The 84,402-nt window shown below is 43.2% G+C and carries 68 protein-coding genes and 1 pseudogene (1 of these 69 only partly in view); 43 read left to right on the top strand and 26 right to left on the bottom strand.

Annotated features, from left to right (window positions below; genetic code table 11):
- Nucleotides 1-26 precede the first annotated feature (26 nt).
- The 3 genes from AC1XUD_RS05160 to AC1XUD_RS05150 all read right to left on the bottom strand — a co-directional run bounded on the left by AC1XUD_RS05160 (nt 27) and on the right by AC1XUD_RS05150 (nt 4,691).
- Complete coding sequence (locus AC1XUD_RS05160; RefSeq protein ID WP_483359894.1) at nt 27-800, bottom strand: hypothetical protein; 774 nt, start codon at nt 798-800, stop codon at nt 27-29.
- 88 nt (nt 801-888) lie between these two features.
- Entirely contained in the window at nt 889-3,057 is a 2,169-nt protein-coding gene (locus AC1XUD_RS05155) for an outer membrane protein assembly factor BamB family protein (protein ID WP_483359893.1), read from the bottom strand.
- 311 nt (nt 3,058-3,368) lie between these two features.
- A complete protein-coding gene (locus AC1XUD_RS05150; protein WP_483359892.1) occupies nt 3,369-4,691 on the bottom strand; it encodes a gluconate:H+ symporter in 1,323 nt (440 codons plus the stop codon).
- 424 nt (nt 4,692-5,115) lie between these two features.
- On the opposite strand from AC1XUD_RS05150, the gene AC1XUD_RS05145 reads away from it, so the two are divergent.
- The 19 genes from AC1XUD_RS05145 (at nt 5,116) to AC1XUD_RS05055 (ending at nt 26,381) form a co-directional block, all read left to right on the top strand.
- A complete protein-coding gene (locus tag AC1XUD_RS05145) occupies nt 5,116-6,507 on the top strand; it encodes a DUF4932 domain-containing protein (protein WP_483359891.1) in 1,392 nt (463 codons plus the stop codon).
- A gap of 210 nt (nt 6,508-6,717) precedes the next feature.
- Nucleotides 6,718-7,527: a helix-turn-helix domain-containing protein gene (locus AC1XUD_RS05140; protein WP_483359890.1), complete on the top strand. Its 810-nt coding sequence runs from the start codon at nt 6,718-6,720 to the stop codon at nt 7,525-7,527.
- 206 nt (nt 7,528-7,733) lie between these two features.
- Entirely contained in the window at nt 7,734-8,243 is a 510-nt protein-coding gene (locus tag AC1XUD_RS05135; protein WP_483359889.1) for a VOC family protein, read from the top strand.
- Between the two features lie 132 nt (nt 8,244-8,375).
- Complete coding sequence (locus AC1XUD_RS05130) at nt 8,376-8,804, top strand: VOC family protein (RefSeq protein ID WP_483359888.1); 429 nt, start codon at nt 8,376-8,378, stop codon at nt 8,802-8,804.
- A gap of 98 nt (nt 8,805-8,902) precedes the next feature.
- Entirely contained in the window at nt 8,903-9,481 is a 579-nt protein-coding gene (locus AC1XUD_RS05125; protein ID WP_483359887.1) for a Crp/Fnr family transcriptional regulator, read from the top strand.
- A 74-nt stretch (nt 9,482-9,555) separates the two neighbouring features.
- Nucleotides 9,556-10,212, top strand: a complete 657-nt coding sequence (locus AC1XUD_RS05120; protein ID WP_483359886.1) for a hypothetical protein — start codon at nt 9,556-9,558, stop codon at nt 10,210-10,212.
- 83 nt (nt 10,213-10,295) lie between these two features.
- Complete coding sequence (locus AC1XUD_RS05115; protein ID WP_483359885.1) at nt 10,296-11,435, top strand: FAD-dependent oxidoreductase; 1,140 nt, start codon at nt 10,296-10,298, stop codon at nt 11,433-11,435.
- A 203-nt stretch (nt 11,436-11,638) separates the two neighbouring features.
- Nucleotides 11,639-12,253, top strand: coding sequence for a (2Fe-2S)-binding protein (locus AC1XUD_RS05110; protein ID WP_483359884.1), 615 nt, complete (start codon nt 11,639-11,641; stop codon nt 12,251-12,253).
- The gene (locus AC1XUD_RS05105) at nt 12,250-13,248 is read left to right on the top strand and encodes an FAD binding domain-containing protein (protein ID WP_483359883.1); all 999 of its coding nucleotides are present in this window, start codon (nt 12,250-12,252) and stop codon (nt 13,246-13,248) included. Before AC1XUD_RS05110 ends, AC1XUD_RS05105 begins: the two co-directional genes overlap by 4 nt.
- A gap of 9 nt (nt 13,249-13,257) precedes the next feature.
- On the top strand, nt 13,258-15,507 hold the full coding sequence (locus tag AC1XUD_RS05100; RefSeq protein ID WP_483359882.1) for a xanthine dehydrogenase family protein molybdopterin-binding subunit: 2,250 nt from the start codon (nt 13,258-13,260) through the stop codon (nt 15,505-15,507).
- An 808-nt stretch (nt 15,508-16,315) separates the two neighbouring features.
- Nucleotides 16,316-17,038, top strand: coding sequence for a thioredoxin domain-containing protein (locus tag AC1XUD_RS05095; protein WP_483359881.1), 723 nt, complete (start codon nt 16,316-16,318; stop codon nt 17,036-17,038).
- 92 nt (nt 17,039-17,130) lie between these two features.
- The gene (locus AC1XUD_RS05090) at nt 17,131-17,331 is read left to right on the top strand and encodes a hypothetical protein (RefSeq protein ID WP_483359880.1); all 201 of its coding nucleotides are present in this window, start codon (nt 17,131-17,133) and stop codon (nt 17,329-17,331) included.
- A gap of 38 nt (nt 17,332-17,369) precedes the next feature.
- Nucleotides 17,370-19,169 (top strand): arylsulfatase, encoded by a 1,800-nt coding sequence (locus AC1XUD_RS05085; RefSeq protein ID WP_483359879.1) that lies wholly within the window; start codon nt 17,370-17,372, stop codon nt 19,167-19,169.
- Between the two features lie 46 nt (nt 19,170-19,215).
- The gene (locus AC1XUD_RS05080; protein ID WP_483359878.1) at nt 19,216-20,613 is read left to right on the top strand and encodes a sulfatase family protein; all 1,398 of its coding nucleotides are present in this window, start codon (nt 19,216-19,218) and stop codon (nt 20,611-20,613) included.
- A 132-nt stretch (nt 20,614-20,745) separates the two neighbouring features.
- On the top strand, nt 20,746-22,167 hold the full coding sequence (locus AC1XUD_RS05075) for a sulfatase family protein (RefSeq protein ID WP_483359877.1): 1,422 nt from the start codon (nt 20,746-20,748) through the stop codon (nt 22,165-22,167).
- Between the two features lie 106 nt (nt 22,168-22,273).
- Nucleotides 22,274-23,302, top strand: a complete 1,029-nt coding sequence (locus AC1XUD_RS05070) for a glycoside hydrolase family protein (protein ID WP_483359876.1) — start codon at nt 22,274-22,276, stop codon at nt 23,300-23,302.
- Between the two features lie 241 nt (nt 23,303-23,543).
- Nucleotides 23,544-24,398, top strand: a complete 855-nt coding sequence (locus tag AC1XUD_RS05065) for an SDR family oxidoreductase (protein WP_483359875.1) — start codon at nt 23,544-23,546, stop codon at nt 24,396-24,398.
- A 514-nt stretch (nt 24,399-24,912) separates the two neighbouring features.
- Entirely contained in the window at nt 24,913-25,743 is an 831-nt protein-coding gene (locus AC1XUD_RS05060; RefSeq protein WP_483359874.1) for a sterol desaturase family protein, read from the top strand.
- A 248-nt stretch (nt 25,744-25,991) separates the two neighbouring features.
- Complete coding sequence (locus AC1XUD_RS05055; RefSeq protein ID WP_483359873.1) at nt 25,992-26,381, top strand: hypothetical protein; 390 nt, start codon at nt 25,992-25,994, stop codon at nt 26,379-26,381.
- A gap of 118 nt (nt 26,382-26,499) precedes the next feature.
- Here the strand turns inward: AC1XUD_RS05055 and AC1XUD_RS05050 are convergent, their stop codons facing one another.
- A complete protein-coding gene (locus tag AC1XUD_RS05050; RefSeq protein WP_483359872.1) occupies nt 26,500-27,915 on the bottom strand; it encodes a glycoside hydrolase family 125 protein in 1,416 nt (471 codons plus the stop codon).
- Between the two features lie 676 nt (nt 27,916-28,591).
- On the opposite strand from AC1XUD_RS05050, the gene AC1XUD_RS05045 reads away from it, so the two are divergent.
- Complete coding sequence (locus AC1XUD_RS05045; protein ID WP_483359871.1) at nt 28,592-32,788, top strand: hybrid sensor histidine kinase/response regulator transcription factor; 4,197 nt, start codon at nt 28,592-28,594, stop codon at nt 32,786-32,788.
- A gap of 72 nt (nt 32,789-32,860) precedes the next feature.
- Here AC1XUD_RS05045 and AC1XUD_RS05040 read toward each other — a convergent pair whose 3' ends face one another.
- The 6 genes from AC1XUD_RS05040 to AC1XUD_RS05015 all read right to left on the bottom strand — a co-directional run bounded on the left by AC1XUD_RS05040 (nt 32,861) and on the right by AC1XUD_RS05015 (nt 38,548).
- Complete coding sequence (locus AC1XUD_RS05040; protein WP_483359870.1) at nt 32,861-34,078, bottom strand: DUF3570 domain-containing protein; 1,218 nt, start codon at nt 34,076-34,078, stop codon at nt 32,861-32,863.
- 21 nt (nt 34,079-34,099) lie between these two features.
- Nucleotides 34,100-34,324: a DUF4266 domain-containing protein gene (locus tag AC1XUD_RS05035; RefSeq protein ID WP_483359869.1), complete on the bottom strand. Its 225-nt coding sequence runs from the start codon at nt 34,322-34,324 to the stop codon at nt 34,100-34,102.
- A 5-nt stretch (nt 34,325-34,329) separates the two neighbouring features.
- Nucleotides 34,330-35,259, bottom strand: coding sequence for an FAD:protein FMN transferase (locus tag AC1XUD_RS05030; RefSeq protein ID WP_483359868.1), 930 nt, complete (start codon nt 35,257-35,259; stop codon nt 34,330-34,332).
- 1 nt (nt 35,260) lies between these two features.
- Nucleotides 35,261-35,692 (bottom strand): thioredoxin family protein, encoded by a 432-nt coding sequence (locus AC1XUD_RS05025; protein WP_483359867.1) that lies wholly within the window; start codon nt 35,690-35,692, stop codon nt 35,261-35,263.
- Nucleotides 35,693-35,695: 3 nt separating this feature from the next.
- Nucleotides 35,696-36,220: a Rieske (2Fe-2S) protein gene (locus tag AC1XUD_RS05020; RefSeq protein ID WP_483359866.1), complete on the bottom strand. Its 525-nt coding sequence runs from the start codon at nt 36,218-36,220 to the stop codon at nt 35,696-35,698.
- 513 nt (nt 36,221-36,733) lie between these two features.
- Nucleotides 36,734-38,548 (bottom strand): MutS-related protein, encoded by a 1,815-nt coding sequence (locus tag AC1XUD_RS05015; RefSeq protein ID WP_483359865.1) that lies wholly within the window; start codon nt 38,546-38,548, stop codon nt 36,734-36,736.
- A 361-nt stretch (nt 38,549-38,909) separates the two neighbouring features.
- Here AC1XUD_RS05015 and AC1XUD_RS05010 point away from each other — a divergent pair, with 361 nt between their 5' ends.
- From AC1XUD_RS05010 to AC1XUD_RS04970, 9 genes are all read left to right on the top strand, one after another.
- Complete coding sequence (locus tag AC1XUD_RS05010; RefSeq protein ID WP_483359864.1) at nt 38,910-43,202, top strand: T9SS type A sorting domain-containing protein; 4,293 nt, start codon at nt 38,910-38,912, stop codon at nt 43,200-43,202.
- Between the two features lie 254 nt (nt 43,203-43,456).
- The gene (locus AC1XUD_RS05005; protein ID WP_483359863.1) at nt 43,457-44,365 is read left to right on the top strand and encodes an NAD(P)/FAD-dependent oxidoreductase; all 909 of its coding nucleotides are present in this window, start codon (nt 43,457-43,459) and stop codon (nt 44,363-44,365) included.
- A gap of 368 nt (nt 44,366-44,733) precedes the next feature.
- Complete coding sequence (locus tag AC1XUD_RS05000; RefSeq protein WP_483359862.1) at nt 44,734-45,546, top strand: hypothetical protein; 813 nt, start codon at nt 44,734-44,736, stop codon at nt 45,544-45,546.
- A 2-nt stretch (nt 45,547-45,548) separates the two neighbouring features.
- Nucleotides 45,549-47,303, top strand: coding sequence for a hypothetical protein (locus AC1XUD_RS04995; RefSeq protein WP_483359861.1), 1,755 nt, complete (start codon nt 45,549-45,551; stop codon nt 47,301-47,303).
- 6 nt (nt 47,304-47,309) lie between these two features.
- Nucleotides 47,310-48,800: a hypothetical protein gene (locus AC1XUD_RS04990; protein WP_483359860.1), complete on the top strand. Its 1,491-nt coding sequence runs from the start codon at nt 47,310-47,312 to the stop codon at nt 48,798-48,800.
- A gap of 173 nt (nt 48,801-48,973) precedes the next feature.
- Entirely contained in the window at nt 48,974-49,984 is a 1,011-nt protein-coding gene (locus AC1XUD_RS04985) for a WD40/YVTN/BNR-like repeat-containing protein (RefSeq protein WP_483359859.1), read from the top strand.
- Between the two features lie 366 nt (nt 49,985-50,350).
- On the top strand, nt 50,351-50,746 hold the full coding sequence (locus tag AC1XUD_RS04980) for a hypothetical protein (RefSeq protein WP_483359858.1): 396 nt from the start codon (nt 50,351-50,353) through the stop codon (nt 50,744-50,746).
- Nucleotides 50,743-50,946, top strand: coding sequence for a helix-turn-helix transcriptional regulator (locus tag AC1XUD_RS04975; protein WP_483359857.1), 204 nt, complete (start codon nt 50,743-50,745; stop codon nt 50,944-50,946). The genes AC1XUD_RS04980 and AC1XUD_RS04975 overlap by 4 nt, the downstream gene beginning before the upstream one ends.
- Nucleotides 50,947-51,058: 112 nt before the next feature.
- Nucleotides 51,059-52,585, top strand: coding sequence for a DUF3500 domain-containing protein (locus tag AC1XUD_RS04970; RefSeq protein WP_483359856.1), 1,527 nt, complete (start codon nt 51,059-51,061; stop codon nt 52,583-52,585).
- Between the two features lie 57 nt (nt 52,586-52,642).
- Here AC1XUD_RS04970 and AC1XUD_RS04965 read toward each other — a convergent pair whose 3' ends face one another.
- The 3 genes from AC1XUD_RS04965 to AC1XUD_RS04955 form a co-directional block, all read right to left on the bottom strand.
- Nucleotides 52,643-53,332 carry a hypothetical protein gene (locus tag AC1XUD_RS04965; protein ID WP_483359855.1) on the bottom strand — a complete coding sequence of 230 codons (690 nt, stop codon included), beginning with the start codon at nt 53,330-53,332 and terminating at the stop codon, nt 52,643-52,645.
- Nucleotides 53,333-53,552: 220 nt separating this feature from the next.
- The gene (locus tag AC1XUD_RS04960) at nt 53,553-54,617 is read right to left on the bottom strand and encodes a phytase (RefSeq protein ID WP_483359854.1); all 1,065 of its coding nucleotides are present in this window, start codon (nt 54,615-54,617) and stop codon (nt 53,553-53,555) included.
- Between the two features lie 59 nt (nt 54,618-54,676).
- Nucleotides 54,677-57,511, bottom strand: a complete 2,835-nt coding sequence (locus AC1XUD_RS04955) for a TonB-dependent receptor (RefSeq protein ID WP_483359853.1) — start codon at nt 57,509-57,511, stop codon at nt 54,677-54,679.
- Between the two features lie 172 nt (nt 57,512-57,683).
- Here AC1XUD_RS04955 and AC1XUD_RS04950 point away from each other — a divergent pair, with 172 nt between their 5' ends.
- From AC1XUD_RS04950 to AC1XUD_RS04940, 3 genes are all read left to right on the top strand, one after another.
- Nucleotides 57,684-57,941 carry a hypothetical protein gene (locus AC1XUD_RS04950; protein WP_483359852.1) on the top strand — a complete coding sequence of 86 codons (258 nt, stop codon included), beginning with the start codon at nt 57,684-57,686 and terminating at the stop codon, nt 57,939-57,941.
- A 91-nt stretch (nt 57,942-58,032) separates the two neighbouring features.
- A complete protein-coding gene (locus AC1XUD_RS04945; RefSeq protein ID WP_483359851.1) occupies nt 58,033-59,064 on the top strand; it encodes a bestrophin family protein in 1,032 nt (343 codons plus the stop codon).
- Nucleotides 59,065-59,178: 114 nt separating this feature from the next.
- Entirely contained in the window at nt 59,179-60,291 is a 1,113-nt protein-coding gene (locus AC1XUD_RS04940; protein WP_483359850.1) for a lipase family protein, read from the top strand.
- Between the two features lie 501 nt (nt 60,292-60,792).
- Here the strand turns inward: AC1XUD_RS04940 and AC1XUD_RS04935 are convergent.
- From AC1XUD_RS04935 to AC1XUD_RS04890, 10 genes and pseudogenes are all read right to left on the bottom strand, one after another.
- The gene (locus tag AC1XUD_RS04935) at nt 60,793-60,999 is read right to left on the bottom strand and encodes a VOC family protein (RefSeq protein ID WP_483359849.1); all 207 of its coding nucleotides are present in this window, start codon (nt 60,997-60,999) and stop codon (nt 60,793-60,795) included.
- A 10-nt stretch (nt 61,000-61,009) separates the two neighbouring features.
- Nucleotides 61,010-61,576 carry a DUF4256 domain-containing protein gene (locus AC1XUD_RS04930; RefSeq protein ID WP_483359848.1) on the bottom strand — a complete coding sequence of 189 codons (567 nt, stop codon included), beginning with the start codon at nt 61,574-61,576 and terminating at the stop codon, nt 61,010-61,012.
- 382 nt (nt 61,577-61,958) lie between these two features.
- Complete coding sequence (locus AC1XUD_RS04925; RefSeq protein WP_483359900.1) at nt 61,959-62,537, bottom strand: YdeI/OmpD-associated family protein; 579 nt, start codon at nt 62,535-62,537, stop codon at nt 61,959-61,961.
- 6 nt (nt 62,538-62,543) lie between these two features.
- Nucleotides 62,544-63,209, bottom strand: coding sequence for a DNA alkylation repair protein (locus AC1XUD_RS04920; protein ID WP_483359847.1), 666 nt, complete (start codon nt 63,207-63,209; stop codon nt 62,544-62,546).
- 104 nt (nt 63,210-63,313) lie between these two features.
- On the bottom strand, nt 63,314-63,724 hold the full coding sequence (locus AC1XUD_RS04915) for a DoxX family protein (protein WP_483359846.1): 411 nt from the start codon (nt 63,722-63,724) through the stop codon (nt 63,314-63,316).
- 143 nt (nt 63,725-63,867) lie between these two features.
- The gene (locus AC1XUD_RS04910) at nt 63,868-64,335 is read right to left on the bottom strand and encodes an SRPBCC family protein (RefSeq protein ID WP_483359845.1); all 468 of its coding nucleotides are present in this window, start codon (nt 64,333-64,335) and stop codon (nt 63,868-63,870) included.
- Between the two features lie 6 nt (nt 64,336-64,341).
- Nucleotides 64,342-64,665 (bottom strand): ArsR/SmtB family transcription factor, encoded by a 324-nt coding sequence (locus AC1XUD_RS04905; protein WP_483359844.1) that lies wholly within the window; start codon nt 64,663-64,665, stop codon nt 64,342-64,344.
- Nucleotides 64,666-64,941: 276 nt separating this feature from the next.
- Nucleotides 64,942-65,049 (bottom strand): annotated as a pseudogene (locus AC1XUD_RS04900) (YdeI/OmpD-associated family protein); the annotation flags it as partial.
- 162 nt (nt 65,050-65,211) lie between these two features.
- Nucleotides 65,212-65,925, bottom strand: a complete 714-nt coding sequence (locus tag AC1XUD_RS04895) for an endonuclease/exonuclease/phosphatase family protein (RefSeq protein WP_483359843.1) — start codon at nt 65,923-65,925, stop codon at nt 65,212-65,214.
- Nucleotides 65,926-65,997: 72 nt separating this feature from the next.
- Nucleotides 65,998-67,515: an arylsulfatase gene (locus AC1XUD_RS04890; protein WP_483359842.1), complete on the bottom strand. Its 1,518-nt coding sequence runs from the start codon at nt 67,513-67,515 to the stop codon at nt 65,998-66,000.
- A 180-nt stretch (nt 67,516-67,695) separates the two neighbouring features.
- Here AC1XUD_RS04890 and AC1XUD_RS04885 point away from each other — a divergent pair, with 180 nt between their 5' ends.
- The 5 genes from AC1XUD_RS04885 (at nt 67,696) to AC1XUD_RS04865 (ending at nt 72,014) form a co-directional block, all read left to right on the top strand.
- Complete coding sequence (locus AC1XUD_RS04885; protein WP_483359841.1) at nt 67,696-68,232, top strand: hypothetical protein; 537 nt, start codon at nt 67,696-67,698, stop codon at nt 68,230-68,232.
- A 148-nt stretch (nt 68,233-68,380) separates the two neighbouring features.
- Nucleotides 68,381-69,445 carry a cobalamin-independent methionine synthase II family protein gene (locus AC1XUD_RS04880; protein WP_483359840.1) on the top strand — a complete coding sequence of 355 codons (1,065 nt, stop codon included), beginning with the start codon at nt 68,381-68,383 and terminating at the stop codon, nt 69,443-69,445.
- Between the two features lie 23 nt (nt 69,446-69,468).
- Complete coding sequence (locus tag AC1XUD_RS04875; protein ID WP_483359839.1) at nt 69,469-70,026, top strand: carboxymuconolactone decarboxylase family protein; 558 nt, start codon at nt 69,469-69,471, stop codon at nt 70,024-70,026.
- A 234-nt stretch (nt 70,027-70,260) separates the two neighbouring features.
- Nucleotides 70,261-70,794: a DUF2911 domain-containing protein gene (locus AC1XUD_RS04870; RefSeq protein ID WP_483359838.1), complete on the top strand. Its 534-nt coding sequence runs from the start codon at nt 70,261-70,263 to the stop codon at nt 70,792-70,794.
- A 359-nt stretch (nt 70,795-71,153) separates the two neighbouring features.
- Entirely contained in the window at nt 71,154-72,014 is an 861-nt protein-coding gene (locus tag AC1XUD_RS04865) for a sugar phosphate isomerase/epimerase family protein (protein ID WP_483359837.1), read from the top strand.
- A gap of 3 nt (nt 72,015-72,017) precedes the next feature.
- Here AC1XUD_RS04865 and AC1XUD_RS04860 read toward each other — a convergent pair whose 3' ends face one another.
- Nucleotides 72,018-72,743 carry an NUDIX hydrolase gene (locus tag AC1XUD_RS04860; protein WP_483359836.1) on the bottom strand — a complete coding sequence of 242 codons (726 nt, stop codon included), beginning with the start codon at nt 72,741-72,743 and terminating at the stop codon, nt 72,018-72,020.
- A 124-nt stretch (nt 72,744-72,867) separates the two neighbouring features.
- Nucleotides 72,868-73,611 carry a DUF3667 domain-containing protein gene (locus AC1XUD_RS04855; RefSeq protein WP_483359835.1) on the bottom strand — a complete coding sequence of 248 codons (744 nt, stop codon included), beginning with the start codon at nt 73,609-73,611 and terminating at the stop codon, nt 72,868-72,870.
- A 264-nt stretch (nt 73,612-73,875) separates the two neighbouring features.
- Between AC1XUD_RS04855 and AC1XUD_RS04850 the strand changes: the two genes are divergently transcribed.
- The 6 genes from AC1XUD_RS04850 to AC1XUD_RS04825 all read left to right on the top strand — a co-directional run bounded on the left by AC1XUD_RS04850 (nt 73,876) and on the right by AC1XUD_RS04825 (nt 84,017).
- Nucleotides 73,876-77,298 (top strand): ThuA domain-containing protein, encoded by a 3,423-nt coding sequence (locus tag AC1XUD_RS04850; protein WP_483359899.1) that lies wholly within the window; start codon nt 73,876-73,878, stop codon nt 77,296-77,298.
- Nucleotides 77,299-77,436: 138 nt separating this feature from the next.
- Nucleotides 77,437-80,754 (top strand): glycosyl hydrolase, encoded by a 3,318-nt coding sequence (locus AC1XUD_RS04845; RefSeq protein WP_483359834.1) that lies wholly within the window; start codon nt 77,437-77,439, stop codon nt 80,752-80,754.
- A gap of 136 nt (nt 80,755-80,890) precedes the next feature.
- Nucleotides 80,891-81,268 carry a hypothetical protein gene (locus AC1XUD_RS04840; protein ID WP_483359833.1) on the top strand — a complete coding sequence of 126 codons (378 nt, stop codon included), beginning with the start codon at nt 80,891-80,893 and terminating at the stop codon, nt 81,266-81,268.
- 568 nt (nt 81,269-81,836) lie between these two features.
- Entirely contained in the window at nt 81,837-82,094 is a 258-nt protein-coding gene (locus AC1XUD_RS04835) for a hypothetical protein (protein ID WP_483359832.1), read from the top strand.
- Between the two features lie 5 nt (nt 82,095-82,099).
- Nucleotides 82,100-82,408: a hypothetical protein gene (locus tag AC1XUD_RS04830; protein ID WP_483359831.1), complete on the top strand. Its 309-nt coding sequence runs from the start codon at nt 82,100-82,102 to the stop codon at nt 82,406-82,408.
- A 127-nt stretch (nt 82,409-82,535) separates the two neighbouring features.
- Nucleotides 82,536-84,017: a glycoside hydrolase family 130 protein gene (locus AC1XUD_RS04825; RefSeq protein WP_483359830.1), complete on the top strand. Its 1,482-nt coding sequence runs from the start codon at nt 82,536-82,538 to the stop codon at nt 84,015-84,017.
- Here the strand turns inward: AC1XUD_RS04825 and AC1XUD_RS04820 are convergent.
- Nucleotides 84,006-84,402 carry the end of a glycosyltransferase family 4 protein gene (locus tag AC1XUD_RS04820; protein ID WP_483359829.1) on the bottom strand. 614 nt of this gene lie beyond the right edge of the window, so the window shows 397 of its 1,011 coding nt (coding positions 615-1,011); the start codon falls outside the window, past its right edge — the gene reads right to left on this strand; the stop codon is at nt 84,006-84,008. The two genes, AC1XUD_RS04825 and AC1XUD_RS04820, sit on opposite strands and share 12 nt — an antisense overlap.

Here is an 84,402-nt window from a genome sequence, read left to right as displayed (position 1 = left end):
AGGAGCCTTACCTCCCTCATTACCTTTTAATAACTATATTTGATTATACCTGGCGCCAAAGAACACAGGAAAGGATTATTCACCTTTGTCGTTTGCGTGGCTAATCTTCCCTGTTCGTCGTAGGTTTTTTCGATCATGGCCAGAAGTTCCCGCGATGACAGTAAGTATTCCCCAATCTGTCTGCGGTTACCGGAAAATGTGTGTTCGAAAGTCCGGTTGGCTTTGTCTTCAGAATCATACCAGGTTTCGAGATTCAGAACATTGTTTTTGTACCCGTATTCAACACGGTACAGTAGTTTATTCTGGCCGTCCAAATAACGCTGACCCATTTTTTTGCCATCCTTATATTCGTGAGCAAGCGACCGTATCAGGGTTTTGGTACCAGAAGAAATTTGATTGCTATATGTTTTTTCCAACGTTACTATACCGTCTGTGTATTCAAACTCAGTTTCGTTGGTTAGAGCCCAGCTATCTTCGTAAATTCTGCTGAAGGTTGCGGTGTGTGTCAGCCGTCCGGATGCATCATATGTATATTCGACGTAGCCATAAATGTCCATCGTTGCGTTGCCAGTTCTTGCAATATTTTCAATCTTCGTTAGTTTTCCCGTGGCATTATAGATGTATTTATCCTCGTTCATGATCTCCTTACAATTGGCATCTATACAACTGGTCTTTTTCTGCACTTGCGCTTCGTCATTGTACGCGGCAAGTTTAGGTTCGATTCCAAATTCGGATGGCTCGTCAGGCTGGCAGGAAATCAAAAATGGTAAAAGGAGTAGTAGGGTGAAGAGGTTTTTCATAAGGATGTGAGTTTAGCTATGCAGTCAGGATGCCATTTCACTGTAAATGGTTGGAAATGTGAGGCTTGCTTTGTAAATATTTCTCTCACTACCGCGGCAGAGCAAAAGCCATGACGAACCCTGATGGGTTTTCTTTTGTGCCCCCTACAGAAAGTGCTACAAATTGCTGCCCACCTGCCATATACGTGCACGCGGTGGCATTGGCCACCCCGGGTAATTGGATCTGCCACAGAAGCGAACCGGTTTTTTTATCCAATGCTCGAAACATTTGGTCATTCGTGCCTGCGATGAATATGATACCTCCCGCCGTCACGATTGGTCCGGCGGAGCCTTCCTGGCCTGTCTCCGCAGTACCAGGAGTTCGATGTTTTTCGCTATTGCCCAGCGTTATCTGCCAGGTATATTCTCCGGAATTGAGATTGATGGCACTTAATGTTCCCCAGGGTGGTCGGAGCGCAGGGTTGCCTTGAGGATCACGAAAATGGCCATATGCAGTCAAATTCAGATATTTGTCCGCTCCCGCCTTGGTTTGACCGGTTTCTTGCTTGGTCACCTTTGCACTGTTTTGTTCCCGTTCGTATAAGAACGCAATGATTCCTTTTTCTTTTCCGCGAACGGCTGTCGCGAATGCAGGCATTTTACCACCCCCTTTTTTAATCTTATCCAGTGCAGCTTCTCTGGTCATCCTGTTTTTCAAGCCGATCAACGAAGGATAATTGGGCTCGTCTCCGTTCTTGTCTTTGCCATGACAACTCACGCAGTAGGTCATATAGAGGGCCTTCCCTTGCTGAAAAACAGTCTGATTTTGTGCTTCGAGTTCGGGATCCACTTTTTTTATCGTTTGTATCTCAGGTGAATCATTTGACTTGACATAAAGAATGCTCGTGCCCGGATCATACGCGGCACCTCCCCATTCGGCACCACCCCGAGTGCCCGGTAACATGAGGGTTCCTTTTAGGTCCGGAGGTGTAAAAAGCCCCTCATAACGCATGGAACGGAATTTTTTCACAATTGAGTCATGCCCAGCCGCTGAGTAATTCGTCAGATCCTGCTCGGTCATCCATTGCCGGGCAAATGGTTTTGGTATCAAAGGAAACGGCTGAGTTTCGGCCGTTTTTTCTCCCGGAATCCGCGAGGCAGGCACTTTTCGTTCTTCGACAGGAAACAATGGTTTGCCCGTTTCCCTGTCGAAAACAAAAACAAAACCGTGTTTGGTCACTTGCGCCACAGCGTCGATTTGCATTTTGTCCCGCTCCACTGTGACTAGGTTCGGTGGGGCCGGAAGGTCATAATCCCAAAGATCATGATGGACGATCTGGTAATGCCATATATACTTCCCGGTTGCTGCGTCCAGCGCTACAACACTATTGCCATAAAGATTATCGCCGATCCGGTCCGCGCCGTAGAAATCATATGAGGGCGAGCCTAGTGCCAGAAACACCATTCCTCTTTTGGTATCTACGCTCATCCCGGCCCAGTCGTTCGCTCCACCAGCATATTTATACGCGTCTTTGGGCCAGGTTTCATAGCCGGGTTCACCTGGGAGAGGTATAGTATGAAACGTCCAGACAAGCTTTCCCGTTTGACAGTGATATGCTCTGATATACCCCGGCTGCGCCCCATAAAGTTCTGATACTTCGGCACCCATAATAAGCAGGTCTTCAAACACAATACCCGGCGATGTGGGAATCACGGATATGGTTTCCGGGGCGTCGCGCAAACCAATGTTCATGCTTACGCGCCCTTCAGTGCCGAATGTGGGGATGGGCTTTCCCGTTTCTGCATCAAGCGCAAAAAGTATATCTCCGCCAGTAACTAGAATGCGTTTGTCATCTCCCTTTTCCCAATAAGTCACACCACGGCTCACCCCACCTCCTTCTGCCCCGTCAAAGGGATCGAATGACCAGAGTTGTTTGCCCGTCGCTGCGTCCAGAGCATATACCCAGTGTTTGGCAGAAGTAATATACATCACGCCATCTACAATGATTGGGTTGCATTCGCTGCTGCCAGGCCGCGCGCCCTCTTTCATATCCACGAAGGAAGAAGTCCAGGCGGGGATCAGGTTGTGAACGTTTTTTGTGTTGATCTGATCCAGAGGCGAAAAACTGGTACTTGCCTGATCCGCCTTGTAGATACTCCATGATCGATCATCACCGCGTCTGTTTTGCATAGCCGCAAAAACGACGAAAGCGATAGCGCCCAGCAATAAGAAAGTTCTGCCAAATAACTGATCTATTGATTTCTTTCGAAATGTCATCGACGCTGGAACGAATAGAGAGGTGACTTTTGGAATAAAGATGCCTGCGGGTTTATTTTACTTGATTAATTGATGAGCAAGGGGTTGCGTGAAGTGCTTTACTCAGTTTTGTAGGTTGTTAATCGAAGTTGGCGAATAGTTAATCGTCTGTGATGGTCTGCGTTTCCTCTGATTATAATGTAACAAATTCAGTTCCTTTCTGTATAAATGAAACCAACATGTTGCGAATATGTGGCTACCGTCGGAGATGGTAATTTATATGATTTCGTGTTTTTAAACTACGGAAAACTTGAAACCAAAAACTTCGAACATCACAGCAAGTCAAGAATCCAGCCTAGCGCCATCACACCCGCTAAACCGGTGACCGAAACCAGCGTTTCCATAATGGACCAGGTTTTTAGTGTGTCTTTCATTGAGAATTGGAAATACTCCCGAAAGAGCCAGAAGCCGGTATCATTTACGTGAGAGAACATCATGCTGCCGGCTCCGATACTCAGTACCATCAGATTTGGATCTACACCCGTTGTTTTGAGTAATGGGTACATAAATCCGGCAGTCGTGATGCCAGAAACTGTTGATGATCCGACGCATACCCGAAGCAATGCCGCCATTCCCCAGCCCAGTATATATGGATGTACCGTCGAGTGTTCCATCATCGCGGCGATGGATTGATTAACGCCGCCATCTGTTAGAACCTGCTTAAACGCACCTGCACCACCAAAAATCAGTAACAACATGGCAATATCTTTGATGGCATCTGTTAGCAGATTGGTCACCTCCTGCATCGACTTGCCGCGTTGCAATCCCAGGGTGTAAGACGCGAGAATGACAGCCAAAAACATGCTGATGATAGGCTCACCTAAAAACATTAGCACTTCTTTTATCCATGATCCGGTAGGCAAAAACGGGCTAGCCACTGTGCTTATTCCAATTAACAGCAAAGGGAACAACAGGGTAAAGAAACTGGTGAATGTTGACGGCGCTTTGTCATAATTCATATCCGCAGCAACGAATGCCGGATTTGGCAAAGTAGTATATTTTTTCAGCGTCGACCCGAACAATGCGCCGGATACTAATATGGCCGGAATGGAAATCATGATCCCGTAAAAAAGCGTGGTGCCCATTGAGGCGTCAAACTGTTTAAGAATTGCCAATGGGGCAGGGTGGGGTGGAAGGTATCCTTGAGTGACTGACAATGACGTCAGCATCGGCAGGCCGATATACAAGGCTGGTAACTTATAGCGATAGGCCACTGTAATCACAACCGGGGTCAGCAACATAAATCCAACGGAATAGAATAATGGCAGGCCCACAATAAACCCGGTGATCATAAATGCCCATCGGGCATTTGAAGTCCCGACAACCTCAATCAATTTAAATGCAATACGTTCAGCAGCACCGCTCTGGGCCACCAATTTGCCAAGCATAGCGCCTAATGCAATGATGGCCGTAATGGATCCCAATGTACCGCCAATACCTTTTTGAACCGATTCGACAATCGCGAGAGAAGGAAGCCCGAGCGCCAGGCCCACTCCAACAGATACGGTTAGAAAAGACAGAAAAGGATTTAATCGAACGATAGAGATGAGGGCAATCAACGCCAGAATACCAACCAGTGTAATCGTTAAAGACATTCGTTAATTCTTAAAAAATCCGTGATCTGTTTCAGTAGCTAACAAGCTAGAGGACACGAATAATCTACTTGTTTGCTGTTCCTGTTTGTCTCGGGAAAGGCTATCTGACCACAGAGTGGTTCTGATTTTTTTCAGATACATTTTGCTACGATAATGTAACTCCTTCCGACTTTCTACAACCAGGCATTTGTGATATTATTATATGAAAGGGTATTTTCTGACCATATCAACTCTGAAAGGGTGAAATAGTGCAAACGGGCTTTAAATCCCTAGGTTTATCGCAGGGTTTTATCGATTAAGAGCCCGACAAATCTTAATCTGGAAATTTTTAAGGTAGGAAAACATGTCAATGGTAGCTTTCTCCTCGATTTGTTTAATAGTTTCTTTTCTTTGTAATATTGGTTTTCCAGATAATGTACACTTTATGAGATTCCTTACCACCAGCATTTTTATTTGGTTCATCACATTCGTTGCTTTTGGCCAAAACATATCAGTTCCCACGTTACATACATCCTCAGACAACCTAACCATGTATTTGGATGGTCAAAAGGATGAATTTAATGGTGTTAATAAAATTGGTAACCAATTCAATTACGGCTTTGTGGTAAAGAATGATTCTGCTGTGTTTAGACTGGTATCAGAATTAGACTCAATATCGGTGACACTCAGACCGCGGAAAAATACAGTCTTTAAAATTGTAAGGACAGCTAAACAGGACACGGTAACCTGTATTTTCACGATGCAGAAGTTAGTCAAACCAGCATCTTTCAGTGATCAATATAAATCTGAAAATAATGGGAAAATTATTATCGAAATTCCAGAAGTGTATGAGCTTGTCAATATTGTCTTTGCGCTTACCGAATATGGCAAGACGGGTGCGATCAATAAAGACACGGATTATTATAAAAAAGTAGTTGAACATTTTTCACCATACAGTCGGGACTCTGTTGTGCTGGCTGTTGACTCGCTACTAAAAGTTTCTTCAAGCTTTTTCTATCCTCACTTAAAGATGGATAGTTATGCATTTGTGTTTTCGGGTAATGAAATCATCAATGGAGGGATCTACGATCGCGTAAGCTGGGGAGAAAAAAATGAGCTCGAATTCTATATCCCACTTCTGCAGGCATTCGCTCTAAAGTCAGGGTTCAGAGCTTTTTACAAAAGTCAGCAAACTTATTATTCAGTCCTTAAAAATGATTATGAAAAGAATATAAATATAGCTGATATGAAAATATGGCTCGAGAAACAATTTCCCGGTACCAGGTATTCCGCCACAAAAGTTATTTTTTCTCCGTTGGTTGGTTGGAATCAAAGTGCCAATTTTTTTAATGATAATGGTTTTACCGAGTCTCAGGCACACGTCAACTTTCCATTTGCAAATGAGGACGATAAAAGGCTACCTGCCCATGTTTTTACAGGGAAACGAATGATTATCGCATTCACAGAAATTAATCATGGATATCTGAATCCCGAAGCGGAAAAATATGGCAAATTGATAAATGATACTTTTAAAAATTTATCTGAATGGATCTCCCCGGGAAAACCATCTTCCACATACGACAATGCTTTGATTTGTTTTGAAGAGTATATGAACTACGCCTTGGTCTCACTATACTATTCAGACATTTTTGATAAAAAAACAGTTGGCACGCTAAATGCCGAGATAGAAAGAAATATGGTTGACTTCCGTGGTTTTCAAAGATTCAGAGAATTTAATCAGGAATTGCTACGCTTATTTAAGTCAGGAAAGCCTACTCAAACTGTTGCTGATTTGTATCCGGCTATCATAGATTGGGCATCAAAGCAAGGTCGTTAAATACCTTATTTTTAGTCTTTTTTTTGTTGTTCGGAAACGTTTCGCTGACCGAGGTTGCTGATGATTATTTTTGAATACAATCTATGTTAGTCCCACTCGGGCACACCCATTGAGTCAATCAACCATAACCCTTATTTCTCTAAAACGCTTCACCCAAAGCCCTCTCTTCCCAACACTTGCACTCAAACCCCAAATGTCATATCTTTCAAAATGCACCAGGAATTTGAATCGCCAGACGAGCTGCAGGACACCATAAAGTGTTTTTGGTACCAAAGAAATGACTTTGGGGCAGAACAGTCGAGTTTTGAGGTAGTGCCGGATGGCTACGCCGAGATTATTTTTTATTTCGGAAGTACGCTCAGTATATCCGTAGACGGAGTTTTGCATCCGCTACCATCGCCCTTTATGATGGGGCTACTCAATCAACCAGCGCTTTTTTTTACAGAAAACCGCTTCGAAATCATTGCCGTCAGGTGTTTTCCATGGACGGTTTTTGATTTGTTGGGAATGCCTTCGGGTAAGGGCGGCGTTCGCATATTTGAAAATCCAATTACTAAGTTGCAATCCGCTCTATATGAGTATATTGATGCTGGAAAAATAAAAGAAGCGGTGGGTGTGGTAAAGGCGTATTTTCTAGATGCGAAGGCGCATATTGCAAATGACAGTATGATATACAAGGCAGGTATGGTGATGCGGGAAGCAAACGGTACCCTGCCGGTTAGCGATGTGGCCTCGGCGGCTCATGCGACAGTGCGGACGTTGGAAAGGAATTTCAAGCAATCTTCCGGACGTACGGTCAAAGATGTGTCGGGCCTGATCCGTTTTGAGCAGGTGCGAAACCAGCTATGGCTTGATCCCCATACCAATCTTGCTGGCTTGGCGCACGAATTGGGATATACGGATCAGTCGCACCTGAGCCGGGAATTTAAACGATATAGTGGCACGACACCAGCGGCATTTGCCCGTAAAACCAGGAAAAAGGCCGTTAGTAGCGATGTAGTTGAATTTTTGGAATCCTGATTTGCGGGCATCCGACAGTTTCAGAATTTTTAGACAATCAAGGCTGGAGAACAGGGTTTGGGACTATAGTCAATTACGATTAGTGTTCAACGTAATATTGCGTGAGCAAATAGTCGCATGTAACCACCATAATGGCTTAAATGCCCCTGTTATAAGCCATTTTGCTTTCATAGCTTTGTTTGATCGCATAACAAACCCAGACCTTCATGAGCAATATAAATCAGACTATTGCCGGACTCGAATTCGCACAAATTGGTTGGGTCGTTCCGGATATTCACGCCGCTGTCAAATTTCTTTCCGGCGCGTTGGGTATTGCAGGCTTCCCCGAACCTGAACACGTTCGCGCACAGGACCTGAACATGGCATATCATGGTGAAGTAGTGCCAGGCGATTGGCTTACGACACAGACATTCAATGGAGGTACTTTCATCGAGCTCGTTCAACCACTTACAGGCCAAAGCATGTTTCATGACTATTTGGCGAAATACCCCGCAGGAGGTACGCAACACATGGCTTTCCGATTGCCTGTAAGCGATTTCGATCGGATTACCGGAGAGTTGCTCGAGCAAGGCTACACGATGATCAGCCACGTGGATCATCCCATCGCGCGAATGGCCTTCTTCGACACTTATCAAACACTTGGCGTTGTAACCGAGATCATGGGCATCACGCCGGAAGGCTGGACTGCCGTTGAACAAATGAAGAAGTCTGGATGAGCAACCATTTTTTACATCCACTGACAGACGTCCCGATCATTTCCTGACAAAACATGACTAAATTATCGCGACTCTCTCATCCGGGTCTAATCCCGCACTTAAACCATTTGTCCATAACAGCAAAATAAAAAAATGGAAGACCCACAATATCAATCTGACAATTCAACTTCGGCTGCCGATACCACTCCAAAAGTGACAGGGATTGGAGGAATTTTCTTTTTTTCGGACAACCTTAAGGATACCAAAGAATGGTACACCAAAAACCTGGGATTTGAAATCAATGACTGGGGTTCGGCTAGTTTTGAATCCGGGGATATCGACAAACCAGACGAGATAAATTCACTTCAATGGAATCCTTTTGAAACAGGAGATGAGTATTTTTCGCCATCGAAAAAAGATTTTATGATCAATTACCGGGTTCGGAATCTTGATGGACTTGTGGCTAAGCTGAAAGAAAACGGGGTGACGATTCTTGACGATATTGCTACTTACGACTACGGAAAATTTATACACATCATGGACGACGAAGGCAATAAAATTGAACTTTGGGAGCCAGCCTGATAGCAGTAGCTGACCTTTTTCAAAAATAGATACCGACAAGTTTGGTGCACGAAGCGGCTGTTGCAAAGTCGTTTCGCCTGCTATTTAATTATGAATAGATGACGGAATTAGAGCAATATATCCAGTCTTATTTTGAGGTGACAGCGGACGACATGTCTGCGATCGCCTCTTTGTTTAAATCCGAGATACTCAGGAAAGGAGAGTACTATATAAAAACCGGGCAAGCGTGCGATAAGCTAAGCTTTATCCAGTCTGGATTTCTGCGGGTATATGTGTCAATGGAAGACAAAGAAGTGACCCAATGGGTAGGGTCTAAAGGGTCTTTCATGACCGATCTGGCCAGTCTCACTTTCAAAGCGCCTGCCCGCTGGAATATTCAGGCTTTGGTAGATACTGAGCTTCACACAATTCACGAAAAGGATTATAATAAAATTGCTGCAATGGTGCCAAAGTGGCCGGATATTGAGAAAAAATTCATAGTTAAATGCTTTACGATAATGGAAAATCGAATTTTTGCCCACTTATCGATGTCGGCAGAGGAGCGATATTCCCTGTTCTTCGATCAGAATAAGGAATTGTTTAATCAGGTTCCGCTGCAATATATCGCCTCCTTGTTAGGAATGACGCCTGAAACTTTCAGCCGAATTCGAAAAAAACAACTTTCATTGATTTCTTGATTTTTGTCAAGTGGAGTGCCTTTTCGTTCATTTACTTTTGTCATGAAAAAAATGCTAACCAAAATTCACTCAAAATGTTTATCGGACACTTCGGCCTATCTTTTGCAGCTAAAAAAGTAGCTCCAAAGGTTTCATTAGGAGCTCTTTTCATAGCCACTCAATTTGTTGATATTCTATGGCCTTTTCTGCTCGTGTTTAACATCGAGAAGGTAGCCATTGTGCCGGGTTACACAAAAATGAATGCATTTGATTTTCTCTATTATCCTTATACCCATAGTTTGTTTATGGGGGTTGTTTGGGGACTGGTTTGCGGCGTCATATATTATCTGCTCAAACGCGACCAACGCGGTGCAATTGTGATCGGCCTTTGTGTTGTTAGCCACTGGCTTATGGATTTATTTGTTCACATCGCGGATTTGCCTCTGACGCCATTCGGGGACTATAAAGTTGGACTTGGGCTCTGGAATCATGTGGCAGCGGAGCTGATTATTGAAACAGTGATATTCTTGTCAGGGGTATTCATTTACGCCACTTTCACGAAAACGAAAAACAGAATTGGGAAATGGGGGCTCTGGTCACTCGTTATTTTACTTCTGGTTTTTACCATTGCCAACACCTTCGGCCCAACACCTCCGGATTCTATAATGATCTTGTTCGTAAGCTTTGTGATCACGATGATCATCATCATTACTCTGGCGTATTGGGTAGATAAAAATCGGGAGGTGGCTTAATTATCGGCAATTTTGTCGCGTTTATACAATCCTGCCACATAAGCATTACCGAATTTTGCATCGTAACCAAACAATGCAAAACCATGCTATTACAAAATAAGAAAGTCGCCATTATAGGCGCAGGACCCGTGGGCTTGATCATGGCCACATTATTACAACAAAAAGGAGTAGAAGTAAAAGTATACGAAAGAGACAAAGACGCTCACACTCGAATTTGGGGAGGTACACTGGATCTGCATAAAAACGCTGGACAGCAAGCCATGCAGAAAGCGGGGCTATTGGAAAGTTATTTCGTAAAGGCGATACCGATGGGAATAGTTTTTGCCGACGAAAAGAGCAATGTCCTGCTCACTCGAAAAGTAACGCCTGAAAATCAATACGATAATCCTGAAATCAACCGGAATAACTTAAGAAAGTTATTGCTCGACAGCTTATCAACCGACACAGTTATCTGGGATAGGAAATTGACAGGACTTGGAGCTCAAAACGGTAAATGGCTGCTACATTTTGAAAATCAAGCCGACGCAATGGCAGATTTGGTGATTATAGCCAATGGTGGAATGTCTCAGGCCAGAAGTTACGTAACGGATGCCCAGGTTGAACATACCGGGACTTTTATCATACAAGCCGACGTAGAGCAGCCAGAACTAAATTGTCCTGACTTTTATCAGTTATGCGACGGCAATAGACTAATGACCGCATATGAGGGTAATTTGCTAGTCGCAAACCCTTTCAATAATGGTACGCTGACCTACGGCATAATATTCAAAAAGCCAGAAGATTGGGTTGATAACAATGAATTGAATTTCCGGGGTAAGGACAGCGTGATTGCATTTTTATCAGAAAGGTTCGCCAAATGGGATGAAAAATATAAGCAACTGTTCCGCGCAACTTCATTCTTTGTAGGGCTTCCAACCAGAAAATTGCCGCTGAATAGTCCCTGGAAAACGGATCGTCCCTTACCCATAACCTTAATTGGCGATGCTGCTCACTTGATGCCGCCCTTTGCCGGTCAGGGTGTGAATATCGGGCTGGTGGATGCGTCAATATTATCGGAAAATCTAACCGGGAGCGGATTTGAAACGTTGGCGGATGCCATTCTGGACTATGAACAAAAAATGTTTGTTTATGTCAGAGAAGCACAGCACGAATCAAGCATCAACGAAATTGAAATGCGTGATCCCGGCTTTTCTTTCCTGAAATTTTTTGAGTCAGTTTCTTAATTGTCGGGGGATAAGATACTATTCGTTATGGTAAATCCAGCACCCCAAGCCCTAACCCCAATCACAGATTTCGGTATATTCTCGCTCTCTCGCGCTTTTTACCAAAGAGATAAAGGGGTATAGAGTTTTCCATAAAGCCAGGCCAACCACAACCGCTACGCCCAAGCTCTCTGCCAGATGCCTAATACAGCTTCCAACTCGCCATGCAACTCGACACTGAAGACAACGAAGATCGCCGGTTCTTTCTGAAACAATCCATCGCAATTGCCGGTCTTACAATGGCACCGGTGAGTTTTTTGGACGCTGGTGCATTAGCCGGTGATGATATTCCTATAGGAAATGCAGAAGTTGTAAAACTTTCGCTGACGGTCAACGGCAAAAAGCACAAACTCTCTGTCGATCCCCGTGTCACTTTACTTGATTTGTTAAGGGAAAAACTTGCGCTCACAGGATCAAAAAAAGGTTGTGATTTTGGTCAATGTGGAGCGTGTACTGTCCATATCGATGGACAGCGTGTGCTTGCTTGTTTGAGTTTGGCGGTGATGCAGCATGGTAAGAAAATTGTGACCATTGAGGGGTTGGGCAATGAAAATCAACTTCATCCTGTACAGGAGGCATTTATTAAACATGACGGTTTTCAGTGTGGATATTGCACACCCGGACAAATTATGTCGGCCATTTCCTGCATCCGCGAGGGCCACGCCGGAACTGAGGCGGAAATTCAGGAATACATGAGCGGGAACCTGTGTCGTTGCGGTGCATATCCAAATATTGTAAATGCCATTCTGGAGGTCAAAAACAGTAATCAGAAAGTATGAAGCCATTCCAATATCTCCGCCCTTCCAATGTGAAAGAAGCCGTTGAAATGGTCGCGTCTGATCCAAAAGCGCAGTTTATCGCAGGCGGAACAAACCTTGTTGATTTAATGAAACGGGGTATAGTTTCTCCAGAAAAACTGGTTGATATCAATCATTTGCCCCTTAAAAAAATAGAACAAAAACCCGGCCTGACGAGAATCGGCGCATTGGCCCTGAATAGTGATATTGCTCAGCATAAACTAATTCTGAAAAATCATCCCCTGTTAGCTCAGGCCTTAAATGCCGGAGCCTCAGGACAACTCCGTAATATGGCGACTGTTGGTGGCAATATATTGCAGCAAACCCGTTGCCCCTATTTTTACGACACAGCTTTTCCTTGTAATAAGAGAGTGCCGGAAACGGGGTGCAGCGCAAAGGAAGGGATTAATCGGACGCACGCTATTTTTGGCATCTCGGAAAGGATGTCAGAGAACTCGTGCATCGCTGTGCACCCAAGTGATATGTGCGTTGCGTTGGCCGCATTGGATGCAACGGTCGTGATATTAGGTGCAAACGGTGAGCGACGTGTTCCAATTACAGATTTTTACCGCCAACCCGGTGAGCGACCGGATCTGAATACGACTCTGGAAAAAGGCGAGTTGATATTGGCTGTGGAAATTCCAGATTCATCATCTTCGAGAAATGTACACTACCTGAAAGTGCGCGACCGGGCATCATATGCTTTCGCGCTGGTATCTCTTGCAGTTGCGCTGAATATGGAAGGAAAGCATATCAAATCGGCCAGATTGGCCATGGGCGGCGTTGCTTACAAACCCTGGCGGTTATTTGATGCAGAGAAAATACTGGCAAATTCGGAGGTTTCAGAAAGGGTATTCCAGCAAGCCGCCGACGTTTCTCTGGAACGAGCACATACCACCGAACACAATTCTTACAAGTTGAAATTGGCTCAAAACACCATAGTGGAGGCTATTAAAATAGCCGCTCATATTTCCTGAACTTATCATATGGCAAATGCATTTTTTGATTCTAACTCAGTTGATGGCTCGCTGGATCGTGTGGATGGCAGACTGAAAGTAATCGGATCTGCTTTGTATTCTGCTGAATATCAGGTTGATAAAATGGTATATGCAGTTTTGGTGACGAGCAGGATTGCAAAAGGTAAAATCGTGGACATCGATTCGAAAACGGCTGAGGCAGCACCCGGAGTTTTGAAGGTAATCAGCCATTTGAATTCGCCGGGAATTTCGGGATATGGTGCCGCAAAAAGTCCAGCTGAAAGGGCTCCGGTCGGAACTGACTTTCGGTTGTTTTTTGATGAACTGATATACTTTGACGGTCAGCCCGTCGCGCTTGTTGTGGCTGACACTTTTGAGCAGGCGCGGTATGCAGCGTCACTGGTATGTATTGAATATCAGAAAGATACCCATCATACAGATTTTGAAGCCAATATGTCAAAAGCAGGCATCGCTCAAAATGTGCAACGAAATAAAAACTCGCCGTTTCAGGATTATGATCGTGGGGAGGCGGCTGCAATTGAAAATGCAGACTTCAAAATAGAGGCCACCTATACCATACCAACTCAGCACCATCAGCCATTGGAGCCGCACGCGATCATCGCGATTTGGGATGGAGCAGACAGGCTTACGGTATATGACAAAAACCAGGGTGTAAAATCGGCTCAAGGGCGTTTGGCGCAACTTTTTAAGATCCCACGCGACAATGTGAAAGTCAATTCAAAGTTTATCGGTGGTGCTTTTGGCTCGGGTATTCGGGTTTGGCCTCATACGGTTGCGGCGGTTTTGGCAGCACAAATATTGAATCGGCCAGTCAAGTTGGTATTGGGGCGCGAGCAAATGTTTACTTCAGTTGGATATCGTCCATATACAGTTCAGAAAGTATTCATCGGTGCGACGAAAGAGGGGAGATTGACGGGGATAACGCACGAGGGGATCGGGCAAACTTCTATGTATGAGGAACATCTGGAACGTACTATCCTCGCCGGGAGAGTGATGTACGCCTGTCCTAATGTGTCAACACGATATCGCCTTCTCAATCTCGATGTAAACACGCCCACCTGGATGCGTGGGCCAGGGGACGCAACGGGAATGTTCGCCCTGGAGTCGGCATTGGACGAGATGGCTTTTACACTGAAAATGGATCCTTTGGAATTCAGGTTGCTCAATCACGCGGACATGGATCTGGAACGAAATTTACCTTGGTCCGAGAAGTCTTTGAAAGAATGTTATCAACTGGGTTCTGAAAAATTTGGGTGGAAAAACCGGACATTGGAGCCCCGTTCAATGACCGCCAACGGCATGTTGGTTGGATACGGCGTAGCATCTAGTCTATATGGATTTCACCGTCATCCCTCGATGGCGAGGGCAATGATATTGGAAAATGGCTCAGTGGTAGTGCAAAGTGCAACGATGGACATAGGGCCGGGAACCGGAACAGCAATGACCCGGATTGCATCGAAAATCTTGGGTGTGAGTCCAAAGAAAATCCGTTTTGACTTGGGAGATTCCGGTTTGCCAGATGCACCGGGACAAAATGGGTCGTCGACGATTCCCAGCGTTGGTTCGGCGGTTCATGTGGCATGCGAGTCTTTAAAAAAGAAATTGTTAGCGCTCGCCGCGACCATGCCCAACTCGGCTTTTGCAAATCAAACTATTGATTCTGTGATAGTTAAAAACGGGATAATATCGCTGAGCAACCACCCTTCAACAACAATATCATATTCCGATATTCTGGCATATCATAAACTCACACAACTGGAAGCATTGGAAGAATCGAAATCGGGACCAGAACGGGATCAGTATTCCATGTATTCATTCGGCTGTCATTTTGTGGAGGTTAATGTAAGTCCTGTTACTGGTGAAGTGCGTGTGAAACGGGTCGTGACTTGCGCTGATGTCGGTAAAATCATAAATTACAAAACAGCCCGAAGCCAATCTATTGGTGGAGTCGTAGGCGGTATAGGTATGGCGCTAATGGAGGCGTCTGTCATGGACCACCGGTTTGGTCGGTATATCACTTCGGATTTTGCCAATTACCATATCCCCGTTCATGCGGATATCCCGCAAATCGATGTCATTTATGTAGACAAACCTGATGTATATGTTAACCCAATTGGTTCCAAAGGGTTGGGAGAAATCGCCATTGTTGGTGTTGCAGCTGCGGTTGCCAATGCCGTTTTTCATGCTACGGGGAAGAGGGTGAGAGAATTACCGATTGGAGTGGAGAAGTTGGTTTGAGCAACTAAGATTCGCCTTTATCAAAATAAGCCATTGGCTATCATGAGTATACTAAGAATCCGAAGCCTAGCTTTTTCAATTATTGGGTGCGCTGCATTAGATTTAATAGCATTAATTTTGATGGCTAACTGGTGGTTCGGAGGAATGAATAGGGATCTGTTGAGGATTTTATCTATCATTGTTCCTGCCATATTTCCGGTGTTTTTCATCAATGCTTTTATAAATTCATTAGATGGAAAAAACAACCCTTCAAATGACAGTGGTACAAAAATAGTGATGATTGTATTTGTACTTTCTCAGATAATTTGCGCTTTGGTCTTCCATTTAAGCCTGATATTTTTTGCACTCCAAGAGGTCTGACTTCTGTTATTTTCACTCGCGCCAGGATTTTTCTATGCCCTCGAAATCTTTCTCCAATATTTCCATCTCCAAATTTTGACATCTACATTTTAATTACCTTACTTTGTCTATATAAATAATAGACTATATCAATCTGCTAACCACCAGCGTCGATATAGTGCCGGTTTTCTCTTTTAGTAATGGAGTGAATCGGCTTGGACATTTCTCTGCAACGGTAGGGTGGTATTCTTTCAGTTTTATAATCGATGTGTCTGGTCCCATCAGGATTTTTTCCTGACGATCATATCAATTTTTCTATACTCCAATTTTTAAAGTTGGAGCGGGAAATGACCGTAATCTATGATCTGAAATCAAGCCTTATTTTTTGTAAGTATTTGAAAATTTGACATATAAATATTCGGCGAGCATTATTTTGAATGAAAATATATACCTGTAAAAACAAAACAATATGACAAAGCTTAGACATTTCAGTTCGCTCCTTATTGCATTATTTGTATACAGTGCTTCATTTGCACAGACTCCCGAAAAGGAGAATTTATTGACCTTCGAACAATTTGAAACGAAGCTGAAAGCCGCTGGTAAAGCGGCTCAGATTCTCGATGCGCGTCTGTTGGAAGAATATCAGCAGAACCATCTGGAAGGTGCAACTAATTTCAATACTACCGATCAGGCTGGTTTTGAAAAAGAGAGTGCCAAGCTGGATAAAAACAGACCTGTTTTTATTTATTCTATCGCGAATGGCAGAAGCGTAAAGCTGGCCGGAGACCTCAGAAGCGCTGGTTTTAAAGATGTGACCGTCGTTCCGGGTGGTTTGAGTGGTTGGGTTGGAAGAGGTAAGCCTGTCATATCAACCGTCGGAAAAGGGCTGAGCTTAGCGGAATACACAGCATCATTGAAAAGCGATAAACTAGTGCTCGTCGACTTCGGATCGCGTTACTGCGGCTCTTGTAAAAAACTGGCTCCGACCGTGGATTCCTTAAAAAATGAGCATGCGAGCACGTTAAAAGTGCTTAAAATTGAAGCATATGAAAACAAGGATTTGACGAATGAAGTCGGCGTTTTACAGCTTCCAACGCTGATTTTGTATAAAAACAATCAGATCGTATGGAAAAAATCGGGGGTTACTTCCAAGGCGGAAATTGAAAAAGTTTTGAAGGGGCAGGCGCTTTAATATTCCTATTGAACCATTGAGAAGTTAAGATTCATTGAGTTGCTTTAATGTTCCTTGATTTCTCATTGGTTCAAAAAGTACAAAATCAAAAAATGAGACGAAGACAATTTTTGAATAACTCCAGCTTATTATCTGCTGCATTTTTACCTGATATATCATTCAAAGATTCCAAGCTTGTCGTCACAGATATCCGTGTCCACGTCGTGAAAGTAAACGCGCGTGGTAACTGGCACTTTGTCGAATTTCTTGGACATTCGCTCAACACCGGATTGTTAAAAAAGCACTTGGTTTGACTTTTGGAAGTTATGCTGTTTTCCGTAAAATATTAATTATGATTCGATTGCATACCTTCAGGTTCAGGCCAATAATACAGGTGTTCTCAATTACGCTATTGTCGATTTTAGTTTCGGGTTACAAAACTCTGGCATATGCTCAATCAAGACCGAATATAGTGTTCATCCTGACAGACGATCAGGGTTGGGGCGATTTGAGTATCCATGGCAACACGAACATTGAAACACCGAATATTGATCGGATTGCCCGTGAAGGCGCGCGGTTTTCCAGGTTTTACGTAGCTCCACTTTGTGCACCCACCCGAGCCGGTTTGCTGACGGGCAGATATCATTACCGGGCAGGCGTATATGGCGTTTCCAATTCCAAAGAATTTCTGAATACCGACGAGGTTACGTTCGCCGATTTGTTTAAAAAATCAGGATATGCGACGGGGTGTTTTGGCAAGTGGCATAACGGCAGTCAGTATCCATATCATCCCAATGGCCGTGGTTTCGATGAATTTTATGGTTTCACCAGCGGGCATTACGCCAATTATTTTAATACCACGCTGGATCACAACGGCAAGACCATCAGAAGTAAAGGATTTATAACGGATGACCTCACCGACAAAGCGATAGGATTTATTGAACAAAATAAGAAGAAACCTTTCGTTTGTTATATCCCTTATAACGCGCCCCATTCACCATTTCAGGTGCCGGATGCTGATTACAATCGGGTGAAAGCAAGGGGTATTAAATTGCATCACCAGAAACCCGAGCTTGAAAATGAGGAGGTTACCATATCAGCTCTTGCTATGGTTGAGAATATAGACTGGAACGTTGGACGCATTTTAAAGAAACTCAAAGACCTTCAACTTGACGATAATACGATTGTCATATTTATCACAGACAATGGACCGAACTCCTGGCGATGGAACGGGAATATGAAAGGCCGCAAAGGAATGGCCGATGAGGGTGGTGTTCGGGCTCCATTTTTTATACGTTGGCCCGGGGTAATTCCGGCCGGAAAAGTGGTCGCCGACAATGCGGCATATATCGATTTGTTGCCAACAATCACAGATTTGGCAGGAGTGTCGTCAAAAGGTACCAAACCGCTGGATGGAGTGAGCCTGAAGCCGATCCTGACCGGAAAGTCGACGAACCTGGAGGACCGGTATCTTTACTCTTCCATCAACAAAAACCACAGTATCAGAAAGTGGCCATATGTTGCTTCCAACGGTTTTCTTCATGATCTGTCGAAAGATTCAACTCAGAGTCGCAATCTGATCAGCGAATTGCCGGAGGTATATAGCGAGCTCAATTCGAAATTGGGTATCTGGTATAATGAGGTGATGAAAAGTATTGATACAGTTCGTTGGTTGCCAGTAGGTTATAAAGAATTCCCAAAAGCGTTGTTACCGTCGCAGGATGCACATTTACATCGTGTAAACGGCGGTACTTTATCATACAGCAGCAGCGCACCCAATTCTTCCTGGATTGACAATTGGAATAATCAGGAGTCATATGCCAGTTGGGATATTGATTTACATACTTCTGGAAAATATCGGCTGACCATCCTGTACACCAGTACTGAAGCGACGGTTGGCAGCGAATTTGAGGTTACGTTTAATAAAGCCTCCGTTTCGGGAAAAATTGAAAAAGCGTTTGATCCGCCACTTATTGTCAGTCCGGACCGGGTTAAAAGAGAGGGCGAATCTTATGAAAAAGAGTTTAAAAGGCAAGTTGTCGGAACATGGAATTTAAGCAAAGGGCAGGGTCCAATCCGGTTGTCTGTCAATAAGTTAAATGGTAGTCAATTCGCTGATATAAAGGGTATTGAATTGGAACTGATTCCATAAGCAACTGCTTATTTCAGCATTTTTTTGAAAAAATTTTACACAATTTATGAAACGCAACTTCATTGGTTTTCTCTCATTTTTAGGACTCATTTCCATTTGCCAGGCCCTGGTTGCGCAGTCAATTTCGTCCAGACCGAATATCATAATAATAATGGCCGACGACCTGGACAGCAAGCAATTAAGTTGTTACGGAGGACAGAATCTGACAACAAAAAACATCGACGCGTTGGCTCGTAATGGACTGAAATTCAATCAGATGATAGCTTCTGAGGCCATGTGCGTTCCTACTCGCGCGTCTTTGTTTACGGGACTTTATCCAATTCATCATGGGTCGTTTCAAAATCACAAACCGGTATATGACCATCTTAAAAGTGTCGGCCATTATATGAATGGCCTTGGATATCGGGTAGGATTGACGGGCAAAGATCACGTGACAAAGCCCAAAACGGTTTTTCCATTTGATATAGTGAAAGGTTTTGAACCCAATTGTGTATCTCCAACTGATGACTATGAGTTGGATGACGTGAAAAATTACATTACGCAAAACGATAAACCTTATTGTCTTTTTGTGATGAGTATCAATCCGCATATGCCCTGGACTGTGGGAGATACGACTGAATTTAATGCTGCAAAAGTGAAACTTCCGAAAGACTACGTCGACACGCCGATCACGCGGAGAGAATATGTTAAATACCTGGCGGAGATCCGACGACTGGATGACCAGGTTGGTGATATTACGAAATTGCTGAAAGCGACAGGTCAGGATAAAAACACGATAGTGATATTCCTGGGCGAACAGGGTGCTCAAATGCCTGGCGCTAAATGGAATCTTTGGGATGCCGGGCAAAAAAGTTCGATGATCGTGCAATGGCCGAGAGTTGTAAATCCTGGCTCTGAGACAAATGCTTTGGTTCAGTATGAGGATGTTACGCCCACTCTCATTGATATCGCTGGCGGTAAGCCGATCAAAGGTTTGGATGGGGAAACATTTTTACAAGTCATTAAGGGCAGAAAGGAAACCGCCCGAAAATACGCATATGGTATTCACAACAATATACCGGAAGGTGACCCATATCCGATTCGCAGCATTCGGGATCAGCGTTATAAGTTGATCTTGAACCTGAGTGCAGACAAGGAATATTACAATCGGTTTATGATGAATCGGCAGCGGAAAGATCGTAATACGATCTGGTTTTCGTGGATTGATGAAGCGGGCAAAAATGAACATGCCAAAAAGCTGACAGATCGATTTGTACACCGACCTGCTGTCGAATTTTATGATTTACAAAAAGATCCGTGGGAGCTTAAAAATCTTGCGAACGATCCGGCTTACCAAAAAAATGTCGCGGACTACACTCAAAAATTACACGACTGGATGAAAGAGCAGGGAGACAAGGGAGCGGAAATCGATATCGTCTATGCAAAAAAGCCCGCTTCGAATTAAAAAGGTGTCACGCTAAGGAAGGAAGTTAAATAGAGGAGTACGCCAAGAGTTGAAAAAACCGCTTTTACGTGCTTTGCCTAACCTTATTTTGCTTTGCGTGAAACAAATTCAATATAAAATAAACTCAACAATATGAAAATTAAGTTACTGTATTTCAGTGTATTGCTTTCGTTGTCGCCGATCAGTTTGATAGCGCAGAAAAAGACCAAAACCCAGCAGCCGAATATAGTGTTCCTTGTTTCGGATGACCACAGCGCGCCGTTTCTGGGATGTTACGGATATCCGGATATCAAAACTCCGAATATCGATAAACTGGCAAGTGAAGGTATTCTTTATCGAAAAGCATATACCACAGCGCCGCAATGCGTGCTTTCACGCGCTGGCCTGATGACTGGAAGAAATACACTCGATATTCAGATGACCCGATTTTCTGCTCCTTTGACCGCCGATATTACTTCATATCCTGAAATCCTTCGAAAGGCAGGATATCATACCGGGATTCTGGGCCGCAATTTCCATTTGGATGGAAACAGACGCGTACCGGAAACCGTTGCTATATTGGAAAAATATGGCCTGGAAACTTTTAAGAATCGGGTTGATTATCTGAAAGTTACCGGTAATAGTGATAGTATTTTTGCTCAGTATAATGAGTTTCTTGACTTAGCCCCGAAGGACAAGCCCTTTTTCGTACAGGTTGGCTATAGCGATCCGCACAGGATTTTTAATGCCAAAACATTTGAACCGGATCCCATTACAATTACTGTTCCTGAGTTATGGCCGGATACCAAATTGTTACGCGAAGATTTTGCCGCATATCTGGGTGAAATTCAGCGACTTGATTTTGAAGTAGGGAAGGTTTTGGATGATTTGAAAAGACGAGGTCTGGACAAGAATACGCTGGTTGTATTTATTGGCGACAACGGTGGTGCTTTACTAAGAGGGAAAGGAACACTTTATAATCTTGGCCTTAACGTGCCGCTGATTATGCGTCATCCAGGATTGATCAAACCGGGACAAGTGAGCAATACTTTGATCACCGGCGAGGATATTGCACCCACATTTTTGACCGTTGCCGGAGCAGAGATTCCTAAAAGTATTACTGGCAAAAGTCTCACGCCTACATTTCAGCAACCCACGTATGAAGCGCATGAATATATCTTTGCTGTGCGTGGAGCGCATGGACAAAGTCTGCCGTACAATACCGCCGATTTCGATTTGGGACGAACTATTTTTAGTAAAAAGTACAAGCTGATATACAATGCATTATGGCAATTGCCGTACTATCCCGTAGATTTTGCGGCCCAACCTTTCTGGCTTCAGCTCACCCAGCAACACGTTGAAGGGAAACTCGATCCAAAGTACGACAAACTGCTTTTCGCTGATCGCCGTAAGATGTTTGAATTATATGATGAAGAGCAGGATCCCAACGAATTCAACAACCTTTCAGGCCAACCGCAAGTGAAGGAAATCGAGCAGCAGCTGAAAACCAGATTGCAGGAATGGATGATCCTGAACAGAGACTATTTGCCATTACCAATCGAGCCAAAGCTCTAAGCGAGGAGGAGTGAGGGGAAATAGAAATTGTGAATAATGTGCAGACAATCAATATTTTGAGCTTCGAATTTTCATGCCTTCGTGGCAAAAAAATCAGATGAATTATATGAAGTATCTCCTTTTTTTATTTCTTGGGTTGACTGCTTTTTCGGGTTCATCGCACGCGCAGTCCGCCAGCGCGACGCAACCTTCAAAGGCATTTTCGTTTCGCAGATTTGACAACAATCCGATCATAAAATCTGACCTGCTGCCAGGACAAGATGGAGCCAATATCAACGGCCCGTCACTCATCAAAGTGCCCGACTGGCTGCCGGGAAAATTGGGTAAATACTACCTTTATTTTGCCGACCACAATGGTGTTTACATCCGGATGGCATATGCAGATGACCTGAAGGGGCCGTGGAAAATATATGAGCCTGGCACTTTGAAGATGGATGATTGCGATTGCAAGGGTAAGGACGATGAGTTAAAAGCGGGCCGCCACATTGCTTCGCCTGATTTGCATATAGATGACGTCAACAAGGAGCTGATCATGTATTTCCATTGCCCGCTTTTCGTAGGTGGTGATAAGAAGGACAAGCGTAATTATAGACAGTTGTCATTGCGGGCAACATCCAGGGACGGTATTCATTTCAAGCCAGAATCGACGCAATTGGGTGAATCTTACTTCCGCGTTTTCAAATGGAAAGGCAGCCATTATGCACTATCTCGCCTGGGAATTCTTTGGAAGTCAAAAGACGGTATTGCAGCCTTTGAAAAAGGGCCGAATCCGTTTGATAAAATTCAATCACCAACCTCTACTTTACGCCATTGCGCATTGCGGCTTTCGGGTGATACATTATGGGTTTTTCATTCCAGAATTGGCGATAGTCCGGAACGCATATACCTTTCCAAAATCAAGTTGACTGACGACTGGAATAATTGGAAACCGACTGAGCCTGTGGTTATTGCTATTCCCGAAACGCCATATGAAGGAGCGGATTTGCCGTTGACGGTATCTCGTGAGGGCGCTGCAAAACAACGATTCAGGGAATTGCGGGATCCTGCTTTTTTTGAAGAAAATGGTAAACTGTATTTGCTCTATTCTGTTGCCGCAGAAACAGGAATAGCCATTGGTGAATTGGTAGTTAATTGATTTTGAGGTACTTACATTGATGGTATAAGATGAATATCTGTGGCTATCAGAGAAAAATAACCTTGCAAGCCGTAAGGCTGCCAAGGTGCAGGAATTAAAGGCCGATCTTGCGAATCGGGAAAAGACACTGGTGAATCCACTTTGACCGGGAAGTGGATATTATAAAAACTACTTGAATGGAAAGTTGGATCGCTTTTCGCTGTAACTTAGTTAAAATTGATAACGAATCGTCGATAAACGCATGAGTAACCGAATTGTTGTGATCACTGGGCCTACGTCCGGTATTGGAAAAGCGACCGCGCTGGAATTGGCAAAAAAAGGTTTTGATTTAATTTTGGTGGCCCGTAACGAGCAGAAAGTAAATCAGTTGCAGGAATTGATAGGAGGTAAGGTGCAAACGGATTTTGTTCCATGCGACCTTTCCAGTATTGCTTCGGTGAAGGAAGCTGTGGCAATTATTAGAAACAGGTATGATAAGATCGATGTCCTGATCAACAATGCGGGGGTTATGATCGAGAACAAACAAATGTCCTTAGACGGTATTGAGCTGACTTTCGCCACCAATCATATTGGCCCATTTGTGCTCACAACCGGGCTTATCGATTTGCTTAAAGCGGGAGACAAAGCGAGAATCGTGAATGTATCGTCGGAAGCTCATATTTTCGCCCTTTTTGATATCACAAAACTGGTGAATCCGTCGTGGTATCAGGACTTAATAGTATATGGTCGTTCCAAACTAGCTAACATTTTGTTTTCCAATGAGTTGGCTGATCGACTCCGTCCGTTTGACATTACCTCCAATGCGCTCCATCCGGGCACAGTGGCCAGTAATTTCGCCGATCACGGAAATGGGCTTACCGGTAAATTCATGCGACTTTTCCGTCCGTTTTTTAAAACTACCGAACAAGGTGCAAAAACAAGTGTTTTCCTGGCATCTTCACCCGATGTGGCAGGGATCACAGGGCAGTTTTTTTTAGATTCTAAAATCGGAAGAACCTTACCAACAGCAAGAAATAAAGCCCTGGCAAAGCAGCTCTGGACTTTGAGTGAGGAGTTGGTCGCGAAAGTTGACGGGGTTGCTGATATCACAAAATAAAAAGACGTAACTATTGCGTCCCGAAAAGAAGAATCAATTTTTTTTGCTAAAACTTTTTAAACGGTTTGCATTTATAAATTTTAATAGTTTACTTTGTCTATATATTTAATAGACTAATAGAAAAGCAAAGAACCACCCGACGCTTTGAGTATTAATCCTAATATCATTCACATATGAATTCGATTAATCTACATTACTCAACGTTGCCCGTTCGGATCCATTCCGAATCATATCTCATTGATTTCCAGCGAATGTGTTGTTGTTGCTGTTAGGACTACCAAACCTGGACTCCTGAATATATTCGGGGACATCCGTCGGGGACATCCGTCGGGGACATCCGTCGGGAAAAGACATTCCCTCCGACAGCGCCGGCTTTGGCAATTGGGTAATATAGTTTTCTTGCTATGCCCGCTGTCCGGGTGTCTTTCTCCGTTTGGAGCACTCCGTGGTGTGGAGTCGTCTAACTATCCTCACTTATCTCATCTCTGATTTTTTGATCGATAAAAAACACAACATGAAATTTACTGACAGCCTTATATATTACGAAATATTGACCCTGTTCGCAGTGATCAGTTTAGCCGAGGCGCTAACGGGGCTTTATAAAAGTGAAAAATGGTCGAAGAATGAATGGTATATCAATTTCGCCGGATTGTTTCTTTCCAGCACCATCACGAGACCCATCAGTTTCCTCCTATCTGCATACGTTCTCAACTACTTTTTTGGAGATTATTTCAACGTTTTCCAAAACGTTCCGCTCTGGATCGGCGTAATTATCACGTGTTTGCTGGAAGATTTTACGCAATATTGGTGGCACAGGGCAGCTCACACCTATACCTGGCTATGGAAAGGGCACCGGGTACATCACACGGCTCCTGAAATGAGCGTTTTTCTGACGGGCCGGAATTCGTGGATATACCTGCTATTATTTCCATCGCGTATAGTGTCTACCGTCTTGGTCTTTCTTGGGTTCGGAGAGGCTTTTGTGATCGGCTATTTTTTCAAAGCAATCATAGGGATTTCTGCTCATTCAAGCGTCCGTTGGGACAAGCCGTTATATAAAATTAAGTGGCTGCATCCATTGATGTGGATTGTAGAGCGAACCATTTCAACGCCCGCGACGCACCATGCGCATCACGCTGCGACGGACGCAGATGGTATTGGAGTTGTGAACGGTAATTATGGAAACATGTTTTTCATTTGGGATATGATTTTTGGAACAGCGAAAATTACCAGAGAGTTTTCAGAGCATATCGGCTTGGAAGACTATCACGAAGAGCCGTGGTATATCCAGCTAGGATATCCGCTCTTTAAGTCCAAGGATAAGCGGAGCGAGCTATCTAGTTAGTGGGCTAAAATGGTGAATGAGTGAGTCGGGGTCGCGAACGCAGAATCAACCGGGGGGCGAAGGACGAATTGTAGGCCCGGAATTGAAGAAGTGGGTTAACTTTTATTTTAAAATGATGTAGGCTGTTACCTCGGGGCACAATTATAGTATTATTGTTTTGGCAATCTCTTTGGATGTTATTGAATTAAAAAAGCGAGCTTATTAATTAATAGTCAGAAGAATAGAAGAAATTATTTAAGACAAACGATATGAAACTAGAAAAGATTTACAGACAAGCAGTGGATAGGGAGGCCAAACTTGTACTGACTGGGACAAGCTTAAAGGGCAAAAAGGAAATAGTGATTGAAATGGAGTTTTTGATCAAAGAAATATATGATCAAGAGTTCAGAGTACCGATCGATATCAATCATCCGAAATACTGGAAATTACAAAGGCTGACGGCTGAGAACGCAAACTATATGCAGTTGGAATACAGCGGTATTTCCAAAAAACAAGTCCTCGCAGCATTAAAAGAATTTGAAAACTTATATGCTCCCGGCTTCAAGCTGATATATGCCAATCCTCAGACCGAGCGTATCAGAAGTCTGAGGGGAATTCGGATCAGTGCTACTGACCGGAGAATGTTGGCAGCGGTATAATTATTATCAAACCGGGCAGATTTTCACGCCTGCCCGGTTTGGTCTCATTATTATCTCAATTGTCTATTCGAATTCCACCGTCACAAAATAGATACTGAAATCCCGATCTTCGATATCTCTATGTCAACAAATGCGGCTTGGTCTTATAAGTTTCCCATAAGAATTCACCAAACAGGGTGTTGGCCCAGGCAAACCAGCTACGGGTAAATTTGGTAGGGTCATTTTTATTAAATGATTCGTGCATAAACCCGGTTCCCCCGTGTGTTTTTCTGAGCAAATCGATACAATAGCTGATTTCCTTATCGTTCGTGCTGGTCATACCGCGAATAATAATTCCCAAAGGCCAAATCATATCCAAACCTACATGTGGCCCACCAATGCCTTCGCCGGCAGTGCCTTTGAAAAAGAATGGGTTGTTCAGCGATAACAGCATTTTGCGTGTATTTTGATATACCGGATCAGAAACAGGCATTGCGTCGAGGTAGGGTAGGCCCAGCAAGCTTGGCACATTGGCATCGTCCATCAGGTTGTAGCTGCCGAAGCCGTTCACTTCGTATGCATATACCTTGCCATATTCGCTGTGATTAACGACCGCATGGATTTTTAATGCGTCTTCCACTTCCTTGGCCAAAGCTGAAAGCTCAGCTGCAAGTGCTTTATCATTACTGATCTTCTCAACCATTTTAGCCGCCTGCTTCAAACTCACAACGGCGAAAAAGTTGGAAGGTATTAAAAAGGAATAGATCGTCGCATCGTCGCTTGGTCTGAAAGCCGAACAGATCAGGCCCACAGGTTTTACCGGATATCCATATCCGTTCATCGGAACGCCGTCGGTTGCCCAGGCAGTATTTCGTTGGAAACGATAAGGACCATTATCGTGCTTTCTTTGTTGTTCCTTGAAGGTTTTCAACGTCAACGTGATTGCCTTTTTCCAGTTTGCATCAAACGGCGAAGTGTCTCCGGTCAACTGCCAGTAACCATGCGCGAGGCGTATCGGATAACATAGCGAATCGATTTCCCATTTCCGTTCGTGAAGCCCGGGTTTCATATCTGTATCGTCGTCTTTCCATTCGCCCACTTTATCCGGGCTGTCGTAGAACGCATTGGCATATGGATCGCGCAATATGCAGGCAGACTGGCGATTGATCACTCCTGCGATAAGATCTTGAAGACTTTTGTCCTTCTTAATCAAATTCAAATACGGCCAAACCTGAGCAGTGCTATCCCGTAGCCACATCGCGTCGATATCGCCTGTGATTACATATGTATCTGGTTTAGAGTCTTTTGTGGTATGTGTGACGGTTGTATCTAGGGTGTTTGGAAAGCAATTCCCGAACAACCAACCCAACTCTTTATTCTTAACGGCTCCCTGAAATTCAGCAATTGAATCTTCGACGATCTTGCTTGTAAAATTGCGTTTGTTGGCAGCAACCCTGACAACTGGAAAATCCGCGCTGGCAAAGGCCGTCATTTTTCCTGCCATCAAACCTGCACCAACCAGAGCGGTACTTTTTATAAATTCACTTCTGTTCATAAAGGTTTTTGTTAATAAATGGAATAGTGTCGGAAATGATCAATATTGGTCCGACGCCATGAGGTCAATTCACTGATAAATGGGTGTGCAATCTACCGAATCATTCGCATTTTGGCGCTACAATTGGTTGCGTTGTTTAAAGCTTTCCCAAGAGCATATATACTAAATGACGCGTTTGAGGCAGGTATCACGGTGTGCATCACGATAGCTGTTCGCTTTTTGTCATCTGCCGCCTGTACTCGACTTCTGGACATATATATCGTCGGAAAATGTTTGATGGAATTATATGGCAACAAAATTGTTTAAAGAAGTTACATTCATGGGCTTAAATGAAGGATTTTAGGCGACCGGTCTCTTGTCACGTCGTCCCGAAGTTTTGACTTTAAGTATATTTTAACCTGTTTCAGTGCTATTTTCGGATCATATTACCTTAATTTGCCCTTAAAAGTCTTTAAACTGAACGAGAGGGTGACGGTGTTGAGGATGTAGGAAGTAGTGAGCCAGTCGTTGGCTCACTTAGATTGGTAAATACATAAATCGTATAAATAGCGAAGTATTGTGGAGTACGCCATTAAGTAACATTCGGAGAAGCCAGATCCTTGCCAGGCTTTTAATTTAAATATTCGATTCAATAGGAATCTGACTTTTTTGAAAGGATAACCCTTTATTTCAATAGATGAAAAGTAAAACATTGTTTGAAATAAGAAGCAGAAATTATTTAATATTTTTTCTATTTCTTATACTTAATGTTATATCAAATGCCGTTTTCGGCCAATCATATCCATATAAATTCAATTACCTGACGGCCGATGAAGGATTGTCGCATCCCGATGTAAACGATATTGCACAGGATGAAAAGGGATATATTTGGATCGCTACAAATTTTGGTTTGGATCGGTATGACGGATACGTTATAAAAAGATATTATAATACAAATGTCCCGCTCAACAATGCGTTTAAAAATCGTATTGTTCGTATGTATCCGGATGAGAATGGAAACATATGGCTGACAACAGAAGGCGGCGTACAATACTTTGACGTAAAAAGAGAAAAATATGTAGACCTTAATTTGAAAGGGACAAAGGCAAGTCCCGGGCTGTGGAAAATTTTTAAGCCAAAGGGAAATCTCTTATATGGATACGTTGAGAATCGTTTAAAAATATTTCAAATTGAAGAAAAAACGATAGAGGAGCAAAAAATAGAAATGCCAGTTGGCGTTCGCTTTTTTGACATGCTTCCGGATAAAAATGGGGTATTATATTTCCCAAGCGACAAGGGATTATGGATGTTAAATAAAAATAGGAAATTAGTTAATTTGTCTATTACTGGTCAAAAGATCCGGCGGTTTTCCCGCCTTTTTATCGATAAAAACAATAACTTCCTCTTAGCTGAGAGAGATAGTCTTTTTCTTGTACATTGGAGATATTTTAAAGGTAACGCTAAAACTGTTAAAGCATTATATATTAAGAAAAGTACTCAATTAAATTCGCAGTATCCCATTCTGGGAATTGTTGGCGGGAGAGGTTCTGAATATTGGATCAATACCCGAACCAACCTGATCAGACTGGATGGCGATCTTAATTATATTCAAAAAATAGATAGTGAAAGCACACAGCATAGTCTGAATTCCAGCATAATATTGCGCATATTTACTGACAGATCAGAGTGCTTGTGGGTAGGGATGTCTGGTGGCGGACTGAACTATTGTGACCTTAATCAGAAGTTATTTTATACCATTCAACGAAATCCCGAGAGAGTATATTCGCTTTCTGGAAACCATATCCGGTGCGTCTTGGAGGACGGCGATGATATATGGATAGGAACGAATGCCAATGGATTGAACCGATACAATTTTAAGAATCAGAATTTTGAATATTTAAATGCGGATAACTCGCATTTAAGGCTAAAAAGCAATGTGATATCTTCACTTACTTTGGATAATAGTCATAACCTGTGGATTGGGACCAGCAATGGAATTCAAATTTTAAGTGCGGACCGGAAAACATTTTTAAAGCCCGATGGATTTGACAAATTTCCCACTTTTACCGTTACTTCAATGACCAAAGATTGCTTTGGTAATATATGGGTTGGAAACCTTGAGAATTTAGGGGTAATATGGAAAGACGAACAGGATAAATATCATGTTAGATATTATTCTCAGGGCCATTTTATTCTGGCGGATAAGGTCAAGCCCGAATTATTATTTTCAAATAGGAAAGGCTTAGAGCGAGTTACTTTTGATTCGAAGGGAAATATTATTAATTCATATCATTATACCGCGAGTGCGGCACCCAATTCACTTAGTTCTAATTATACTGCGCCGATTGGTAAACAAAATGACAGTACCTATTGGATTGGCACAATTGGAGGTGGATTAAACCGGTTAACCATATCACGTAGAAATAACGCTTACTCTATCAAATCTTACGGCGATTCTTATAGCATATTTAAGGATGTTGAAACACTTGAAGTTGATAATTCCGGAAATATCTGGATGGGTGGTGATGGGCTGGAGTATCTGAATCCGATTACAGGCAAAGTGATTCGTTATGATAAAAATGATGGATTACAGGGAAATAGCTTTAAGATACATGCGTCGTATAAGGGCGCCAGTGGACGTCTGTATTTTGGGGGTATCAATGGCCTTAATTATTTCTATCCTGATGAAGTTAAGGCCAATCAGGTAAGTGCTCGCCCGGTGCTGACAGATATTCTTGTGAATAATCAGCGTCCCGGATATGGGGATCCAGATAAGCAAAAGAACTTGATTGAACATGCAATAGGGTATGGTAATGAGTTGAAGTTGAGTTATTTGCAGAACAATTTTGTCATATCTTTTTCTGCAATGCATTTCGCAAATCCTCTTAAATGTCAGTACCGCTATAAACTGGAGGGCTTTGACAAAGACTGGAATTATACCGACGGAAAGCATCCGAGTGCCGCATATAGTAACCTGAAATATGAGTCCTATAAATTTGTAGTGGAAGCGACAAATAACGATGGGATATGGAGTAATATTACCGCTGAAACCAATATCAATATCATTCCACCCTGGTGGGAATCTGATTTAGCTAAATTCATTTATGGGTTGCTGGTTGTCAGCGCATTGGTTGGATTTTATATCTATCAGGCGAGATGGTATCGTCTAAAAAGAGAGATTGAAGTTCGTGCAGTAAATGAGATGAAAAGAGAAGAGATGCACAGGCAGCGGGAAGAATTATACCAGCAGCAATTGACCTTTTTTACGAATATTTCGCATGAATTCAGGACACCTTTAACTTTGATATTGGGTCCGTTGGAAGGTCTGATCGTCCAAAACAAAAACGCTGTTTTGGATTACTCATACCAATTGATGCTCAGAAATGCGAAGCGACTTATTAATTTGATCAACGAATTGATGAATTTTAAAAAGGTTTCTGATAGCATCATTAAGTTGAAAGTTCATGACCTGGATATCACCCATTTTTGTAATGATCTTGTTATTGAATTCGGAAATATGGCTGAGAGCAAGGATATTGATTTTAAAATGTTGGATCATATCAAAAAAAACCACGAAGGGTCGGTATACGGATTATTTGATGATAAAATATTAGAGAAAATCTTGCTGAATCTGCTGAATAATTCGATAAAGTATACTGAGCCTGGTGGGAAAATCGTGTTCGAGATATTTGATGATATGGAGAAATTCTCTCCATCATTTTCCTCCGGATTTAAATTGCTAAATGAAGAATTAAGGGCAAAAAATTACATTTATTTCCGTATTGTTGATAATGGTATCGGTATTCCAAAGGAGTCAATTGATAAAATATTTGATAGTTTTTATAGAGTAAGCAAAGATCAGATGGGATCTGGTGTAGGGTTGGCCTTGGTCAAGAGTCTGACAAAATTACACAAAGGGGATATCTATATTTATAGTGACGTATATAAAGGAACGGAGATTATTGTTGGTATACCTTGGGGCGAGGAGAATTACAGCGAATTGGAGAAGGCAAGTTCCGGCTCAGAGCCCGAAGCACGACTTGAAGTAATAGACAATACAATATTGACGCCTCTGCCAGAGATGGAAAATGGTGTTTCTGTGGTAACTCCAGTAAATGTTCGGAATATTTTGCTGGTTGATGATAACTATGAATTAAGAACCTTTCTGAAAAAAGTATTCGAAGAGCGTTACCATATTTATGAAGCTGACAATGGGGAGGAAGGATTGAAAATGGCAATGGAGGAACTACCTGATTTGATCATCAGCGACGTGATGATGCCAGTAATGAATGGTATCGAATTCTGTAAATTAGTAAAGGAAACTTTTGAGACAAGCCATATTCCGTTTATAATTTTATCCGCAAAAGACGCCCTTGCAACTAAAATCGAGGGATTAGAATCCGGCGCAGATTTTTATTTCTCGAAACCCTTGAGTGTTGATCTGTTATTGCTCACGGTTAATAATATTTTTGAACAGCGGGAGCGGGTTAAATTGAGATATACGAACAATTATTTGTCGGAAGCAACTGAGCTGGTTCAATCGGAAAAGGACAAAGAATTTTTCCAGACACTGCTTGGCTTAATAGAAGATAATATTCAGGATCCGGAATTGGATGTTGAGTTTTTGTGTAAACACTTATTTATTAGCAGGACGAAATTATATCAGAAGATAAAAAGTATCACGGATCAGTCTGTCGGTGATTTTATTCGTACGGTTCGTCTCAAAAAGGCGATTCAGATCATGACGCATGAGGATATAGCAATGAATAAGGTAGTTGACCGGGTTGGAATGCAAAGCAGTTCAAATTTCTCGAGAGCATTTAAAAAGGAGTATGGGAAGTCACCGCTACAATTTATGCAGTCTTTAAGAAAGAATAGTTCGTCGAACCTGTAACGGGTATATTGGCTGTTATTTGTAAAAATTAATTGATATGCAGATCGGTCGTCTGCATATCAATTTTCGATACTATTTGAATTTCGCGGCCAGGGTAATGCTATTCGACTGCATGCCCGTTCCTGCATTCCGGTAAAAATGGCCGTATCGCAACTCCAATGCGGCAAAATGACGTATATTCAATATCCCACCAGGCGGAGAAAGGCGCAAGCCCATTCCTACAAAATGACTTTGAAATCCTGACAAGTCGTAGTCGCTTGTGTAATATCCCGCCGACGGATCGTGCTTCATATATGGTGCAAAATACCGCACGCCTGTTTGAGTGTTAAACCTGTAAAAGGGACTTAACGAAAAGAATGGAGATATTTTGACGGGAACTTCCAGAGACGCTGTGTGGGCAGTCATTCCCCAACTATCGGCATAAAACCTGTAGAAACCGCGAAGCACGATCCTGTCTCCTGCGAAATAACTTCCACGGAGGCCAATGGGGATTTTTGTTCGCGTGCCCGGCAATTTTTCCACTCTTTCGCTGCCGTCGGTAAAGTACGTTCGATGGAAAGGAGTACTCAGAAGCCCTTCCTGATAAGTTGGCTCGACGATCACGAGCATCTGAAAGTTGCGATTGACGATTTGTGAAATCGCAATGGATCCATTGTAGGTATTTCTCGGCTTATAGTCCAGATTTGATCGGTCTCCTTCTCCTCCGGAACTATATCCGTTTGGTCGAAGGTCAGAAGGCAAAATAACGGTATACGTGTCCTGGAACGTCCCTGCCTTAAACGTGATTTCCTGATTATTGTCTTTCGACGATTTGGAGAAGTGGAAATTAAAACCATATGAGTGGTAGTCGTACTCCGTTGAATATAAGAACGAAGCCCCCCGGGTCGTATGATTTTGGTCGTTCTTCATGCTCCACGAGATATTCGGATAAATATGCGTGTCGGTTCGTGACGCCGAGGAAATGGTTAGCGGATCAATATTGTCTTGGGAAGCGGATGAATAATAGTCGATATTCACTTCTCCGGATATGGTATGAATGCGGTTTTTTCGGTCAACTTTGGTGAGTTTGATCTCAAGCGAATTCGCCACATCGAAAAGCTTTTCCGACCCGATCCCGCCTGTAATTGCCGAATTGTTTCCGTTCTGGTTATAGTAACTGGAAACAAAATTCACTTCTTCTATTTTGAGTTTTTTCGCTTTATATGCGGCAAGCGTACTATCGCTGCTTTGAGCAAACACCGTTCCGAAAAAGCTCAACAGCGAAGCTACGGTATATGTAATTTTTTTCATGAGAGTTTCTTAAATATCAGTTCAATTACAACCGCATCCACCACCGCTTTTCCCTCCGTTAGCGCCAGATGCCCCTTCACGGTAGAGATAAAAGTTTTGCTCGAATTTTTCCGATTTCCGAGCTGAAAGCTCCATTTCCGAGTCGTTGATACGGTTTTTCTGATATTCCTTTACGCTGACACATGATGCAAACCCCAGTCCTGTCAGGAATAGGAGTAATGCTTTTGAACAAGTGTTAATATGCATATTCGTTAGGTTATGGAGATATTTTTGGAGCAGAATATTCTGCTCTGGTCGTCAATAATTATACATGCAATCTGTTTCATCTGATTGATCAGATGCAACCCGACTTCGATCCCAAGAATTGTAACGGGCGTAGCGAGTGCGTCTGAAAGTTCGGCGTTCGGCGAGATGATCGTCACGCTTTTAATACCCGTTACCGGAAGACCGGTTTTTGGGTCGATTGTGTGCGAATACCTTTTGCCGTCAATCACTACAAACTTTTCATAGTTGCCCGAAGTCGCAACAGCCATATCGCTGACCTTCAAATAGGAAAATGGCCGGTCTTTCAGATCGGGATCGGCAATACCGATCGTCCAATCAAGCCCTCCGGGTTGTTTTCCCCAGGTGGTCAGGTCTCCTGATGCATTTACTACACCAGATTCCACACCATTTTGTTGCATGATTTTCTTTGCCATTTCTGCTGCATATCCCTTTCCAATTCCGCCAAATCCAATCCGCATGCCCCGCTCCTTCAGCCATACAGTCCGCCGATCCGCATCCAGCTCAATGTTTTTAAAGTTGATCAGCCGAACCATTTTTTTTGCAGTTTCCGGAGATGGTAACGCTGTCATATTCAGGTCAAAATTCCATAGCGACTGGTCGATAGAGCCGTAAGTAATATCGAATGCGCCTTGTGTTAAATCAGAAATGCGTACAGAGCGGGCAATGAGATCAAAGACCTCCTGGTCTACAACAACGGGCACAATTCCGGCATTTCGATTGATAAGTTGAGTTTGACTTTCGTCGCTAAACGTTGTTAATAATTTCTCAATTCGTTGAATTTCAGCTATTGCTAAATCAATACGCTCGTGTGCCCACTTTTCATCATTTGCCACAGCACTAATTTCGAACCGATTGCCCATTAATTTGACAATCCGTTTGAATACGGTTTCCTTCATATCATCGTACTGAGTGAGACTGGATTTCCGAAAGAAAAGCGTCGGGCGATAACTGATATCCTTCCCAGGACTTGATAACTTTTCCTTTTTCGTCGATCAAAACGGTTAATGGAAATACGCCTTTGGAGTTGTATTTTTCCGCGAGTTGTTCGTTTCGTTCCACCTGTTCTTTGTTTAGCTGGTTTTTCTTTTGTCTTGGAAAATCCGCTCTAACCAACACCAGGTGTTCGCTGGCATATTTCTCAAATGGCTGTGATTCAAAAACTTCCCTGGTTAACTTGATACAAGGGCCGCACCAATCTGATCCTGAGAAATTCAATAAAATTACCTTGTGCGATTGCTCGGCCTCTACCTTTGCATCCGCAAAATTCAGTTTCCAATCGGGTTTTAATGTGGCGAAGATCGCGAGTATGGATATGATCAGTATTTTCATTTTTTAATAGATTACAATGGAATTGCCATCAGTGGCGGTTTTGTATATCGTCAGGCCATTGGCCCCGTAATTGTTTAAGCCTGCACCTGTGAGGCTATACCGGGCGCCATGTTCGGTACAATAAAACTCGGTTTTATTGAATATCACTTTGTTTTTGGGTTCATGGCTGCATGTTTGGGTCGCAGCCACAATCACACCTGCGGCTGACTGTGCCACTACGATGCCGCTTCTGACGATATATCCTTTTACGACAAGAAGCGCGGCATTTTCGGATTGAGTAAGATCAATTTTAAGCTTTACGCCCGTAATCATATTCAATGCTTCTGTTGATATGGCCGTAGAGGAGTTGAGCTTTAACTCCCCGCTTGTGGTCGTGTCCGGTAATGTCGTCGACGGCTCATCAGCCACATCTTGTTGTAATGTTAGCGCATTCACAACCGTATCCTCCTGACTAACACAAGATGTGAGTAGTGCCACCAAGGCCGGACCTTTAAAGCCAACAGATTTTAAAAATTCCAGTCTGTTCATGATCAATTTTTAACTATTAATTTGATCAATAATACGAAGCCTGACAGCCTTTTGTTGCCTTGGTTTTGTGTCGGGTAGTGACTAGGTGACGATTATGGCGTAGATTCAGTTTGAAATATTGCAGTTGTGGAATTTATGCAAAAAGTGAAAAAGGAAAGAATAAGAAGGTTTTGCTGAGATCAGTCTGTTGAAGGTTATTTAAATGGCTAATTATGAGACATATATAGCCATCTTGATCATTTTATTAAGTTGTATTTATCCAAGATTTAATTTCCTTGTACGATTTCTGTAATAGCAGATTTCTTATATCATGTCTAATTAAAATTTCTTCCTTTTAATTGAATTTTAATGTAATAGTTAAGCTTCATTTCGAAAATTGAGATCCAAAACTTTCAGTTTAGACCGCAGCGCTGCCATTTTTATTCTGGTTCGTTATTGGAAAATACCTATGCAAACCTGAGGTCATATACAGTTAAGACATTCTGTTAAATTATTTCGATGTTTTCCAAAATCTTAATACCGCTTTTTTTCATTAACTCGCTGGCATTGAAATCTTTGCATATCCCTTTGGTCAGAGCGTAATTGAAAATCATTTCCCCCCTCGCGAATTTCGCTGTTGAAGCTGAAGTTCGCCACGATCATATGATGTCCCGCCAGGTTGGCCAATTCCAAGTCGTGGGTTGAGATGATTCCAAAAGCATTGAGGTCGTTCAGTTGCTTAATGAGCGAAACGCCGCCCCGATAACGATCCTGGGAATTGGTACCTTTAAACATCTCATCCAAAAGGAAAAATACGGGCTCTCCTTTCTCTATGAGCATCAAAAGCTGTTCTATCTTTTTCAGTTCTGCATAAAATGATGAAACTCCTTCCTCCAGATTATCCTGCGTGCGCATGCTGGAAAAGATCATCATATGCGATACCTGTGCAGTCTTTGCGTCGCAAGGAGCTCCAGTCAACGCTAGAACAAGGTTGATTCCTACTGTTCGCAGGAAGGTACTTTTCCCGGCCATGTTAGAGCCCGTGATCATTGCAATTTTTCCCTCGCCATTCAGATCAAAGTCATTCCTGATTTTTTTGTGCGCACTTAACAACGGATGTCCTAATTTTTCAAAATGTATATGGCATTTCTCGACTATTATCTCAGGAAAGGTGTACGAGGGGTTGCAATATGAGAATCCGGCAAGACTACTCAAAACTTCAAATTCGCTTACTGTCGCGGCCCAGTGTCTGATGTGGCTGCCATTTTTCAATTTCCATTTTTCTGTCAGCAGGATCAGATATATATCAAGATAAAATATCAGGTTCAGAATTGTATAAAAGTCATTTTTGCCAATGGTTTTTTGGGTGCCCTTTTGCTGAAAAACCTCAAGTATTTTTTTTAGTTTTTTGATTTCACCTACAGCCGAATAGCTGGTGTCGCTGAATACCGATCGCAGTTTAGCCATTTTACGCGACTCGAAATTTTCGGTTTCCAGTTGCCCGATAAGCGATTGATATCCGGCCAAAGTTTTAACATTATGTTTCGTGTTCTCAATGATTTCTTCTGAAACAGGCCTCACCTTTTTTAGGATGAAGAAATTCGTTATCAAACACGCAATCAATGGTATTGCATTTTGGGGCAAAAAGCCGTGGAGGAGAGAATATAGAAAATAAATTGCTGCAAGAATGGTTGTACTGGTCATTATTATGCTTGTCAACAGAAATATAGTCTTTCGTGGCGTCAGTTGAACGGGGGATTCTACCCAGGAAAGAAGCTTATTGTAGTCTCCTTTTGCATTTTCAAATCTCATTCCTGATGCTTGAAAATCCTGTCTCCAGTCAAGCATTGGGGTCAATTCGCGAATCGCATTCTGCCTCTCAACAATCTCCGCACGTGAGGCAGGTTCCAGCATCCACCCCGCTAACATTGCCTTTCCAAATTCAGTCGTGGTGCGGTTTACTAATTGAAAGAGAGAATGTGAACCGAAAATGTCCAGGTCGGAAGCGTATGAGTGACTGGGATTGATAAACTCTTGTCCACCATCGAAACCGGATAGTTGATTTTCTTGTCGCAAAATCTCTTTTTCATTTATTGATCTCAAAAAATCAATATGTTCCTTTTGCCATTTTAGTCGGTTGTATCGCCTCAAAACAATACCAAATCCTACAACAGAAACGGGAATTACAACAACCAATGGATAGAGCAGCCGGGCATTTGCCAAAAACATGATAATCGTAATCGACAGAACAAAAACAAGCAGTCGCAATGTCGAAAGTCGTTTAAGCGAATTATTTAAATCGGTGGCCCGAAGTTGATATTCCTTTATTCGTGTGTCGAAGAGGTTCATGATATGACGTTGGCAATGTGAGTCTGTCAAAGTTGAAATTGTTTTTTACGATCGACGTATTGAATTTGCCGTGTGTTCAAAAGTAGTGCTAAAATTTTTATTGAGAACGATTGACGAGTTTTCAGAAAAGTAATAGCCGATTGATATGGTGATCAATTTTGGAAAAGCCCGTCCAGCTTGCACATCGAGCTCATCACTGAAGTTCACTTGGAGACAAAACCGTCAGCAACTTTATTGGTCGACGTGTAGATTTGAATATTTCCGAAGTCAAAAGTGGAAAAACTAACACAAATGATACGGTTATTAAATATTAGTTGTGACCTTTGTTATACAAAATTTGCTCGATCGTTTATCTTACAATATGAATTTTAAAATTTTACTGCTTATTGCTTTTTGCTTCGGTTTTCAGTTTTTAAAAGCGCAGGGGACGGGCACACCAACAATCCAAATATCAGAAATTGAAGTTGTATGTACCCATAAGGAAATGAAGATTCCAGCTCGCTTGAATGGTAGCTTCAATGAAGATAATATTTTCGCCGTCGAGTTTCTTGAAGAAGGAACCAGGCGAATTGTCGCCAGCTATCCGGCTAAGTATGAAGACGGATATTTCCTTTTTACAGTGAATAATGACAATTTGGCAACAATTACAGCAGTATTTTTTAGAATTTCTGCCTCAAGTCCTAGCGTTATCAGTAATAGCGTTTATGCTTACCGATTTTATAATCGGGGGGAAGTTTTCATGACAATACCCGGGCCGGATGGAGACACATTAAACCCTGGTAGCAGAATTACAGGGCAATTTAATAATACGTCCAATGTGCCGGTGAGCGTAACTATGAATGACAGCTCAACGTTTGATATACCAGCGAAATCCTATATTTACCAGAATTATTCTGCGTCGGAAAAAGGTGAAATTTTCATCGTAAAAGCCGAAAATGGTTGTGGAGTTCAGGTTCCCACGAAAGGAAAAAAAACTTATAAAGTAAACCCGATCTCATTGATTTTCCTCAAATTAAACAATACGGCGGTTTGTGCAGGAATGGAGATGGAAGTAAGCTATGCAACAAATGGTGGGTCGATTCCGGCGTCTGCAAACTTCAAGCTTCGTTTTCAGAAATTTGATAAGGAAACAGTTGGATGGCCAGATTTTGAGTTGGTCGCCACGCGTAAGTCAGAGGGAATTTTGGTAGCGAAGCTTCCTGACGGAATTGCCGCGAACGCGGATGCTGATCAGAACATCTATAAAATTGCCATCGTAGTAGATTCGCCAACCCTGGTAAGCCCGCCGGTCGATTACGTGCGAATATATAGGAGGCCGATTCCCACAATCACCAGTCAGAGCCAGACAATTTCGATGGGCGATGACTTTGGTTTGACATTTACGGTTTCCGGTCCGGGGCCTTTTGCTTTGGAGCTTAGCAATGGTGATTTTGCTTTGACGCAATACGGTGATTACATATCTACAAATGTAAAACCTCTAAAAACCGAGACCTTCTCAGTTAAGTCGCTGATATCTGCCTGCGGAACTTCGACAGATTTTCCAAAGCAAAGTGTGGTTGCAACTGTGAAGCCAGGAATTTACCTGCCCATTGCTGGAAATAAAACCTGGAATTTTTGCGAAAATCAAACCGTACGGCTGCCGTTCAAATCCAATGTTACGCTTCCGGCAGAAACAAAGTTTGTAATGGAAGGTATTACTCGGGCTGATAAAGTCTATCCGTTTGACGCGAAAATAGTTGGAGATTCTATCGAGTTTTTTATACCAACTTCTCCAAAAGAATGGGTTGAGGAAGGATATTTCAGTATTGTGAAATTCAGGGTTAAATCGCTCGATCCAGGATATGTATCCAACGAGGCGTACGGTTTTTCTATTCACGGAATGCCGAGGATAAAGTATGAATTGTACATGCCAACAACTTTGCCATATGCTCAAGAGTATATCTACAACGTCCTGTTGACGGGAGGAGGGCCTTTTTGGATGTCAGACCAAAACGACAATGAGGACTGGGGGGATATCTATTTGGCCATGAGTGTTTTTGTTAACAAAACAGGTAACTATCAGCCGAAATCCGTTCGCAATGTCTGCTACAACACAGAATCCATTCCACCTGTCAATCTGACGGTTGAAAACTATACAAGTACCGTACCAGTGATCACAGTCCTTCCTTCTTCCAACAAAAGAGTGATATGTGATAATGGTGATGTGGAAGTTTATTTTGAGGCCTTGGGCCAATTTGCCGAGAATAATGAATTCAAGGTTTATTTGAGCGAAAATCCTAATACTACCCTACTGACTGTAAAAAAGCCCGGAAGGTATAAACTCACCCTTCCGAATAAGCAGGCATCCGAGTTTGATAGGATAGGAGTTACTTCAACGAATCCGGTAGTCAGTAACGAAAGTACTGTGCTGGTATACAGGGACGTAAAACCTTATCTGGTCACAGACAGTACTAACACGAACAGCGCCGAAAATCCGTATTTGTACAATTCATCCGACAGGCCAACTGGAGACCTATGGGCTGTCAAAAGCAATTCCTTTTATCAATATGTCCCGATTACGGTGAATTTTTCGGGAGACGGCAAGGATTATTCGTTCACAAGATTAGATCTCAGCCAGAACAATTATATTGATCCCCCAAAATCTGTCGTAACTGCATATACATTGAAATCAGCCACCAATTTATGTGGCACCACAGAGTTCAACAACACCGCATATGTTTTGTGGAAAGGGTATGGAATCAACCTTATCGATTTTGTGAATAATCGTAACTTTTGCGTTGGCGAAGAAATGGTCGTTCCTTTTCGCATTTCCAGCGGAATACCTCCATCAGGTACAAAATTTCACTTGCAGCTTTCAAAGGCTAACGGAAATTTTCAGACAATTTCCAGTGTCGTATATACCGCAGGTGAGTTCAGAGTCAAGGTTCCTGAGCTCGCCACAGGAAATTATGAGGTACGCATCATATCTGATGATCGAAATTATTCACGCAGTTACAACTTGAAGATAAGTGCCAAACCGACAGCAACAATCGAATTGGGGAAGGATTCTCAAAATCCTGCGGAAGGAATTCCCGCTGGCAGTTACGTTACTTTGGCCTACAATTTGACAGGTGGTGAGCCTTATGTAGTTTCGACTACCGGATTTGGTGAGTTTGATCTTAATGTTTCCACTTACGAGAGAGGTTATCAATTTGTCCGAAGTGGGGTATATCAAATAGAATCCGTGAGAAACCAGTGTGGTTATGGAACGGTGTCGGGAAGTGTTGCTGTCAAAGTTACCCCAGTGGTTAAAAAAGTGACTGCGGAGACCGATACCAAATGTATTGGCGGGTCAATTACCGCAAGATATTCGGTGGAAGGCGAATTGGAACCGCCGCAGAAAGTTGGTTTTTATCTCTCGACAGCCAATGGTCAAAAAATAGAATTGGGATTTGTAAACAATAAGTCCGGTTCGGTCAATCTATCCGTTCCGTCGAATCTGTTGCCTGCAGTTTATATTTTGACGTGCTATATCACAGGGACGACAGAAGTGGCCAATTCGGAACCAATTTATTTGGACAAAGCACCTGCTTTGGAGATAATTGGATCTACGACCATTAATGCAGGTGAAACTACCAATATCGAGCTGCGTCCGAAGGATAATGGTGGGAAGGGAGTCACTATCACGCTTTCAAACGGAGATTCTCACGAGCTTTATTTCTTTGATTCGCGCAGCAGGTATATCCCTGTTTCCCCGGTAGAAACCACAACCTACACAATCAAAGCAGCAGAGAGTTTCTGTGGACCGGTGCCGTTCTCCGGAAGTGCGACAGTAATCGTCAACCCGGCATCCGCAAGGTCTGTCAAAATCAATTCGATAGTGGGGAACAGCAACTCCGTGTTGTGTGAAGCAGACACTGTGCAGGTTTACTTTACCAAAGCCGGGAGCTTTAGCGCAACTAACCAATTTTCGGTCAGACTTTATGACAACCAGGGTCAATTCGTCAAGGATCTTGTTTCAATAGGGCAGGAGTCTCCCATGAAAGTAATCATGCCAACAGGGTTAGGCACGACCAACACCTATCGTTTCCGGCTAGTGGCGACGGACGAAAATACAGGCTCTTCAGATTATGCCTTGCCCGTTGCTTTTTCTGTAAAATCAACAGCCTCTTTCGCAAGTAATACTGTGGAATCAGATTTAGATGGCACGGCAAAAATTGTCGTCAAGTTGGAAGGGACAGCAAACTGGACATATACCTATTCAAGCGATTTGGGTTCTTATCAAAGGTACTCACAAAGCCCAGCCGACACGATATATCTAACCAACGCCAACACCGTAACTTACAAGCTAATCGCAGTTTCAAATGTGTGCGGAGCCGGCAAAATCGTTGAACCATCGTCAGTTACCGTGGCACTGATATTGGGTCTGGAGGATCCATCATTGGAGGAAATCAAAATCGGCCCCAACCCGGTGCAGAGCCACCTTCGAGTTCAGTTTGTTACCGACACGAAGAGAAAGCTCACGCTATATACTTCAGCTGGAACGAAAATTCGGAATTTCGATTCTTATGGGACGGAGACAGTACTGGATTTTTCAGGTTATACTTCCGGGATATACTTGCTGAAAGTAGAGGAAAAAGGAGTTTCGAAGGTGATCAGGGTGGTGAAGTTGTAGCTGCTGTGCTTTTGGTAATAAGACATGACTAAATAGACATATTTCGACCTTCGGAGACGGGAATGTATCTTGAGTTCGTAGTTTCAAGCTGCGAGTAACCCATTTATTAACTTCGAGCAAGTGTTTCATTAATGCAACATTGTTGCATTAATGAACTATTATTATCTTTGCCAAAATGGATGAGATGTATTCCATACGGCATATTGAGCTTGCTTGAATACCTCCTCATTGAGTCAACTTTAAAATTCAATGGAATGAAAGATAAAACAGAATATGATGTAATCATTATTGGTGGAAGTTACGCTGGGCTTTCTGCCGCAATGGCATTAGGGCGTTGCATGCGTAAAGTATTAATAATTGACAGTGGACTGCCCTGCAACAGACAGACACCCCATTCACACAACTTCCTGACCCAAGACGGAAAAACTCCGGCAGAGATTTCGGCGATTGGAATACAACAAGTTGAAAAATATGACTCCGTCAGATTTTATTCAGGAGTAGCTACTCTGGGAACAAAAACGAACGCTGGTTTTGAAATAACAACCCGGACAAACGAGAAATTTACTGCAAAGAGGTTGATTTTTGCAGCGGGAGTAAAAGATATTATGCCAGATATCCATGGGTTTTCGGAATGCTGGGGAATTTCTGTTATTCATTGTCCTTATTGTCACGGTTATGAGGTAAGGAATGAAAAAACCGGCATTTTAGCTAATGGCAATTTTGCGTCGCATTATGCTCAACTTATATGGAACCTGACAAAAGATCTCACCATTTTTACTAATGGAGAATCTACGCTTACACAAGAGCAAACTGATAAGATTAACAGACATCAAATTCAAATAATCGAAAAGAAGATCGCTTATCTAAAGCATGAAAACGGCCATGTTCATCAAATTGTTTTCGAAGATGATTCGCATTTTGAACTAGCTGCAATCTATTCAAGACCGCTCTTTGAGCAGCATTGCAAAATCCCTGAAATGTTGGGATGCGAATTGACAGACCAAGGCCACATAAAAGTTGATAGTTTTCAGAAAACAACCGTTCCCAATGTTTTTGCTTGTGGTGACAGTGCAAGCCCGATGCGATCGGTCGCCAATGCAGTAGCCACGGGAAATTTTGTTGGTGCTGTGGTAAACGGAGGGATGACAGAAGAGGAATTTTAAGTCGAGTTCATTGTCTGAAATTTGCTAGGATTAGTGCCGGAAATAAGAAGCCCTCAAAGCGTGTCCGGTTGGATATGGCCTTGGGGCTTTTTGGTTTTAGTGGCGGGAAAATGGGATAACCATCGATATACAACGCCAGTCTCCAATGCATTTACCTTCTTTTTTTGTATCCGCTCTGACATTTAATGAAATTCGAGTTAAAGGTCTACAGTACAAGAAGTTACAGCAACTTATTTTAAGGTATAAGACGAGTGGAAATTGCACAGTATTTTTGATTCTGACTGTGCCGTACATGATTTGTTATTTCAATATGAGACGTTCGGGTATGCACAGAATAGAAATGAGCGGCATAATTAAACAACGTTTTCATGAGAACAATCGAAGAGATCCAGGCCGATATGGATTCAGTACAGGCCACCTTTCCTGCCCTTTCAGGTATTGACACAACAAGCGAGACAGGCATGTTTAAACAAATGCGCAACCTGTTTGCTTTGTTTGTGCAGATGCTTGAGTCGTCATGGGATAAATTCCGCCAGAATTTGGAAACGGATTTGTCAAAGGGCAAGGTTGGTAATATATCCTGGTATGTGCGCCAGGCTAAGCTTTTTCAATATGGAGATGCTATTTCAATTGTCAATGGGCAGGTGGCATATTCCGTAGTTGACCCGACCAAAAATATCATTAGCCAGGCGACGATGACCGAGGATATCACCACTGGCAGGCTTTCTCTGAGAATTGCAAAAAAGCAAAATAACGGACTGGTTCCGCTGTCCGAAAATGAATTGTCGGCGGTAAAAGAATACATGTCGAAGGTCAAATTCGCCGGCGTTTTACTGGATGTCATAAGCCTTGATGCAGATCAGTTAAAGCTGGTAGCTAGCGTTAAAGTGGACCGCCAGATAATGGCTCTGACCGGAGCGCTTCTCGCGAACACGAATAGAACTCCCGTTATTGAAGCGATCAATGGATATCTATCAAATTTACCCGAAGACTCGTTAGTTAATAATACATCGCTGACGGATGCGATTCGGAAGATTGCCGGAGTAAAGGACTGTACAATCAACCAAAGTTTCAAACGGAAACCGACAGAGTCAAACTGGTCTGCGTATCAAAGCGAAGTGCTCGCCGAGGCTGGTTATGCCATAATCCATAATGATTCAGTCATCACTTACACTTATTAATCATGCTGCTGGATATTGAAAAATATGTGCGGCAGATGCTGCCTGCAAACCTTCGGTTGCCTAATCATATTGCAATTGCAACGACTTTGTTTTCTCCTGTGAACAAAACCATCACTGCTCAAAACGATTATGAATATGATAGTCAGTTTGATACAGGGACTGCTGGTCAGGTGGGGGTACTTGAATTCATTCTACAGTCCTATATTCACCCGGATATTAAGATATTGGACGAAGATGGTATCAGTTTCGATTTTCGGGTTTCGATACCCCGGGGACTTTCCACACAGCAAGTGGGAGAGGTAGTTCGATTGGTGGAACGTTACAGACTTCGTTCCAAACGTTATGAAGTTTTTGATGAACCAAACGGGGCGAACGTGCAGGATGTTGCGACGTCTGTTGCTACGCTCACGTGGGTAGTTGAGCCGGCGATTACCCTAGATAAAGTTCTCGCTTACGGAATCAATAAAAGCGGTAATTATCATGTCAAAATTTACAATCACGAAACCGGCGGGGTAGTATTGGACACTGATTTGGAGTTTGCTGCCGGAGAGATAAGGCATCAACAATTGCCCACTCCCGGTCAATGGAAACTTGAGGTTGGAAGCTTACAGACCACCGTAGATTGCCCGGCGCAAACAATCGTTTCAACCGCTTCGGATTGGCTTATCTTTCTAGGTTATACGTTTGATGCGAACACCAGAGAGGCGAGTATCTGGGTCAACAGGACGGCTGATACTAAACTTAAAATTGAGCGTGTCGATGGAGCGCCGATATCCGGATTGTCATGGAACAATAGTCCTTGGGACAATACGAAATGGATTGAGGGCACTACGGAATGGGCAGCTCCGTATAACGAGGTGTTTCGACTTAATCCCGTTGGGTCTTCCGGCCTTTATCCCGGTCAGGAGTATAGACTGAGCGTTGCCAGCGCCAATAGCAGTTCGATCCTTACTCAGACATTTGCGCTTCCAACGTTGAGTCAATTGATGCCGCCCAAGGAGATTGTATTAAAAACTGAACCGATTCTTGCTGCTTGTGGCAGAGGCCCAACTGTTATGTCCATTGATCTGGCTACTTCGGCACAGGTTGTCTGGCATTTTGATGGTGACGGTATTGAGGGTATCAAAACATATTTGAAGGATATGGCGTCAGGTGCTATAATTCGTAATGGGTTGATCCAAGTAGCTGCCAGAGACGGCTCTAATAACCTAAGAGCTGTTTTCACTCCCGGCAACCAGCCCCGCTGGACTTTTGACACGCCGTTGCCGCCCGGAGCGTACCAGCTGGGCAACGAAGGCGCTAACTGTAAGTCTGTCATTTCCTGGTCAAACACCTTCAAAATTGAGGGAGCAGCAGCACCGGTTAATCCGATCGCACCTCTTAATCCCCAACTTGGCGAATACAAATCCTACCAAAGGTTAAGGACTTTTCCTGGGTTAATGAAGCTTACTGAAACTCCGGTTGCGGGCGGATATAGCTACACCGACGAGGTGATTTCAACGCCACCCTCGGGTTATGAGGTAAGCTATGTTATAAACGAAAAGCGGTATTTGGGAATGGGCAGGTTGGTTAATTATATTCACCAATTTCCCGGGCCGTTGTCGATTCGTAAATGTTTCTCGCGGGTCGGGATCTCATCTCTAAGTGTGGGTCCCAACAATCAGCCGGGCGCGGGACCTGCCGATACGGATGCTGTGACCTTCATGGGTTATGGCGCACAGTACGCACAAATAGATATCGTTTACATTAAGCAGTAATACGACATGGCAAACATAAATCTGGTTTTTCTACCGCATTATCCGAAGGAGTACGACCCCTTGCTGCAATATCCGGCCTTCATGGATGTGCTTCCTCCGGTTGAACCTGATCCTGACTTTTTATGGGTAGCACCCCGTGCGGAAAGCACACTCCAGGAATTGATAGATGTCGGGGTGACGCACTTTACAAAAGGTGATATGATTCAGCCGGGATGGACGGATGCGCAAGTTGTGGCTTTCCGTTCACAAGGGTATGGTTATGACGATGTGCCAACGACAAATGTTCAGTTTTCGCTACCCGATCACGGTCCGGCAAACGAGGAGTGGCTTTCACCTCCGGGAGTAGGGATTGTTTGGCCATATATATGGAACAAGCGCTTTTTTAATACTCCTCCCGGCGCAACCGAGCCGATGAGCTATGAGGAAGGCTTTCAAAAGGGGCTGCTTTATAATACCGAGCACACGATATTTGTTGGACAAAATTCGGAGAATATCTACGCAGTTGGAACCCATTGGCCTTTTATTCGAGGATGGTGCGAGGCGTGGGTTCCTCGGATGAAAGCAAGATGGGCAGGTCGAAAGATTTTGATGGCCTGGAATTACTTTACGGGATTGGGCCCCAATATTAAGGATATATCACAATCGGCAGCGAAGGAACTGTTTTTCTCGCCTCTGTCCAGCTGGCCGGGTAATCCGATGCTGCCCGGAGGAACTTTGGAACTAATGAACGCCTATTGTCTCCCTATCTATTTGAGCTCTCCTGACGAGGTCAACCATGTTCCATATGACATCATTTTTAACCATTATATTGAGAAGAAAACCGAAAAACACTGTATAGTATTTGAACAATGTTTTCATGAATGGCTTCCAAATGTGCATGCAGAGTGGCGGATACCGGAAGGGAAATTTTATCAGCGTTCCAAAATGCATGTAAGCCCGAATATTGCTTATTCAACGGGGTTATTGGGCCGGATATTCCTGTCGGCGTTTATACCTTTTATGTTTTCAGGGAAGCGTACAAATCCTGATTATAAAGTCGATCGCCAATGGCATCAGGAAGGCTTATGGGTTCCAAACGGAAACGCGGAGACTGAAACAGCAGATCTGAATACTTGTCCGGCGTGGGGAACACCGGGAACAGTGGAAAACCTGCCTGGATATCAGGCCGAAAATGATCTGGGTTACTCAGGATATCTATATAACAGGACATTCCGGCTCACAAAAGGTGGAGAGGACGAATGGTGCGAGTTTCGTGTCGACGGGGGCAGCTGGATTCCGATGGAAAACAATTGGGCGAACGATATTGTCGACGCCTACCATGAAGGAATTGGTTATGTATTTAGCAGAAGAAAAAATGGTTTGGTTTCTTTCCTTGTTCAAAACCCAAAAGCCCCGGATGGATTGGCGCATCTGTACGAGTGGAAATTTCAAGGGCAAATTTATCAGGCATACTTGTCGGGAACGATGCCCTATGCGGTAAATTACCAGTATGGGTGATTTGGCTGATATTTGGAAAGAAAACTATTTTGCTTGAATTCGCCGTTTGCAAATTAATATCAGTTGATTTGCAACGTTTTACATTCCATTTACAAGCTTTTACATATAGCGTGCCCATGGAGGATTGATGCCGGATACCTTTGCTTAATTGTTTCACCAAATCAAGTAGCGTCATGAAAATCCATAGCCTCGCTTTTTTGCTCGTTTTTCCATTCTCATTTGCCTTTTATAAGAGGGGAGAGGTTCCACAAATGGCTTCTCGCCGGGATAGTGTGCAAGTACAGAAAAAAGAAAAAGCTTTAGCGGCAAATATCATTTTTAAATCTTCGGATGGGGGACAGACATGGCAAGACATCAGCGAAGGGCTGCCCACAAATTTGCAGACTGAGGGTGTTTCGAGGGATGGCTTTTATGCAACTGATAATGAGTTGTATATAAGTGCAGAGAATGGCTTATACCGTAGGCAAGCTAATGCTTCGACTCCTCTTTGGGAAAAAGAGGTTGCTACTGCAAACCCTGGAAGCCTTGCCCCGAGCAAGATCGGTATATTTTCGTACAATTATGGGGGACAATTTTTGCAAAGAATGAACGGAACGGATCTATGGTTGCCTATTTATTCGAGTTTTCCGCAGAAAAGCGTGCGCACCGTTTTTGAAACCGGAGGCACAGTTTTCATCGGATGCGACAACGGACTTTTTAAATCTACGGACAATGGAAAAAGTTGGGAGAGAGTATATTATGGAGGCTGGGTTATGAAAATGGTAGAGTCAGACGGCGTACTGCTCGCGACCAGTCAGCATGGTATAATTCGGTCGACAGATAATGGTGATAACTGGGCTAATGTGATTAGTGAGGGCGGTGTAGGTATTGCCATAGAACACATCAAAGGAGGGTTCGCTGCGATTACTTGCAATACAGAATCGGAGACCAGAAGAGTGCGAACTTCGTACGACGGTGGTAAAACCTGGCAGGCCATTGATGCTGACCTCCCCGCAAGCCTTTATATTGCATCCATTACCGAGTTTGGTGAAAACTTGTTCTGTGGCCACCCTGATGGCATTTACAGATCATCAGACAAGGGGAAAACATGGAAACTATTACTTCCGGCAATAAAAGATAAAGTCTTCAATTTATCTGTTTCAAACGACGTGATATATGCTATTCCGAGAGGTGGAGGATGCTGAAATTTCCCAATATACATTGCCGGATTGAGTGAGATATAGTATATTGATAGAAGCCAATTAACAACATTTAGCCCTCAAAGTGTGTCCCTATGGATAGCTTTGAGGGCTTTTAATATTCTCAGGCTATATAGCGACGCGATGCCAGACACTGAAGATCATACTGTCACTCTGGATAATACAACAGGTTAATATATCTTTAGTTCACAGTTTGTTTAACGACGAATGACGTTTTTGGTTGCGGATCTCACACAAATCTAAAGTATTCTTAGTTTTCGAAAAAATAGCCATCATTGTAGACCTTTTGTCAACAATACTTGACAAAAAGAAATGTTTACATATCTTTACAGAAACTAAACATGGAACACGATGGAACAGTCTGTAAAAAAAGCGCATCAGGATTCAGTGATCTTCGCTCTCATTCATGGAGCGACCTATATACCTGCCACATGGTTTTTAAAACATTATGATTTTAGCCCGTCCGTATCAGTTATTATTGCTGCCGTACCGATTATTACGTTTGCCATTTTCATTTGGAAATTGATTAAATCGTTTTCGGTTATGGACGAAGTGAAGCAACGCGTTCAATTGGAAGCTGTCGTGATCGGTTTTTCATTGACGGTCATGTTGATAATGCTTTTGTTTCTACTAAACCTGGGCAATATTTCGAACCCCTTCTGGTTTGGATATGGATATGTGGTGTGCTATTGCTGGGCCTTTTATTTTATTGGTTGGTTCGTTTCGAAAAGAAAGTACGGGGTATGAAAAACACAATAAAGGTCGAACGTGCGAAGAAAAACTGGACGCAGGCGGATCTTGCAAAATACATCGGGATATCGCGCCAGGGCTTAAACTCCATTGAAACCGGGAAATACGTTCCTTCAACCGTACTTGCCTTACGCATGGCCAGAGTTTTTGATACTACTGTCGAGGTTTTGTTTCAGTTGGATGACGGAGAGGAATGATTATGGAATTTCGTAATTTCTGATCGTCTAATTGCTTCATGATTAGAAACTTAGAGGAACTGCCTTTAATCGGTAAGGCAAGCGTCATTGACCCGTAACTCCTCTAAACGTTATGAAATCATATCTCCACCTCGGAATGCTTTTAGCCATCTATATGGTATTTTCTGCTAAGCCGGCATTTAGTAATTTTCAGGCTAATCAGGGCATAAAAATTACTTTGAACCTAAAGATTCCAGAGGAAAGCCGCCTTGATTCCCTTTATGTTTCCTGGATGCTTATGCCGTTGGAAAACGGCAACTATCAGGTTAAAACTCAAGCAATGGAGTCTCCCAATGTAGAGGGCTTATATCATCAGACCTTATCCTTTCCCGATTCTTTGGCGGGCAAAACCCTATTCTACCGATACCAATCGGGCCGCAGCAGGATGGAAATGTGGAGAAGGGTCAAACTGACGGAAAACCTATCGGAAACCCGTACTGATCTTTGGGAATATGCCGACGGGCTGGCAGGAAAAGTGAAGCCTTCTACCGCGATACCAGTTTTTCAAACCAATTCGCCGCAAGAAAAGATTCAACTGGCAACTCCGTTTGTGGGCATTACAACGGACGGAAAGTCCCAAGAAAATCTATTTCCTATCAAGCGAACTGGTGTGAGTAACAAACCTTTGCAAAATGCCGTCACCCAATTTCTGGGAATACTTACAGATGAGCAACGTGCGAAGTGCATGTTTCCAATCGACTCACCCGAATGGCGCAAATGGCATAATATCGAATCTTATCAGCGGACTGGTATTGGCCTGGAAGAGATGACGCAGCAGCAGAAAGACCTGGCTTTCGCGATTCTAAAGACCGGACTTAGCTCGAAAGGTTTGAAAAAATCAAAGGATATTATGAGTATGGAAGCCTATCTGTCCATTCTTACCCCCGCCAACAAGCTTTTGGGAGGCGAAAAATATTGGTTCTCATTTATGGGGACTCCCTCCATTACCGAACTATGGGGTTGGCAACTGGACGGGCACCACCTGGTGATCAATTATTTTGTACTAGGAGACCAGGTGGTAATGACACCGACCTTTATGGGCTCGGAGCCGACGTATATCGATTCAGGTGAGAATATGGGTCTGCGGACTTTTGAACCTGAGGAGAGGAAAGGTGCGGAATTTTATGCCTCGTTAAATCCTACGCAAAAGGCGAAGGCAACTTTATGGCGAAAGAAGGAATTCGATTTCAACCGTGCAGAAGCATTCAAGGACAATGAGATTATTGCCAAGACCGGTATATCAGCGACGGAACTAACGGAGAGCCAGCAAAACGGGCTTCTTGATCTGATTTATGAATATGTGGCCGATATGGACAAGGGGCATGCCAAAGTAAAAATGGAGGAAGTGAAATTGCACTTGAAAGAAACCAACTTTACCTGGGTTCAAAGCGAAGATCCTGAAAGTCCCTTTTATTACAGGATTCATAGCCCGGTTATTCTGATCGAATTTGACCATCAAATCCCGGTCTCAAATTGGGACAGAACACATGTCCGCCCCGGCCCAAGCAGAAAGCACATCCATACCGTAGTCCGCACGCCAAATGGCAACGATTATGGGAAGGATTTGCTTAAGGAGCACTTGAGCAGGGGTGGACATTAATGTTGAGACAGTATAACTTATCTTAAACAGCAGTTTTCAAACAACCAGGAACCTCATTTACCCGGCATCCTCATCTACCACCACGTCAGCATGTGCCTCGGCTTCATAGCTATCAGCATATTTGATTTCCTCAAGCCAATATGCGGAACTTACTATGTCATATGTAACGGAAGAATCGCTTTTGGAAACCTCGTTCAACTGCCATAGTATGTCTTTCGCTTCGCTGAACTGTTCTCCTTCGAGTTGATCGGAAAAAAGGCGTTGGATCAGACTTCTGTCAGACATTCCAGCTGCGAGAATTCTTACAACAGGCGCTTCCGGATTGTCATTAAAAATAGTGATATCACCTTCAATTTCAATAGTGAAATGAACCGCTTCCGCTCTTGGGAACTTGCCATTGAAGGCATCATAAAGTAGTTGCGTTGACCTGAAGAGATCGGGGTGCAATGGTAGATCGGGATATTCTTCCCAAAGTTTTTCGGTCAGTATCTCATGTGAAAGATTTTCGATTTGCCCTTCCGTTAAGCGTTCGGCGATTGTGTAATCTAAAACAATCTTTGCAGCTTCCTGAGGCTCAAAGTCAGTTAAAGACATCATACACATTTCTTTCAGCTCGGCTTCCTTGATTTCGTTTGGGTTGGCATAACTCATCGCGTTCAGCAGATTTATCAAATCATTTTTTTTCCAGGATCCGGGCAATTCCTGAATTTGCTCGAACGACAAAACTTTTACTTTAAATTGACTCATTTTTAATCTGATTATATTTTGAAAAGCAGGCTATCAAAAAGTTGAATAGCGAACATGGACTAACGTCCCAATGTAGGTTATATTATTCTCTAGCATAATCGTGCCTGGCTTTATCAACGCCTTCAGTTCCTAACTCTTAAATCGTTTTTTCTCAAACAGAAAAATGGAGCCCATCAACGATGAACTCCATTTTTGCAATGCTACTGTTCCATTTTATCTATTAATCTTTTCCTATAATGTCTTCCCATTTATAATAGTGAAATACCTTGCCTTCATCCATGGTGACGAACACGCCTTTTTGAAAATCTCCTCCGAGGTTGACGTTTGTAACATCTGATCCATCGCTTTTCAGTGCCGCTACTTTTACCACTTTGACCAGTCTATGCTCGTGTGGATTGTCTGGCGTTCCTTCTCTGGTATAAATATGAAACTTTCCGGCACCTTGGTCTGAAACCAGGATATAGCCCGTTTTTGCACCCGTTTTGTAGATAGATATCCCTTCGTTATCTTCTGCGAAATCAGTATTTGGAATCAAGGCAAGCTCTTTATTTGCGCTGTCAGGATCGACCTCATACTTTCGCGTACCGATTTGCTCATCGGAATAATAAACGTATCCCAACTCATTGTCCACCGAAATTGACTCGATTTCTTTCTTTCCGCTGTATTTTCCAAACTTACGCACTACCGTTCCCGCAACGTTTCCTTTGCCGTCATCAGCCAGTTTATATTGCCAAAGATATGCATCAGCCGGCCCGGTTTTTCGTCCAACAATTGCGAAAATGGCATGATCGGCCGGGCGGGTATATAGTGCAATCCCCATTGGAGCCTGCGACGAATCACCTTTGAAAACTTCAATCCCGCCATTGTCAATCGCACGCATATCCGGCAGACTGAATATGCGGATCTTGTTGGCCTCGCGTTCTGACACTACCGCTATATCGGTTTTTTTGCCATTCAATATCAGGCCATAGGCGATATCGACATTATTGGGTCGTTTCAGGTTTCTCACAACTTTGTCTTCGATGATCTTGCCTTTCAGGTCGAACACATAGAGTGCCCCATCTTCGTCTTTATCGGTTCCGATGATCAGACTTTTAGAAGCGTCTTCCGGATTGATCCAAATTGCCGGATCGTCGGTGTCATGCCTTACCGTGTCAGTGATAATAACGGGTTGAATAGCAACGGTATCCGTTGTGTTTCCGGTAGATTCACTCGAAGAATGCTGGTTGCAGCTGATTGCCAGCAAAGCCGCTGATACAAATAATATAGGTTGATATATTTTCATTTAAATAACTTTAATTCAATGGATTGGCCTGTTTGCCAACGTTTAAAATGGTAATGAGTTTACCGGGTCAAGTCAAATTTTAACCCGACATTGTAACGAGCCCGGTAATATTCGCTTTGGGTTGTAAGCGAAGAAGTGCTCTGGTAATATCTCAAAGCCTGGTTGGTAATATTGTTTGCTTCCGCAAATACACGCAGGTTTTTCGTGATTTTATATGCTGCATTCGCATCCAGGAAAAACTGTTTGTCATAATAAATATCATCAAACTCATCTCCACCCAGTGCATCCAGATATGAAGCAGTATAATTGGCTGATAATCTGGCAGAAAAGCGCTTGTTCTCCCACGAAAGCGAGGCGTTGAACATATGCGGTGCGGTTCCAGGCAACGAAACTCCCGTTCTTTCGTCGCCATCTTCATTGTAAACTCCGTCAGCAAAAGACTTCGTAAATGTGTAGTTGGTATAAATTCCAAAGTTTTTCAGGAAGCCCGGCAGGAAGTCAAGCTGACGCTGGAATGCGACTTCGAAACCGAATACGTTCACACTTTTCCCATTACGCGACTGATAAAAATCCCATTGCTGACCAGCTGTAATCGGGTTCGTGATATTCGGGAAATCGGCTGAGAAATCGCTGGAGGTATATTCCTGATTGCGATATGTGTAAATAAAGTTCTTCAGATTTTTGTAAAAAGCTCCGCCAGAAATTAACCCTACAGACTCAAAATAGTTTTCGGCCATGAAGTCGAAATTCCATGAATAAGTTGCTTTCAAATCGGGATTTCCAGCCGAAATCTCCTGGTCACTTGGCAAAATGCTGATATATGGAGCCAGCGCATAATAGTTAGGACGGGCAAGCGCTGTTGTCGCGGCGGCTCTCAAAATGAATTTGTCCGTCACGTCATATTTGAATGTCAAACTAGGCAGCACATTCAGGTAATTGTTTTTAACCGAGCGTGTTCCTTCCAGGTCTTCTTCGTCTTCTATGATATTACCGGTGTAATCAATCGATGTATTTTCAAGTCGAACACCGGCGATCATCGACAGCTTGTCGTTGAAATCCTGGTCAAATCGCAGATATCCGGCCATGATATTTTCTTTCGCATTATAATTAGCTCCCAAAAATTCTCCCGGCACCGATTCTGATTCAAATTGAGCGGTATTCGTCAGGTTCAACCCGCCGATATATTGTTTGCTTGCAAACAACCCCGGAACGACATTGTTACCAGCCTGGAAGTTTTTACCCGACCAAAATACAGTTGAGGTGCTGCCCAATGTTGCGATATCATCCTCATTTACCGGAGTATATTCCAGGAAATTATTGTTACGATCTTTGGTCTTGAGTCTCAAACGTCCACCTACGCGAATACGACCTTTCTGATCTGGGACAAGTGAAAATGGAAAGCGCAGGTTAACCTTTGCACCGAGCTCAGTTTCTTTTGTGAAATCGTGATTTTCTGTGATTTCATTTAATCCCATCGACGCGGCGTCCAGTTCGTTTGCGATCATTACCGGAAAACGGCTATCGCCATTGTAGGTCAATGTATTTCCACCTTCTCTGAATCGAATATAGCGTTCATTCGGCCTGTCTTCACTCGCCGTAGAATAACTTACGCTCCAGTCCAGATCCACTTTCGGGCTCAATAGGTGATCTCCTCGCAATGAGTAATTCTGCACACGCTGGTCTTCCAGACGGCCACTTTTGTTTCTGTTATTATCAATCCCGCCCTTGGTCTGACGCGCCACACGGCCTTCGAAACCAGTTATTTTGTTGTCGTCGTTGTATATGGGTTCTATATCGTCAGTCTGAACGCGATATCTGTTCTCCCGGTCATCGCGCCAATTGTACATAGCGTTCGCTGTAAGCGTATGATTTTGACTTAGTTTGAAATCAAAAGCACCTGATATACTTCTTCTGATACGCTGAACATCGTACTTCCTGACATCGTTTTCACTAACATATATATTCCCAAAATCGTCTTTCGACCATACTGCTTCCACATTGTCAGAACCGTAAGTATTGTTGTTATAAGAGCCGCTCAATACCATTCCAATCGCATTTTTGGCAAAACGGTTGGCATAAACAAAACCGCCGGTATATAGTGCTTTTCCCCTGATCGGATTAAACCCACCCGACAAGGTTCCTGATATCCGCTGGCCATTCGGAGCCGCTCTGGTCACCAAATTGACCGAACCACCGATCGCATCCGCGTCCATATCTGAAGTCAGCGTTTTGTTTACCTCAATAGTCGATATCATATCCGAAGGAATTAAATCCATCTGTACGCGACGGTTATCACCTTCTGCTGAAGGAATCCGGTCGCCATTCATCGTCACGGAGTTAAGTTCCGGGGCAAGGCCGCGAATGATGATATTCCGCGCTTCTCCCTGATCATTTTGCATTGTGACGCCCGGCACGCGTTTCAGCGCATCACCAATATTGGCATCGGGAAAACGACCCACCTGATCGGAAGAAATGATATTGCTGATATTTTCATTATTGCGCTGCTGGTTCAATGCCTTGGCCTGACCTTTCAAACGGTCGCCCATCACGATGACTTCATTCATATCCAATCCGCCTTCCAGCATTGTCAGATTCACAGAGATGGCCTTTCCGCTTTCCACGGTAATATCCTGAGTCAGTTTCTGATATCCCATATAGGTAGCCTCCAGCCGGTAAGTAGCTGCCGAGACGTTCAGAAATTCGAAGTTTCCATGTACATCCGAAATGGTATACTGGTTACCAGGCATGATCCTGAGCGTAGCACCCGGAAGCGACAATTTCTGGGCGTCCATAATTTTCCCTGATATCAACCCCTTTTGGGCGAAAGATATCGTACTCGTAAGCACAATAATCAGGAAAAGAAAAATTGAATTTTTTGATGGTGAGTATTTCATAACACAGGAGTTTTATTAATCTGCAAAGCTCACCGCACAGGATTAACTCAATGATAATCGAGTGTTAAGAAATTGTTTTCTTCGAATAAAGGGGGGGATGGTGGAAAGGGACGAAAGGAGGATGGAGGATCGCGTTAAGGTCCTGAAATAGAAACGGTTTGAAAATTATAAAATGGTGACAAATTTATTCTGTTTTTCACCCTTTCAGGGTTTTGCTTCTTTGGGTAATATCAGATTCAGTAATATTGCCACCACTTTGTGGTTGATTATGATATTTCTGCCACTATGGGTTACACTTCTTGGAGATATCGATTTCTATAATATCGCCACTACTCCGTGGCTCTGCAAAGTCCGAAGGACTGGAATTATTATAGCTAATGCATCAATCGAGCGACCAGAACCACGAAGTGGTGACAACGCATTGTTTTAATCAATATGAAATGATTGAGCAAAAACAATGTGGGTCTAATACCTATCATCATTGAGAAGTTCATAAAGTTTTAGCAGTTTTTCGATAAATTGTGAAACCTACTCACCTCATTGTCAATTCTCCTATGTACGTTAATCGCTACCTGTCACCCGTTATTGTTTATTACTACTCCTGGCGAATGGTTTTATTTTCGCTGTGCACGGGCTCTCTGGCCATTTTTGTTTATGATTATTTAGGCTGGAAATGGGTTGCTATCCCCTGGCTACCAGTTTCACTCGTCGGTACAGCTACTGCCTTTTTTGTTGGTTTCAAGAATAATCAATCGTACGACCGCAGTTGGGAGGCCCGTAAAATTTGGGGGAGTATCACCAATCACAGTCGCTCGTTCGGTGCAGCGGTGAGGGGTTTTTTGGTCAATGTTACTGATTTGGAAACGGGTAAGGATAAAGAAATACAGACAATTATTTACCGGCATATAGCCTGGTTATATGCTCTCAAAAGCGCTATGGCTCAACGAACCAGCTGGGAGCATCAAGATAAAGCCAGCAAGCGACAAAGAAACGCGCTGCATAAAAACCAAGCAGATTGCGAGTTAGAAATGGCCAAATACTTGTCTGATGATGAGGTTGCTATTGTTAACACCAAGAAAAACAGGTCGACCCAACTGCTTGATCATCAGGCCCAGCATATCAGTAAGTTGCGAGAAATGGGAGCGATCGATGCATACCAGCACGTTGCTTTGCAGGATCTGATATCAAAATTGTATGATGAACAGGGCAAAAGCGAGCGTATCAAAAACACGCCTTTCCCTCGTCAATATGCCACCACTTCTACTCTTTTTATCTTTATATTCATGAGTCTGCTACCATTCGGATTGCTGCCGCAGTTTGTGGAATTAGGCGAGAAGCATATGTTTTTGCTCATCCCTTTCAACCTGATCGTTTCATGGGTTTTCATGTTCATGGAATATGTCGGCGATATCAGCGAAAATCCCTTTGAAGGTTTGCTGAATGATACGCCTCTGGCGACGATCGTTCGGAATATTGAGATCGATTTAATGGATATGATGGGAGAGAGGGAGCTTCCCGAAAGAATTAAACCGTATTATAATTCTTTATTTTAAAATCATCGGATTCTGCCTTAAAATATCGCGTATTCAGAAAATGCTTACGATCAGAGAGATACCTATATTTGTTAGTACCCGACATCACTATTAAACTCAACTCAGCGTCTGCTTATGTCCTGCAAATCCCAAATCCTCCTTTTTTTGATGATCGCGTGTTTTGGATCTCAAACTGTTTTTGCACAGCTTTTAAAGCCCGGTTTCGACAAAAATGAATATCTGGAAACGCTGAAGATCAATCAGAAGGCGCATATCGCAGTCAATAAATGGGCGGAAAATAGTGCAGTTCCTGATCCCAAGGATTTTAAATTTGTGTATCGTTCTCCCGTTGTTGCGTTCGATAATATATGGGACTTGTGGGTACATAAAGAGAAACCAGTGGCGCTGATTGCGATCCAGGGAAGTATTCCGACGGGTGCCAGTTTTCTCGCGAATTTGTATGCGGCGATGATCCCCGCAACGGGTGAAATGCAGCTCGAAAAGGATTTTAAATTCACCTATCAACTGGCCAACAATCCGAACGCAGCGGTACATGTGGGCTGGTTTGTGGCTATGGCTTTCCTGTCCCGAACGGTGGAGCAGAAGATTGATTCGTGTTATAAAGCGGGTATTAAAGATTTCATCCTGACCGGACACAGCCAGGGGGCCGGGATAACATTTATGATGAATTCATATCTCGAAAGCTTGAAGGCAGCGAACAAACTACCCGCTGATATCCGTTTCAAAACCTATTGCAGCGCAGGGCCGAAACCAGGCAACCTGTATTACGCATATGATTACGAAAACATGACCAGAGATGGCTGGGCATATAACGTGGTCAACTCAGCCGATTGGGTTCCCGATGTTCCTTTCACAGTTCAGACGGTGGATGATTTTACGTCGGTAAATCCATTCCGTAATGCAAAGGCGATGATCAAAAAACAGAAGTTTCCAAAGAATATCGCGCTGAAGCATGTCTATAACAAGATGAGTAAGCCAAGCGAAAAAGCGAGAAAAAACTATCAGAAATTTCTGGGCAACATGGTATCAAAATCTGTTGCCAAGCAAATTCCGGGGTACACTCCGCCAGTGTATTACAACAGCAATTATTATGTAAGAGCTGGTAACACAATTGTGCTATATGCAACGGATGAATATTTCAAGCTCTTCAGCAACGCGCCGGACAACCCGGATATTTGGCAGCATCATTTACCAAAGCCCTATTTGTTTTTGACGGAGAAGCTTTGAAGAAACAAGTGCGGGTAAAATCGCCGAAATATGTGCTCTCGGCCCTGGATTTGTTTTTGTGGGTGGTAACCGGCCGCATTGTGGACATACCTGCTTCAAAGGTTACCTAATAAAGCGTACCGTGAGCATTGAATAAATATCGTTCTGATTCCAGCTCCTCTAACCCTCTCGGCCAGCCGGATCTGAACGGTGGATCATAACTTGCCGAACTTTTAAGCAGACGGTATCAAATTTGCCGGAATAGGTGCTGCGCATTCACTGGATTTGCACGATTTAGGAACGGGAGAGAATTTGCCAGGAAATTTTGGAGTAAGTTTTTGATTCTGACAAACCACGATAAGGATTACGATGCTTGCATAAATCTCAAAGTGTTGCCATCCTTATCCGTAACATAAAATTCTCTTGTGCCCCAGGTCTGGTTTAACGGTCCCTGATGCACGGGTGATTCCTCTCTCCCGGTAATGTCCAATCCGCGGGAGAGGAATTTGTTGAAAAGCGCATCTAAATCATCCACCCAAATATTGCAAACCGAGCCATATAGCGACTCCCGCTCAACACGGTCAATTGGATTTGGATATCCGCCTTGATAAGATCCACCACGCCCTCATCGACTTCTTCCGGCCATTTCAGTTCAAAATCGAGAATGCCTGTATAGAAGTGGACAGCGGCTTTCATATCGCTGCATTTGAAAAGCGGGATGAGTTTCATAGCGACAAATCTAGACCCTTAATGATCCGCGAAAACCTCTGGCAGCGTAGTATGAATCGGCGCCGTTATGGTATAAAAACACAGTGTCATAACGACGGTCGCAGAACAGCGCACCGCCCAATTTCCGGACATTCGGAGTTGTTACAATCCAGCTGGACGTTTTAGTATCAAACTTCCCCAGTTGTTGCAGAGCACGGTATTGTTCTTCTGTCAATAGCTCAATTCCCATATCTGAGGCCATATTGACGGCACTGTTGGCAGGTTTATTTTCCTTCCTTTTTTCCAGCGCTTCATGATCATAGCAAAGGCTTCTGCGCTCTTTTGGGCTTTCTGCAGAACAGTCATAAAATATATATTCACCGGTTTTTTGATCAAAGTTAACGACATCCGGTTCGCCACCGGTTACTTCCATTTCATCGAGTGTCCATAGTTTGGCAGAATTAGCTTCCAGCTTTGCTTGCACTTTTTCCCAGTCCAATCCGTGATGACGATTCATGTTTTTCTCGAAACGGGTTTTCAGCGTTTTCAATAAATCCTCGCTTTGTTCTTTTGACAGTTCTTTTTTATCGCTTTTCATCTGGTGTGATATTTATTGGAAAAGGTGTATTTATATATTTTCATGGTTCACGCAAAGAACGTTTTGTCGCATTTTTCAGGAAAATCAACGTGGTCATCCTTTCGGGATTGATATGCAGTTCTTCTTTTTCTTTCTGTAATCTTTTCATTCCTTCAGGATTTTGTAATCCAATAAAAAACTTTTCATCTGTCAACTACCTCATTGCAAAAAAGCCTGAAAGGCGGGAATTACTATAGAAAATACAAATCATAGGTAATCACAATACCGACGGGGTGATATTTTCGCCGCTTCCTCAATCCTTTTATCTCCATTTTGCCTGATGCGAAATTGTTGTTCGAAACAAAACTGCCTTATTGGGCGACTTTACCTGAAATTTGTTGGATCAATCATCCAACCCCAAGCCATCCATAATTTTAGGGATATTCTTTTCAACTCTGCCCTCACGGGTTTTGGATTGTTTGGGTTGTGAAAAATGAAAGATATATGCTCTCTGTCGACCAGGAGTCAAGGCTTCGAAGGCCGTTTTCAATGAACTGTTTTCATCCAACTTGATTTGAAACTCTTCGGGAATAGTGAATTCTGATGTCTTTTTCAATTCGACCTTCAAACCCGCCTTTTCAACTTCAATGGCCTCATATATATGGGCTTTCACAATTGACTCATTATCAATTATTTCTTGTAATCTCGTAAAACGAATCTGACGAGCGGCTTGTACATTTTCAGTTTGCTGGATCAAAATGCCTTCACTATTATTTAGTAAGGCACCTTTGAAAAACAGCAATGCGCAGTATTCTTTAAAGGTATGTATGAGGACAATATTGTTTTTCTGCAATGTGTAGCAGGGACAGCCCCATTTCAGTTCTTCCTGTAGTCCGCATTCAAGCACGATTTTTCTCAATTTCTCGATTTCCTTCTGCCATTTTTCGGTTTTTTCGAAGTACCAATCAACTTTCGGATTCATCATATTTTAACCTTGTCTGCTCACCATTTCGTTAATCCATATTGGTGCAAAGGGCGAAGTGCAACCTTTGGAAACCGGATAATCTCTGTAAATCCCTAACTTTTCGCCGATCGCGAGGGCACGGTCTCGATACTTGGGATGGTTGATTCCAATATTTGCCAGTGCCGAATTCATGGTCCATTGTACTTCCGGAGCGGCATCAGCCATTTCTGATTCCAGTCTGTCCAAAATAGCCGGAATATCAACAAGCTCCGGGTTTCTGGCGATACATCCACTCGTTAGGCTCCATCCAGCGCGAGCGCTCATCACATCATCAGATTGCATCCATTCACCCCGGAGCGATTCTTTATCCTCATAAATTTTAATCACGTACGAATAAAACCAATCAGCAACCTGAGTGAATTTTGTAGATTTTACCAATCGTTTGATATCCTCATTTGACAACTTTTTGATATCGATGATTAATGTTGCCAAAAGTTGTGCCTCCATTTTTTCAGTACCCCAAAGCTCCAATGCAAGCGCATGATTGATCTTTATTTTTTTGGCTAAAGCCCGGATATCACCCATTTTGGCACCATACTGATTTTCACCCACACCGTTTTTCAGGTTGTGAGTGTATGTCGTTTCATTATAAAGTGCCTTGAGCTGAGCAAGTGTTTCTGTGAGCGTCATATTACAAAGTCAGGTTTTGTCAGGAGATGGGATATTGGTCAGGTTTTGTCAGGAAATGGTCGTTTTAGCTCTGGTCAAGTTTTGTCATTAAGGGTCAAATGGTTCTAAAAACTTAACTGAGATCTACGCGACTCCGGTCTACGCGACTCGGGTCTACGCGACTCCGGTCTGAAATACCAAGATACGACAGTCAGGATAATCAATAAAACAGGGCCGAAAAATTCTTTGGCGCCATCGCCTGCGGCGAGGTGAGAAAAAACAGCTCCAGACATTGCAAAAAAGAAACCCGCATATGCCCATTCTTTTACGACAGGAAATTTTGGAACTAACACTCCCACAACACCCAGCATTTTCCAGACACCGATTATCGTCAGAAAATAGAGCGGATAGCCCAAACGAGTCATCATTTCCGCTTCCTCTTTCACTTTTAACAACTGTACAATTCCCGTAGAAACCATTCCTAGTGAAAGCCAGCCTGTGGCGATCCAATAGATAATCTTATCTCTTTTTGTCATGATGTTGTTTGTTTAATTTATGTTTGATTGCCACGAAGACACTAATTTCGTTGCCAGAAAGAGAGGGAGGCACGGGGTTTTCTTTTCATATTTTTGGATAGATTTAACCCATGTATTCTTTGTGTCTCCGTGGCAATAAAATTTTATTTCAATTTGTTTACAATTTGCTGTAGACGATTGTGTGCCATATTTATACCCTGTTTGAATGGCAGTTTTAGCATCTGATCCCTGAGTTCGATGGAGCGATATACCACGTGCATTGTGAGTTTGCTAGTGTCGTCCGTAACCGGTTCGAATTCGAGAAACTCGAGTTGCACGTCGAATGGAGAGTTTTCCATTTCAAACGTTCTGGTGATTTTCCGGTTTTCCGAAAACTCATGTATCGTTCCATTCATAAGAAGTACCACATTCCCCTGTGAGTCAGATGTTTCGAATTGATATCCGCCATGCTTTCTATTTTCAAGTTTCAGGACTTTCGTGCCCATCCACTGCTCCACAATCTCTGGCTCGGCATATGCTTTAAAGAGCAAATCCAAGGGAAGTTCAAAAACTCTGGTAATCACCAGATCCTGTTTCCCGTCTTCGGCATCAATCTTTGTTTTTAACTCCATATCGCGTTATTTTTTTGGCTTATAAGTCTTCATAATTTCTTCCAAAGTATTAAATCTGTCATCCCACATCTTACGGAATGGCTCTATGAAGTCGGCTACCTCTTTCATTTTTTTTGCGTTGAAATGATAGTAAATCTCCCGCCCTGTTTGAGTTTGATTGAGCAATTCACATTCGCTTAGTATCTGAATGTGCTTCGAAATAGTCTGTCTCGACGATCCAAAATTTTCGGCAATGGCACCTGGCGTCATCGCCTGCAGTGCCACTAAACTCAATATCGCCCTCCGGGTAGGGTCGGCAATGGCCTGAAATACATCTCTACGAATTTCCATTTATGCAGTTATTTGACTGCAAATATAATGCAGTTATTTGACTGCGCAACTTTTTGTACCTTTTTATTTTGTAAAATACCCTTTTTGAGGAAATTGGAGCTTTAGGTAGCGGTTAATGAGGAAGAAGGGGTGCTTTTTGATATTGTCTGTTTGAACAGCAAGAAGGATAGGAAACAGGAAGATGCTTGTCACAATGGGAGGGTGATTGTGACATTGAGCTTGCCGAAAAGAGCTCATTAAAACAATGCGCCGATGGGGCAATGGTTAAACCGACCTTCACTCCATCCGTTTTTCCTCTCCACTGAGGAATATCGTCTTTTGAATCCTCGACAACCTCGTCTTTTCCTGTTTTGCAGACATGATCCAATGAATCATCACCTTTTTGTATGAAGGAGTCTATGTCATGGATGGCTTGCCGCTACGTACCTTGTAAAAACCAACTAACAATTCACTTTCAGTCTGGTGATGCTCTTCCAGCCATTCTCTGAAATCGAATGAGGTTGGGAAGAAGGTCGGGGCATGGTCGCGGTGATTTTATTGTCAAGATTACAATTCAAAGTGGATCGTTAACGGTATATGATCGCTATGATTTATCCAGTGATCGTATGTTCCAATTTCTATATCTTTTAATTTTTCATAGAGCTGGGCTGAGGCAAAGCAGTAATCAAGATGGTATGGTTTGGCAAGATTGCGGTGAAGATAAAAAGTTGGATGAGTCTCTTTGCCTTGTTCCTGATTCAGAAATTTGTGATAAACGCTGTAAATATTTCTTTCTTCCAGCCGTTGAACGACTGCCGAATGATTCGCCTTTCGACGCGGTTTATCCCAAATTTTATTGCTGTTGAAATCACCAGTTAGTATCGTATGGCCCACGCCTAAAAGCTGATCGTAATGATCAAGTGCCTTCCATACTTGTGCAATATACTGACCATCAGGGTCGTGTTTATTATTTGCCCAAATACCAAAAAGTGTAAAGTTGATCGGACCACCCGTTACGGCAATGGGAGTAATGATTTTAAGGTCTGAGTTATGATGATCCAGAAGTCGAAATCTATAGTCGCTATATGAAAAGATTCCAAGCCCCTTGTGCTTGTTATCTCCAAACCAAAGAAAGTCTTTTGGTCTTGGGGTTGTTGAATTGAATATTAATTTGTCAGGATGTTCGCATTCCTGAATCACCAATATATCTGGTTGCAACACCAAGATGGTATCTGCCTTTTTTCTAAATGCTCCTTGGCAATTCCAGGTTATCAGTTTCATTTTTCTGGAAACAGGTTCTCATCAGGATGGAATAGATTTGAGCTTATCCATATCAGATTGCTCAAATCAAAGTCACTTCGCCAACCCCTCCAACACCGGCCCAACAAATTGCCATGCCGGCACATCAGGTTCCTGATGCTCGTTTTTTAATATGGCATCGAACTCCTTTAGCATCTCAGGATGTGCAGAAGCCACATCGGTGGTTTCGTTACGGTCGGTTTTCAGGTTGAAAAGTTGCCACGGGTTGGATGGGTTCTTTTTGAGGTCTGTTTTAACCGCCTTCCAGTCGCCCATTCTGATTGCCAATTGGCCACCTTTTTCGGGATATTCAAAATAGAGGTATTTATGTTGCGGTTGCTTTTTACCCAAAAGTTCTGGTAGAAAAGAAATGCCGTCGGTCGTCGCGACTTTCTGCCCGGTCAATTCGGCAAGCGTTGCCATCAGGTCATATTGAATGGAGATATGATCGGTGGTAGTTCCTGATTTGATTTTTCCGGGCCAGCGGGCGATGAAAGGTTCGCGAATTCCGCCTTCATATACATCCATTTTTAGCCCGCGAAGTCCGTCTAAGCTGTTGAAAAATTTGGCATTCACGCCCCCGTTAAACGTTGCGCCGTTGTCGCTGCTGAACATAATGATCGTGTTGTCATCCAGTCCCAGTGACTTTATCTTGTCTATCACGATACCCACCTGCAAATCCAGAAACGTGATCATGGCGGCATAGGTTGAAAGCGGGTATTTGGTAGAGGCATATCCGTTTTCGCCATAATATGGTTTCTCGTCAAACTGACCAATATATTGTTTAACGTACTGATCCGGGACCTGCAGCGATACGTGCGGAATCGTGTACGGCATATAAAGGAAAAACGGTCCGTTTTTGTTCTTGTCAATAAAAGCGAGTGCTTTTTCAGTCATTTGCTCGGGCGCATAATCCTTGCCTTTGAAATAATCAAAATCGGTATCAGTCGCCGTTGCGGGATTCAGTTTACGGTGAACGTCTATCCAGGGTTGAGCCAGCGTATCCCATTTACCATTTTCCCAAAGGTGGCTTGGGTAGAAATTGTGCGCCTGTTTTTGGTCTAAATATCCATATGCATAGTCGAAACCTTGTTTGTTGGGAGAACCTTCGGTATTGCCCATTCCCAAACCCCACTTGCCCGTAATAGCGGTTGCATATCCTTTTTGTTTAAGCAATTCTGCAATCGTAAATTCTTCTGCGGGTAATGGCTTTTGTCCGCGCTCTTCATCGTCTTTAAAAGTTCCCAATTCAAAATTCCCGCGGATTGCCGAGTGTCCGGCATGCTTTCCGGTCATCAACATGGCTCTTGCGGGAGCGCAGACCGGCATACTCGTATAATGCTGAGTGAACAGCATCCCTTCTTTCGCCATTTTATCCAGGTTTGGCGTTCTGATTTTCTGTTGTCCATAACACCCGAGTTCGCCATATCCCATGTCATCGGCGTAGATGTAAATGATATTGGGTAGTTTGGCAGTTTTGGCTTTTGTCTGGGCAGTTGTGGATACTGGCAATACAGCCGAAAATAGAAAGGATGCAAAGAGTTGATAACTGGCAATAAATTTAATATTCATTTTTTTGAAGCTAGTAGCTCTTAGGGATTAGGTGTTTGTTAACTGGCTGACTATCAGTATTATATATCGATTTTATTTGAGTTGAATTTGATATCATCGAAACCTTTATATAACCTTAATTCAACTATGTAGTAAATATCGCAAGTTTAGTGTTTTTTAGGATAGTTGACTTGATTTTCGATGAAAGCCTTTGCAAGTATATGTATGCTGGTGCTTTTGCTCTGCAATATGCTGGGGCTCTCACTGACTGTGCTCTGCTTCGAAAGGGAATATGAAGTGGCGGCGCCTGTCCAATATAACCAAATCAGGATTTTGAAGTTATATGAGCCTCTGTCCAATGGAAAGGTTAACGAAGATAAAGTCGAAAATGGATTATATCGTTTTGAAGATCAGCTATATAATGTGATTGAGAAGGTTCGGGCTGACGATACCTTATATGTCGTCTTACAATCCAATGCTGCGGCGTGGCAACGTTTTTCCGAGTTGTCGGAAATGATGCAGGAAGTGCATTCTGATCAGAAGGCCAGTCGACCCATCAGTCAGGCAATGAAGATATTGCGTGATCTGACAAAGGTATATCTCAATACAGATGCGCTAGCTTCTGACTGTATAAAAGCAGGATATGAAAGTATTCGCAGACCTTCATATGCGGATTTGCAATGCGCTTTAATATCAGAATTTTTCGAGTTGCCTTCTCCACCGCCAAAGGCTGTTTAGTTTTAAATGCGATGATTGCCTGACTCTCAAGCCGAGATCATGGCAGAGTTTTACGACGTTCACTGGTATGGGTAATATCCCTTTCCTATCAACACGTAATTGATAATACCGTAAATGCATTTAACTAAAATTCAAAAAATTCTCAAACATGACTTTTATTCCAACTGAACCAATAGGGAGCATTCCCCGGCCTGTGTATTTGCAGAAAGCGATGCAGGCTTTTCAAAAAGACGAGATTTCTCAAGCAGATTTAGGTCAATTATTTGAACAAGCAACAAGGGAAACCATAGCCGAGCTGGAAGCCACCGGGTCGCCTGTTATATCGGACGGCGAACAGAGCAAACCCAGCTTCGCCACTTATCCTGTTCATGGATCGCCGCTGATAGCTGGTGGGGGAGTGGTGATTCCTTTTGCGGACGGGCATACCAGACAGTTGCCGAAATTGACTTCCGGTCCTTTCAGATATCAGCATTTTGCGGCTGACTATTTGCTTCAAGCACGCAAGTATACCAAATTGCCTGTCAAGCAAGCTGTTATATCAGCCTCGGCCATGAGCTTGCTATATCCGGCTGAGGGTATTCCGGGATATTCGCAGGAGCAATTTATCAACGATTTGCTCAACCAGGCAGAAGCAGATATCCGCCAGTGCTTGGAAGGTGGGGCGTATAATGTTCAGATCGACTTCACCGAAGCGCGTCTGGCGTTGAAACTGGATCCAAGCCGGGGATTATTGAAGCAATTTATCGACCTCAATAATCAGGTGCTGGATCGCTTTTCAGCTCAGGAAAAAAGCAGAATTGGAGTACACACATGCCCGGGAGGAGATCACGATTCGACGCATAGTGCCGATATACCTTATTCAGAACTGCTGCCATTGTTTTTTCAATTACATGCAGGAAATTTCTACCTTGAATTTGCGGGGGAAAAGGATAAAAAAACCGTTCTGGAATCAATTAAGGAGAATATCAAGCCGGACCAAAAAGTGTTTTTAGGAGTGATTGACGTGCTGAATCCAAGAATTGAAACACCGGAAGAAGTAAGTGATATACTCGTCCAGGCTTCTGAATATATTCCGGTTTCGCAATTAGGTTCGACAGACGATTGTGGCTTTTCTCCGTTTGCCGATGATACCTCAACGGCCAGGGAAATTGCGTTTGCCAAAATACGATCCAGGATACAGGGAACCAACCTGGCCGAGACAAAAATCAAGTAATTACAACCAAAAAAGTAATAGAAATGCCTCATATTAAATTGGAAGAAGGGATTCCCGGTATACTTGGACCCATGTTGTTTAGCCCACATACTGCCGCTCCGATGAACCTGTTGGCCAACGCGCTTATGCAGTCAGACGAAGGATTGACTCGCGGTGAACGGGAGCTTATAGCGACATATGTATCGTCTCAAAATGATTGTTATTTCTGTCAAACCATTCACGGCGCCGTTGCGAGCGCATATTATGGAGATGATGATTGGTCGTTTGTAAAGGATGTTAAGTCTGACTTTGAAGCCACGTCCCTGTCAGAAAAAATGAAATCTCTTCTTGCGATAGCCGGGAGTGTTCAGAAAGGGGGAAAATATGTGACGCCGGAGCAAATTGAAAGGGCAAAAGCAAATGGAGCGGAGGATCGGGATATCCATGATACGGTACTCATTGCTGCTGCTTTCTGTATGTTCAATCGGTATGTTGACGGGCTGGCAACGACTGCGCCAACCGACCCGGAGATATTCCGTAACCGTGCAAAAAAAGTGATCGAAAACGGATATAGTGCTTCATTACCGGACGGAAAGTATTAAATGAAGGCTTATCGGTTCGTTTAAGAAATGCCTTTTTTTGGATTATAAATCCGTTTTTGACCCGAACGACTAAGTTGGTACTGCTTTCGGCACGATCTTTGAACAATTAAAAGATTATGTTGACTTAATCGGTGGGTATATGTGTTTCAAAGACGAAACTTAGTAATTGATCAACAGAATACGAGTTTTAATTTTTTCAACTAATTATTGATCTTTAAGAAAATGAGAAAAGCGATGAAAACCAGAGTATTGTTTTTGATGATGGTTGGCGTGTTATGTTCATTATCGAGCTGGGCACAGGGTGACAAGGCCAGCCGGCCAAGTCCGCCGGCAACAGCCACTGGTAAAGTTGGTGCGGCCACTATAACAGTCAATTATGGAAGCCCGTCAGTTAAGGGGCGAAATGTTTGGGATCCTGCTGGTAAGCTCGCTCCATATGGCAAAGTTTGGCGTGCCGGCGCAAACGAGGCAACGATATTTGAGACCGATAAGGATATTAAAGTAGAAGGACAAACACTTGCAGCTGGCAAATACAGCTTCTTCGCTATTCCGGACGAAAAGGAATGGAAGTTTATTTTCAATTCGGAAACAGGCCAGTGGGGTGTCAAACAAGGCGGCGTAGCCAATCGCGATCCGGCAAAAGATGTACTGACGGTTTCAGCAAAACCTTCTAAATCAGCGATGAGCGAAAAACTGGTTTATGACGTAACTGGCAAAGGCGTTACGCTGAAATGGGATACTGTTGCAGTGCCTATTTCAATTAAATAGAAGAATTGTTGAGAAATAACCAAGAGCACGTGTCTCCACGGGGCTTTTGAACTATTAGGAAGACGCGAGCCGTTCACCAGAAAGGCTGTTCAACGGAATATCAAGTATATCCTCGATTGAACAGCCTTATTTTATGACCCGGAATTTTCGTTGTTTATTCAGTACTGAATGATATTGCGTTCAAAAACTACCCGTGTGATAAGGGAGGATACCACATTTTACCGTCGTAACACCGAACACATGTATAACAGTACTAAATCGCATGAGACATAAGATTCAATCCAAAAACTACCTTCTTCAAGCCTTCGAGTCTTAGTCGCAATGAATAAATTAGCAATCCAATTCAACTGAAAACATAAATGAAAATTAAACAACTGATACTTGCTGCCGTAGTTTCGTCCGTTGCAAGCATGCCATTATTAGCTCAAAAAGGGAAAATGCTTTTTCCCGAAACGCCGGGGATGGTTTCATATACCTATCGTTCCAGTTTTTCAAAAGATGCCGCCGCTACGCTGGATACGCTGAAAGGATTGGGTATCAAGGATATGGAATTCTCGAGTTTATTTGGAAAGACAGCCGCCGACCTGCGTAAATTGTTGGACGAACGTGGAATGCATTGCTCTTCATTTGGAGTAAGTTATGACGACGCTTTGAAGAAAAGCCAGGAAGTGGGCCAAAACGCCAAAGCATTGGGCGCGAAGTTTGTCAGAGTCGCATGGATTCCTCACAAAGGTGCTTTTACGAAGGAAATGGCCGATCAGACTATTGCTGATTTCAACACTTTTGGAAAACGTTTGAAAGACGAGTTCGGGCTGACTTTCTGCTATCACAACCACGGCTATGAGTTTGAAAAATATGAAGACGGAACGCTGCTTGACTATATCATCCAGAAAACAGATCCTAAATATGTGAGTTTTGAACTGGATATACTATGGGCGTTTTTTCCAGGCGGTGACCCTGCCGGTTTGCTGACCAAATATCCGACCCGCTACAAGTTAATGCACATGAAAGATCTACGCAAAGGCGTGGAGGGTAATTTGTCTGGCGGTACTCCGGTAACGAACGACGTGGCGTTGGGAACTGGTCAGCTGGATATTCCCGCGATCCTGAAAGCGGCCAAAAAATCAGCAATCGAGCATTACTATATCGAAGACGAAAGCCCAAGTTATGCAACGCAGGTGCCCCAAACGATGGCATACCTGAAAACGCTGAAAAAATAGGTTTTATCTTCGAAACCGATACAAATAAGGGGCCTTGTTGGCTGCACCGGTGAATTTCTTTTCCAACCGTTCCAGTACATCAAGGTCCAATATCATTTTCTGGAAGTTGTTCCGGGCAAAAGGTTTGTCATAAATCGTCTCATACAACTCCTGAACTTCGCGCATCGTGAATGTTTCAGGGAGTAGATTAAAAGCAGTCAATTTCTTATCAAGATCCAGCCGAAGCTTTTCCAGTGCCTTTTCTACCATTTCTTTATGATCCATGATCATCACAGGCAGGTTTTTGATATCATACCATTCGATGGACTCGTCAAGATCAATCTTTTCCGGAATCACTTTGTTGATATCAACCACGGCATAATACCCGATCGACACAAACCTTTTCGTAAACCAATCATATTCCTTTTTATAATTCTTCTTTTCGCCGAATGACTCCGGATTGAGCTCGATCAGGCGTTTTAGGAAAACTGCATTGTTACGACCAGCATTTCCGAAGGTGTGAAATTGTTCCAGGTATATCTCTTTGATGCCGGTTCTGTGCTTTAATATTCGGTCAGCCGCCTCGTCAATACCTTCTTTTTGAGAAATAAATCCGCTGGGTAGCGCCCAAAAGTCTCCCTTAAAACTGAGTTTAGGCACCAACACTTTTAGTTGCTTATCATGGTACCCGAAGATGACACAGTCAATCGAAAGTTGTTGAATATAATTCTGCTCCGTTGGATTATACATACGTTATTTTGAGCCCGACGCCGGGTGTTTAGGAATATTAGACCGTAAAAATAGGTACTTCAAATCTTTTCAAGTGGTTTATAAAGGGCTAAATAAGCCGGTTTAGCCACTTGCATTGTCAATTTTATGACAAAGCTCCCATTATTGCTCCAAAGAGATATCCAACCACAATACTGACAGCTGAGAACATTAAAAACGATAAGATTGTCAGTAACAATGATTTTACTTTTGGCAGATCATTGAAAAATTGAGCATAACACCAATAAAATAAGGCCAGCTGGACAGTTTGGGATATCAACGCATACATCGGGCCTGTGTCTGAGTGACTATATATATATAATACCGGGAACAACACAATTTGGCCTATCAGAACCAATCCCATCGCATAAGTATTCAGGACAAGGTGTTCTGCGAAATTGAAACCCTGTTTTTTGAATACTAAATAGGAGGAAATCGTATTCACCGCAATCAGTAGCAAAGAAGCATATGCAAGGTGTCCGGTTACCCAGGTCAGCATTTTCTGATATGCACTTACAAGACCATCTTTTGAATGTATAGGATCTATGTCAAATACATCCTCCATAAAGTAATGGAAAAGTAGCCCATAAATGGTGGCCAAAACTACGACCAGCATCATCGGTTTGAAATGCCTCACACGCTTTCCCTCCAGAAATTCCCGGATCATATATCCCGGTCTGGTCAGCAATTGCTGCATGGTATAAAAGATGCCATGATCCACATGAAAAAGGCTGTGTTGCAGCTCATGCCAGATAAAATGCATGGTCACCCGATGGGTATCGGCAGTCTGCCCACAGTTATTACAAAACTTACCCTCGAAAGGCTGATCGCAGTTTTTACAAGTTGTCATATGTCTGGTGGTGCTAAACGCAGAGGTAATGGGGTTCAACGTGGAGTTTAATATGCTGCGTAACTCCTTGTTGAACTCCCCCAATTCTGCGTTTGAATAAAATTTATGTAATATATCATTTTGATCAACTAGTACTATACAAATTTATAATAGAAAAATATTTATTGTCTAATTTTAAGACAATAAATAAAAATATAATAGCTTTGCTTTATCATGTTAAGCATTGTTATTCATATGAAAGTAAAATCGTTTATTATCTGTTTCATGATCATTGGGTTATGGCAGATGACCTTTCTGTCTTATGCACAAACCTCTCCGATCAACATCCTTGTTTTTAGCAAGACAGCAGCATTCAGGCATGAATCCATCGCGGCTGGGAAAACGGCACTCACAAAATTGGCCAAGGAAAAAGGTGCAACAGCCAGTTTTACTGAGGACGCGGGCGATTTTGATGAGAAAAATCTTAAAAAATTCAATGCGGTTGTGTTCCTGAATACCACGGGTGACGTGCTGAACAATGAACAGCAAAACGCTTTTGAAAGATATATTCAGGCGGGTGGGGGATATATAGGAATCCATGCCGCGACGGACACTGAATATGAATGGCCGTGGTACGGAAAACTGGCCGGTGCCTGGTTTTTGGACCACCCGATGACGCCGAGCAATGTGCAGAACGGAAAGTTTATCGTGACAGAAAAAAACAATTTTGCTACACAGGGTATGCCCGATGAGTTTGAGATTAAAGATGAATTTTACAGCTTCAAGAATATCTCGCCGAAGATTAATGTTGTCCTGAAAATTGACGAAAAGAGCTATATCGGCGGCAAAAATCCCGATTTTCACCCCATGAGCTGGTATCAGGAATTTGACGGTGGCCGCTCATTTTATACTGCAATGGGACATACAAACGAGACATTTGCAGATCCGCTTTTCCTGAACCATTTGTGGGCAGGTATCAAATATGCAGCTGGTGGAGATAGTCCCAAACCGCTTGATTTCTCAAAATCCCGGCCAGAGGAAAATCGTTTTACAAAGACAATATTATATGAAAAACTGGATGAACCGATGGAGTTGAGCGTTCTCAACGACGGACGGATTTTGTTTATTCAGCGCAAAGGAGAGATCAAACTTTTCAACACTAAAACCAACGAACTGAAAACCATTGCCAAACTTCCAGTCAGTATCAAATACAAAAATAAGGAAGGTAAAGAATCGATGGGTGAGGATGGACTCCTGGGCTTGAACAAAGACCCGAATTTTGCTCAGAATCATTGGATATACCTATACTATTCGGTGCCGGAAGAGCCGAAAAATGTACTGGCCCGATTCGAGTTGAAGGGCGACGAGCTGGTAATGGATTCCAGAAAAGTATTGCTTGAAATACCAACTCAGCGCGAAGAATGCTGTCACACAGGCGGTTCCATCGCATGGGATAAAGTGGGGAATTTGTATTTGTCGACGGGTGATAATACCAATCCGCATGGTTCCAACGGATATAGCCCGAGCGACGAGCAGGAAGGCAGAAGCGCATGGGATGCGCAGAAATCGTCGGCGAACTCGAATGATCTGAGAGGAAAGATTATTCGAATTAAGCCGATGGCCGACGGTACTTATACCATTCCTGATGGCAACTTGTTTCCGAAAGGCACACCTCAAACTCGTCCGGAAATTTATACGATGGGTCACCGAAATCCATTCCGAATAGCTGTGGATCAGCGAACAGGCTACGTATATTGGGGAGAGGTTGGTCCGGATGCTGCCAAACCTGATTCAACCCGTGGCCCTGCCGGTCATGACGAAGTAGGCCAGGCTCGGAAAGCAGGCAATTTCGGATGGCCGCATTTTGTAGCGGATAATAAAGCCTATTTTAAGTATGATTTTGCAGCAAAAAAATCCCTGGAAAAATGGGATGCTGCTGCACCAACTAATACCTCTCCGAACAATACAGGAATAAAAGTGCTTCCGCCAGCTCAAAAAGCATTTATTTGGTACCCATATGGTCTTTCTACGGAATTCCCATTGGTAGGCAGTGGTGGCAGAAACGCGATGGCAGGCCCGGTATTTTATTCGGATGACTTCCAAAAAGCAAGCGCATCCTTTCCAAAATATTATGATGGAAAACTCCTGACATACGACTGGATGCGTGGCTGGATTATGGCAGTGACGATGGATAAAGAAGGGAATCTGATGTCAATGGAGCGCTTTATGCCGAGTTACAAATTCAGTAATCCAATGGATATGGAGTTTGCAGAGAATGGCGATCTGTATATGCTCGAGTACGGTTCTGGTTGGTTTTCGGCCAATGACGATGCCCGTCTGATTCGTATTGAATATAATGCAGGCAACAGAAAGCCACAGGTGATGGCATCTGCTAATAAAATGGGAGGCTCGGCACCACTTGCTGTGAAACTTACCGCAAAAGGAACCGTTGATGCGGACGGTGATGCACTTAAATATGCATGGAAAATATCATCTAAAAATGGTTTCAACCAGACCATCAGCGGCTCAGATGTGAACTTGACGCTTACTAAAAAAGGTGTGTATCAGGTACTTTTGACCGTAAACGACGCAAAAGGAGGTATCAGTACACAAGCCATGGAAATCACGGTTGGGAACGAAGCGCCGGTTTTATCACTGGATATGCCGGGCAATAACAAGTCATTCTATGTTGCGAACAAGCCTTTCAACTATGACGTGAAGGTGAGCGATAAAGAAGATGGTGTTTTGGGTAAAGGTATTGATGCAGAGCAGGTTGCGGTAAATGTAGATTATCTGGCCGAAGGGTTTGATAAAGTGGCGATTGCTCAGGGACATCGTTCTGCGGACGCTAATGCACTTTTTGCAAATGGAAAGAAATTGATTGAAGCGAGTGATTGCAAGGCTTGTCATAGTATCGATAAAAAATCGATCGGGCCTGCATATCGGGAAATAGCGGCGAAATATAAGGGTAACGATAAGGCAGTAGAACAACTGGTGAAAAAGGTCATTGCAGGTGGTAGCGGGGTATGGGGCGAAACGCCGATGGCTGGACACCCGCAATTGTCAGCAACCGATGCGTCGGAAATGGTGAAGTATATCTTTAATTTGAACAATGTAAAAAAAGGAGAAAAGTCGCTGCCGATCAAAGGTGCATATACTGCAAAATTGCCAACTGCCGACAAAGGCAAAGGGGTATATATCGTGAGAGCTGCATATGAAGACAAAGGTGCTGATGCCTTACCTCCGTTGCGCTCCGAGCAAACTTTGGTTTTGAGAAATGCAAAAGTGGATGTTCACGGATTTGACAACTATCAGGACGTCAACAAGATGGCATATAACAATATGAATCTGATGATCCCTTCAAAATCAGGTGCATATGCGGAATTAAAACAGGTTGATTTACACCATGTTGCAGAGTTGAGCGTGTTAGCCATGGCGCCAATACCTCAACTAAACGCTACCGGAGGTAAAGTGGAATTGCGTTTGGATAGTCCCAAAGGACCACTGATTGGTGAGTCGGTATTCCTGGAACCATCCGACAAATTTGACTTCAAACCGACGGCACTTTCTGTACCGATCAAGCTGCCCTCAAATCTGGATAACAAGCCGCATGATGTATATCTGGTTTTCTTAAATCCGAAAGGAGAGGACCGGTCGCTGATGGTGGTTGTCGGAACAGAATTTGTGTTAACTCAGGATGCACAGTAGTTTCATTTTCAGTGAGATATAAAAGTTTAAGCTTGTAGCATCAGCGACGGTGCGTCAGGATAGTATTTCACCATTGGAAGCACCTTTGGGTAGTAAATAAAGATTTGTTATTGTCAATTTTAGAGATACTCAATTCCGATGAAGAAACTCACTATCCTGGCGTTGATGCTCCCTGCCATGGCATTTGCCCAAAATTCTGACCTGCGGCAGGGCTTCCAGTCGCCACCGAATTCTGCAAAGCCCCGCGTTTGGTGGCATTGGATGAACGGCAATATCACGAAAGAAGGGATCACCAAGGATCTCGAATGGATGAAAAGGGTAGGAATTGGCGGTTTTCAAAACTTCGACGCCAGTCTGCTAACGCCTGAGGTTACTCCGAAAAAACTGGTGTTTATGACTCCGGAATGGAAGGATGCCTTTAAGCATACCACCGAACTGGCTGAGAAACTGCAACTGGAAATGGCGATTGCGGGCTCTCCCGGATGGAGCGTAACGGGCGGGCCATGGGTAACCCCGGCTGATGCGATGAAAAAATATGTCTGGAGCGAAACCCGAGTTGTGGGTGGACAGGCATTTTCTGAAAAACTGGCAGCCCCTTCAGATGTTGCAGGTGCTTTTCAGAATATTCCGATAGCAACAGGAGGTGGGCTTAGTGGTCCGGTTACACCTGTGGCTCCTTACTATGCTGACGCACTTGTAATTGCATACAAGTTGCCCGCCAATGAAAAGCCGATCAGTAGTTTGAATCCAAAAATAACGTCGAGCGGCGGAACATTTACGCTCGCCGGTTTGACTGACGGCGACCTGGCCAAATCCAGTTTGCTTCCAGCACAGGAGGTAGGGCAGGATATGTGGATTCAATATGAGTTCGACAGCCCGCAGACTGTGAAGGCTTTCACTATTGTGGGAGCAAGTAGTGGAGGCGCGCTGGCAGAGTTCCGGGGCTCTCCCGATAATCGTATGCTGAAAGTGAGCGATGACGGAGTGAATTTCCGCGATGTAGTGACGATAAAAGGAAGTACGGTTCCAGAGAATACCATGAGTATTGTGCCTACGACTGCCAAATATTTCAGATTCACCTTTAAAACGCTGGAGCCTCAGGGAAATCCGTTTGCAGCTATGTTTGGAGGAAGTGCGGCTCCCGGAAAACCGGAGGGGGTGCAAGTGGCGGAAATCGTTTTATTTAACACCGACAGGATAGATTTATTTGAAGAGAAGGCTGGTTTCAGTCCTTGGAAAGAAAGCACCCACTCTTTAGTTAAAAGTGATGCTGATGCCGTTTTAACTCAGGATGTGATTGATTTGACTTCGAAAATGAGCGCCGACGGCACACTGAACTGGACACCACCGGCAGGTAACTGGGCCATATTGAGATTCGGATATTCAGGAACTGGCCGGAAAAACCATCCCGCGTCGCCAGAAGCCACCGGTTTGGAAGTCGACAAATTGGATAAAGCTGCTGTGAAAAAATATATTGAGACCTATCTGGATATGTACAAAGACGCCACTGGAGGCCAAATGGGTGCAAAAGGGCTGGGTTATCTTGTACTTGACAGTTACGAGGCGGGGCATATGACCTGGACCAGGGCGATGCCGGATGAGTTTTTAAAACGTCGCGGATATGATCTGAAACCATGGATTCCGGTATTGACGGGCCGGGTTGTGAAAAGTGCAGAAGCAAGCGAGAAATTCCTTTGGGATTACCGCAAGACAATCGGTGAAATGATCGTTGAAAATCACTATGATGCCATCGGCGATGCGGTGCATGCGAGAGGCATGAAGCGATATACAGAATCACATGAAAATGGCCGCATATACCTGGCTGATGGGATGGATGTGAAAACAAAAGCCGATATACCTATGTCGGCAATGTGGACGCCGGGCAGTTTGGCTGGCGGATCCGATGAAGAGGTAAGGAGCGAGGCGGATATTCGTGAGGCAGCATCAGTGGCGCATATTTATGGCCAAAATCTGGTCGCGGCTGAATCAATGACCTCAATTGGTAACGCATTCAGCTGGCACCCCGAAAAGCTGAAACGTACTGCCGATTTGGAAATGGCATCTGGCTTGAACCGCTTTGTGGTGCATACTTCTGTTCATCAACCATTGGACGACAAAAAACCTGGATTTTCACTCGGACCGTTCGGACAATATTTCACCCGTCAGGAAACATGGGCAGAACAGGCAAAGGCCTGGACGGGATATCTCGGACGCAGTTGTTACCTTTTACAGCAAGGCAAGCCTGTGATTGACGTGCTATATTATTATGGCGAAAACAGCAATATCACGCAGGCATTTGCGGAGAAACTGCCGTCGTTCCCCGGATATGAATACGACTTTGCTAATGCATCGGTGATCAAGAATGCGCTGAAAGTTGAGGGTGGTAAAATTGTAACTTCAAGTGGTCAGACTTACCGGTTGCTGGCGCTCGACTCCACTGCGCAGAACATGACGCTTCCTGTCTTGAAAAAACTCGGAGAATTAGTGAAAGCGGGAATGAAAGTTGTAGGGCCGAGGCCACTGAAATCACCAAGTATGAGCGACAACGAAGCTGAATTTAAGACTTTGGCAGATCAGATTTGGAGCAACGAGAATGTGTCAACAGGTTCTGTCCTGGATGTATTGACGGCAATGAATATCCAAAGAGACGTGGATATAACCGGTTCAAAATCGAAGATATTATACGTTCATCGCCAAACTGCGTCCGAAGATCTTTATTGGTTCGATAGCCGGAGTGCGGATCCAAACGAGGCGGTTGTAAGCCTCCGAATTAGTGGAAAAGTTCCTGAATTGTGGAATCCGGAAACTGGTAAATCCGAAAAAGTATCGTACCAAATCAGCAACGGCAGAACGACCATACCGCTTAAATTTGAATCCTGGGGTGCTTATTTTATCGTTTTTCGTGATAAAGCTTCTGCAACATCTTATACCAGACCTGTGCAAACAGAATCTAAAATTGCGGTTCTCGACGGTGCATGGAATGTGACCTTTCAGGAGGGACGCGGTGCTCCTCTCAATACCACGTTGAATGGCTTGGCGTCACTGACAGACAATACTGAGCCGGGTATTAAATATTTCTCAGGAACTGCCTCTTACAACAAAACAATTACTGTCCCATCCATTGCCAAAAATGCTTCCTATATACTTGACCTGGGCGATGTGAAGAATATCGCAGAGGTGACTGTCAATGGAAAAAGCATTGGTACACTTTGGAAAAAACCATTTAGAATAGATATTACCGAGGCGCTGAAAGAAGGAAGCAATATAGTTCAGATCAGTGTCACAAACTTATGGGTAAACCGCCTGATCGGAGATGCACAACCGGGTGTGTCGAATAAGATCACTTTCACCACATTGCCATTTTATCGTGCAGATGCGGCCTTGTTGCCGTCAGGGTTAATTGGTCCGGTGAGCTTGCTTAGCAGCACGCCATTGACGGTAACAGCGAAGAAATAATCAGTTCACATTTACTATAGCAAAACAGTATTGAAACAACAATAATAGTAAAGCTCAATAACCAGGCAACAAAAACAATTTAAATCCAATTTCCAACCGCTAGAAGCTGAAAACTGATAGCTCCAAATTTACCAATATGAAAAAAACAACACTCTTTGCATTTATTATGATCCTGGGCGTAGCGTTTGCAGGTTTTTCTCAAACGGCTCCGACTGACGCATATGCAGGAAAATGGGCAATTACATTTCTTGGTACGCCAAATGGTGATTCAAAATTAGTAACTGAATTAGTAAGAAAAGACGGCAAACTGACCGGTGAACTTAAGGATCCGTCTGGTCAAATGCCTGAGGCACTGCCTCTTACCAACGTGGAGGAAAAGGACGGTAAACTCATCCTGTACTTTACGGCTCAGGGAATGGATATCAATGTGTGGTTGCAGAAAGTGGACGATGATAATTTGAAAGGCTCTCTTCTGGATATGTTTGACGCAACCGCTGTAAGAATCAAAGAATAGGATTAGGTTGAAAAAGCGGCTGATTTGAAAAAGTCAGCCGCTTTTTTTTTGCGTATTGCCAAGACGTGAAATCTTTGAATCCTATCCAAGCGGATATAAAAAAAATTGTATTCTTGGTGGTACTTTAGCGGGAGTCGCTTTTTACGGCTTTTCGCAAGGCAGGGCACCAGCAGATTTCTTTGCAGGAAAATGGGAAATAAACCTCATCGGAACGCCACGGGGAGAAGTCACATGCGCCAGATCTGAATTCGTGTTATAACAGAATAAGATCCGTATTTCCAGTTGTATATATTCCTTTCTTGCCTCCAACCGTGCAAACTTCTTCGTTTTCCTCCGATTTAAAAGGTATATCCTACCTTTATCAGTTTTGTAAAATAATTGCAGTTATTAACTTTACATAAATCAAAATCAGTCTTGTTTTGAAATTGTGAAAGCGGCGCGTGTATTGCGTACCGTTTGTCTATGTTCGTGATCGTACCGACTGGTTTCGCGACATACAATATGAATTTAAGTCCATGCTGTTTTGGCTTACTTTCCCTTGATCATTCGGTGCCAAAAACCTGTTACTATGAAAATTTGTATTACAAGGATGTTGATGTCTATTGCTTTTTGCCTTGCTGTTCCCAGTGCCTTTTCGTCTGGAATTCAAGTGGTACTCACTGGTAACACTGCTGATATGAAAGATCCGAAAGAGCTGTTTGGATTGATTTCTCAGCATGTGACGACGTCTTATAACAAAAATCCATTGACTTTTGGTTTGAGACTCGGCGGTGGTCACGCATTCGGGCAGCTGCCGTTTTACAAGCTTTTTCACTCGGCCAGCTAAATGACTTGAGAGGATATAAACGAAACCGCTTTACCGGAAATTCAAAGGCTTTCTTAAACACCGAACTCAGGTATCAGATTACCCAAACAAAAAATACTTTTATTCCTCTCAAAATAGGTATTCGCGCGTTCTACGATATTGGACAGGTGTGGGCCGACGGTGAAATTAACGATGCGAAATACTGTCACAAAGGTTATGGAGGAGGTTTTTATATCACGCCTTTTCGGGAACAGTTTGCGTTTAATGTAAGCGCGGGATCTTCGCGGGAAGAACCATTGCTTCTGATGATTTCGGTTGGGAGTTTTTTCAGGTAAAGTATTTTTTAATTACATGAGGTTGATAATGAGGGTTATATATAGATAAATATCCGGGAAGTAAAAGATAAACAAGTGCTATTGATCATATATCGGATTAATAGCTCATCTTGTCGGAAAATAGAAAATGTCAGTCAAGGTTACACGTAAGGATATTACTTTCCAACCCGATTCAAGTCGCGTCATCGCCCGTTTTCTGAATAATGGTGATGAGAGAAGCAAACAATTGATTTCGCTGATACTTGATTTGTCAGAAAAGGAACAACAACAGGAGCTGAGCAATGTATTCCGGAAATATGCGAAACGGCACCGGAGTATCCTGAAGATATTTGAAAGACATTTTCAGAAACGGGCCGCATTGATGCGCGATATGGGCATAGACACTCATGCGTTGGGGGCGACCTCAAAGATGTTGATCGGGGCATACTTCACGATGGAATACTCGATAGAGGCTGCTGCATTTTTCAATCCTTCAATAGTTGAAGACCCTGACCAGTCGCGCGTTGGATATGGTGAAAAACGGATTATACTGAGCTTCCGTGCCACGGGTGAAGGGCATATCTCGTCAATTGTTTTCCGATCAGCCATTATAGACCAGAATAACCTGATCATGGTTGAACCGCCCGGACGTATGCTCGACGCGCCTGAGCATGTCCGCAATCACGTCTATAAAAAGAAATCGTTTTTGGCCAAATTGGGTGAAATGCAGAATTTGGAAAACAACGCTTACCCTGTTATTGAAGAGAAACTAACGGAGACTTTTACCTACGAGGAGCTAAAAAGGTATGTCGACGAGACTACGAAAACGATTGAGATAGACCAGGCTAGTCATCTGTTTCTAAAGGAAATTATGTGGGTTGCCTCGTCGCATTATGAAATGGACTTTTCGCTCGATACAGTCATTTCTGAACGTGTTATATTTCCGATCGCGGATACTGAAAAAAGAGGAATTGAGGACGCCAGGTTTGTCAAATTCACCGGAGAAAACAACGAGGCGACCTATTATGCCACATATACAGCCTATGACGGCGTTTCAATCTTGCCGAAGATATTGGTAACGAAAGATTTCTATCATTTCAAAGTATTGCCTGTTCATGGCGAAATAGCCCAAAACAAAGGAATGGCGCTTTTCCCAAAGAAAATCAATGGCAAATTTGCCATGTTATGCCGCATCGACGGGGTCAATAATTATATCGCTTTTTCCGAAAATATCAATGTCTGGCGCACCGCCACGATGATTCAGTCACCCAAATTTCCCTGGGAATTTGTACAGATGGGTAACTGTGGCTCTCCGTTGGAAACAGAAGCAGGCTGGCTCGTACTAACTCATGGAGTCGGTCCCATGCGTGAATACGTACTCAGTGCATCACTTTTTGAGTTGGATAATCCCCATATCGAGATCGGACGTCTTCGTGAGCCATTGTTGATTCCCACCCGAACGGAGCGCGAAGGGTATGTGCCGAATGTGGTATATTCCTGCGGCGCACTGATACATAATGGCAGTCTCATCATACCATATGCGGTTTCCGATTATGCTTCGACATACGCGGTCGTTGATCTGATGGAGTTATTGCAAGAGCTTACTCAACCTGATACCTTACTTACCTAATATTTGCTTATATAGAGAAAGATACCCTTCGACCATTTTGCTTTTCGAAAACATAGATTCCGCCCATTTCACACAGTCAGATCTTTGGATTTGTTGGATTCGATAGACAGCATCTATAGCTTCTTCGACAGTATTTACTAAAAATCCAGTTCTTCCGTCAACGATCAGTTCAGACATTGAGCCTCTTTTGAAAGCAATAACCGGCGTGCCGCAGAACATGGATTCCGCGACACTAAGCCCAAACGGCTCTTCAAATTTTATCGGATGAAGCATCGCAAACGCGAACCCCAACAGTTTTTTTCGCTCCGCAGGTCCAACATTTCCACAATAGACAATCTGTTGATTATCGATATACGGCTTCACTTCCTGTTCAAAATACCCTTGA

This window comes from Dyadobacter sp. HNCC25DJ184, assembly GCF_056895215.1.
This window is presented reverse-complemented; position numbering and strand designations above follow the sequence as displayed.

Bases quoted from the DNA above. Each gene is read 5' to 3' on its own strand.
- AC1XUD_RS05160 (WP_483359894.1), bottom strand. From the start codon at position 800: ATGAAAAACCTCTTCACCCTACTACTCCTTTTACCATTTTTGATTTCC.
- AC1XUD_RS05155 (WP_483359893.1), bottom strand. From the start codon at position 3,057: ATGACATTTCGAAAGAAATCAATAGATCAGTTATTTGGCAGAACTTTC.
- AC1XUD_RS05150 (WP_483359892.1), bottom strand. From the start codon at position 4,691: ATGTCTTTAACGATTACACTGGTTGGTATTCTGGCGTTGATTGCCCTC.
- AC1XUD_RS05145 (WP_483359891.1), top strand. From the start codon at position 5,116: ATGAGATTCCTTACCACCAGCATTTTTATTTGGTTCATCACATTCGTT.
- AC1XUD_RS05140 (WP_483359890.1), top strand. From the start codon at position 6,718: ATGCACCAGGAATTTGAATCGCCAGACGAGCTGCAGGACACCATAAAG.
- AC1XUD_RS05135 (WP_483359889.1), top strand. From the start codon at position 7,734: ATGAGCAATATAAATCAGACTATTGCCGGACTCGAATTCGCACAAATT.
- AC1XUD_RS05130 (WP_483359888.1), top strand. From the start codon at position 8,376: ATGGAAGACCCACAATATCAATCTGACAATTCAACTTCGGCTGCCGAT.
- AC1XUD_RS05125 (WP_483359887.1), top strand. From the start codon at position 8,903: ATGACGGAATTAGAGCAATATATCCAGTCTTATTTTGAGGTGACAGCG.
- AC1XUD_RS05120 (WP_483359886.1), top strand. From the start codon at position 9,556: ATGTTTATCGGACACTTCGGCCTATCTTTTGCAGCTAAAAAAGTAGCT.
- AC1XUD_RS05115 (WP_483359885.1), top strand. From the start codon at position 10,296: ATGCTATTACAAAATAAGAAAGTCGCCATTATAGGCGCAGGACCCGTG.
- AC1XUD_RS05110 (WP_483359884.1), top strand. From the start codon at position 11,639: ATGCAACTCGACACTGAAGACAACGAAGATCGCCGGTTCTTTCTGAAA.
- AC1XUD_RS05105 (WP_483359883.1), top strand. From the start codon at position 12,250: ATGAAGCCATTCCAATATCTCCGCCCTTCCAATGTGAAAGAAGCCGTT.
- AC1XUD_RS05100 (WP_483359882.1), top strand. From the start codon at position 13,258: ATGGCAAATGCATTTTTTGATTCTAACTCAGTTGATGGCTCGCTGGAT.
- AC1XUD_RS05095 (WP_483359881.1), top strand. From the start codon at position 16,316: ATGACAAAGCTTAGACATTTCAGTTCGCTCCTTATTGCATTATTTGTA.
- AC1XUD_RS05090 (WP_483359880.1), top strand. From the start codon at position 17,131: ATGAGACGAAGACAATTTTTGAATAACTCCAGCTTATTATCTGCTGCA.
- AC1XUD_RS05085 (WP_483359879.1), top strand. From the start codon at position 17,370: ATGATTCGATTGCATACCTTCAGGTTCAGGCCAATAATACAGGTGTTC.
- AC1XUD_RS05080 (WP_483359878.1), top strand. From the start codon at position 19,216: ATGAAACGCAACTTCATTGGTTTTCTCTCATTTTTAGGACTCATTTCC.
- AC1XUD_RS05075 (WP_483359877.1), top strand. From the start codon at position 20,746: ATGAAAATTAAGTTACTGTATTTCAGTGTATTGCTTTCGTTGTCGCCG.
- AC1XUD_RS05070 (WP_483359876.1), top strand. From the start codon at position 22,274: ATGAAGTATCTCCTTTTTTTATTTCTTGGGTTGACTGCTTTTTCGGGT.
- AC1XUD_RS05065 (WP_483359875.1), top strand. From the start codon at position 23,544: ATGAGTAACCGAATTGTTGTGATCACTGGGCCTACGTCCGGTATTGGA.
- AC1XUD_RS05060 (WP_483359874.1), top strand. From the start codon at position 24,913: ATGAAATTTACTGACAGCCTTATATATTACGAAATATTGACCCTGTTC.
- AC1XUD_RS05055 (WP_483359873.1), top strand. From the start codon at position 25,992: ATGAAACTAGAAAAGATTTACAGACAAGCAGTGGATAGGGAGGCCAAA.
- AC1XUD_RS05050 (WP_483359872.1), bottom strand. From the start codon at position 27,915: ATGAACAGAAGTGAATTTATAAAAAGTACCGCTCTGGTTGGTGCAGGT.
- AC1XUD_RS05045 (WP_483359871.1), top strand. From the start codon at position 28,592: ATGAAAAGTAAAACATTGTTTGAAATAAGAAGCAGAAATTATTTAATA.
- AC1XUD_RS05040 (WP_483359870.1), bottom strand. From the start codon at position 34,078: ATGAAAAAAATTACATATACCGTAGCTTCGCTGTTGAGCTTTTTCGGA.
- AC1XUD_RS05035 (WP_483359869.1), bottom strand. From the start codon at position 34,324: ATGCATATTAACACTTGTTCAAAAGCATTACTCCTATTCCTGACAGGA.
- AC1XUD_RS05030 (WP_483359868.1), bottom strand. From the start codon at position 35,259: ATGAAGGAAACCGTATTCAAACGGATTGTCAAATTAATGGGCAATCGG.
- AC1XUD_RS05025 (WP_483359867.1), bottom strand. From the start codon at position 35,692: ATGAAAATACTGATCATATCCATACTCGCGATCTTCGCCACATTAAAA.
- AC1XUD_RS05020 (WP_483359866.1), bottom strand. From the start codon at position 36,220: ATGAACAGACTGGAATTTTTAAAATCTGTTGGCTTTAAAGGTCCGGCC.
- AC1XUD_RS05015 (WP_483359865.1), bottom strand. From the start codon at position 38,548: ATGAACCTCTTCGACACACGAATAAAGGAATATCAACTTCGGGCCACC.
- AC1XUD_RS05010 (WP_483359864.1), top strand. From the start codon at position 38,910: ATGAATTTTAAAATTTTACTGCTTATTGCTTTTTGCTTCGGTTTTCAG.
- AC1XUD_RS05005 (WP_483359863.1), top strand. From the start codon at position 43,457: ATGAAAGATAAAACAGAATATGATGTAATCATTATTGGTGGAAGTTAC.
- AC1XUD_RS05000 (WP_483359862.1), top strand. From the start codon at position 44,734: ATGAGAACAATCGAAGAGATCCAGGCCGATATGGATTCAGTACAGGCC.
- AC1XUD_RS04995 (WP_483359861.1), top strand. From the start codon at position 45,549: ATGCTGCTGGATATTGAAAAATATGTGCGGCAGATGCTGCCTGCAAAC.
- AC1XUD_RS04990 (WP_483359860.1), top strand. From the start codon at position 47,310: ATGGCAAACATAAATCTGGTTTTTCTACCGCATTATCCGAAGGAGTAC.
- AC1XUD_RS04985 (WP_483359859.1), top strand. From the start codon at position 48,974: ATGAAAATCCATAGCCTCGCTTTTTTGCTCGTTTTTCCATTCTCATTT.
- AC1XUD_RS04980 (WP_483359858.1), top strand. From the start codon at position 50,351: ATGGAACAGTCTGTAAAAAAAGCGCATCAGGATTCAGTGATCTTCGCT.
- AC1XUD_RS04975 (WP_483359857.1), top strand. From the start codon at position 50,743: ATGAAAAACACAATAAAGGTCGAACGTGCGAAGAAAAACTGGACGCAG.
- AC1XUD_RS04970 (WP_483359856.1), top strand. From the start codon at position 51,059: ATGAAATCATATCTCCACCTCGGAATGCTTTTAGCCATCTATATGGTA.
- AC1XUD_RS04965 (WP_483359855.1), bottom strand. From the start codon at position 53,332: ATGAGTCAATTTAAAGTAAAAGTTTTGTCGTTCGAGCAAATTCAGGAA.
- AC1XUD_RS04960 (WP_483359854.1), bottom strand. From the start codon at position 54,617: ATGAAAATATATCAACCTATATTATTTGTATCAGCGGCTTTGCTGGCA.
- AC1XUD_RS04955 (WP_483359853.1), bottom strand. From the start codon at position 57,511: ATGAAATACTCACCATCAAAAAATTCAATTTTTCTTTTCCTGATTATT.
- AC1XUD_RS04950 (WP_483359852.1), top strand. From the start codon at position 57,684: ATGGTGACAAATTTATTCTGTTTTTCACCCTTTCAGGGTTTTGCTTCT.
- AC1XUD_RS04940 (WP_483359850.1), top strand. From the start codon at position 59,179: ATGTCCTGCAAATCCCAAATCCTCCTTTTTTTGATGATCGCGTGTTTT.
- AC1XUD_RS04935 (WP_483359849.1), bottom strand. From the start codon at position 60,999: ATGAAACTCATCCCGCTTTTCAAATGCAGCGATATGAAAGCCGCTGTC.
- AC1XUD_RS04930 (WP_483359848.1), bottom strand. From the start codon at position 61,576: ATGAAAAGCGATAAAAAAGAACTGTCAAAAGAACAAAGCGAGGATTTA.
- AC1XUD_RS04925 (WP_483359900.1), bottom strand. From the start codon at position 62,537: ATGAATCCGAAAGTTGATTGGTACTTCGAAAAAACCGAAAAATGGCAG.
- AC1XUD_RS04920 (WP_483359847.1), bottom strand. From the start codon at position 63,209: ATGACGCTCACAGAAACACTTGCTCAGCTCAAGGCACTTTATAATGAA.
- AC1XUD_RS04915 (WP_483359846.1), bottom strand. From the start codon at position 63,724: ATGACAAAAAGAGATAAGATTATCTATTGGATCGCCACAGGCTGGCTT.
- AC1XUD_RS04910 (WP_483359845.1), bottom strand. From the start codon at position 64,335: ATGGAGTTAAAAACAAAGATTGATGCCGAAGACGGGAAACAGGATCTG.
- AC1XUD_RS04905 (WP_483359844.1), bottom strand. From the start codon at position 64,665: ATGGAAATTCGTAGAGATGTATTTCAGGCCATTGCCGACCCTACCCGG.
- AC1XUD_RS04895 (WP_483359843.1), bottom strand. From the start codon at position 65,925: ATGAAACTGATAACCTGGAATTGCCAAGGAGCATTTAGAAAAAAGGCA.
- AC1XUD_RS04890 (WP_483359842.1), bottom strand. From the start codon at position 67,515: ATGAATATTAAATTTATTGCCAGTTATCAACTCTTTGCATCCTTTCTA.
- AC1XUD_RS04885 (WP_483359841.1), top strand. From the start codon at position 67,696: ATGAAAGCCTTTGCAAGTATATGTATGCTGGTGCTTTTGCTCTGCAAT.
- AC1XUD_RS04880 (WP_483359840.1), top strand. From the start codon at position 68,381: ATGACTTTTATTCCAACTGAACCAATAGGGAGCATTCCCCGGCCTGTG.
- AC1XUD_RS04875 (WP_483359839.1), top strand. From the start codon at position 69,469: ATGCCTCATATTAAATTGGAAGAAGGGATTCCCGGTATACTTGGACCC.
- AC1XUD_RS04870 (WP_483359838.1), top strand. From the start codon at position 70,261: ATGAAAACCAGAGTATTGTTTTTGATGATGGTTGGCGTGTTATGTTCA.
- AC1XUD_RS04865 (WP_483359837.1), top strand. From the start codon at position 71,154: ATGAAAATTAAACAACTGATACTTGCTGCCGTAGTTTCGTCCGTTGCA.
- AC1XUD_RS04860 (WP_483359836.1), bottom strand. From the start codon at position 72,743: ATGTATAATCCAACGGAGCAGAATTATATTCAACAACTTTCGATTGAC.
- AC1XUD_RS04855 (WP_483359835.1), bottom strand. From the start codon at position 73,611: ATGACAACTTGTAAAAACTGCGATCAGCCTTTCGAGGGTAAGTTTTGT.
- AC1XUD_RS04850 (WP_483359899.1), top strand. From the start codon at position 73,876: ATGATCATTGGGTTATGGCAGATGACCTTTCTGTCTTATGCACAAACC.
- AC1XUD_RS04845 (WP_483359834.1), top strand. From the start codon at position 77,437: ATGAAGAAACTCACTATCCTGGCGTTGATGCTCCCTGCCATGGCATTT.
- AC1XUD_RS04840 (WP_483359833.1), top strand. From the start codon at position 80,891: ATGAAAAAAACAACACTCTTTGCATTTATTATGATCCTGGGCGTAGCG.
- AC1XUD_RS04835 (WP_483359832.1), top strand. From the start codon at position 81,837: ATGAAAATTTGTATTACAAGGATGTTGATGTCTATTGCTTTTTGCCTT.
- AC1XUD_RS04825 (WP_483359830.1), top strand. From the start codon at position 82,536: ATGTCAGTCAAGGTTACACGTAAGGATATTACTTTCCAACCCGATTCA.